The sequence below is a fragment of the Paenisporosarcina quisquiliarum genome, assembly GCF_027563315.1.
Taxonomy (GTDB): domain Bacteria; phylum Bacillota; class Bacilli; order Bacillales_A; family Planococcaceae; genus Paenisporosarcina; species Paenisporosarcina quisquiliarum.
Window position 1 is genome coordinate 1 of sequence record NZ_JAMKBJ010000006.1, and the last position, 115,343, is coordinate 115,343.

Here is a 115,343-nt window from a genome sequence, read left to right on the forward strand (position 1 = left end):
TTTCTCGCAAGAAGGCGACTTCAAGTTCTTTTTCACCCAATAGCTTCATGGCCTGATCATATTTCTTCTGGAGTTCGTCATGTGTAGGCTCATCCGAAAGGATGGAAATATCCTCTTTTTCCATTTGATCGCTAACCTCATCTTGGTATTCAATCATCCACTTTTTTAATGTTGAACGATCGATTCCAGCTTTTCGTGCAATGGAAGCGTTGTTTCCTGTTTCTAATGCCATGCGAACATATTTCTTTTTCACTTCTTCAACTACGGCAATTTTCTTATTAGGCATTTTCTTTCCCCTCCTATTCGATTTAAACATCCGCTCACAAGTTTGGTTATATTGTAACTCGCTTACTTTATGGTGTCTAAAACTTTAAGGGGGCTTAAGAGTTGACGTAGGAAAAATCGCTACCCACGTAGGAATCCCACTTTCCACACACCAGCACTTCACAAAAAAAGGCTGCCGAGCGAAGCGAACAGCCCCATTCAAAGCTTTTCAAAACCTCTAATGATCCAGCCGCCTTGCTAGAGACAGACTCGTATCCAAAAGCTAATTGTCCGTAACTGTAGATTCTTTAGTTATCCAGACATTATTAGTATAGAGATAGCGTCGATACTTGTTAAGACTTTGAGATTCAAGGTTAAACTTTTTAAAGAGATAGCTTGCCGCATACTTATCTTTCAGATCGAGAAAATGAACACATTCTTTGTTTGAAATGGATGTTTTACAAAGATAAAACCATTCCTCAAGAGCAAGGTGATACAGTGTTTGCCGAGAAACTTTGCAAGAAGGGCATCTCATTTGTGAGCTGATTTTCATATTACAACTTGGACAGAACACACCAGTTTTTAAAGAGTTCCAGTCAAATTGAAATTGATCGGCTATAGGAGATGGATGATAAGTACTTAAATTCGTCGTAAGAAATTGGATTAATTTTTTAAAGGTAGTTGGGCGAATAACATCTGGGAGTTGGTTGAGTTTATCGATATGATTGGGGAGATCACAAGCCATCAGGATTGTTACTTCTTCAGGGGGTTCCACAATGTGGGTGGATGAAAAAGCGAAGACGATTCGATTGTGAATAGGCAAGTCAATTTTAAGATGTGACAAAAGTTTTTGAAGTTTTAGTTGGTGTCGGAGAATTTGTTGTTCCGGACACTTATAGGTTTCCGACTGTCCGTTTAATTCGCGAACGAGTTGTTTTGGGTTTTTCTGAAAGTAGATTTTCCCTTTGATATTCTTGATTTCAAGTATAGCGATATATTTCTGTGTAACAATAAGCGTATCGACTTGTAGATAAGAGTGTGGTCCGGTTTGGATATGCAGACCCTTAAAAATAGCATGACTTTTTGGGAAGTCAATTTGATGAAGGAATCGATCTGCATAGGTTTCACCGACAAATCCTGCTTCCATACCTTTTATTTTAGATAAAAATTGCGATAAATTAGGATGATTTAATGGAAATCGATGAAGAGCACGATTATAAACATGAAATTCCTTTGGTACTATTCGTTCCGTAAAGATAATAATTCCCCTTCCTATGATTGAATTTTCAGATATATTATTAAACTAGCATTTCCGTGGCATTAATAGCAAGTTTAGAGGTTAGTGAATCGGTGAGCGGACGCTCAGTTGTAAAATTCGGGGTTCACGTAGGAAAAACGACAGGTGACGTAGGAAAAAAACGGCTTGACGTAGGAAAAATCGCGACCCACGTAGGAATCCCATTTACCACACAACGGCACTTCACAAAAAAGGCTGCCGAGCCAAAGCGAACAGCCCCATTCCAAAGCTTTTAAAACCTTTTGAAATGCCCCACACGCTATTGCTTAGTGGGTTTTACTGTTAGTGACTCCATATCACATATCTTCATGAAAAAAAAGACGGGAAATACAATATGATTTTCTGTATGATAGGGAATAGAGAGTTTTGAAAGGAGTGACTTCCATGTACGTGATGTCACAAACTGGCTGGGTAGAAGTCATTTGCGGAAGTATGTTTTCCGGGAAATCAGAAGAATTAATTCGTCGTGTGCGACGCACGCAATTTGCTAAGCAAAAAATTGCTGTGTTCAAACCGCGTTTAGATAATCGATATAGTGAAGAAGAAGTAGTTAGTCACAACGGCACGAAGGTAATAGCGATTCCGGTTGAACGTTCAAAAGATATTTTGGCTTATATTTCGGATGAATATGATGTGATTGGGATTGATGAAGCACAATTTTTCGATGAAGGTATTGTCGAGGTTGTCCAACGACTTGCGAATCACGGCTTCCGAGTAATAGTTGCCGGTCTAGATCAAGATTTCAGAGGCGAACCCTTTGGTCCAATGCCAACTTTAATGGCTATGGCTGAACTTGTAACAAAATTACAGGCTGTATGCCAAGTATGTGGGTCACCTGCAAGCAGAACGCAACGTCTGATCAATGGAGAACCAGCTGGCTACGAAGATCCTATCATTTTGATTGGTGCAACTGAAGCTTATGAACCGCGTTGCCGTCATCACCACGAAGTACCAGCAGGCGTTACCCATCAAACTTCATTAGTGTACGACAAAGAGTAGCCAGAGCTGCTCTTTTTCTTTTTTCGTAAGACGCTTCCCGTGTGCGAACGCCGCACCTTTCCACTTTTCCATGCTAGAGTGGCAATTTCCCCTCTTTTTCTATATAATTATACTGTTAAACACATGAACGGATGAGGTGAAAGTATGTTTGATCGCTTACAATCGGTAGAAGACCGATATGATCGCTTGAATGAATTGCTCAGTGACCCTGAGATTGTTAATGATATGAATAAATTACGTACGCTTTCGAAAGAACAGTCTGACTTACAAGATACAGTTAATGCGTACCGTGAATACAAAGAAGTGAAAGAACAGCATGCAGACGCTAGAGCGATGCTTGACGATAAGCTTGATGCAGATATGCGTGAGATGGTAAAAGAAGAAATGAACGACCTGGCAGCTCAGATTGAAGAGTTGGAAGAGCGTTTAAAACTGTTATTGATTCCAAAAGACCCGAATGACGAGAAAAACGTAATCATGGAAATTCGAGGAGCTGCTGGTGGTGATGAAGCTGCTCTATTTGCAGGGAACTTATTCCGTATGTACAGCCGCTACGCAGATACGCAAGGCTGGAAAATCGAGATTATGGATGCTTCTCCGACCGGAATCGGTGGCTATAAAGAAGTCATTTTCATGATCAACGGGAACGGCGCGTATTCGAAAATGAAATATGAAAACGGTGCTCACCGTGTTCAACGTGTTCCGGAAACAGAATCTGGTGGACGCATTCATACTTCAACAGCGACTGTTGCATGTCTTCCTGAAGTGGAAGAAGTCGATGTGGAAATTCATGAAAATGATATCCGTACTGATACGTATGCATCTTCAGGTGCCGGCGGTCAGTCTGTTAATACAACGATGTCAGCGGTTCGTTTAACACATATTCCAACCGGAACAGTCGTTACTTGCCAAGATGAAAAATCACAAATTAAAAACAAAGCGAAAGCGATGACGGTTCTTCGTGCTCGTGTTGCCGATAAATTCCGCCAAGAAGCTCAAGCTGAATATGATGCTGTCCGTAAATCTGCAGTTGGTTCAGGAGACCGCTCAGAACGAATTCGCACATATAATTATCCACAAAACCGTGTGACCGATCACCGCGTTGGATTGACGATTCAAAAATTGGATCAAATCATGGAAGGCAAACTCGACGAAATCGTGAATGTTCTTATTATGACAGATCAATCCGAACGACTTGAGCGCATGAATGAAACCAATGTGTAAATATGTATACGAGGCTCTCGCGCGAGCCTCGTCTTTTTTAATAGAAAATGGACGTGAAGAACCTGTCGCGCGAATGTTGCTTCAACATGTATTAAATAAAACTCGCGTCCAGTTGCTAATGGATATGCGTGAAGAAATCTCTGCCGAACAATTTGATCAGTATTGGTCACTCATTGAACAGCACAAGGACGGAAAGCCGGTTCAATACATTATCGGTTTCGAAGAATTTTATGGTCGTACGTTTTCTGTGAATGAGCATGTCCTTATTCCGCGTCCTGAAACGGAAGAACTGATTGTAGAGACAACTTCCCGAATGAAGCGTTTGTTCAGCAATAATGATTTAACCCTTGCCGATATAGGAACAGGCAGTGGGGCAATCGCCATTACAATGAAAGCGGAAGTACCAACTCTAAAAGTCACTGCAACGGATTTATCCACACAGGCATTGGAAGTAGCTCAAGCAAATGCAGCTGAACTTGGAGCGGACATCACGTTCAAGCATGGGGATTTGACGGCACCTATTTCTAGTGAAAAATGGGATATTGTATTATCAAACCCACCTTATATTGCACACGATGAAGCTCCGACTCTATCAGATACTGTTCTAAACTATGAACCACATAGTGCTCTTTTTGCGGATGAGCAAGGACTTCAATTATATAAAAGGTTAGCGGAGGAACTACCGGCACTCATGAATCGTCCGGCACTGATTGGCCTGGAAATTGGCTATTCTCAAGGTCCGGCTGTCCAATCTTTCTTCCAAAAATCATTTCCTTCAGCTCAAGTTTATATCGTAAAAGATATAAACGGAAAAGAAAGAATGATTTTTTGTGAGATTCGTGTATAAACTATCAACACCTTGTCCACAATGTGGTCAAGGGGGAATGAACAGTGATACAAGATTACGAGATTTTCAGAAACGAAGAACAACAAACGAAGCGGTCTCCATGGATTGAATTGATTCTATCGCTCGTATTCATCCAAACGTTACTATTTTTATTACCAGTTATCAGCGGAGCGGCAGAAGCAGTGCCCGCGGACGCTATACAAATAAGAATCGTCGCAAACAGCAACACGGACGAAGATCAACAAGTCAAATCGTTAATTCAGCAAGAAATCCAGCCACTTCTTGAAAAAGCAGCTGCGAGTGTTCAAACAACGGCACAACTAGAAAAAGAATTGAATAAGTTATCCACTGAAATTACATCAAAGGCACAATCTATCACTAAACAAGCCATTCATATCAGTTTGGAAAAGGCATTAATTCCACCAAAAACAGACGGAACATACTTTTATGCACAAGATTTCCACCAAGCGCTAGTGTTAACAATCGGAAGTGGCAAAGGCGACAACTGGTGGTGCGCATTATTCCCGAAAGTATGTTATCGAGAAGAAGAAGTGAAAGAAGAGCCCGTGAAGTTTTGGACATGGGAGTGGATAAAAAGCAAGTTTTGGTAAGAGTTATACACATTTACGCACCTAGTTATCAACAAGATGTGCATAACTAACACGAAATCCTTAAAGAAAGGAGAATTATCGCATGAAAACGAAAAAACTAATTGTGGATAACAATGTGAATAAAAACGTAGTTTATTCACAAGCTGTGGAAAAATTAAATGCCGGTGAAGTTGTCGCATTTCCAACTGAAACAGTTTACGGTTTGGGTGCAATTGCAACGGATGAAAAAGCCGTCGCGAAAATTTTCGAGGCAAAAGGCCGACCATCTGACAATCCTTTAATTGTTCATGTAGGCGCAGCTAACGATATCGAAAAATATGTAACGTCTGTTCCTGATAAAGCACGAGCATGCATTAAAGCGTTTTGGCCGGGGCCGTTAACTTTAATCCTGAATGCAAAACCAAATACCTTTGCTTCCAATGTAACAGCTGGCTTATCAACAGTCGGATTGCGGATGCCTGATCATCCTGTGGCACTTGATTTATTGAAGATGTTGAACAAACCTGTTGCGGCACCTAGTGCAAATCGCAGTGGTAAACCAAGCCCGACGACAGCGCTACATGTGGAAAAAGATTTAGAGGGACGAATTCCAATGATTCTGGATGGTGGAGCTACAGGAATCGGGCTTGAATCAACAGTAGTGGATTTCACGATAGATCCTCCAGTAATCCTTCGACCAGGTGGGGTAACCGCTCAAATGATGCGCGAAGTCATCGGAGAAGTGATTGAACCGGATACAACAAAATTGGATGAAGCATCTGTACCACGGGCACCTGGTATGAAATATGCACACTATGCACCGGACGCTCCTGTGTATTTAATTAATCCAGACGTGGATGAAGTGAAGAATGCCATTGAGTCTATACATATGAAACAGCAGAAAGTTGCTTTACTTGCTCCAGATGATTTCCGTCAAAGTGAGGCGGACTGGTTCTTCTCACTTGGCGATTCAAAAAAACTTGAAGCTTCCGCACACTATTTATACGCACATTTACGTGCCTGTGATGAGACCACAGCCGATGTGATTTTGGTGACAGTACCTGAAAGAACAGGCGTGGGTGCAGCTATTTTCAATCGTTTAGAAAAAGCGGCGGATGGCAACTGGTGGTACTCCTAATCTCTTCCTTTTTTGCATAAGCTAGTAGCAATGCAAAAGAGAGGGGAGATTTTTTCATTGTCTACAGAAATGTTTGCGGGTCTCCTTACCGCACTGGATGTTGTCGCGCTGTATAGTGTATTGCCAAAAATCCGCTTCCCGCTCATCCTTGCCATTTGGACAGGAATTTTACATATGATTTTCCCGCTCCTTGGGTTCCTTGCGGGAGAGTGGGTAACCTCGTTCATCGTAGAAGGTGGGCGTCTTATTTCCAGTGTGCTGTTATTTCTAACAGGTGTGCATTTGTGTTTGTACCAACAGAAACCTAAATCTACAATCATTCCCCCGATGCTTCTTGCCATAGTTGTCAGCCTTGATACCTTTTCAGTTAGCTTATCTTTTGGTATGCTTCAATTACATAAATGGTTTTTCTTATTCAGTGCCGGCTTTTTTGCCCTATCATTCTCTTATGTAGCGCTAAAAAGCAAACTGATCAAAGGGCCATTGCTTACACGCATATCAGGAGTATGTCTCATCATGATGGGCTTGCTCACTTTGCTAAACAAATGAGGGATTTACATGAACATCTATTTCGTTTGTACCGGAAATACATGCCGCAGTCCGATGGCAGAAGCGATTTTCCAGTCTCATAATAAGGAAGGAATGGACGTCCGTTCTGCAGGAATCTATGCCATGGAGGATGGGGACATTTCTGAAAATGCCAAGCAAGTCATTCGTGAAGCCGGCATTGATTTCACACATTATTCCCGTCAGGTAAATGAAGAGGATATACGCTGGGCGGATCTGGTTTTGACGATGACAACCGCACATAAGCAAATGATCATGCAAGCCTTTCCTTTTGCTGCAGACAAAATCTTCACCCTGAAAGAATACGTTCGCCCATATGGCTCTCATGACGTGTCCGACCCATTTGGAGGAGACGCACACATGTACCGTCAAACATTCCTGGAACTCACACAGCTGACGAATGAATTACATATGAAGTTAAATGAAGAAGAATGACAGCTCCCGAATAATGGAGCTGTTTTTTTTGTTGTGTTAAAGCTTATTTGATTAAGATTTTTGCTACGTTTCTGTTGGAAAGAAGTGATATAACTTGCCGAAACGAAGTCGCAACCGTCACTCACAGAAAAGAGCCTGAAGCGAATTAGATGAAGGCTCCCATTCAGGTTTAAAGATTTAATGGACCTTTTCGCTACGCTCCTGTTGGAAAGAAGTGATATCTCAGTTCTAGTAGACTTGTGAAACAGGTTTTTACCACATTTTGAGATTGTGAAAAATTTAACGCTCATATCAGCGGGTTATCGCTCAAACTGGAGATTTATCGTTCACACAGAGGAATTTTCGCTCAAATTGAAGCGTTTATCGCTCAAACACATCTCACCTCCAAGTTAATTTAATGAGACAGCGCACCAAATCCCAAAAATAAGAATGGCTAGAAAGGCACTTTGCGCTTTTCTTAGTAAAAATGGTAAGATTAAAAAGAATCTGAATAGAAAAGAGGGACTGAAATGAATATCGCGATATCTTCCGATCACGGGGGCAATAATTTGCGTAAAGAAATTACTTCTTTACTTGATGAACTGGGACACACATATCAGGATTTCGGTCCACAAACGAGCGATTCAGTTGATTATCCAGACTACGCAGGACCTGTTTCTGAGGGTGTTGCTAAAGGAAAATTTGACCGAGGCATCTTAATTTGCGGTACAGGTATTGGCATGTCAATTGCAGCCAATAAAGTAAAAGGTATTCGTTGTGCATTGGTTCACGATGTGTTCAGCGCAAAAGCAACACGTGGACATAATGATACCAATATATTAGCAATGGGCGAGCGTGTAATTGGTGGCGGCCTGGCGCGAGAAATTGTAAAAACATGGTTAGAAGGCGAGTTTGAAGGCGGACGTCACGAACGTCGCATTGCCAAACTTTCTGAACTCGAAAACAACTAAAGGAGTTTGGTCATATGGATGCACACACAATGTGGCAGCCGCAACTCGAACAATTGCTCAGTGAGTTTGCGACACAAGTCACGTTCACACCAGGGCAAATCATTGTGATTGGATGCTCGACCTCCGAAATTGTGGGGAAACGCATCGGCTCGGCAGGGGGGCTTGAAGTGGCGGAAAGCTTATTTAAACCTTTACAAACATTTGCCAAAAAGCATGAAATTCATTTAGCTTTTCAAGGATGCGAGCATATTAACCGAGCGCTTACGATGGAACGACAAACGGCACTTGCTTACGGGCTGGAACCGGTAAATGTCATTCCTGTTCAAAAAGCGGGAGGTTCCATGTCTGCCTATGCCTATACACATTTCAATGATCCGGTTGTGGTCGAGCATGTGCAAGCCCATGGTGGTATCGATATTGGACAAACTTTGATTGGCATGCACATGAAACATGTTGCCGTGCCAATCCGAACAACAGTAAAACAAATTGGTGAAGCGATTGTCACACTCGCAACGACCCGACCGAAACTAATCGGCGGAGAGCGAGCAGTATATAAAATCAAGTAGACATAAAGGGGATATGGACACATGAAGAAGATTGCTGCGCAAGACCAAGCCGTTTTTGAGGCAATGACTGCTGAAAAAACTCGTCAACAAGGGAATATTGAATTAATCGCATCTGAGAACTTTGTTTCAGAAGCTGTAATGGAAGCTCAAGGGTCTGTATTAACGAATAAATACGCTGAAGGCTACCCAGGGAAACGCTACTATGGTGGCTGTGAACACGTAGATGTAGTAGAAAACATTGCACGTGACCGCTTGAAAGAAATTTTCGGTGCCGAACACGCAAACGTACAACCTCATTCTGGCTCACAAGCTAACATGGCGGTTTACATGACAGTACTTGAGCAAGGGGACACAGTTTTGGGAATGAATTTATCCCATGGCGGTCACTTGACACACGGTTCTTCAGTTAACTTCAGCGGAATTCAATACAACTTCGTTGAATACGGTGTTGACGAAATTACTGAAACAATCGATTACTCGGATGTACGCGAAAAAGCAATGCAACATAAACCAAAAATGATCGTTGCAGGGGCAAGTGCGTATTCTCGTACGCTTGATTTTGCGAAATTCCGTGAAATTGCAGACGAAGTTGGTGCCTACTTGATGGTTGATATGGCGCACATCGCTGGCTTAGTAGCTGCGGGCGAACATCCAAATCCAGTACCACACGCGCATTTCGTAACGTCAACAACGCATAAAACACTTCGTGGTCCACGTGGTGGATTGATCCTGACAACTGAAGAATTTGCGAAGAAAATTGATAAAACCATTTTCCCGGGAATTCAAGGCGGTCCATTGATGCATGTAATTGCTTCGAAAGCAGTGGCATTCGGAGAAGCGCAACAACCTGAATTCAAAACTTACATTCAACAAGTGGTTAAAAATGCGAAGGCATTGGCAACCTGCTTGATAGATGAAGGCATTGATGTCGTTTCAGGCGGTACAGACAATCATTTGTTACTAGTTAACTTAAATTCTTTAAACTTAACTGGTAAAGTAGCAGAGAAGTTGTTGGACGAAGTGGGCATTACCGTTAATAAGAACACGATTCCATTCGATAAACAAAGTCCATTCGTTACTTCTGGTATTCGAATCGGAACGCCAGCTGTAACTTCTCGTGGCTTCAAAGAACCTGAAATGAAAGAAATTGCTTCCATCATGGCGAAGTTGTTGAAAAACCATGAAGACGAAGCGGTTCATAAAGAAGCGGCTGAACGCGTAGCAGCACTTACTTCGAAGTTCCCACTTTATCAATAATTAAGAAAGAAGGTCATCTCCCGATCAGGAGATGACCTTCTTTTTTTGTCTTGTTGTAAAATTTAACAGTCACGTAGGAAAAAACGGGGATGACGTAGGAAAAATCGAGGTTCACGTTGTAAAAATCGTCGTTCACGTAGGAATCACTATGTTCACCCAAAAAAATCCTTCCAAAAAACATTCTATTTGAAATATTAAAATAATATAATAGGTAGTCAGAGTGAAAATTTTTTATAATTAGAATAATGTTTTAATTAGTTAATTCAAGGGTATTCCAAAGAAGGTCATAAAACTCTATCCCTACGAAATCAAACGCAATAATATTGGTGTAGAGGCATAAAAACTATCTTTCATAGGAAAAACGTCGCTCGAACTAGCACAATTGTAACTAGTCAAACTATTAAAAATGTTTTATATTAATATAATACTTTTTTCGCAAAAGTATTATACTATTAAAAATAATAATTTCATCAAGATGAACAGAAGGACTAAGGGGGACGCAACAATGAAGGGTAAGACGCAATCAAAAGGTCTTCAACGGGGGCTTGAAGAAAGGCATATCACGTTAATGTCTTTAGGAGCGGCCATCGGAGTTGGACTGTTTCTTGGATCTGCAACTGCAATTAAGTTAGCGGGACCGAGTATATTACTAGGATATGCAGTAGCCGGGATGATGATGTTCTTTATAATGAGAGCACTTGGAGAAATGGCTATTCATAAACCGGTAGCAGGGTCTTTCAGTAAATACGCACGTGATTACTTAGGACCGTTGGCTGGATACATAACTGGATGGAATTATTGGTTTTTATGGGTAGTCACGTGTATGGCTGAAATTACGGCCGTTGGAATTTACATGGAATACTGGTACCCAGACACACCACGCTGGATCTGGGCGTTGGCTGCGTTAGTCGCAATGGCTTCCATTAACTTCTTAGCAGTAAAAGCATATGGTGAACTGGAATTCTGGTTTGCATTAATTAAAATTGTCACGATTATTGCGATGATTTTTATCGGGTTAGGCATGATTGTCTTTGGATTTGGTAACGGCGGCATTGCAACCGGCATCAGTAATTTATGGGCACATGGAGGCTTTTTCCCGAATGGGATAGAAGGTCTCTTGTTATCACTGCAAATGGTTATGTTTGCATTCCTTGGCATTGAAATGATCGGCGTAACCGCTGGTGAAGTGAAAAATCCAGAGAAATCGTTGGCAAGAGCCATTGATACGGTTTTCTGGCGTATTTTGATTTTCTACGTAGGTGCACTGTTTGTCATTATGTCCATTTATCCTTGGGAGGAAATTGGATCAAAAGGAAGTCCGTTTGTTATGGCATTTGAACAAATCGGGATTCCGGGTGCAGCTGGTATCATCAACTTCGTTATTTTGACAGCAGCATTATCTTCTTGTAACAGTGGAATTTTTAGTACGGGAAGAATGTTATTCAACCTAGCAGAACACGGGGAAGCACCAAAGAAATTTGCACACCTGACAAGAAACGGTGTCCCTGGAAAAGCGGTCATTGCAACAGCAACTGTTTTATTGGTTGGCGTAATCTTGAATTACATTGTTCCAGCTAAAGTGTTTACGTGGGTAACGAGTATCGCTACTTTTGGGGCGATCTGGACGTGGGGAATTATCCTGATTTCTCAAATACAGTTCCGCAAACAACTCAAACCGGCAGAGAAAGCAAAACTGAAATACAAAGTTCCTTTCTTCCCGCTTACATCGTATATCGCACTTGCGTTCCTGGCGTTCGTAATTATTGTCATGGCGTATAATCCAGACACAAGAATCGCGCTGATTATTGGGCCTCTATGGTTAGTCTTCTTAACGTTCTATTATTATGGAAAAGGATTCAATAAAAAGAACCGAACTTATCGCTAAACTCAAATTTAAGGCACCATGGACTTCGCGTCTGTGGTGCTTTTATCATTAATTCGTATATTCACGATTAGAAAGCTAGAAATTGGGTTAAATACGGTATAACAAATAGATTTTAACATTCGTAGTAATAGAGAAAACATGGGAAGTTTATACGGAAAATCCATATCATGAGGAATTCCGAATGTTTGGAATATTTATGCAATCATATATAGCTTTTTCTGTCGAATTCAACTACGATAAGACTAAGAAGATACACGGAAAGGAGTTGGGGTTGTGGAGACAAATTATCCAAGACAATTAAGCAAAGATCTTTTATTTGATTGGTTATGTCGTTTAGGAGACCAATACCAAACGAGTTTTGTCGTGACCGATCCAGATCAACCTAACAATCCGATAGTCTATGTAAACGATGCGTTTTTACGATTATGCGGCTATTCCCGCGAGGAAGTCCTTGGTGAAAATTGTCGTTTCCTACAAGGCCCAGAGACGTTAGTCAGCTCCGTTTACAGCATACAAAATCAACTTGAGGATGGAAATCCTGTACATACAGAACTATTAAACTATCGAAAAGATGGTACTCCATTTTGGAATGAATTAGTCATCCAGCCGCTTCGCGATGAAAAAGACAAGCTCTTATACCATATAGGGTTGCAAATGGACGTCACCAACCGAAAACAAACGGAAGCACTGTTTCTCGTGCAACAAGAAATCTATCAAGGAATAGAAAAAGGATACGCGCTAAATGTATTGCTTCAAAAAGTTTGTGATGTGGCAGAAAGTTTCTTCCAACAACATACGAAAAGCTCTATTTTATTGCTCGATTCTGATGACCGTTTAATTGTGGCAGCAGCGCGTTCACTTCCTGAGAGTTACAACCAAATCATTCACGGAACGAAAATAGGATTGAATGTAGGTTCTTGCGGAACGGCCGCATATACGAAAGAAAAAGTCATCGTTACGGATATTGAAACAGATCCTCTTTGGGCTGACTACAAAGAACTTGCCCTGTCATATAACTTGCGAGCTTGCTGGTCCATTCCAATCGTGACACAAGACCAAAAAGTAGTAGGAACGATCGCGACTTATTTTACAAAACCAAATAAACCGCGTGACGTTGATCTGGAATTCATAGAACGTTTGGCTCCACTTATCTCGCTTGCCGTTAAGTACTCAGATCACCAGGAAGAAGTATTGCGACTTGCATATATGGACTCTGATACCGGTATTCCAAACCGACATTATTTCATTAATGAATTAAAGGATTTAATGAATGAAAATGAACCAGGTTTCGTTGCCATTATTGAGCCATCCGAGTTCGCACATATTGGAGATGTATATGGCCGAGCAGCGGCTGACGATTTAATCAAGCAGATGTGCCAGCGCATTCAACGGGTTTGCAGGAGATCAGATGATGTCATCGCACGGTTTGCAAGCCCTGCATTGATAATAGCCAGTTTGATTCCACCGTATGAAATCGATCGGTACACTTCCCGAATTATGGGCATTTCCAATGATCCTTTCCTTATTGGGGAAGAGGAAGTCTTTATTACACTAAAAATTGGCGTCATTCCTTTCCAAGGAAATTTGATCAATAGTGAAGAATTGATTCGTTCTGCAGATACCGCCATGTCCGACGCTAAGAAAAGGCCGGGGAATGCCTTGTCCTACTTTACGGTCGATCAGGACGAAGAAGCGAAGCGGGAACTTTCCATCATTAATCATCTTTCACATGCTTTGCAAAAAGATGAATTTTCCGTGCATGTCCAGCCGAAAGTGGATTTACATACGGGTGAAATATTCTCATTTGAAGCTCTGGCAAGATGGTCTTCCAAAGAACTAGGGGAAGTGCCGCCTGATGTTTTCATTCCAGCGGCTGAGAACTCCGGTAAAATCAGAGCCATCGAAAAAATTGTCTTAACCAAAGTGTTAAAGTGGCTTCAAAGACGTAAACAGCACGGCAAACGCTTGATGCCAGTAGCCATCAATATTTCAACGGATCACTTTTTCCATCCATATTTCGTCGCAGATTTACGACAAGCGATACAAAGCTTTGGCATTCCAACGAAATATATTCGCATCGAAATCACGGAAAGTATTGGTCTTGTCGATTTTGAAATGGCAAAAAACATCTTTGAACAATTAAAACTCGCAGGATTTGAAAGTTCTGTTGATGACTTCGGCATGGGCTTCTCATCCCTCAGCTATTTACAGCAATTGCCGGTAAGTGAAATCAAAATCGATCGAAGCTTTATCTCGAAAATCGAAAACGATGGCACGCTCGCCATTGTACGTACCATCGTTCAGCTTGCCAATAATCTAGGCATGCAATCCATCGCAGAAGGTATCGAAACCGTCGAGCAACTCACTATCCTTCGTACAATTGGATGCAAACGCGGCCAAGGCTACTACTTCTACAAACCAATGGCCGTAGAAGATATCGACGCGATTTTGGATAAACAAAAAAATTAAGACTGCCCAGGCAGTCTTTTTTACTGGGAACCTTTCCAACAGCAGCGTAGCGAAAACCAAACCAATTAGCCCCCTCACACTTCGTGATCGGGGTATTTTTGTAGGGAGCGGGAATAAACCTTGGTTGAAGCGGAATAAATGGATAATGAAAAGTAATAAAGCAATCGTTACAGGGATTAAATGGCGCACGAAAAGGAACAATTCAGAATGAGGAGGTATAACTAAAACCCACTCCAAACTAAAAGGAACCTTTTACACGGTTATGTTGTCATATAATCGAAACTTTCTTAAAAATGTAAATTTGAAGCGAGTCGAGCGTTATCAATTTTTTCTGCTATAATAGATAAAGTTTGAACGTAAAGGAGAGGACATAATGGGAAAAGTATACGTATTTGATCATCCATTGATCCAACATAAATTAACATATATCCGTGACAAGAAAACGGGTACAAAAGAATTCCGTGAATTGGTAGACGAAGTAGCTACATTGATGGCTTTTGAAATTACACGTGATATGCCTCTAGACGATGTAGATGTTGAAACACCTGTGACAACTGCAAAAGCAAAAGTATTATCAGGTAAAAAACTAGGCATCGTACCAATTCTACGTGCAGGTATCGGAATGGTCGATGGTATTTTGACATTAATCCCAGCGGCAAAAGTCGGTCATATCGGCTTATACCGTGATCCAGAAACTTTACAACCTATCGAATATTATGTGAAGCTCCCAGCAGACGTGGAAGAGCGTGATTTTATATTAGTAGACCCAATGCTTGCAACTGGTGGATCTGCACTTGTAGCAATCAACGCATTGAAAAAACGCGGTGCGAAAAACATTAAATTTATGTGTTTAATCGCCGCTCCTGAAGGTGTAGAAGTTCTTCAAGAAGCTCATCCTGATGTTGATATCTACATTGCTGCCCTTGACGAAAAATTGGACGACCATGGTTACATCGTGCCAGGACTTGGCGACGCTGGTGACCGTTTGTTCGGAACAAAATAAGTAAGGAAGTGCTTTGACCTTGACGAAAAAATGGAAAGTCATGACGATTTTTGGGACACGCCCAGAAGCAATTAAAATGGCACCACTCGTATTGGAATTAGAAAAACATGCAGACGAAATCGAATCAATCGTGACCGTAACGGCACAACATCGCCAAATGCTTGACCAAGTATTGGACACATTCGGCATCACGCCTGACTTTGATTTGAACATTATGAAAGACCGCCAAACTTTGATCGACGTAACTACACGTGGACTTGAAGGATTGGACGCAGTAATGAAAGAAGCGAAACCTGATATCGTTTTAGTACACGGCGATACAACGACAACTTTCATTGCTAGCTTAGCGGCTTTCTATAATCAAATCGCAGTCGGTCACGTGGAAGCGGGACTTCGTACATTTAATAAGTACTCTCCGTACCCGGAAGAAATGAATCGTCAATTAACTGGTGTAATGGCGGACCTTCATTTCTCACCAACGGAAGTATCGGCTGATAACCTTCGCCGTGAGAATAAACCGGAAGATCGCATTGTTGTAACAGGAAATACGGCGATTGACGCGTTGAAAACAACAGTACGCGAAGAATATACGCACCCTGTATTGGAACAAATCGGCTCAGACCGCATGATTTTATTGACGGCACACCGTCGTGAAAACTTGGGTGAACCGATGCGCAACATGTTCCGTGCAATCAAACGTTTGATTGAAGAACATGATGACTTACAAGTTGTCTATCCGGTTCATATGAATCCAGCGGTACGCGAAGTAGCAAATGAAGTACTCGGTAACGATCCACGTATTCACTTGATCGAACCACTAGAAGTACTTGATTTCCATAACTTCGCAGCACGTTCTTTCATTATATTGACCGATTCAGGCGGCGTGCAGGAAGAAGCGCCTTCTCTAGGGAAGCCGGTTCTTGTATTGCGTGATACGACTGAACGTCCAGAAGGAATTGCAGCTGGTACCTTGAAACTGGCTGGAACGGACGAAGAAACAATCTATGGTTTAGCAAAAGAATTGCTGACGAACGAAGAAGCTTATGCCGCAATGTCCCATGCATCTAACCCGTACGGTGACGGAGAAGCATCAAGAAGAATCGTTGAAGCATTAAAAGTCTATTTAAATAAGTAGAAATGACGAAAAGGGACCGCCTCGGCAGTCCCTTTTCTTTGTCTACAGATTCTTGGTTGTAAAAATAGAGGGTCACGTAGGAAAAATCAGGGTTGACGTAGGAATTATAGGGGTTCACGTAGGAAAAAACGAGGTTCACGTAGGAATCATTAGGTTTCCGTGAAGAATCCTCTTGAGAAATCATCACATTTCTCGCTTCATATAAGAAAGGGACCGCCCTTTACTTTGTCTACAGATTCTTGATTGTAAAAATAGAGGGTCACGTAGAAAAAATTGGGGTTGACGTAGGAATTATAGGGGCTCACGTAGGAAAAAACGGCCATCACGTAGGAATCACGTAGTAGTTTTCATTAAGGCAGCGCCTGCCACGAAGACTCCTGTGGGAAAAGCTTGAGCTGAAGACCCCCGGAGGGAGGCTGAAGCCAAGCCCACGGAAAGCGAAGTGGCGGTCGCTGCCAGTTTTTCTATACAACTGTACACATCTTAATCTTCAACTCTATTCACTCAAAATAGACTCATTACCAACGCTGGAGTCTATCCTATACGTCGAATCTATAAACCACCAATACACCATAAACTAGATAGTTAACCTCCTAAACTATCCTATCCCCGTAACAACTGAGCCTGCTGTTCCCAAATTTGTCGACAATATGTCGAGCCCTGCGAGTTTGTGAAGTTTTTCACGGGAATCAATTGACATCAAATTACCCCTATTGTATGCTTACAAAGGGTATGAATGAGAGGGCTTTCATCGTAGAAAAATGCGATAAAACCTTGATACGTCTACTTCCGACAAGAATCACGGTTTTACAAAAAATATGCAAAAACGTGAGGATCACCATGCGTCAAACTCGACGTCCTTTTTATGGAGTAGCGCTCTATTCCGCTATTCTCTCACAACTTGTTGGTTCTATTTTAATCGGTGTGTACACAGGTATGTGGCTCGACAGCAAAATAGGTACCACCCCGTTATTTTTAGTACTGTGTCTGCTCATTGGTTTAGCTACCGGTGTGACAGCCATGATTCTGACCATTCGAAAATACGACTCAGGAGATACATAACCTATGCAAGATTTGCAGCAAGTGTACGCAAGTCAAAAGAAACTCATATTTTTTTTGCTCGCATTCTGCGCACTCGGGTGGGGATTAACACCCTTTAAGACGGTGTTTGCCGGCTTAGCGTTAGGCTCACTGTTTGGGTTGTATAATTTTTGGCTCCTCGTACGAAGATTGGAGAAATTCGACCGCTCATTAAGTGAAGGGAAGAAAGTTGCTTCTCTCGGAACTGGACTTCGGTTCGCTTCGGGTATTGCAGCAGTGGCAGTCGCGATTGCTATCCCTGAACAATTTCATTTAACTAGTTCGGTCATTGGGTTGATGATTCCGTATGTCTACTTACTTGCAGACAGAATTATATACCATGTGAAACACCATTAATCAAATTGTGAAAGGGAGGTGAATGCATCGTGCATCATAAGAATCCAACCGTTGAATGGCTTGGACTGACGTTCAATCTATCTAACGTTTTGATGCTATCGGTTACGGCACTTATCGTATTTTTAATTGCAATCTCAGCGACTAGAAGATTAAGTCTTAAGCCAACCGGTATGCAGAACTTTATGGAGTGGCTCATGGACTTCGTGAAGGGTATCATCAAAAGCAACATGGACTGGAAAACGGGAGGCCGTTTCCACGTCTTAGGAATTACAGTTCTTATGTTCATTTTCGTAGCGAACATGTTAGGATTGCCATTCTCTATTATCGTCAATGGAGAACTTTGGTGGAAATCACCAACAGCAGATCCGACTATTACCATGACTCTAGCAGTAATGGTTGTCGTTTTAACGCATTTCTATGCAATTAAAATGAAGGGTCTAAGTGAATACGGTAAAGACTATTTACGTCCACTTCCGTTCTTGTTCCCATTAAAAATTATTGAGGAATTCGCAAATACGTTGACACTCGGTCTTCGTCTTTACGGTAATATCTACGCAGGTGAAGTACTACTTGGCTTATTAGCCGGACTAGGTTCAGCTGGTATCGCAGGTTTTGCTGGCGCGCTTATTCCAACAATGGCTTGGCAAGGTTTCTCGATTTTCGTTGGGACAATCCAAGCGTTTATCTTCTGTATGTTAACAATGGTTTATATGGCTCACAAAGTGAACTCAGACCATTAATAATATAAAGTTTCATCATTAAGCAACAAAACAAAAACCACATTCCAAGGAGGAAATTATTACTATGGTAGGTTCAGTAGGTTTATTAGCAGCAGCTATCGCAATCGGTTTAGGAGCACTTGGTGCAGGTATTGGTAACGGATTAATCGTTTCAAAAACAGTTGAAGGGATCGCTCGTCAACCAGAAGCTCGTGGCGTTCTTCAAACTACAATGTATATCGGGGTAGCATTAGTTGAGGCCCTTCCAATCATCGCAGCAGTTATCGCGTTTATCGTATTAAACCGTTAATCATATGCAACTATACTTGTAATGGCGAAGTTCATTTTAACCGATTCTTCGCCATTCTCTTATGAAAAGTTAACAACTCGTTCTACTTAATTTTTGAAAAAACATCTTATTAGATTCACACATAGAATGAAGCTCTTGAAGGGAGTGAAACAATCGTGTTTTTGGATTACCTCGTACTAGGTGCCACTGATGCTCATGAAACAGAATTTCTGAACACTGGCGACATCTTAGTAACTTTAGTCATCTTCTCTATCCTGATGCTCCTTCTGAAGAAATTCGCATGGGGCCCGTTGATGGGAGTTATGAAACAACGTGAAGATTTAATCGCGAGTGAAATCGAAGCAGCTGAAAACAGCCGCCTAGAATCACACAAATTGCTTGAAGAACAACGTAGTTTGTTAAAAGAAGCGCGAACGGAAGCACAAGGGATTGTTGAGAACGCGAAGAAGCAAGGCGATGTTCAACGTGAAGAAATTATCACGGCTGCACGCGCTGAAGCGAACCGTTTGAAAGAATCTGCTGTCCGTGAAATCGAAACAGAAAAAGACAGAGCAATCGCAGCAGTACGCGAAGAAGTCGTATCTCTATCTGTTCTTGCAGCATCTAAAGTTCTTGGAAAGCAAATTTCTGAGGAAGATAACCGTGCGTTAATCGAAGAAACGATTGCGAAGGCAGGCGATGTAGGGTGAGTCAATCCACTGCAGCGAAACGTTATGCTTTAGCATTATTTCAACTAGCACAGCAACATAACCAACTGACTTCTGTAGAAGAAGATCTACGTGAAGTAAAAGTGGTTTTCAAAGAAAACCGTGAATTACAAGCTTTGCTTGCATCTCCGAAACTTTCTTTGGATCGTAAAAAAGAATTGATTCGTGAACTATTCGGACAAGCCAATCCACTTGTTGTCAATACACTTCAAGTATTGATTGACCGTAAACGAATCAACGAAACGGTTGCAGTTGCAACTGAATTCTCAACACTTTCAAATGAAGCACAAGGTATTGCGGATGCGAAAGTATATTCGACACGTCCTTTGACTGATGATGAGCGTGCAGACATTTCATCTGCATTCGCAAAAAAAGTCGGGAAACAGTCGTTACGCATTGAAAACGTAATTGACCCATCATTGATTGGTGGCATTCGTCTTCAAATCGGCAACCGTATTTTTGATAGCAGCGTCAGCGCTAAGCTGGATCGCTTGAAGAAACAACTTATCGGTTAATATTATGAAATGAAAGAGGTGACATACATGAGCATCAAAGCTGAAGAAATCAGTGTCTTGATTAAACAGCAGATTGAAAATTATCAATCTGAGATGAAAGTTAGCGATGTGGGTACAGTTATCCAAATTGGTGACGGTATCGCTCGTGCTCATGGTCTCGACAACGTCATGGCTGGAGAGTTATTAGAATTCTCTACTGGTGTTATGGGTATGGCACAAAACTTAGAAGCGAACAACGTAGGTATCGTAATTCTAGGACCATATGCAGATATCAAAGAAGGCGATGAAGTACGTCGTACAGGCCGTATTATGGAAGTACCAGTTGGACCAGAATTGATTGGCCGTGTAGTCAATCCACTTGGACAACCAGTTGATGGCTTAGGCCCAATCAACACAACAAAAACACGTCCAATCGAAAGCCCAGCGCAAGGCGTTATGGCCCGTAAATCGGTTCATGAGCCATTGCAAACAGGTATCAAAGCGATTGACGCATTAGTACCGATCGGCCGTGGTCAACGTGAGTTAATCATCGGTGACCGTCAAACAGGTAAAACATCTGTTGCGATCGATACAATCCTTAACCAAGCTGACCAAAACATGATTTGTATTTACGTAGCAATCGGTCAAAAAGAATCGACTGTACGTAACGTAGTTGAAACGCTTCGTAAAAACGGCGCTCTTGATTACACAATCGTTGTTACGGCATCAGCATCTCAACCAGCTCCACTATTATTCTTGGCTCCATATACAGGTATCACAATGGGTGAAGAATTCATGTTTGACGGCAAGCACGTACTGATTGTTTATGATGATTTATCTAAACAAGCTGCTGCTTACCGCGAACTTTCATTATTACTTCGTCGTCCTCCGGGTCGTGAAGCATATCCAGGGGATGTATTCTACCTACACAGCCGTTTATTAGAGCGTGCTGCTAAGTTGAATGAAACACTTGGTGCTGGGTCAATTACAGCTCTTCCATTCGTTGAAACACAAGCTGGAGATATCTCTGCTTACATTCCAACAAACGTAATTTCGATTACGGATGGCCAGATCTTCTTACAATCTGACCTATTCTTCTCAGGTGTTCGTCCAGCAATCAACGCGGGTCTTTCAGTATCACGTGTTGGTGGTTCAGCTCAAATTAAAGCAATGAAAAAAGTTGCGGGTACACTACGTCTTGACTTAGCTGCATTCCGTGAGCTTGAAGCATTCGCTCAATTCGGATCTGACCTTGATAAAATTACACAAGGTAAATTAAACCGTGGTGCACGTACGGTAGAAGTATTGAAACAAGACTTGAACAAACCACTTAAGGTAGAAAAACAAGTTGTTATTCTTTACGCTCTAACACGTGGTCACTTAGATGATATTCCAGTACAAGATATCGTTCGTTTCGAGAACGAATTCCACTTCTGGTTAGATTCAAACCACACAAACGTTTTAGATCACATCCGTACAACAAAAGATCTTCCTGCTGACGAAGACTTAGTAAACGCGATCTCAGCGTTTAAAAAGACATTTGCAAAATCAGAGTAATCTTTTTGGATGAATAAAAAACGATAAGGTGGTGAAATACCAGTGGCATCATTACGCGACATAAAAAGCCGTATTACATCGACAAAGAAAACGAGCCAAATTACAAAAGCGATGCAAATGGTGTCGGCTTCCAAATTGAACCGTGCAGAATTGAATGCGAAATCATTCGTTCCGTACATGGCGAAAATTCAAGAAGTCGTAGGCGCAATCGCATCAGGTACGCAAGACAGTGGACATCCAATGTTGACTTCACGTCCTGTAGCGAAAACTGCTTACCTTGTCATCACTGCTGATCGTGGACTTGCAGGTGCATACAACAGTAACGTTTTACGTGCTGTAACGAATGCAATCAATGCCCGTCACACATCAAATGATCAGTTTGTAGTCTTTGCAGTTGGACGTATCGGTCGTGATTTCTTCACGAAACGCGGCATTACAGTAATTGAGAGTACAGTCGGCTTGCCTGACCAACCATCATTTGCTGATATTAAAGAAATTGCGCGCAAGGCTGTTGGTATGTTCACAGAAGGTACATATGATGAACTTTATATGTACTACAACCATTTTGTTAGCGCCATTCAACAAGACGTTACAGAGAAAAAGGTGCTACCGTTAACGGACATCGCTACATCAAGTACAACTGCTTCATATGAATTCGAGCCATCAGGCGAAGCGATTCTTGAAGTGTTGCTTCCACAATATGCGGAAAGCTTGATCTATGGTGCTTTACTAGACGGCAAAGCAAGTGAACATGCTGCACGTATGACAGCAATGAAGAGCGCAACCGATAACGCAAGTGAATTGATTAGCTCATTAACATTACAATTTAACCGTGCACGTCAAGCTGCGATTACCCAAGAAATCACGGAAATCGTCGGCGGCGTAGCGGCTCTAGAATAGAAGTAGTAAGTAGGACAGGAGGGAACAAGTATGAACAAAGGACACGTTCTTCAAGTAATGGGTCCCGTTGTCGACGTTAAGTTTGATAACGGCCAATTACCAGCAATCTACAATGCATTGACAGTTACGATCGAACGTCCAAGCCAAGAGCCAACAACGTTAACTCTTGAAGTTGCGTTACACCTTGGTGACGACTCTGTCCGTACAGTAGCTATGTCATCTACAGATGGCTTGAAGCGTGGTGCGGAAGTTACAGACGCTGGTTCGGCAATTACCGTTCCAGTTGGTGACATCACATTAGGTCGTGTATTCAACGTACTTGGTGAAGTAATCGACTTAGGTGAAGAAATCCCGGCTGAATTACGCCGTGACCCGATCCACCGTCTAGCACCAACGTTCGAACACCTTTCAACAGAAGTTGAAATTCTTGAAACAGGAATTAAAGTAGTAGACTTACTTGCTCCTTACATCAAAGGTGGTAAAATCGGTCTATTCGGTGGTGCCGGTGTAGGTAAAACCGTTTTAATCCAAGAATTAATCAATAACATCGCACAAGAGCACGGCGGTATCTCAGTATTCGCAGGTGTTGGAGAGCGTACGCGTGAAGGAAATGACTTATTCCACGAGATGAGCGATTCTGGCGTAATCAAGAAAACAGCAATGGTATTCGGTCAAATGAACGAGCCGCCTGGTGCACGTATGCGTGTTGCCTTGACTGGTTTGACAATGGCTGAGTATTTCCGTGATGAGCAAGGTGCAGACGTACTATTGTTCATCGATAATATCTTCCGTTTCACACAAGCAGGTTCTGAAGTATCAGCCCTACTAGGCCGTATGCCTTCAGCCGTTGGTTACCAACCAACACTTGCTACAGAAATGGGTCAATTGCAAGAGCGTATCACGTCAACTAACACAGGTTCTGTAACTTCGATTCAAGCGATTTACGTACCTGCCGATGACTATACGGATCCAGCTCCAGCAACAACATTCGCTCACTTAGATGCAACTACAAACTTAGAACGTAAACTTTCTGAGATGGGTATTTACCCTGCGGTAGATCCTTTGGCTTCAACTTCTCGTGCATTGTCACCTGAAATCGTTGGCGAAGAGCACTACTCTGTAGCTCGTCAAGTACAATCAACACTTCAACGCTACAAAGAACTTCAAGATATCATCGCGATTCTTGGTATGGATGAGTTATCTGATGATGACAAGTTAACGGTTAACCGTGCTCGTCGTATTCAGTTCTACTTATCTCAAAACTTCCATGTAGCTGAGCAATTCACTGGCCAAAAAGGTTCATACGTACCAGTTAAAGAAACTGTTCAAGGATTCAAACAAATTCTTGATGGTAAATATGATCACCTACCTGAAGATGCATTCCGTTTAGTTGGTCGCATCGAAGAGGTTATTGAAAAAGCGAAAAGCATGGGCGTTGAAGTTTAATAACAGGGACCAGGAGGGGAAAAAATGAAGACCATCAAAGTCAATATTGTCACTCCCGACGGCCCGGTATACGATTCTGAAGTCAACATGGTCATTGCCAACACATCAACTGGTGAAATCGGTATTTTACCTGGACACATTCCAATGGTTGCCCCACTAACTGTGGGTGCCATTCGTTTGAAAAAAGAAGGAACAACAGATATCGTTGCTGTAAGCGGCGGTTTCCTGGAAGTCCGACCTGACCAAGTATCCATTCTGGCTCCATCAGCTGAACTTTCTAGCACAATTGATATCAATCGTGCGAAAGAAGCAATGAAACGTGCTGAAGAACGTCTGAACTTATCAAAACAAGACGACGTCGATTTCAAACGTGCGGAACTATCATTGAAACGCGCAATGAATCGTATCAACGTTAATGAGGGTAACATCTAATAAAAGATGGCGAGTCGAGGAGTAGTATTCTCCTCGACTCGTTTTTTTATGGATTTGTGAAGAGATCTTAATTCGTACGTCGTTATTGAGGATTAGATTGAGGTTATCTACATTTCGCAATAAGGTGTCGAGGAATGGACTGAGGATGTAAGCGGTTTGCACGTGATTATCATGGTGTCGGTAGGATATCTGGATTTCCTCTTGTGACGATATCTAGATTTCACCGTGCGATATCTATAAATGACTACTGCTTATCTGGAATTAGGCATTCAATATCGAGTATTCATTGTATTCAACATGATTCGAGCGTGAATGAAATGACCCAACAATGATTTTTAATAAAAGTATTTCCTTACTTTGTATAACCACTTCTTAAACCAAAAAGGAGCAATCACTATGTATACACAAATTGGACAGCAAGCGATTCTTGGCATTTTATCGCATGTGTTTTTTATCGGTATTACGTTTTTCGCACTTCGTGCAGTTATGATCGAGAAAGTTGTCAAAAAGCAGCATGTATTTCAAGTACAACTGTTATACATTTTATTGAGCATTGCCATCGGATCATCCGTGTCGAACTTCTTTCTGAACATGTCGAATTGGTCGAAACAGCTGCCATTCCTCTTTTCTTAATGTGTCCTCTTTATGTCCATAAAGATGAATTAGGATTCGTAGCTATGGCCATGGAGAGAACGTATTATTACCCGGGAAATAAATTGTCGAAGAATGGTTTAAACCTACTTAACTAGGGAATTAGTAGGTAGAATAACTTACCAAAAAAGAGTTTAAAAGAGTTTCGTAAATGACCGACACAAAGGACTCGTGACTTACGTATCATATAAGACAGTTACTTGTCAAAAAGTTTTTAAAAAATGAGGGAATGGATACTTGTTTTATAGAGTAAATGACTGTAACATGAGAAATGTTTTTATTCCTAATTAATGACATCATACGAGTTTAATCGACACATAGAGAAAATCAATATATAAAACATGGAGGGTCAACATTGGATAAAATTATTGTAAGAGGCGGCCATAAGTTAACAGGTAAAGTAAGAGTAGAGGGTGCAAAAAATGCGGTATTACCGGTTTTAGCAGCAGCTCTTTTAGCGTCAAAAGGGAAAAACATCATTCGTGACGTAGCGAACTTAGCAGATGTTTACACAATTAATGAAGTGTTAAAAAGTTTAGGTGCAACTGTTCAATACTACCCGAAACAAAACGAAGTCATCATCGATTCTTCAGCTACTTTATCAAGTGAAGCTCAATTCGAATACGTTCGTAAAATGCGTGCATCCATCTTAGTTATGGGGCCAATCTTAGCTCGTAACGGCTTTGCTCGTGTAGCACTTCCAGGAGGCTGTGCAATCGGTTCACGTCCAATTGATCAACATTTAAAAGGCTTCGAAGCAATGGGTGCTGAAATTTCATTTGGACACGGATTTGTTGAAGCAAAAACAAATGGTCGCTTAAAAGGCGCTAAAATTTACATGGACGTTCCAAGTGTTGGAGCGACTGAAAACATCATGACGGCTGCGGCATTGGCAGAAGGTACGACTATTCTTGAAAATGCAGCTAAAGAGCCTGAGATTGTTGATTTGGCGAACTTCATCAACGAGATGGGTGGACGTGTTATCGGAGCTGGAACTGACACGATTCGTATCGAGGGCGTTGAGGAATTAGAAGGAACACTTCACCACATCATCCCGGACCGTATTGAAGCAGGCACATTTATGGTAGCAGCTGCTATCACTAAAGGTGATGTGACAATCGAAAACGCTGTTCCTGAACATATGGCAGCGTTGATTTCCAAAATGGAAGAAATGGGTGTTCAAATCAATGAAGAAGTGGACGGACTTCGTATCCGTGCAACTGGAACATTGAAATCAGTGGACATCAAAACTATGCCACATCCAGGTTTCCCGACTGATATGCAATCGCAAATGATGGCATTAATGTTAACGGCAACAGGAACTGGCATGCTTACTGAAACAGTATTTGAAAACCGCTTCATGCACGTAGAAGAATTCCGTCGCATGAATGGTAACGTGAAAATCGAAGGTCGCTCAGTGATTATGCAAGGACCATCTGATTTACAAGGTGCTGAAGTAGCAGCAACTGACTTACGTGCAGCTGCAGCATTAATCTTAGCTGGTTTAGCTTCAGAAGGTGTAACACGCGTTACTGAACTTTACCACCTTGATCGTGGCTACGTGAACTTCCACTTAAAATTACAAGCACTTGGAGCAGACATTGAACGCGTTTCATCTGAATCATCTGATGAAAAAGTGATGCAACAAACAGTTTAATTCTCTTATCCTATCATATTCCAAAAACCGACATCTTATACCCAAGATGTCGGTTTTTTTGTGGGGAATTTTTAGATTAAAATTCAATCCAAACGAGGCTGATCAGGGGGATTGTTAGTTTATTCAAGTTGGTTATGAAATGTTCCTATTCATTGATGAAATTCAAGATCATTTTCCGCTGAGCTCTGTGTAGGAAGTAGTACCCCTTCTTAAATTAATTTATTACTTCAAGCCTTTTGAGTGGTCGCTCAGTCTGACTTTTAGCTCTTCACATCTGAAAAAATGAAGTTGACGTCTGAAAAATGGAGCATCACGTCTGAAAAACGCGGTTGACGTCTGAAAAAGTGCCACATCAAAGAGACTTAATTTACTCGTTTGTACTGCCAAGCTGTAGTTGTTCCCGTTTACCCAGAGTCTCTCACAAAAATACCCCAAACACGAAGTAAGAGGGGGCTAATTAGTTCGTTTCCGCTACGCTGCTTTGGAAGAAGTTTATTCCCGTTGGAACTACGTTTATTTCTCATTTATCACGTTCTACTCTCGCTCAATTACTCCCAGTTCTAATTGGTTAGTTTCCGCTGCGCTGCTATTTAGAAAAACGAATTGAAAGATGAAATCTAGATAACACCCAGGCAAATCTAGATAAATTCTAATGCGCTCCAAAAATCATATTCTTTACTCTCTCTTCATATATTCGACCATGAGATACTTAGCCATTGTAATTGCCTGTCTCTGTTTATTCCTCCTGCCACTGCAACTGATTGAGAAGTTACCGCAACACGGGCAAGAGTCAGCAACGCCAACCGGCATTGAAGCGGCATGTGAACCTATACTGATTCGCGTGGAAGGGCATGCTGAGCCGTTTCCGTTAGAAGACTATGTCAAAGGTGTGGTTCAGGCAGAAATGCCGGCTACGTTCCAGCTAGAGGCCTTAAAAGCGCAAGCCATTGCAGCACGCACATACGCACTTAAAACAACAAATTTCGGAACAACTTCTATTAAACCTACTACTTCACACCAGGCGTTCATTTCTCAAAGCGAACGCATATCCCCTCCAAACATCGCACAAGCAATTACAGAAACAGCCTCACAAGTCCTTACCTATAATAATGAACTCATCACAGCCATGTTTTTTTCTACAAGCAATGGAAAAACGGAAAGCGCAGAAGGATATAGCGGGAACGAAATTCCTTATTTAGTAACAACGGATAGCCTGGGGGATACCATATCCCCGAAGTTCTTCAACACGAAAACGTTCACACTGAAGGAATGGAATGATGCGTTCGGCTTCACTTGGACTGCCGATCACTTCAAGACACTGGTGCTGACGCCTAATGAATCACAGCGAGTTAAACAAATGACGACCACCCAGCATGAATGGACAGGCCGTGAAATACGGGATATTTTAGGCCTCCCCTCCACGGACTTTGAAATCGACGCATCCAATCCAAATCTCATCACCGTATCTACGAAAGGATTCGGGCATGGAGTCGGGATGAGTCAATACGGTGCAAACGCCATGGCACAGGAAGGGAGTAAGGTGGAGGAGATCTTGAAACACTACTATCCGAAGACAGAAATAAAAAATTTCCAATCTATTCATTCCGCATGTTTAAAACCTTGAATCGCTGACAACACTAGCATCAAGAGGTGATGAATATGCGAGAGGAAAAATCTAACAATCCTTCTCTACCAAAAAAATCAAGTAAAAAACAAACGTGGCTATGGCCGGCGATTTACGTAGGATTTTCGCTATTATTTGTCGGCATGATCTGGGGGTACAATGCGTTTATTGGCTCTGACAGTGATGTTGCGGATGGTCCACGTACGGATGCCAATGGAGCTCCGGAAGAAGTTGCAGTAACGTCTCAAAAAGAGAACATGAAATTCCCATTCGATGAAGCGGCGCTTGATCAAATGACCATTCTACAAGATTTCTATGATCCAACAGCTACGGAAGAATCACAAGAAAATTCTCTTCTTGTATTCAACCAAACTTATGAAACAAGTACTGGTGTTACCATTTCAGTTGAAGGCGAACCGTTTGAAGTTTTTGCAGCAATGAGTGGAACTGTAAAAGAAGTAAATCTGGATCCATTCCTTGGAGACGAAATCGTCCTTGAACATGAAGACGGCCTAATTACTCAATATCGTTCAGTAAAAGAAATTTTAGTTAAAGTCGGCGACCATGTAAAACAAGGTCAGGCGATGGCAACTGCAACTGAAAATGAATTCAACCCAACAGCTGGCGTTCATTTACAGTTTGAAGTGTACGAAAATGGAGAAGCAGTAAATCCACGTAACTATTTGGCGTTCTAATTCCCAACTTTAAGGCATACGGTATAGGAAACGTTCGGTACGGAAGGATGCGGTCTTGCACGAACAGATCCGGAAACGTTGCCTAGAGCTTGGCGTCATGGTGCAGGAAACGGGCTTAACGGTACGCGCGGTTGCAAAGAAAACGGGCTACTCGAAGAGCACGGTGCACAAAGATTTAACAGAACGTTTAAAACTAGTAAATGAAGCACTGGCCAGAGAAGTTAGTGAAATCCTTGCCTATCATAAGTCGATCCGACATATTCGGGGCGGGGAAGCAACGAAACAAATGTGGAAACTAAAAGAAGAACACACGGAAGAAACGTCATGACGACACACTCGTCATGACGTTTTTTCTTTATAGTGAGTGTGATTCCTACGTGACCCTCGATTTTTCCTACGTGACCCCCAAATTTTCCTACGTCAACCCCGTTTTTTCCTACGTGACCCCCAAATTTTACAACTGAGAGTCATCTCCATCGCGCAACTCAGTATCGAAAGCTATTTGCGCCTCACTTATTCATGCTAAAAACCACATCTCAAGCACGGGACTATTTACTGAAAAAAGATGTAATTATTTGCTCTCTATGATAGAATAGTCAGTTAGTAGAGACAAAGATAGAGATCGTCAACTATTATGGGAATTGTAGGAAGGGGAAACAAGGTTCATGTTTGCTAAAGATATTGGAATTGACCTTGGAACGGCGAACGTTTTAATACATGTGAAAGGCAAAGGGATTGTATTAAACGAACCGTCAGTTGTAGCTATGGATCGCAAAACGAAACGCGTTTTGGCAGTTGGTGAAGAAGCACGTCAAATGGTAGGGCGTACTCCAGGGAATATCGTGGCAATTCGTCCATTGAAGGATGGAGTAATTGCTGATTTTGATGTGACTGAAGCCATGCTAAAACACTTTATTAATAAATTGGATGTTAAAGGATTTTTATCAAAGCCACGTATCTTAATCTGTTGTCCGACAAATATCACGAGTGTGGAACAAAAAGCAATTCGTGAAGCGGCAGAGAAATCAGGTGGCAAAAAAGTGTTTCTTGAAGAAGAACCTAAAGTGGCAGCGATTGGAGCGGGGATGGATATTTTCCAACCAAGCGGCAATATGGTCGTTGACATTGGTGGGGGCACAACAGATATCGCCGTACTTTCGATGGGTGACATTGTAACGTCCGAATCGATTAAAGTAGCTGGCGATGTATTTGATAATGACATTTTACAATACATAAAACGTCAATATAAACTATTGATTGGTGAGCGTACCTCTGAAGATATTAAAATCAGAATCGGTACAGTTTTTGCAGGTGGACGCAATGAAGAAATGGAAATCCGTGGTCGTGACATGGTAACAGGTCTACCACGCACCATTGTCATCCATTCTGATGAAATTGAAAGATGTTTAAGAGAATCGATTGCCATGATCGTGCAGGCTTCGAAAAACGTTCTGGAAAAAACACCTCCTGAATTATCTGCAGACATTATTGACCGTGGCGTGATTTTAACAGGTGGCGGCGCATTGATGCATGGTATTGATTTCTTACTTGCACAGGAATTGAAGGTTCCGGTATTAATTGCCGACAACCCAATGGATTGTGTAGCAATCGGAACAGGCATTTTGCTTAATAATATTGGCAAAGCATCCACTCGACTGTAAAATCCAACAAATAGACATGCACAATTGATGGACGATAAGGAGAACGGCGAATGACGAATGAAGTGAAAGAAGAACAACAACAGCAGGTGAATAAACCTGTTGCTTCAAACCGAAAACAGCATAAAGCTGAAAAAGCCGAAGCTAAAGATCAAAAGAAAACGTGGTGGGTTCAAATCCGTCTTTTCCCGATTTGGCTTCGCATTGTTTTGGTATTAGCTCTTGTCGTTGCTGCAATTGCAGCAGGATTAACGATTGGCTATGGTTACATCGGTGACGGGGAACCTAAAGATGCCTTGAAATGGGAAACATGGCAACACATATTAGATTTACTCAACGGTAAAGAGTCATAATCGAACTCTTATACGATTTTCAATAAAAATACTGTCTAGCTCCAAGCGCCAGCTCGCACCTCCACCAAAACAATTCGAGAAGAGCTTTTTGATTTGTTTTTTCAACGAGGGAGTCGAGCGAGAGTGGCGCTTTACGCTTTTCTAATGGAGGTACTACATTGACACTATCAGCTCAACAAATTCAAGCGATTTTACCACATCGTTACCCATTCTTACTGGTCGATCGAATCACTGAAATTGAGGACGGAAAACGTGCAGTTGGTTTGAAAAACGTTTCAATCAATGAAGATTTCTTCAATGGGCATTTCCCGGGATATCCTGTAATGCCAGGTGTGCTAATTATCGAAGCGTTGGCACAAGTAGGCGGCGTAGCGTTATTGAACAAAGAAGAAAACAAAGGACGTCTGGCATTTTTGACAGGTGTTGATAACTGCCGTTTCAAACGTCAAGTCGTTCCTGGCGATCAGCTTCGCTTGGAAGTGGAATTCGTAAAACTTCGTGGAGCAATGGGCAAAGGTCATGCTATTGCGACAGTAGACGGAGAAATCGCTTGCGAAACAGATATTTTATTTGCACTCGGACCAGTTGTAGAGAAAGAATAATCTGAATTTAGCAAGAGCACGTAGTTTAATGCTAATCGTCTGAGGGAATAATGAACTAGACGGTGTAGCCTTTTCAGTAGGAGGTTTATGCTTCATGTATAAAGAATTACCAACCGGTGTAAAAAGTAGCATTACACGTTCCATCAAAACCGTTTTCGAAAATTATATGGCCTCAATTGAATGGTCTGAAAATCGATTTAAAATGGAAGACTTCATTCAAGCATGGCGTATATATATAAGTGAAAGTGCTTCATGGACAGACAAAGTATCTGAGGAATGCAAACAAGACCCTGCATTTCATGAAGAAGTTGCCAAAAAAATGAATCAAGTCATTGAGAAAACTTTGAATGAGCCACCGTCTGAAGAACATGTTGCAAAAATTGAAATGATGCAAGAACAGCTGGACACTCATTATGATTATGCGTGTAAAGCGGAAGCGGCATACGTCGAATCCATTTTAAAAGAAAAACAAAACGCATAGTCGGATAGTTCCTTCCTTTCCCGGGCAACCTACAGTGAATCACACAATGTGTGGTGAACAATGCCGGAAAGGAGGGAATTTTTTATGTGGAAAAAAGCTTCAATGGTATTTGGGATGAGTGCACTCTTACTTGTCGGCTGTAACATGAATAATGACGACATTCCAGGTAACGAAACCCCAATGGAAAATGACGTAGAGAACGACGCAGAAGACGTGCGTGAGGATAACCAAGATTTAGTGCCTGGTACAGAAGGTGAAAACAAAGTGGATCCGACACAAGAAGACACAAACCAAGCTGAAGATAAAGACATGATGCAAGACCCGAATACAGAAGAAGAAGAAATTCTTGAAGACGACATGGATGCACGTGATGCGGATGACAAAGACAAATAATGATGTAAGATAGTGCTTTTCTGAAGCTTAATGGTGAAATGTTCTTCACAGCTTGTCCAGTGGTCTTTCCAAAAAGAAATGAATCAAAAAAATGATTGAGTTTCTGACGCTAAGACGTAAATCTGGGCTTGCTGAAAACAATACAAAAAGACTCGGCTAAATTAAACTTTAGCCGAGTCTTTTTTAAGTTGTGGTCTTTTTTGCATGTCTTCTTCGAAACGAGCGACAAGGGCATCACCGGATAACCCACTCGCAATCAGCTCTGCCAGCAATTGTTCTGCATACTGACGGCGAACTCGTTTTAAAGTTCCTTGGAATAATACCGAAACATAATCCCCGATTTCTTTGACAGCATATACCGCTACTTCAAAGCTTGCAGGTTCATTTTCAGGATATGAAATGACAACTTTCACTTCGATTATTTCACCGGAACCTTTATATTGCTCAAAAAAAGTACTGTCTTTTTTATCGACATACATTTCCAATATCCACGATCGGTGGCTGTTTTCTTGATTGATGATGATGCCATCCACAAGTGGAATCGAGATGGTTTGGTCCCCTTGAACCAATGTCATGGATAACATTTTAAAGGTTTTCAATAAGCTCACAGCCTTTCCGCAAAGTTCATTGACTCTATTATATCATAGACTTTAAAAATCTTAGGAAACTAGCCAAAATCGAATTTTGACGAAACTCATTAACCTTAGAGCCACGTGGATTCAAATGCACTTTGTTAATATGTGGAACTAGCAAAATTGAATTTTGCCACGCAGTAAATGGGGCAAAATGAATTTTTGGCACTTTGCACACAATTAGATGTGCTTTGTACAATAAATTCAAGAAGCGGGAAGGAGGTGAATAAATGAATCAAATTGGGATGATTGGGCGTATGACAAAGGATCCGGTACTCCGGCATTTGTCTGAAGGCAGGGTGCAAGCAAGTTTCGTACTGGCTGTACAACGTACCTACAAAAATGCAAAAGCGGAAGATGCCGATTTTGTGTTGTGCACGGTATGGGGGAAACTTGCTGAACACACCGTAAAGTATTGTGGAAAAGGCTCGCTCGTAGGAATCAGTGGACATATCCACTCGAGATCCTACCAAAAAGAAGATGGGAATCGCATCTTCGTCACAGAAGTAATCGTTGAAGAAGTTCAGTTTTTACAGACGAAACCGAAAGCAGGAGAAACTTCTGAAATCCCTCATATGAAAAAGGAATCGCAAGCAAAACGAGACTTCATTTTCTCTGAGGAAGAGCACAAAGAATTGCCGATTGTGTAACTAGGATTTCCACGGTTGACCGCACCGTTGGCTAGTACACAAGATTTCTCAAATCCAAGAGAAAGGAATTCACCCAATATGAAAGCTGCAACAACTGATCATCTCATTCGAATGGAACTACATATGGAACAAATGATTCGTATGATCGCGAATTTGAATGAGCGTATCCAAGTGCTCGAACACAGATTGACCGAACCCGCACTACGCATAGTGGGCAAATAAGATGATTCACGACTGACAAGAGAGGAAACCGGCCGCGTGAAGCACGGCCGGTCTTGTACATAGAATTGTTCCAACATTTAGAACCAAATTTTGTTCATACCTTGTAAAAACTCTTTGGTAATAGGGTAGTTTGACTTGTCTCCGATCACAGAGTCGATTCCACATTCGGGACAAAGAGCGGTTTGTTCGTTATCTACCCATTCCTCTATTTTCGATGGAGGGAATGTCTGAAGGCAGTAGAAACAACCGCATAATTGGCTATCTTCTAATTCATTGCGATGCATACTGCTTTTTTTATGGGCTGCTCTAAATTTATCTTGTGTCAATTAAATACCCCCTAAGAATTGATTTATCTTACTTAAACGACAGGCACGTATGCAGTCCATGATAATCATTCTAAGAACGATTAAAAAACACCTGCCGGAAATCCGACAGGCATCGCTATTAACCTAATGTAAGCAGTTCTTTCAAATCATCATCAGCAAGTTCAGTAATCCACTGGCTCGATTGAATTAAGTCTTCCGATAAGGCTTGTTTATCGGCAAGTAATTTGTCGATTTTCTCCTCAATCGTTCCAATTGTCACGAACTTATGCACATGGACAAAACGTGTTTGGCCAATGCGGTATGCACGGTCGGTTGCTTGATTTTCAACTGCTGGATTCCACCAGCGATCGGCATGCAATACATGATTGGCAGCTGTTAAGTTAAGACCTGTTCCACCAGCCTTCAGTGACAGAATGAATACCGGGAACTCTTTTTCCTGGAAAGCTTCAACCAAACGGTCACGCTGTGCTTTTGGCATACTACCTGTTAAAAACGGTGGATCGATGTCGTGCAGTTCGCTTAAGCAATGCTGCAACAGATGTCCCATCCCGATGTACTGAGTGAAAATGAGGCATTGCTCACCACGTTCGGCAATTTCAGCAGCGAGCGTCACGATTTGAGCGAGCTTCTCAGAACGCTCCATCATATACTCCGCTTCACCAAACCCCTCTTTCAGATAAAGGGCTGGGTGATTACACAATTGCTTCAGCTTGCTCAACATTTTTAAAATCAGACCTTTTTTCTCAAAACCGGTCAGTGTTTCAAGTTTAAACAGCGTTTCTTGAATCAAGCTTTCATAGAGTGCTGCTTGCTCCGTCGTCAACGGGCAGTACTCACGCTGTTCTTGTTTGTCCGGCAAATTCAACAACAAGTCCGGATCCTGCTTTGTCCGTCTCAGTAAGAAGGGACGGATTTTGTTTCGCAGTTTTTGTTTATGATTTTCCGATTCATCCCGCTCGATTGGAGCAATAAAGTTTTCCTGGAATTTACGGAAGCTACCTAAATAACCTTTATATATGAAATCAAAAATAGCCCATAGCTCAGACAGACGGTTTTCAACAGGTGTTCCTGTCAGTGCCAGATGATGTTCACCGCGTAATTTGCGGATGGCACGACTTTGCTTCGTGTGCATGTTTTTGATGTTCTGTGCTTCATCCAAAGTCACACTGGCCCACTCGATTTCACTTAACGCTTCAGCATCCTGAGAAGCCGTTCCGAACGTTGTCAACACGACATCCGGTTTCATGGATATAAGTTCACTTGCCATTGATTCATCTTTCGAACGCGTCTGGCCGTAATGCACATGAACATCCAAGTCTGGCGCAAATCGAGCAAGCTCTTTCTGCCAGTTTCCTAAAACGGAAGTGGGGCAAATGATAAACGAAGGCTTATCGGTTTGCTTCGTGCGATGGACATGGAGCAAATACGCAATAAGCTGAACCGTTTTCCCAAGACCCATATCATCCGCTAAACAAACGCCGAATCCTTGTTCACGCATGAAGACAAGCCAGTCAAAGCCTTGTTGTTGGTAAGGTCGTAGTTCCGTTAATAAGTGCGGAGACACATTCGTTGTCGGTAAGCCTTTTTTATCCTGTAACTGTTCCAAATACTTTTGAAGGGATTGATTCAGTTCGAACTGGAATAATGGATCTTCCTCTTCTTCCAAGTTGTCTTCATCAAGCACTAACGCATCTGGCAGTTCGCGGAAAAGTAATTCTTTTACGGTCCAGTCTTCCGATTCGGTTTGTTCCATCAACTGGCGGATTTCATGCATCCAGTGTGAATCAATGCGAAACCACTCGTTGCCGGCACGGATATACTCACGATTTTCTTCTACCATTTGTTTGAATTGATCTTCCGTGATGGCTTGGCCATTTAACGAGAAATGCCAGTCGAAAGTCAGAATTTCATTGAGTCCGGCTGTCGTTTTAAAGGAAGCGGTCTTAGCATTCGACTTAACGCGAAGTTTCGATTCTTTTACAGCTTTCAACCAACCTGGCAAAATCACTTCAAAACCAAGCGCTTGCAAACGGGCTGCATCATCACGCAAAAAGTGTCGAACATCCAGATCACTTAACGTGCGAGATAAAAATCGATCTGTATCCGCTTCAATATTCATCAATTCCAGCATATTGGCTTGTGTTTCATACACATAAGGTGCGTGGATTTTCCACTTATCAGGCAATGCATCTGCGATCGGAGATTCTTTCTTACGAAAAGCGGGCGTCCAGTGCACGGAACTTTTCTTGCCACGAACGACTGTTTCAAGAAGCCATTCATCCGAAAATGATTCAGGTTCACTAAGACGAAGTGCCACGTTGACATCCGTATGTCCGCTTTGAGCTTGCAACGGCCAGCCACCTTGTTTGAAGAAGGGGAGAAGTGTTGGGATATCCGCCATCGTTAGACCTGCTCCGTACAGTTTCTGTTGAATCGCGGACGTCAGCATCACTTTTGCATCTGGTGTCACTTCTTCTGTTGTCAGGACAAGAGAACCTTCTTCGAATTCAATATCGTTCCAAAGTGTAGGCGCACTCCATAAGTCAGCCGCTTGTTGGATCGTTGTAATTGTCGACTCATCTTCCTGCGCATACCCGCTTACGTGCACGTACGGATGTTTAACGAGCGGTGAAAACAGTTCGACTAATTCCAGTGTTGAAAAACGAGTTTCTTCATCATGATGCAAACCGTAAAAAGACGGTTCATGTTGAAAGGAAAGAAATGAAATCCATTGCTCAGTAAATAAACGCATGCCTTCATCATTGTAGGCATGCACGGTTGTAAATCCATCATCCATTGAATCGAATGACAGTATTAAATTTTTCATAAAAGGCGATACACGGGAAGTCATAAAGGCAAGTTTCCTTTCTGTATCTCTTCTTGGAGCGCTCGTAAGCGTCGGTATTTCGCTTGGAGTTCGCTGACATAATTGTTCCAGTATTCGGTTTTTCCACTTTTCTTCGCAGCTGATTTCATCTTTTTCCAAATGCGTACGGCTTGTTTATAGTTATGGCGATTGCGCTCTCTCACTTCTGTCAAAGCAAGTACATGATAAAGCGGCAGCACGGTTTCAGGCGCTTCCTGAAGAACCGTCTTCAAGCCACAAGATTCCGCATAATCAAGCGTTGACCCAAATCGGTGATGCAGTGCCACCCAATCTTGATAACGCTGTTGATCAATCAGGAAATCGGAATAAGCGCGAACGCCAAATGAACCAAATTGCCAGAATAACTGCTCACGCTCAGCATCGGGCATTTCGATGAATTTATACAATGCATATAACTTGGATACGAAGACAGAGCGATTCCATGCAGAGAGATGACTGTTCACATATTCAAAAATATGCGGTCGCATGGCATGCAAAATAATCGTCAACGACGCCAGATCATCCTGTTCTTTCGCAAGCTTCGCCAAATGCATCCATTCCGGCATATCGCTTGGGAGAATGCGATCCGTAATCACTTTTAATTCGTCCGGTTTTTTTAACAACAAACAGAACAATGCCCGGAATAAATCATGATTAAGATTTTTGCTATCGTTTAAATAAGCAAACTCTTGTTCACGACGGGCTTTTTCTGTCAGTAAAATTACCCAATAGGCATGGAACAAATTAAAACGAAGATCCGCCATGGTTTCCAGTTCATAAGCGATGTGACGGACATGCATCACGAGTGCATCATAAAATGGATCAGCTGAGAACAAACGGGGTTTGCTCGACAGATTCAACAGCTGATGCTGTATATCTTCAATATCCGTCTGAATCGTGGCGCGGAACAAATTTTCATTCATATCTTCGCTGACATCAAACAACATACGCAGCAACATCGTTTTGGTATATACCTCGTAAAGAGGCTGCCATTCACGTTCAAACGGCATGAACTTCTTCAATTTTTGTTTCATTTGGTTAATTGAGTTGTCGATATAGTAGCGTTCTTTCCAAGACCAATCACCCGAAACAGCATTGAATGTCGATTGAACAATCGCGTTCCAGCTTTCTGGTGTACGTTCATTAGCAAGCAACGAAAGCTGTTCCGACTTTTTCAGGCGCCATTCCTGGAGCCACTCGGATAAAGAAAACTTTTGCATATATAAACTGAAGACAACGGCTAAGCAATGACGGCATAGACGTTTTTCCGGACAGGAGCATGTGATTTGCTCTTCTACTAAATGAATCGACACGATGGCAGGACTTACATCTTGCACTTTGGCTTCGAGTATATGTTCGTACGGATCATATGAAAGCGCACGTACCGCGCCATTGCGAACGGAAAAAGAGGCACGTCGGACCAGCTCCTCATCCTCTTGATGAGAAGGGTGCAAGTCTTCCGCAATCGACTCCATCCATTGCTGGACACGGGTTTGGTAACGTACGGCAATATTAAATAAAGAATGGCTCAACAACAACATCTCCAAAAAAAATCTTTCCTTTCATTATACGGCTTTTCGAGGAAAACCGTAAGTGAAAGGAAAGAATTATGATTTTAAATGAAGATAGGCTTTCAAAAATTCTTTAAACTTTTCTTTATCAAGCGTTGGTTTACTATAAAACTCCTGGAATAGCTGAAAGAAAGTAGGGTCAGATTTATACGCATGATAGACCGGATTCAAGGACTCTTCTCCGTAATCGTCCAGTGGTTCTTTTACACGCAATAGTTTCTTGCGGGAAATCGTGGATGAATGATAGATGACTTCATTGCTGATATCTCTCGGAATGCCGTAAAGCGAGCACATTGCCCGAAAGACTGGTAGAGAAATACTCTCAGGATTTGTTTCATAGCGAGATAAAGTACTGGCAGAAATATTCAGTAGTTTGGCAGCTTCTTTTTGAGTAAGTTGAGATAGCTTTCGGTACTCCGTAATCAGTTCATGTAATTGCAAAATCAACACCACCTTAGTTGCAGGTAGTGTAGTCAATTTCAGCTCTCTTGTTCTAAGATATCTTATTATTGAAATGGCGTTTCATAATTGATATATTATTTTTAACAAAAACAGAATATTTAGTAATATCTTAATAGCTTATTCCACTTAATGGAACCTAAACCAAATTGAAACCATTTTAGAAAGGTTGATTTACTTTGCCCATCCTATGAAATTGTACTGCCTGGGTTGCAACAAAGCACCAAATTCAAACAGAACGGCCAGGAATTTTTACTATATGTTACTCCGAACGGAGAACGTAAAGCGGCAATCATTGTTTCCAATAATAATGGAAAAGCATTGATTGAACGCCTGTCATTCGATTCATTTGAAATTGAAGATCTTCACATTGATTTTATTAATAACAAATGCTCTTTTACATACAAAGAAACCCTTGGAATGGATATCGCCACAACCATACAAAACATACTGCTTGGGTTCTTCATTCAGTACCACGAGCAATCCATCGCCTTTATTACATACAGAAAAAAGAAGAAATGACCACTGATGCTACCTGATTAACGGTAGCATTTTTTTCGGATATGTCATGCACGAAACGTACGGGATTGTGATACACTATTAGTAATCAGAATATTTTGATAAAAAAGGAGGGGATCACAATGTTACACGTACAACTAATGAAACCATTTTATTCAAAACTAGAAGGCCAGAAGATGAAACTGGTATTTGCCTATCAATATTTCTCTATTAAAAAAGATGACGAATTATTTCACTTCATTCCTGTGGAAGGAAAAGAAATCATCGTCAATATGCATACGTATCAAGTCGAAAACTTATCGGATGTCTTCGTTTTTCAAAAAGGCAATCGCTTCATCCGCTTACCACTCTATCAATTGTTGTTAGTGTCTGATATTCATATGCATTTGCAAACGATTTTACAACATGGCGAGCCGGAAGACAGAGAACCAGCCAGCGATGTTAAGGAAGAAGCAAACGAATTCATTTCGTTACTCGAGCAAGCAAATCGCAGCCGGATGATTGACTACGCGCTCACTACGCGAGATCAAAATCTCTTTGATCGATTGACACATTAACCGTTGGAGGATAATCATGGAACTCAATAAAAGTTGAAAACACCTGCCTACGCAATGAGGGAGGTGTTTTCTTGTGGACATTTTTTATGTATATTCATCTTCGTTTCCATCAAGCCAAATTAAAAACCCTTCTCCGAAATAATGCGATCGGGGAAGGGCTCTAGTCGTACCTGTACATACAACACGCTCCTAAATCAACATATACAAAATTATGACAGATACACTTGACCCGATGACGCCGAACAAGATATCGACAGCATTCAATTCAAGCAGTTTGTTTAATTTCATATTTACCACGTCCTCTCTACTTTTCTCTGCTTACTGAAACTTATAGAAGCGGCTGGCGTCTTACCATTCCTAAAACGTATCGCAGGAAATACGATTAAATTAGTATATGTAGAAATTTTCCTTTGATAGGTTATATAAAGTTTAGGTTTTGTAGGAATATTTTATTCATTTTTTACTAAATTTCAGTTCAATGATTCTCCAAAATTCAATTTTGAGGCATTTTTTTATGCCAAAATTGAATTGTCTAAGCTTAATAGGTGGTCAAAATTCAAATTTGAGGCGAAATGTATCCATTAAAACCATGGTGATTTAAACTAAAATAGAGCTATTGAACCTTTGGGGAAGGAGAGATAGAGGACGATCGATGTATACATAGCGTTGCGGGAAACTCACCTCATTCCTACACCCATCCGCGCGCAATTGAGCTTACGGGCAGTATAATTCTGTCGACCTGTTTAGGTGGGGGCCTAAATCTTGTCACAAAGAAAAGTGTGAGCATAGTTGGGAGCTCACACTTTTTTCATTGGACTCACTTAAAATCTATTCCAAAAGGCATAAACCTATGAATCTCTTACTATACTCCCATAACTTTTTCACCAATTTTTCGATATCTGTACCCTTCGTACGTTACAAATGATGTCGAATTTTGGTAAAGTAAAGGAAGATTAATAGCTACTGGTAGTTACGGGAAGGAAACTTGATAATATGATATTTGATTTTCGGTTTTGGCGATATCTAGCAAACCAGCAAGAACTAATAGATAATCTCGGTTCAGCCACGATGCGCGACTTCAAAAAACGCGTCTGGATGGTCGGTTTGTTCGGATTACTATTATTTGTTACACAAGAGCTGTGGGGTATGAACACACAGCACCTCACTTCTTTATATGCATTCGGCGGCAATGACCCATACACACTGGCTCGTCTTGTCTCACTTGTAGGAATCATCCTTTGGGCAATTCTTTATATGGCCTTCCACTTTTTCGGCATCGCTTTCCTATTAAACCGCATCACTGGCATCGAATTATCCAAGCTGGCCGTGTTGCAACTGTATGTTGTAGGAATCCTGTTACTTGAAAAAGCATTACTATTTTTCATCTTTTTGATGACGGGTGCAACCACTCCGGTGTCACTGTTTTCATTCGGCCCACTGGCAGCAACAGTGTTCGATCACCCATTCCTTGTATTCTTCTTTAATCAACTATCCATCTTTACGGCATTGATTATTGCGTTGCAAGTTCGTTTCATCCGTTCATTCACGGAGATGAACCCGCGCATTATTTTATTAATCATCATTGCCATACATATCGTGATGACACTTATTACTGCAGCAGTCGGCTTACTTCCTCTTGAAGAATGGTACGGTCGTTTTGTTGAAGGAGGTGCCGGCAAATGAATAAATGGTTAACAATCGGCATATCCGTCGCAGTTTCCGCTTTCCTTGGCGCAAACGCGATTCTGTTGTTTAGCGACAAGAGCGTGATTTCGAAAGACGTGTATGTCCATGATTACGAACGTTTGGCAGCTGGCGACTTTGAAGAATCTTTACCGAAAGAATCACTCGTTGCTCCACTCGACACAACCACGGTTTATGTGGAAAGTGAAGATACAATTCAAGACTGGTTAGTCAAAGAAGGAGACGCAGTGAAAGCAGGCGACGAGCTTGCTACACTGAATACGTCTACAGCTGATGAACAACGGGAAGTATGGGAGTCGGAGAAGGAAGCACTTGAGCGTCAAGTGACGGAAATCAACGCAACCATCAGTACGTTGCAATCTGACCGTGCAACTGCACAGAGCACAAGTAGTTCAACAGGAAATGCCACAGACAACGTAACAGAAAACACAGACGATCAAACCGTTAATGTTGATGTCAACGTAGATGTCGGCGTAGACGTTTCCCAAGACGGCGCATTCGCACAAGCAATCGCTGAAGCGGAGCAGAAACTGTCTGAAGTCAACCAACAATTACAAGTCGTCGATGCACAGCTTGCTCAAGAAGGAGCGGCTGCCATCATTAGTCCAGTCGAAGGGATCGTATCGACAATTCGCGATAAAAACGACCGCTTGGCGATTGAAATTTACAGTATCGATAAAATCATCGTTACGTATGCAACGGATGAGCAATGGCAGGACGTGCAAGTCGACGACCGCGTTCGCCTCCAAGCAGATGGCATGGAACAATCAATAGAAGGAACGGTAACGCAAGTTTCCCAAGTTCCTGCACAAGATTCCGAATTCCTGACTGCCTATAAAGCATTGGATCCAAAAGATCATAAGAACCCACTGGCATACTATGAAGTTCGCATTCAACCGAAAGAACCAATCACAAACTTGCCTTTCGGAAACAACACGAACGCCATGGTGCTAGTAAACGAAGCACAACAAGCAGTTGCCGTTCAGAGCGCTTGGTTAAACAATCGTTTTGACAACAAAGCAGGAGCACATGTCGTGAACAAATACGGATATGCGGTGAAAACACCTGTAACGATTGCCTTCGATTTGAAAACACGTTCGGTCATCACAGAAGGCCTCAAAGTAGGCTCAGTCGTTGTCTACGAACCACAAATCAACGACTACCGTTACGCACCAGCCATCTTCTACCCAATGCCAATAGCATCCCCTTCATGGGAATCAGCAAAAGCATTCGGCTGGAAAAACTACCTTAAATACTTAGCACGATAAACATAAACGACCTCTTCCTAGTCATGGAAGAGGTCGTTTATGTTTGCGAAGGAATTGTGATGTAACGATGAATTTTAGATTGGTGGTCGTGAAATAGAGACATGCTATGTTGATATGAAGATATTTAGCCGTGAAATGAAGAGATAAGATATTCAAATCAGCCTTAGCGAACCCTGTCAGAGTTGTCTCAAAGATTAGCTCGTTTAATTTTGATTTCATTGTACAAGTAGGACCCTAAACAACCAAAGTAGTAAGATATTAATAATATGGCGATATTTGTAAAACTGAATAATTCATATCCTGCGATAAAAAGATTGACTACATAGAAAATAGAAGCGCATATTCCTCCTATGTCCAATGAGTGTTTAAAATAGTAATGGTTTGCAATAATTCCTCCGATTAATGCAACAATTAAAGAGTTAATTATGGCTAACACAAAAAAGAATGATTGCGGGAAAAGTTGATCTTACACGTATCCCAATGCAAATAGGGTTAAATACTGGATAATCAAGGAAATCATAAGAACCGGTAACCAACTAAATTTTTTCCCTTTCATGCTATGCTATCCCTCCACTACATTCACTATATTCAGGAGAATGGAAAAATAGAATTTCATTTTACTTTTTCGTTTCACTTCCTAGAATAAAAAAGAACATTCTGCGAAATATGTCCGTAATTGAGATGTGGTCCTGGATTATTATCTTCTTGATGTCGAAAACTTTTTATTTGTTGTCATTTAATTTCTACAATTTATGATGAATGCCCTTTGTTATAGTAATTTCACTAAATAACAGAGGTGATTAAATGAATTTTGAGCTTGTACTTGAAACGATTATTGGTCCACGTGAATATTTTTATGATATTGAATGCAACGTTTGTGGATTTGATGAAATATACTTTCAACACCCTGTTACAAAAAAACTAATAGGTGTTGCATGTATGGGTTGTAACTATGTTAAAAGGTTTGAATATCAGTCCGTTTGAAAGATTCCCTCGTCCCATTTCTTGCATTTCGTAAAAGTAAAAGTACAACTCGAGGAAATTATGCTTTTTTCTCAAAACTAAATTTTGCCAATAACGAGGGAAAATTCGCGCGTGAACCTGTTTAGTGATGAAGAAGGATCAGTATAAATCTTAAGAATTTGGTCATAAAATTTGCAAGCGTATGGAGTTTCTTTTTTCCTATCGAAATTTCCAAGTATACTGGTGATGCATGGAATGTTGTGAAACTGATGTAAAACCAAGATAAATTGCAGTAAATAAATTAATGAATGTTTTTGGAAATTTAAATATAAGCCATAATCAAAGGATTTATAATAATTCATACAATAATGACATCATACTGGTAGTGTGAAGGTCGTCGATTCGAGCCGATATAATCCATTTCATAAGAAAACCACTCATATCAATGGATTGAGTGGTTTTTTATTTTGTTTATATATGAATTTAGATTAATATGGTCAGATTGGTGGGCCTTCCTCTTTACCGTACCCGGTCAATGAGTTCGATGATAACTCTATGGCCATGATGTTGGGCATCCTGCATGATTTTAGTAAAGACTTCGTCGATGCCGTTGACCGTTTGATTCAGGAGAATGAGATAGTTTTCGTTCAAATCAGCCACAGCGGCTTTCTCTACATCGTCATAAGTAACTTGACCGATTTCATGGATTTCGAATACTTCATGGAAATGCCAAGCGAGGTCAGGGTGGCCGAGTTCGTATACTTCACGCAGCATAGGGATCCCCTGGACTCTTGTCTCCAGAAGGGCAGGCTTGAAGTCATGCATCTCGTTTAAGAATTGGTAGTGGGCGGTTGAGCACAGTATTTTGAAGAAGCTGTCTTCATTCGTCTCTGCCAGTGATATAAACCTGTCATCATAACCGGCCCTGAACATTTCCCATAGAAGCCTGCTCGTCAGGCTTGAAACCGCCATTGCCAGCTCTCTCTCCCGTCTTTCCACCGGGATACTTTGGATGAGTTCCGGATATTTTTCCGGCAAACACGTTTTTCCGGAGATATATAAAAAGTAATAAGGCGTCAGTTGATCATCGGGCAGAGAGCGGACTGATGCCTGATAGTGTTCCAACGTTTTCATGCAGTGCTCATAGATGTTATAGGTCATCGCAAAGTTGCCTTCGGTTGTGATCCTCGCCAGGAGGTACGTGTCGTCGAGAGGGGTGAAAGGATTGACCCCAAGTTCCAGCAAATATTGCAGCGCAGAGTTATCGTTTTGTTCAATTACCTGTAACAGGAGGTCTCCGCTTACTTTTATCTCCGCCGGTCTGCCCGATTCTGCAAGGAGCTTGAGAAAATGGCGGTACCCGGGGCTGACCATGTCTTTTGTTATGGTCAGCGATTCGATGATTGAGCCAGCCTGAAGCATTTTTTCAACAGTGCGATAGTCAAGGGATTTAATCGCCTGTTGAAGCCTGCCGGCTTCTGTGCGCTTGCCGAAAAACCTAGCGAGTCTGCTCTCTTTCTGTACCAACGGAATCCATTGGTGGATGATTTCCTCATGAGCCTGCGAATATTTATCCACCTGTATGATTGGCAGTAAATAGGTCTCTTTATAACTGAGCAGAGTTTCGATGTCATACTCGGGCACACTCCGTTTAGAAATGATGCACGACGTGATGTACAGCGCGGATAAATAATCCTGATTAAGCACTTTACGGGTTTTCTTCGCATCACCCCAAGTAAAAAGCTGGTTTACCTCAATCATATCTTTGTAAAGCCAGTGCATTTCATCCGGGTATTTGTAAAAGGCATCCTTGATTGTCTCAAAAATTTCATTGTAGCTGTCTTCTTCTAGGAACGAGAAGGAAGGGTTAACCCGCTTCATTTTCCAGTTAAGGGATGGCAGTCCGCCTTCGATGGGGACTGGCTTCCCGCCGGCCAGCAACGTATCCGCCTTGGCATACAAGTAATGGACATAAAGTTTTTCAATATACAAATGGTTATTTGTGTCTGCCAAACTAGCCAGCTGTGGGAACGATGCGAATGTCCGGATTGTGCTGGCGATTTGGGCTAAATCTGAACTTCTCAGCACCTCCTCGATCCTTTTCGCAAACCTTTCCTTTCCTTCTTTATGGAGTTCGATGCTTAACCTTGTACCAGTAAAATCGAAATCGGTTATCTCAAGGGTAAGCGCCCGTAAATCTTTTTGGACGGCAAGCCAGAGTCCCCCAATCATCGAAAGGCAGAGATGGTGCAGACGGGGCTTATAATTTGCAGTGACAGTGTCCGTCAGGTTAGCGGTCTGGATCTGGTACCAGGTCTGATGGGCAAAAGAAAGTTCCTGGCTAAATTCCCGTTCCCCGTTGGAATTCAGCCCAACAAAAATTGCACGGATAGCCAATGAACCCGCGATGCCACCAAGCAGTGAGCCTGCAAGCCTTGAAATTAGATAGGCGGATTGCAGTTCATTCTTGTTCTTCATATTCCTTTTAAAAAGTTCAAAGGTTTTTCCAAGCTGTTCCTGATGCCTTCCCATCGTTTTGGCAAGAGGTTTAAGAGCATGCGCTAGATACAGCCGGCAAAATTTACGCATCTGGTCTGTGAAAGGATATCGTTTCCCAAAAGGAATCGCTGGTAAAGCCTTTTCCAGCAATTGCAGAGTGTCGTTGTACTCTTCTTCGATGCGGGCGATGTCTTTTTCCAGGCCTTCGCCAAACATGTAGGAGAGAGACTCGGAAACATCCATGCTTTTGATGATGTCCAAAAAGGTTGAATTGCTGGATTCCTGATTCGCGACTTGTTGCAGGAAATCGGTTGTCTCGACTAGCTTATCAAGATAGTGTGCAATCGGCTCTGAACTACTACCTGTCACACAGAGCCTAGATAAGAGGGGATTGGCGGCAGATGACGGAAAGTGCTGCAGAATTTCCTCTTCCAGTTCCAGGTTTTTGAAATAGATATCATAGCCGGTTTCAAGTATGATTTGTTCAAGCGTTTGTTCTCGCTGGTTGCTGATCATTTTCCCCATCCTCTTTTAATAGAAATCGATGATTTCACTAATGTTCATTATTGTATCTATTGAGTCGGTGTCCAAGGCTAGGACACTGCGCAAAGTTTCTTTTTCGCCGTCACCGACCAGGTCCAAATAGGAGTCCAGGTTTCCTGTGTGGTGGCTTGTGAAAAGCTGCCCGATAATCTGCTGATGGTCATGAACTTGGAATTGGTGATCGGCAACGGAAGACACCGAGCTAATCGTGTCGAAATTCCCGTTCTGCAGTAGCAGTTGGCCGTTCGTATCAATCGTCAGGTAATTCGTAATGTTACCTACCTGGTCCGTAAGCGCTAAACCACCGTTCCAGGGAATGATTACGTCATCACCGACCACCCCACATTTCTCTAAAAGCATTTTCAATGTATCCTGCTGAAAAAACAAATCTCTTACATTCTCCATTATTTTTCTCCTCTCTTGGGAAGCAGGAGGACGGTTCTTGTGCATCCTTTTTGTATTAAGAGCATAGGGACGGTCCTCCTGTTTCCTTTTATACAGCTTTGATGTTTTTAGATGGTTCTTCTAAAGTCTCTCCCGAGGTTTTGAATATCGCCGATCATTTGATTGAAAATCTGGACGGCGTTCTTCCAGGGTTCTCCATGAAAGGGCGCATTTATAATCGATTTTGCTTCCCGATAAAGCTTGTTCAGGGCATCATCACAAGATCCAGAAGAAAATGCGATGTTTCGCAGTGCTATGAAATCATCCAATAGATTTGTAGCTTCGTATATTTCATCAGCTGGGGCATTTCGGTTTTTTGACAACTGTAGCTGGTGCCTTTGATTGTTTACCACCTGAGGGTTATCCAGTACCAAACGCTTGAATTACTGGAAGCGAGCTACTGAATCCGGAGTTTCCATCATATCGTAGATCGACATGGTAATATCACGGGAATACGAAAGGATATAGACGAGTTCCTGCTCCAAGCTATTCATTTTTTGAATCTTTTCTTCTTTTTCTATGCGGCTAACTAAAAATACTAGAATCCATCACAAGAAAACCCAAATTAATTGCCATACTTTAATTCCCCCTTTGTTTTACAACCCGTAAATTGAAGAGACTTGTATCCAAATAATTCCTTTCTTATTATATCGTAAAAATCTTGTAAATAATGTATTGATATTAGAAAATTGGAAAAATAGATGGTGCAGGTGGACGGTAAATTTGCTTGCCTTATTTGATGAATCCGAGGATATCAGCTGAAAGTGAATTGTTATCCAAGGTCAGGGAACATCGAATCATCCTTAATCTCTTTATTTCTTGTTTTTATGATAATCATCCATACTATCTTAATGTGCGTAGCAAAATACATTTCTCCCCAGTTAATCGGTATTCCTAAGAACATATTTTATTCTCTAAGGTAACCACTATAAGCGGATTCGTTATAAACATTTCCGAATTTGTAATAACCTCACACCTTTATGAAAATAGACACAAATTCTCAATAACTAGAATACTCTCACAAAAATATTTGCTATGATAGAACAAAACCTATTTTCAAAGGAGCGGCTGCACATGCGAACACCAATGCATACTTTTGAACAATACTTCCTGATGAATTCTGATGATGTCATTCAATATGTGAAAGCTAAAATAGATTCTTTCCAAAGTGCACAACAAATCACTTGTAAGGAAATCGGCGACGGGAATTTGAACTATGTGTATCGTGTGTTGAACACGGAGACAAACGAATCGGTCATTCTCAAACAAGCAGGGACGACTGCGCGCATTTCTGACGAGTTCGTCCTTTCGACAAGCCGCAACAAAATCGAAACCGAAGCACTACTATTGCAACATACACTGGCACCGGGATTGGTACCAGAGATCTTACTATTAGATGAAACGATGAGCTGCTGCGTGATGGAAGACTTATCGCATCTGACAATCATGCGCACCGCACTCACAAATTTCGAGACGTTCCCGAATTTCGCAGAACATATCACGGACTTCCTAGTGAACACATTGCTACGCACATCGGACGTCGTGTTGAACCATAAAGAAAAGAAAGACCTTGTTGCGAAATTCATCAACCCGGAGCTTTGCGAAATATCGGAAGACCTCGTGTTCACAGAGCCTTTCCATAACAACTTCAACCGTAACGAAGTGACACCGGGCAATGAACAATTCGTCCAAACGCATCTTTACGAAAACGAAGAACTGCACTTGGAAGTGGCCAAATTGAAGTTCCATTTCTTGAACAACACGCAATCGCTCATTCACGGCGACTTACATACGGGCTCCATTTTCATTGACCAGAATGACACGAAAGTCATCGATCCAGAGTTCGCATTCTTCGGACCGATGGGCTACGATATCGGAAATGTCATGGCGAACCTGATTTTCGCTTGGGCTCGAGGCCGCGCCTACTCTGACAAAGAATTCACGGAATGGGTCGAAAACACATTATTCGACATCATGGACTTATTCGACACGAAATTCCGTGCAGCTTGGGATGAGCATGCCACTGAACTTGTCGCTAAAAACGCAGATTTTAAAGAACATTACATTCAAAATATCCTGAAAGACACGGCGGGTATGGCTGGACTTGAACTGGCACGCCGTATCGTCGGCCTGGCAAAAGTGAAAGACATCACGACAATCGAGCCAATCGAAGACCGTCTGAAAGCAGAGCGACTTTGCCTGCGCGTCGCAGTGGAACTGATCCTCAACCCGTCAGATTTCCAAACGGGCGGCCAATACTTAACTGCGCTACAAAACGCACTCCAGGAGGAAAACAAATGACTGAAGCACTTAACCCAATCGAATGGAAAAACGACGCCCTTGTCTTGCTCGACCAAACCAAACTGCCGAACGACATCGTCTATGAAGAATTTACAACCGTCGAAAGCGTCTGGGATGCCATTGTCACCATGAAAGTTCGCGGTGCCCCGGCCATTGGCGTTGCCGCAGCATACGGCGTTTACTTGGCTGTTCGCAATGCTGAAACCGATTTGGTGGAAGTAGTGCAGAAATCTGCAGCGTATTTGGCTACGTCTAGACCGACCGCAGTCAACTTATTCTGGGCTCTCGACCGCATGACAGCAGTCAAAGCACCAGACGCTACTTATAAAGAAGCTTTATTAGCGGAAGCGAAAGCCATTCATAAAGAAGACGAAGAAATCAACCGCAACATAGGTGAAAACCTATTAACGCTATTAGCTGACGGCATGGGCATCCTGACACATTGTAACGCAGGCGCTCTTGCGACATCTAAATACGGAACAGCTACAGCACCAATGTACCTGGCGAAAGAAAAAGGTTGGGATTTCAAAGTGTACGCTGACGAAACACGCCCGCGTTTACAAGGATCAACACTGACCGCGCTGGAACTAAGCAGAGCGGGCATCGACGTTACAGTCATCACCGACAACATGGCAGCCATGGTCATGTCACAAGGAAAAGTACAAGCTGTTATCGTCGGTTGCGATCGTGTCGCTGCAAACGGGGATACGGCCAATAAAATCGGGACACTTGGCGTGTCCATTTTAGCGAAACACTACAACATTCCATTTTACGTGGCTGCACCGACGCCAACGATTGATTTAAATACACCAACGGGAACACAAATTCCTATCGAGGAACGTCACAAATCTGAAGTCATCGAAGGCTTTGGCAAACTGACAGCTCCAGCTGACGTGAACGTCTACAACCCGGCATTCGACGTCACGCCTCACGAACATATCACAGCCATCGTGACGGAAAAAGGCATTGTTCGTGCACCATTTAGTGAAAACCTGGAAAAACTATTTCGTTAAATTGTTGTGCTGCCAGGCAACATGAATCGCAGATATCAAGAAAACCAACATGGATATCAAGAGAAATCTGACGTATATCAAGAAAAGTTGACGCGATATCAAGAAAAGCCAACACAATATCAAGAAACAGTAAACCAACCATGCAAGGAGGAACCCACATGTTCCTGAAAGAACGCAATGAAATTGTCGAATATTGCAAGATGCTAATTACAAGAGGATTGACGAAAGGGACAGGAGGCAATATTTCCATCTTTGACCGTGAATCTGGCCATATGATCATCAGTCCGAGCGGCATTGATTACGACAAAATGACGGCGGACGATGTTGTCGTGTGCGATTTACAAGGGAATGTGGTTCATGGCGATAAAGAGCCATCAAGCGAGTTTCCGATGCATGCGATTTTCTATCAACAACGCTCAGATATAGATGCGATGGTCCATACACATTCCATGCACGCGACGGTCCTTGCTTCACTCAGATGGAATCTACCAGCCGTTTCCTACTTGGTAGCATTTGCAGGAAAAGACGTTCGTTGTGCGGACTATGCAAGTTTCGGAACGCCGGAACTCGCAACGAATGCTTTCGATGCCATGCAAAATCGAAAAGCAGTTTTACTAGCCAATCACGGATTACTGGCAGGCGCAACCAACATCGCGACCGCATTCAATATCGCAGAAGAAGTCGAATTTTGCTGCGAAGTCTTCTTGAAAGCAAAAACCGTTGGAGAACCAGTTATTCTAGATGATGAAGAAATGGCTCATATGGCTGAGAAGTTTAAGACGTACGGGCAGAAATAAATAGATTCACAAGCACAAAGGGGAATGAAAGATGGTTGAGTTAAAACCAGTCACGCAAGATAATTTCCGAGCGTGTATTAAACTGCATGTCGCGGAATCACAGAAAAACTTTGTTGCATCTAATATGTACACCATTGCAGAAGCATACGTCGATCCAAAACTGACACCCTTCGCAATCACGGATGATGAAACAGTCGTTGGTCTTGTCGCGACGGAAATTGTTCCGGAAAATGAAGACTATGATCGCTACTGGATTACAAGGTTCATGGTGGGCGAAGCATTTCAAGGAAAAGGCTATGGACGTAAAGGCGTGCAACTAGCGATTGAGATGTTATCGAAGCATGAAGACTGCGAACGAGTAAGACTATCAGTGGTTTCATCAAATGACGACTCCATTGCTTTCTATCAAAAGGTAGGCTTTGTACTGACAGATGAATATATTGGAAATGAACGAGTAATGGACTATTTCCTAACTTAAACCGACTAAAGAGCACCAAGTTACTTTCGCTAATATGAAAGTTCTTGGTGTTCTTTTTTGTCTGCAATGTTGATTCATCAAAACTATTTACATAATTCGACAAAACCTGTCATATTCAACACTCACATATTATGGTAAATTTTAAATTGTCGCATATTTTCGACAAATTACATGAGTTCAGTAAATAAAAGGGGCGGGAAGTATTGTTGCAAAATCCGAGGTCGAAGAAAAGACGTAACATGCGTCTATCAATGAAGGGTATTACCAGTTTCTTATCAATACTTCTTGTGCTGTCCTTGATATCACCAATATCAAGTTCGGCAGATGCTGATGTGAAAAGTAATACATCAAACGAAAGCATTATAGAAATGAAAAGAATCATCGTTCAAAATCAGGCATTCTCCAAAATGGAGCCGCAATTACATGCAGATTTACAGAATCTTAAGGGTGATCAGAATGTAAACGTTATTGTCCATTTTTCCGAAAAACCTGTCGCAATTGCTAAAGGAATTTCCTTGATTAAAGGACAGGAGCTTTCTAAAAGTGAGACGAATAAAGTTACTGATTTAGTAAACAATCAACAATCGCAGGCACTGGATAGCATACGTGAAAAAAATATTTCCGTTGATGAAGGCTATTCTTTCAACACAGTTTTAAATGCGGTTGCTATGACGGTCAAATCGTCGAAACTCCAAGATTTATTAAAAGTGGAGGGAGTTGTTCTGGTCGAGCCGGATGCAGATCGTTTTGCGACTGTACCTCAAGAAATGGATAAACCAATGGAAACGGACTATGAAAGTAATATTCCAGGGCTAGATGTAGATGAACTGTGGAAGTTAAATTATTACGGCGAAACAGTGAAAGTAGGCGTTATTGATACAGGAATTGATTACCTTCATCCGGATTTTGAAGGAGTCTATAAAGGCGGCCACAATTTTGTGCCGCATTCTTCAGATTATTTGACTGAACGTTCAGCGGACGATCCATATGAAACTACACCTGGCGATCGTCCAACAGAAAAATCCAGTTTCTATTACCCTACTTCGCAAGGGACACATATGGCGGGAATCATTTCAGCTATTGGAGCTAACGACTTTGGCATTAAGGGAGTAGCACCAAAAGTAGAGTTGCATGCATACCGTGTGCTTGGTGCATATGGGAAAGGGTCAGCATCTTGGCTAATTGCTGGAATTGAAAAAGCAGTAGAAGAAAAAATGGATATCATCAATTTGTCGGCAAGCGGAACCAAAAACGACTCGACGACAGCCGATGCAAGAGCCATTAACAATGCAATGCTCGCGGGTACATTAGCTGTAGTTGCTGTAGGGAACGGTTATAACAATCCAAATACGATTTCTTCACCTGCAACTGCTGAAATGGCGCTAAGCGTTGGAAATTCAACAAATCCTATTACAGATATAACATCGGATGTTCATGTAAAAGTGGGAGATTTCGTCAGCCACACTAACCTTTCAGTACTGGCTTGGACATATGGGAAACATCCTGAAGAAGTACTAACAGGAGAATTCGATTTAATCGCAGTTCCATTGTCAGGGAGAGAAACTGATTACCAAGATTTGAACGTCGAAAGTAAGGTTGTTCTAGTCACTGCGGGAGAAATAAGTCTTACAGAGAAAATTTCTTTTGCTAAAAACGCAGGAGCTGTCGCCGTCATTCTGGACAATAAAAAGGATGGAATGTATTCTCCCGGTCCATACGAGGGCTACTATGGCGACAATGTCACCTACATTCCAACTTTAAGTATGTCTTATACGGATGGAAATGCGGTTCGTTCGGCATTAGCTGTGCAAGATGGAAAAGTGTCGTTCCAAAACATAGAAACGACACAAAGGCTAGGAAACAATGTGAACTCGTTCAGTGCATTTGGTCCTGTGGGTCCAGGTCAAGATATTAAACCGGATGTAGTAGCTCCCGGAACTGATATCATGTCGACTGTCCCAGCTTATGGGAAGGAAAAATCAGATGCAAACTATGCAGTTTCGTATGCGAAAAAAAGCGGAACAGAAATGGCAGCTTCTCATGTGGCTGGTATTGCAGCGCTAATTAAGCAAATTAATCCGCAATGGACGCCATTTGATATCAAATTGGCCATAACGAATACGGCAAATCAATTGGATGTTACAAAGCATGGTGTATTATCTCAGGGTTCCGGTGTAGTGAATGCGAAGCAAGCGGCTTTCCCCGACGCTATTGCATATGTAGAAGATCAGTTGTTTGCATCTGAAACGCCAGTAGAACATTTAAAAGGGTCACTAACGTTTGGAAAAATCTATCGTAAGGAAAATGAACCGACATCCGTAAGTAAACAAGTAGTAATTAAGAATCTTCAAGAAGAAGCAGACGATTATTCAGTGTCCATTGAAACAACGACAACTGCTTCAGACGCACTGACAGCTGCCAACGTGAAAGTGGACAAATCATCGTTCACCTTGAGTGGAGAGCAGAAACTAACGGTGACGATGACTGCACCACCAGGAATATCCGAAAAAGACAGTGAGCTGATGGGGTACGTTCATATTACAAACGGTGTAACCAAAATCTCCTTACCGTTCTTTGTGAAAATAGCTCAAAAGCAGTACTTAATCGAGGACTTCTCCCTTGATCAATTCGATGTTTCCTTTAATAATGACGGAATATTAGATTCCACAAAGTTGGGGTTCAGAACCACCGGCGATTTTGGAAACTATTTTGTTGAGATCTGGGATGCATTGAACCCAGATGGAGGTTATTTCGGAGACGGGTCACTAGGGTATGTGTCTAAAAACGACTCGTTGCCTTCTTTCAACAGATTTGGTATTCCAATTACTGGAACCTATTATGATTGGGAAACTGGTAACAAAATGGAGATTCCAGATGGTTTATACACGGTAGACTTTATAGGGTTCCATAAATCTGACCCTAGCGAGTATTCGAAAGCTTGGTCTGGACCACTAGTAGTTAAAGAAACAGATCCAGTCATTACTGCAAAATCTTCACTGGTCACAACGACCGCTAAAATGCAATTTAAAGGCCAAGTTACTGATAAATACTTGGATTACAATAAAGTATGGGATTTGAATGGTCCTGACTATGGAGTGAATGATTTGTTCTATTGTGATTACTTGTTGGAAGCTCCAAATGGAGATGCCTTGCAAGTTAATCCAATTACATTGACAGAAGAAGGAACGTTTACAATCAATGACTTGGTGACTGTGCCAGGCAATAATAAATTGACTGTATATGTATATGATCGGGCAGGAAACATCGGAAAGAAAGAATTTATTTTAGTTAATCAAACTGTTGGCACGCAACCGCCTGCCGATCCAGCACCAACACCAGCACCAGGACCAGCACCAGCACCAGGGCCAGCACCAGCACCAGGGCCAGCGCCAGGGAAAATCACATTCCCATTCCCAACGCCAATGCCTGGTTGGATAAACTTCGGAGTAAATGAAAAACTGATTGCGGATCAAGTGAAAGATTCAACGAAAAAAGAAGTGTTGGTAGACGTTACAGCCTCCAGTGAAAAGACATCTGAAGCGAATTTGGAGGTGCCAGCAGTATCATTACAAGCTATTGCGCAATCTTCAAAAGCACTTGTGTTTATAACTGGCTTTAGCAAAATCTTCATTCCAAATGAAGTCGTCAAACAGATGGATTCGATGAGCCCGGATTCAACGATTATTACCGTGAAGAAGTCGCCGACTAAAGACATGCCAAATGTAATTTCTGAATCATTTGGAGTATCGATAGCAACGAAAAAGAATTCAAAGGCAACTCCACTACTATCATTCTTAAAGCCACTTCAACTGACAGTTCCACTTAATGGTGCTTTTACTGATTCACGTAAAGTGGCGGCTTATGAAGTGAATAGTGTGGATAATACAATGAAATACGCTGGCGGATCTCTGCAGGAAAATCATGTCACGATTAAAGTAGCCCACCCTGCAAAGTTTAGAGTAATTGAAAACAGTAAAACATTTTCAGACATCCGCAACTACTGGGCAAAAGACCAAATTGAAGTCATTGCGTCACGTACTATTACAAGCGGAAAAACAGACACGCTTTTCAACCCAGAAGGAAAAGTAACACGCGGTGAGTTCGCTGTATTGATAGCTCGCGCATTAAATCTTCCGACAGGACAATACGAGGGAACATTCAAAGATGTACCCGCAACTAAAGCATGGGCTTATGCTGGCATTGAAGCAGCGTACCGTGCTGGAATCGTCAACGGAAAAACGAAAGACACGTTCGGTCCAGATGCACTAATCACTCGTGAAGAAATCGCGGCAATCGTCGTTCGTGCAGTGAAGTATCAAGATGCTGCGCTTCTGACAAGCGTAGATACGTCTAAATCATTTGCAGACGACAAAGTTATCGGTGAATTTGCGAAAACTTCGGTCAAACAAGCAGTAGGTTTAGGCGTCATTACAGGTCGCGCAGGTAACAAATTCGATCCAAAAGCAAACGCAACTCGTGCAGAAGCGGCTGTTATGTTATACCGTGCACTGGACAAACTGAAAGAATTTTAACTAATAGGAAAATGCCCTCTTCCAAACGACGGAAGAGGGCATTTTTTAGTGAAATCTGATTAGGTGCCTGTTGAAAGTTAAACTAAATAAATCTGTGGCCAATGAAAAGATCAGTTCCGTCCTGACACTTTTTTCTCTCTTTTTAGCATGTTTATTTCAAGAAACCTCACAATGAACTTACATTATTTTCAAGTTGATATTGCAAAATACTATTTATAATAGCGAAAAGTAGTAGGTACATAGCATTCCAATCTATCAAAGGCGTCTGTACTAAAAGTCTTACGCTATGTCGGAATAGTTTCCTTAACACCCATATTAACCCAAATGACTCAAAAATAGAACTTTAATACCATATTAATAGTTTAAATATTATAGTTAATTTAACCTATTAATATATGTATATTTACATACTTTTTCTCTATAATTCTCCCTTTTCCAATGTTTGTAATCAAATTGTAATATTAGTTAACCTATTTTTAGATTTGCAACAATCGAAATATATGGTAAATTTCTAATTGTCACATAATTTAGAGCGATATCTATTAAATGGGAATTTCGTCTGAGTTATGAAGCGCAAAAAGGGAGGAAAGCAGATTGAGTAATTCGAGAAACAGCATGATGGTTGCCATGGCAGCATCACTTGCACTTAGTACAGCATCAATCGGTGCACCGGCTCCAGCCGCAGCAGCGAAATTAGAGAAACAGGTACCGGTTATCAATGTGCAAAAGCCGGCTAAGAAACTTCCGGATCGATTAATCGCACCTGAAAATCCAAGTGAGAAAGTACGTATCATCGTTGAACTTGAAAAAGCGCCTGCGATTGAAACAGCTACTCAGAAGGGTGTTCTATATAAAGAACTTCCACAATCCCAGCGTACTAGTTTAGAAGCTTCAATTGAAGCAGATCAAGTGAATGTTCAAGCAAACATTTCGAAGTTTGCTAAAAACATTGATTTCAAGGAAAACTTCACAACTGTATTCAATGGTTTCTCTGCTGAAGTAGAAGCTAAAGACGTAGCACGTATTGCACTTACACCTGGTGTTAAATCTGTACACGAATCTACTGAATATTCACGTCCAGTAGCCACACCACAAATGACTCACTCAAAAGAATTAGTACAAGCCCAACTTGCTTGGGAAAAATATAACTTCAAAGGTGAAGGAATGGTTGTCGGGATTATCGATACTGGTATCGACCCATCTCACCGTGACATGGTTCTAACTGATGACGCTTCTGGCGATATCACTTCTGATGAAGTAGGAACATTAGTTGGAAACGGTTCAATTGAAGCTGGTAAATACTTCACAGCTAAAGTGCCATACGGTTACAACTACATGGATGGCAACCAAGAGATCCGTGATTTAGGACCAGGCGCATCTATGCACGGTATGCACGTTGGTGGTACGGTTGCAGCGAACGGTGACGAAGAAAACGGTGGTATTGCAGGGGTAGCTCCAGAAGCTCAACTTTTGGCACTTAAAGTATTCGGTAACGATCCATTGTTCCCATCTACTTTCGGCGACATTTATGTAAAAGCGATGGACGATGCAATTAAACTTGGTGCTGACGTAATCAACATGTCATTAGGTTCAACTGCAGGTTATGTAGATAACTCAAACCCTGAACAAATGGCTGTAGCACGTGCACAAGATAACGGTTTATTAGTAGCAATTTCTGCTGGTAACTCAGACATGTTCGGATCTGGAACATTCTATCCAATGGCAGATAACCAAGATTACGCTTTAACTGGTTCACCATCTGTATCTGAAGATTCATTTGGTGTTGCTTCATTCGAAAATTCACATGTAACGGCTTCAAGCTTCACATATGAATTCGATGGCGTTCAAACAGGACGTGCAATGTTCTTACTTGCAAATGACGCAGAACCAAACGATCTTCCTTTAGAGGAATACCCGATTGAGTTCGCTGGATTTGGTACAGCAGCTGATTTCGCAGGTAAAGACTTAACAGGTAAATTTGCATTAGTATCACGCGGAAGCATTGCATTTGTTGAAAAAGGATTGAATGCTCAAGCTGCAGGCGCTGCAGGTATTATTGTTTATAACAACGCAGCAGGAACAATCAGCATGGCTTCAAGTTCAGATATCAAGATTCCTTACATGTCTTCACTTCAAGTAGATGGTTTGGCACTAAAAGCAGCTCTTGATGCAGGACAAGAAGTTACAGTAGGATTCGATGGACAATACGTAGAAGTAGCGAGTCCGACTGCAGGTAAAATGTCTACATTTACTTCATGGGGACCTACACCGAACTTAGATTTCAAACCTGAAATCACAGCTCCAGGTGGAAACATCTTCTCGACATTCAATGACAACGGATATGGTTTAATGAGCGGTACATCAATGGCTGCACCACACGTAGCTGGTGGTACGGCACTAGTAATGGAACGTGTAAATGAAGAGTTTGGCTTAACTGGCGCAGCTCGCGTACAGTTCGCTAAAAACTTAATGATGAACACGTCTAAACCAGTTGTATTAGCTGAATACGACGGCATGAAAGAATATGTATCACCACGTCGTCAAGGTGCTGGTATCATGCAACTTGCAAACGCTTTGGAAACAGATGTAATGGTTACAAACAAAGCAACTGGCGAAGCAAAAGTAGCATTGAAAGAAATCAAAGATGGCAAGTTCACATTCACATTAAAAGCGAAAAACTACTCGGATGAAGTGAAGAACTTCAATGTAGACGTTCAACTTCAAACAGACTATGCAGGTAAAGTTTCTGGATATGACGTAGTTGTACCTAACATTTATGGATCTAACATTGTAACTGATTTGGTTGATGTAGATGCTCCTGAAACGGTTGAAATCGCTGCAAATGGCGAAGCTGAAATTCAAGTAACTGTTGATGCTTCTCTATTGAAAGATGAAGTAGGTTACGAAACATTCGTTAACGGATTCTTCATTGACGGTTTTGTTATGTTGAATGACCCAACGGAAGAAACATCAGGAAATGTACCATTGTCAGTACCGTTCTTCGGATTCAACGGTTCATGGGATGATGCAGCAATCTTTGATGGTAGCGCATGGGAAGAAAATACGTACTGGGGTTACCAAGGTTTAGTTGACGAAGTTGGCAACTATATCGCTGGTCCATCACTAGGTGAAAACTTCGATCCGTCGAAATTTGCATTCTCTCCAAATGGCGATGGCAACATTGACTCAGCAGTGCCTGTATTCTCGTTAATGCGTAATGCGAAAAAATTAGAAGTTAACGTATTGGATTCAAACGGCAATAAAGTCCGTACCATCCGTACTGATTCTAATTTAACGAAAAACTACACAGATTCAGCTACAAACCCAGCTTACAAGTACAACCCAGCTAATGGATGGGATGGATTGATTAACGGGAAAGCTGCTGCTGATGGAGAATATAAAATTCAATTACGCGGTGTAATCGACTTTGAGGGTGCGGAATGGCAATCATATGAATTCCCAATTATCGTGGATACAAAAGCACCAACAGCTGACATTGAGTTCGATGCAGAAACGAAAACAGTGGCAGTTGCAAACGTAGCTGACAATGAAGGCGGCGTAGGTATTGACCGCGTTGAAGTATATGTAAACGGTAAAGAAGTGACAGAAGGCGCAACACTTGAATCTTACGTGATTGCCTCTGCATTAGTTGGTGGCGACGTAGTAACAGTTAAAGTGTTTGATATCGCAGGGAACGTAACGGAAGAAGAATTCTCACTTCCGAAAGATCCAAACCCTTACGAAAACAAAGCACCGGTCATCTATTTTGAAACACCAAACGATTATTTCGCATCTTATAAAACTTCAGAGGTAGTAGTGTCTGGTACAGTTGAGGATGATTCAGACGTTGCTACAGTTAAAGTGAACGGGGAAGTTGCTGAATCATTCGACGGTTCTAAGTTCTCTCATAAGCTGACTCTAGCTGACGGTGTTAAGGACGTTAAAGTGGAAGCAATTGACGAGCATGGCAACGTAATGCAAATCGGTCGTAAAATCTTTGTCGATACAACTAAACCAACAGTTGAAGCTGTAGCGACTTCAGTACCAAATGGAGTAGCAACTTCTGCTCCAAACCCAACAATCAAAGTTAAATTAGGCGATAACTTCGATGAAGTACGTCTATACCTAAATGGCAATGAAGTATTCGCTAATCCACTTTCTGAGCCATATGCGATGTTAGGTTACAGCCAAACAGTTGATGTTGTTCTTCCATTAGTAAATGGCAAAAACGACTTCGAATTGAAAGTAGTGGACTTGGTAGGTCATGAAGCTACTCAAAACATCTCAGTGATGAAACAAGATGTGATCGTAACACCAACACCACCTCCAGTTGTGGTACCACCAGTAGTTCCACCAGTTGTGGATCCACAACCGGTAACTTACAGTGATATCGCTACTCACTGGGCTAAGAAAGAAATTGAAGTACTAGCTACTAAGAAAATCATTCTTGGTAAAACAGCTGAATTGTTTGCACCAGAAGATAAATTGACTCGTGCTGAGTTCGCTGTTTTAGTATCACGTGCTCTTGGTCTAGAAACGAAAGCATATGCCGGTACTTTCAAAGATGTAACAACAAACAAAGCTTGGGCTTACGCTGCAATTGAAGCGGCAGCTCGTGCAGGTATCATCAATGGTAAAGCTGATGGAACATTCGCTCCAGACGCTCAAATCACACGTGAAGAAATCGCGGCAATCATTGTTCGCGCTGTAAAACACGAAGATGCGGCATTGTTGAACAACCTTGATACTTCGAAAATGTTCGCTGACGACAAACACATCAGCACATTCGCGAAACTAAGCGTTAAACAAGCAGTTGCTTTAGGTATCGTAAATGGCCGTGGCGGCAACGTCTTCGCTCCACAAGACAACGCAACACGCGCTGAATCAGCAGTAATGCTGTACCGTGCCCTAAACAAATTAGGCGATCTATAAAAAAACAGTAGGAGCCAGCTTTTGCTGGCTCCTTTGTTTTGATTATTTTATCCACTATATTCTCCAAACAGCAACGCAGCGAAAACCATACCAAATTGCCCCTTCAAACTATGTTTTCCAGGTTTTTTTTTTAGTTGAATCAAATGGCGTAGGGAATAAAACCGCGGTGGGGAGGATTAAACACAATTGAAAAGGAATAAATGTCGAGTGAAGGGGAATAAACCACAGACGAAAAGGAACAAATCGAATTGAAATGGAATAAATACAAACAATCATAAATCATATAAGTATTCCTTAACGATTTAGAAGAGTTTCTTCTATTAATATAAGCCGTATTTACATAAAATCTATAAAACTTAACAAAAGAGTCAGACTTCTTACCTGTTTTTTACTTAATCATTACGAATTTTACGAATTCTTATGAAAACCCTTACAATAGTCTGATATAATCAGAGAGTATTAGAAAAAATTACATTTTGAGGAGTGGAATGGATGACAAAAGAAGGCATTTTTAGACATGCTTTCAGTAAGATTGCACTAGCTTTCTTACTAATTATCTCAATGGTTGCACCTTTTATCACAGTTCAAAGCGCATCGGCAGCAACAACAATTACTGTTGCAGAAGCAATAGCGAATAATAGCGGAGCGGCTACAGTTGAGGGTTACATTGTTGCTTATGTAACTGGATCAACAGCGGTTACAACAGATTCTACTAAATTTAAAAATTCGAACTTTGCGATAGCAGATTCACCGAGTGAAACAGATCATACTAAAATGCTATTTGTTCAAGTTACTGCTAGTTATCAAGCGGAGTTTGGATTGCAAAATAATCCAACTCATATTGGTAAGAAAATTTCTGTATCTGGAAATTTAGAAGCTTACTTTGTTCCTCATGCAGGTTTGAAATCACCCACAGCGATGACTTTTGTCGAAGGCGGAGTAGAACCACCTCCACCACCAGTAGCTGAAGCAAAAGATGACCTTGCTGCTACTCGTGCAGAAGTAGGGTCTGACAAATTAATTAAAGTACAAGGAACAGTAACGACTGGTACTGGATTCTGGGGCGGTAAAGCGTTCTATGTTCAGGACAGCACGGCTGGATTATATATTTTCTCATCATCAGCAGACGTAACACCTGGTGATATCGTTGAACTTGAAGGGAAAGTAACCGTTTATGGCGGCGAACTTCAAATGGAACAACCGAAAATCACAAAAATTTCTTCAAACAACCCACTACCACTTTTACAAGAAATCTCACCTGCTGGCGTTAATGAAGATACGCAAGGTGAACGCATTCTATTAGATAACGTAACAATTACGAACTTAGAAAAAGTAAATGACTACGGTACATTCGAATTCACAGCTACAAATGAAAATGGGGAATCTGTTGTGATCCGTAACGATAACCGTAACGGTTTGGCTTACGACGATTTCATGAAACGCTATAAAGATGGCGATCTTGTAGATGTTACAGGGATTGCTTCTAAATTCAACACAACGTACCAAGTAAAAACATTAGGTCTTGAAAGCTTTGACCTAGTGAACAAGCCAGCTGTATACACAGATGTGTTCCCAGGAACAGTATCTGAAGGGTCAACAGTTGCATTGATCACACCAATCGAAAATGCAAAAATCTACTATACAGTAGATGGTTCAACACCGACGGTAGCAAGCACAGAATACACAGCTCCAATCGAGTTAACGAAAGACGTAACAATTAAAGCAATTGCTGTAAGTGACACGACTTCTGAAGTCTTCTCATTCACTTACAACGTATTGAAAGTGGACAACCTAGTAATCCGTGACATTCAAGGTAAAGGTCATTACTCAGATTACCAAGGGGCAACGGTAAATGATATTACAGGTGTTGTCACGCACCTATATAACTCAGCTAACTTTGTCATCCAAGATGTAAATCCAGATGATGATAACACAACATCTGAAGCAATCATCGTAAACAAAGCGTCAAATGGCCTTAAAGTAGGTGACTTGGTTACCGTTGAAGGGACAGTTGAAGAATGGTATTACGAAGGTTACTCAGATATGAAAACAGCTGATCTACCTGTCACGCGCATCAGAGCAACAGCTGCAGTTGCAAACGGTACACATGAACTTCCAGCGCCATTAGTAATCGGTGAAGACATCTTCCCAGCTACTGAAATCATCGACAACGACGGATTGACTTCATTCGATCCAGCTGAAGACGGAATTGATTTCTGGGAATCTGTTGAATTAATGCGTATTGCAGTACCAAATGCAAAAGTAGTAGGACCACAAAAATACGGTGAAGTCGTTGTTGTAGCAGGAAACTCTACAGAAACTGAATTCAACGTACTTGGCGGGATTAACATCTCGGCAAATGACTTCAACCCAGAACGCGTAATCGTAGACTTCGACAACGAATCATACGATGCCAAATCTGGTGACTACTATACGGGCAACATCGTTGGGGTTATGGGCTTCGGCTTCGGTAACTATAAATTGTGGACAGAAGAAGATACACTTCCACAAATTACACGTGTCGAAAAACCAGTGGTAGTTACAGATATTAATAAAGTAGAAGACAAACTAAATGTCGCAGCATATAACGTAGAAAACTTCTCTAACAATATTGAACAAACACCGAATGAAAAAGTTGAGAAAATCGCGAAATCATTCGTTGAAAACATGAAATCTCCTGACATTATCACACTTGTAGAAGTTCAAGATAATGACGGAGCTACAGCTTCAAATAACGCAGATGCAACAGAAAGCTATGAACGTTTAATCGCAGCAATCGTAGCGGCAGGAGGTCCAACATATGCATGGACTGACATTGCTCCTGAATACAATCAAGATGGTGGACAACCTGGCGGGAACATCCGTGTAGGTTACCTATACAACCCAGAACGTGTAACACTTGCAGCAGGAACTAAAGGTGGATCAACGGAAGCAGTCACTTGGGTAGATGGCGAACTTTCTAAAAACCCAGGCCGTATCCTTGACTTGCCTCAACAAAACACACGTAAACCATTGGCAGCTCAGTTCGAGTTCCAAGGTGAAAAAGTAGTCGTAATCGGCGCTCACTTAAACTCTAAAGGTGGAGACCAACCGTTATTCGGGAAGAACCAACCTCCATTCTTAGGTTCTGAAGCAGAACGTATCGAACTTGCGACAATGATCAATGACTTCGTCAAAGCAGGACAAGCACAAGATCCGAACCTGAAAGTAATCGTGGCTGGTGATATGAATGACTTCGAATTCACACCAACACTAGCAGCACTTAAAGGCGGCATTTTAACAAACATGGTTGAAAAAGTACCAGCTGGTGACCGTTTCTCTTATTACTACCAAGGAAACAACCAAGTACTTGACCACGTTTTAGTAACGAACAACTTAGCAGATACTGCATTAGTTGACATGATTCACATCAATGCGAACTACATGGACATTCACGGTCGCGCATCTGACCATGATCCAATCTTGATTCAAGTAGACTTAAAAGATCCAGTTAAAACATTATCTGTTAATAAAACAAACGTACAAATCATGTACGGTCAATCAGAAACGTTAGTTGTGACTGAAACGACAACAAAAGCAGATAACACATCGACACAAGCAAACGTAACAGCAACAGCTACTTACAGTGGCTATAACACAAACATCATCAACGTGAACAACGGTGTCATTACAGCAACAGGTGTTGGCCAAACGGAAATTAACGTAACAGTAGGCGACAACACGGTGAAAGTATTCGTGACGGTAACAAGTATTCCGCCACAACCACCGGTAACGCCACCAGTAACACCAGAACCACCAGTTGATCCACAACCGGAAACGAAAACATTCGACGATATCAAAAACCACTGGGCTAAGTCTCAAATCGAGAAATTAGCTACTCGTGGCATTATCAATGGATATACGGAAGATTTATTCTTACCGGAAAATGAATTAACACGTGCAGAGTTTGCAGTTCTTGTTGCTCGTGCACTTGATTTACCACTGACTGGTTACCAAGGGACATTCAAAGATGTTTCAGCGAACAAAGAGTGGGCATTTGCAGCAGTTGAAGCAGCGGCTCGTGCTGGTGTCATCAACGGCTATGTAGATGGAACATTCGGACCGGACAATCAAATCACGCGTGAAGAAATTGCTGTGATGATGGTTCGTGCAGTGGATTACAAAAAACCTTCATTATTAGTTGGCTTAAACGCAAATCACACATTCGCTGATCAAAGCGATGTAGGAACGTTTGCATTACTAAACGTGAAACAAGCGTACGCTTTAGGAATCGTCACTGGCTTCTCAGGAAACGAATTCAAACCAAAAGCACGCGCGACTCGTGCACAAGCGGCAGTAATGTTACTTCGTTTATTAGACCAATTAGAAAAATAAAAGATGAAAAGGAGCCAGCATTTGCTGGCTCCTTTACTATATATTTTAACACCCAATATTTCTTCGAATAAAAAACCTCACCCATTTAATTCACGGATGAGGTAGAAAGATTCTATTCTAGTTCTAAATGTTGTTTAAGTAATGACTGTTTCTCCGCTAGTTCAGCTTCGTTCATTTGGTAATACCAAACCCCATCTGTTTTACCACCTGTACCATCTTCAAAATAAAATTGTTCAACATTGTCAACGGCATCTCTGTAATTTTTCTGCACGTCAACCATTTCATCAAACGTCATGTTGGTTTGTACATTAGAACCTAACGCATTGAAAATAGAACGGTAATTCATCAAACTTTTCACTGAAGCGCCTTCTTGTAAAACCCCTTGGATAACTTGTTTTTGACGGTTTTGTCTACCGAAGTCTCCATTGGGATCTTCATATCGCATACGTACAAAACTCAAAGCTTCTTCGCCGTTTAATTTAATATTGCCAACGGGGTAATTAAATTGATCGACAGTAAAATCAAGCGTATTATTTACTGTCACTCCTCCAACTGCATCCACGATATCTTCAAAGCCTTCCATATTCACTTGAACTACATAGTCTATTGGAATATCTAATAGGTTTTCAACTGTCGCCATCGACATTTCGATACCACCAAATGCGTATGCATGATTTATTTTATCCATGCTACCTTTACCGATAATTTCGGTATAAGTATCACGAGGAATACTAACCATTTTCGTGGATTTATCATTTGGATTAACTGACATCACGATGATTGTATCGGATCGTCCTTTATCTCCTTCACGTTCATCGACACCAAGTATTAATAGAGAGAATGGTTCTTTTTCTTCAAGTTTAATTTCGTCCTCTCGCTTATCAGAAACGTCACGTTCAATTGGACTGTGAATGTCTTTCAAAGTTGATGTGAAACTCATATACACGGTTAAAAGATACGCACCGCCTATTAACAGTAGTATACCTACAATACCAACAACCCAGGGCCATTTTTTCTTCTTCTTTATATCTAAACGCTTCATTTATAATCCTCCATTATTTTCCTGTAAAGAATGTCGAAAGAGCAGATGCCCAAAGTGCTGCGCCTTCCTTATTCGGACTGCTGTCTTCAGTTAAATAAGTATTCATCTCTTCCTTATTTCCAATAGGCCATTCAGTCCAATGATCGATGTAAGTATATCCGCGATCTGTCATATATGTTTTAAATGAGTCGACTTCAACCGGATAATAGATAGCGCTAGCTAAAGGTTGAGAAGGATGGACAATTAATACCCCATCATTCACATATGATTTCAATTGCTCATTAATAAGTTCGATATGTTCTACGGAATCTTCAACGATCACTTCACCGTTATTCGATAAATTCATACCTTCCATTAATACGATATCGTATTCCTTTGACCAGTCTATGAAATTGTTATCCAGTTCATTTACAAGATTGGCAGTCGTACCATCAAAAGATTTCGTTGTAGGTTCAATCCACTCACCATAAGATTGTGAAAGACTTGTAGTAAGCAAATTGCCATAACCAGGATTTCCTTCATTAATGAAAGAAGAACCAATGATTAACAACTGAATTTTTTCTCCAGCTTTCAGGCGAGAGGTTACCAGAACACGAACATCCTCTGACATATTTTCTGTTAATGAATCAATTTGTTCTGAAGTGAGTTTCTCACTTTCTGTGGTCTTACTACTTGTCTCAGAGGGTACCTTTTCAGAAGCGTTACCATCATTTTCTTCTTTTTGAATAGCAGAAGAGTCAGCATGGGTTGCTACAGAATCTAGTCGTGAATCATAGACAAGATAACTTATTATAAGTGTTATCACACATCCAATCATGACAAACACTGTAAGGAATGATGTTTTATTCATTTGTGTCACCTTTCGTAGATAGTAATAAGTATTTTCTTTACAATAGCATAAAGTAAATTGGATTAGGACATAAAAATCAAGAAAAGCCTTCAATTGGAAATAATTTGTGATATAATGATGATTATTGTCGATAACTGTGTTTAAAAGGAGTTAATTATTGAATGGAAGAAACCATTAGCTTACAGGAATTGTTTAGAACTTTACGTAAAAGGATGAAATTAATCGTTATATTAACGGCATTAGCAATCACCATTAGTGGGGTTATTAGTTTCATCTTTTTAACACCTATTTACCAAGCTTCAACACAGATATTAGTTAACCAGGAAAAAGTTGATGCCTCTGCATTGAATCCGGCAAATATCCAAACTGATCTACAATTAATTAATACTTACAATGTAATTATTAAAAGTTCAGCAATTTTAGATAAAGTTGTGAAAGAATTGGATTTAAATTCATCTGCTAGCGAACTTTATGGACAAATTACAGTAAACAGTGAACAAAATTCACAGGTTGTGAATATTACTGTGCAGAATGAAAATCCGAAACTTGCAGTCGAAATTGCTAATAATATAGCTTCGGTGTTTCAGGAACAAGTGAAAATATTAATGAATGTTGACAACGTTAATATATTAGCTGCAGCACAGTTGCCCGAAAATCCAATGCCTGTTAAACCAAACCCAGTTTTAAATATGGCAATAGCAGCATTTGTTGGTTTAATGCTAGGAGTTGGGTTGGCGTTCTTAATAGAGTATTTGGATACAACGATTAAAACTGAACAAGATGTGGAAGATTCATTAGGTCTACCAATCCTCGGATTAATAAGCCCAATTCCAGATAGCGAAATGGTAACAACGAATCAAACAATTGTCCAAAGACGGAATAGGGGATAAGTTATGGCGAAGAAAAAAGTCTTACAACAAGTTGCACGTAAAGTCATTACACGATCTAATCCAAAATCCTTTGTTTCTGAACAATATAAAACTTTACGGACAAATATCAATTTCTCCATGCCAAAAAATGAGTTACAAACCATTTTAGTAACGTCATCTTCTCCTGGAGAAGGGAAATCGACTACCTCCTCAAATTTGGCAGTTGTTTTCGCACAAGAAGGGAAACGTGTGGTATTGGTGGATGCGGATATGAGAAAGCCGACTGCTCATTATACCTTCCACGTAACGAATACTTTAGGGTTGTCAAATTTATTAACAAGACAAAGTTCAATTGAAGAAACGGTAAAAGAAACCGGTGTTCAAGGCCTTGACATTATTACTTCAGGACCTATACCACCAAATCCTGCAGAACTTTTAACTTCCATCTCAATGGATTTATTGATACCCGAATTGAAGAAACGATATGATATTATTTTGTTTGATGCTCCGCCTACTTTATCAGTAACGGATGCTCAAGTACTGAGCAATAAATGCGAAGGAACAATCTTTGTAGTCAATTCGAAAGAAACAAATAAAGACAATGCAGTAAAAGCGAAAGAATTACTCATCTCAGCAAAGGCACACATATTAGGAGTAGTTATTAATAATTTTGAATTAAACAAAGATCAAAACTATTACCAATATTATGGTTCTGAAGAGTAAAGGGATATCCCTTTACTCTTTAGTCTTTTTTAATACATATAGGATAGAGGGACGACATGATTATAGATATGCATAGCCATATATTAGCAGGGGTGGACGATGGTCCTAAAACAACGTTAGAATCGATAGAACTTTTGGAACAAGCAGTGAAAGAAGGTATCACAGACATCATTGCAACATCTCATGCTTATCATCCGCAATTTCATACACCATTTGAAGAGATTCATAAACAAGTGGTAGATTTGAATGAGTTGTGCAAACAACAAGAGATTCCTCTCAATATCTATAGTGGGCAAGAGATTCGGGTGTGTGATCAAACTGTAGTCAATCTCTTAGCGGGTAAGGCATTAGGACTTGCTAATTCGAAGTACGTCTTGATTGAGCTACCTTCACAAGGAATACCTGCTTTCACGATTCAATTAATACAACAGGTTTTAAATCAAAACAAAATCCCAATCATCGCGCACCCAGAAAGAAATCGTGCCATTTCAGAGAAACCAAATCGATTATCGAAATTAATTCAACACGGAGCACTAGCGCAAGTTACAGCGGGAAGTTTAGCAGGTCATTTTGGAAAGTCAATTCAACAAACTGCTGTCCAACTGGTGGATGCCCATTTAGTTCACGTATACGGTTCTGATGTTCACAATCTAGTGAACCGACCTTTCTTGTTCAATAAAGGTCTTGATTACCTAGATAAACTGAAAAAACATGAATACGTGGATATTTTATTGGAAAATAATGCACGTATATTGTCGAATGATGAAATGATATTATTAGAGCCGGAAGAAATAGGGAAATCGAAATGGTGGAAAGTATTTAATTAATTCCCTGGTTTAATTACAATTCGACATTTTGCGACATTATTCATGTTGACATCAAAGATATAATAGTAGATGAGAATAAAGTTATAGTCGAATTAGGTCGAAAGTAAGGGGAAGATGTTATTGACAATGAAAAAAAGAGTAACGATGTTAGTTTTGGTGGATTCGGGAATCGTACTTTTTTCAATATTTTTCGGATATTACTTATTATATCCCATTGTAAATCCACTAACGAACAGCTATTTAGTGGCTAGTTCAGTATCTCTCTTCGTAGCTCACCACATGCTTGCTAGTTATTATGGCTTATATCGTAAAGTATGGGAGTATGCTTCTATTAACGAATTGGCTGGTATTTTTAAAGCTGTGAGTTTATCAATTTTATTTGTTGCGCTAATTCAATTTGTTTTAAGTGGGGATGTGCTCTTACGGGCATTGTTAATTACCTGGATGCTTCATATGTTATTCATTGGTGGTTCAAGATTATCATGGAGATTACTTCGAGACACTTTTATTAAGACAAATACAAATCTGAAGAAAAAAACACTAATTGTTGGAGCGGGTAAGGCTGGAAGTATGGTAGCTAGACAACTCCTCATCAATCAAGATCACACAGAACTAAATCCAATACTTTTTGTAGATGACAATCCACAAATACAAGGATTAGAAATATATGGTTTGCGTGTGAAAGGGAAAGTCAAAAATATTCCTGAGCTAGTTAAAAGCTACAAAATAGAACATATCATATTAGCCATACCATCTTTATCAAAACAAGCCTCAACCAAACTTGCTAAAATATCGGTTGAAACAGGTGTGAGAACTCAGTTGATTCCTCGAATAGAAGATCTTATGACAGGGAAAATTACGGTTAATGATATCAGGGATGTCAAAATTGAAGACTTGCTCGGTCGTGAAGAAGTCAAACTTGATATGAAAGCGATATCTGAGAATATAACTGATAAGGTTATATTAGTTACTGGTGCAGGTGGTTCAATTGGTTCGGAAATATGTCGACAGGTTATGAGATTCTCTCCGAAAAAACTGATATTGGTTGGGCACGGAGAAAATTCAATTTACTTGATTGATATGGAATTAAGGCAGAAAAATCTTAAAGAAACAGAAATCGTGCCAATCATAGCAGATGTACAAGATCGAGCTAGAATTTTTGATTTAATGGATGAGTTCAGACCGGACGTGATTTATCATGCGGCAGCACACAAACATGTGCCTTTAATGGAATATAATCCGATGGAAGCTGTAAAGAACAATATTTTCGGTACTAAGAATGTAGCTGAAGCAGCTGATACTTACGGTGTAAGTAATTTTGTATTGGTTTCTACGGATAAAGCAGTTAATCCACCAAATGTCATGGGAGCTACAAAACGTTTTGCAGAAATGATTGTTCAAAACTTGGCCAAAGACAGTAAGACGAAATTCGCTGCTGTACGCTTTGGAAATGTACTGGGATCCCGAGGTAGTGTTGTGCCATTGTTTAAGAAGCAGATTGCTAAAGGTGGTCCTGTTACGATAACAGACGCACGTATGACTCGTTACTTTATGACGATTCCTGAAGCTTCACGACTTGTTATTCAAGCTGGAACTCTTGCTAATGGTGGGGAAGTTTTTGTGCTTGATATGGGGGAACCAGTGAAGATTGTTGATCTTGCAAAGAACTTGATTCGACTTTCTGGATATTCAGAGGGAGATATTGAAGTTAGAGAGACAGGGATAAGACCTGGCGAGAAGTTGTTTGAAGAGTTGATGAATGATAGTGAACGACAGAGTGAGTTTGTTTTCCCAAAGATTTATATTGGGAAGGCTACGCCGATTACCAAGCATGAGTTGTTGTTTTTGCTAGAGAAAATTCCAACACTTACTGGTATGGAGTTGAAAGAGACTTTGGTTGGGGTTGCTAATCGTAGGAATGTTGAAGTTAAGACACCTCAGATGTTAAATGTTGTCGGATGATTTGGGCGTGAGATACGCCCTTTTATTTTGACTATTAAATGTAAAATTCACTTAAAACTGGTTTTCGAAAAAATAATCATAGTGAGGTATATATAATATGAAGAAAGTCAAAAAAGCTATCATTCCTGCAGCTGGACTTGGTACACGATTCTTACCGGCTACAAAAGCAATGCCAAAAGAAATGTTACCGATTGTAGACAAGCCGACGATTCAATACATTGTGGAAGAAGCCATTGCATCTGGCATTGAAGATATCATTATTGTAACGGGTAAAGGTAAAAGAGCAATTGAAGATCATTTCGATAATGCTTTTGAGCTAGAAGAAAACTTAATTAAGAAAGAGAAATTCGATTTACTTGAAAAAGTAAGAGAAAGCTCGAAGGTTGAAATTCATTTCATTCGTCAAAAAGAACCACTTGGATTGGGACATGCAGTATTATGTGCGAAGAAATTCATTGGGGATGAGCCTTTCGCAGTTCTTTTAGGAGATGATATTGTTCAAGCTGAGACACCTTGTTTAAAACAATTAATTAATCAATATGATGAAACTGGTGCTTCTGTCATTGGGGTACAACAGGTGCCAGATAATGAAACAAATCGTTACGGTATTATTGCTCCTCTTGAAAGAGACGGACGACTTTATAAAGTTGAAAATTTTGTAGAGAAACCACCTATGGGAACGGCACCTTCAAATCTTGCTATTATGGGGCGTTATATCTTAACACCAGAAATCTTTTGCTTTCTTGAGAAACAAGGTGCAGGAGCAGGTGGAGAAATCCAATTAACGGATGCCATTGAGCAACTTAACCAAATCCAACGAGTTTTTGCTTATGATTTCGAAGGAAAGCGTTTTGATGTTGGGGAGAAGATAGGTTTCGTAAAGACTACTATAGAGTTTTCTTTGCAACATGAGGAATTGAGAGAAGAATTGTTGGACTATATTAATAGCTTAATGATGAAGAACCCTGTTAGATAGATTACCTATGTTAGTTCCAATAGCTAGTTGTGAAAGAGACCATATATACTTTTGAATGAATTTAGAGAAACTTTACAACGAAGGGAAGTTTAACGAATGGGAGAAAGAATCTTCCTTTCATCGCCTCACATGAGTGATGAAGGCTATGAAATGCAATATGTTAAGGAAGCTTTTGATACTAATTGGATTGCTCCTCTTGGCGAGAACGTGAATGGTTTTGAGAGAGAACTAGCAGATATGGTTGGGTCAAATGCAGCTGCAGCGCTATCTTCTGGTACAGGAGCTATACATTTAGCTTTAAGAGCAGCTGGTGTTGGTGAAGGAGATATTGTATTCTGCCCTACACTTACATTTTCAGCGACAGCGAATCCAATAATCTATCAAAATGCAGTACCAGTTTTTATAGATAGTGATTACGCTACTTGGAATATGTGTCCTAAAGCATTGGAAGAAGCTTTTGTGAAATATCCTGAAGTAAAGGCAGTGATTGTGGTGCATCTTTATGGTTTATCTGCCGACATGGATAAAATTGTAGAGCTTTGCAAAAAACATAATGTTGTATTAATTGAAGATGCCGCCGAAAGTTTAGGAACTTATTATAAAGGAAAACATACAGGAACCTTTGGAGATTACGGTATTTTCTCATTCAATGGTAATAAGATTATTACTACATCTGGTGGTGGGATGCTAGTTTCTAATAATGAAGAGAGAATTGCTAAAGTCAGATTTTGGGCAACTCAAAGTAGAGACCAAGCAAGGCATTATCAACATAGTGAATTAGGATTTAATTATCGTATGAGTAATGTTGTTGCTGGAATTGGTAGAGGACAACTTAAAGTCTTAAGTCAAAGGGTTGCAAAGAAGAAATATATTTATGAGTTTTATAAAAACGAACTTGGTCATTTGGAAGGCATTGAAATGATGCCAAGTAATGAATGGGATAATCCAAACTTTTGGTTGAGTTCATTAACTTTAAATAGTAAGGTAAGACCTTTCGATATTATGGATGCTCTTGAAAAAGAGAATATTGAATCCAGACCTGTTTGGAAGCCGATGCATTTGCAGCCGTACTTTGAGAAGTATGATTTTATCGGCGAAGGTGTATCTGAGATGTTGTTTGAGAATGGTGTATGTTTGCCGAGTGACACTAAGATGAGCGATGGAAATTTGGAGAGAGTTGTTGAGATTATTAAGGGGTTGTGGAAAGAATAATGAAGATTTCTAAAGTTGGGTTCTATAGAAGTTTTTTTAAAAGACCAATGGATTTCATGCTAGCTTTAATTGCAATTATTGTTCTTAGTCCGGTATTTTTTGTGGTTGCTATTCTTGTTAGAACCAAGCTTGGGAGTCCAGTGCTTTTTAAGCAGAAAAGGCCAGGATTGAATGAAGAGATTTTTATAATGTATAAATTCCGGACGATGACGGAAGAGAGAGATTGGAAGAATGAGTTGCTTCCTGATAGCGTAAGATTGACGAATTTCGGTAAATTTCTTCGATCAACTTCACTTGACGAGTTACCTGAACTATTTAATATTCTTAAAGGTGATATGGCTGTTATCGGACCTAGACCATTATTAGTACAATATCTACCTTTATACAACAAAGTTCAAAAAAGACGTCATGAGGTTAGACCAGGTTTGTCAGGATTGGCACAGGTAAGTGGTAGAAATGCAATCAGTTGGGAGAATAAATTTGATTTAGATGTAAAGTATGTCGAAAATGTTAGTTTCATTGGTGATTGGAAAATTATTTTAGCTACGTTCAAGAAGGTCTTATATAGAGAAGGAATTAGTTCCATTTCTAATGAAACTATGGAAACGTTTAATGGTACAAAAAAGGGAAGTACAAAAATATGAAAGAAAAACTTCTTATAATTGGAGCAAGTGGACATGGAAAAGTGGTTGCAGATATCGCAAAGAAAATGAACAAATGGGAAAACATCGCTTTTCTAGACGATAATCTTAATACTCAGTCTTCAAATATGGAAATAGTGGGCGAAACTTCTTATGCGTTTGAACACTTAAGAGAATACGATTTTTTTGTTGGTATAGGAAATAACAATATTAGATTAAAAATTCAGGATATGCTAGAAGCTAATGGTGCATCAATACCTATCTTAATTCATCCTAGTGCAATAATAGGTGAACAGGTTGAAATAAATTATGGAACAGTTATTATGGCTGGAGTAGTTGTGAATTGTTGCTCAAAGATTGGTAAAGGTACGATTATTAACACAGGTTCAACTATTGATCATGACAACTTAGTTGGAGATTTTGTACATATATCGCCCGGTGTACATCTCGCGGGGGCTGTAAAGGTAGGACAAGAATCTTGGTTAGGAATTGGAAGCACCGTGAGTAATAATATTAGTATTACTCATGATTGTATAGTTGGAGCTGGGGCGGTTGTAATTAAAGATTTATCAGAACCTGGAACCTATATTGGAGTTCCGGCTAGGAGAATAATTAATGGTTAAAATTCTTATTTTGGCTAATAATAGTGTAGGTCTATATAAGTTTCGAAAAGAACTAATTGAAAAATTAACAAAGGAAAATGAAGTGTATATATCTCTGCCTGATGGTGACTACATTTCTAAGTTAAAAGAATTTAACTGTAAATTTATTAACACACCAATTAGCAGAAGAGGGACTAATCCTATTAGTGATATAAAGTTGTTAATGAGTTACAACAGAATTATAAATGAAATTAAACCTGAAATAATTTTAACATATACAATTAAGCCTAACGTTTATGGAGGTATAGCAGCTAGAATTAGTAAAGTGCCTTATATTGCAAATATTACTGGACTTGGAACGGCTGTGGAGAATAATGGTATATTACAAAAGATTACTCTGTTTTTATATAAACTTGCTCTAAAAAATGCGAAATGTGTATTTTTCCAAAATAAAGGAAATGCAGAGTTTATGAAAAGTAAAATTGTAATAAATAATTATAGATTAATTCCAGGATCCGGTGTAAATCTAAAAGAATACTCAGTAATGGAATATCCATCTGACAAAACCATCAAATTTCTTTTTATTGCTCGTATAATGAAAGAAAAGGGCATAGAGCAATATTTAGAAGCGGCTGAATATTTTAATGAAAAACATTCTAACATAGAGTTTCATATACTTGGATATTGTGAAGAATTATACGCAGATAAACTGAAGGATATGCATGACATAGGTATCATTAATTATCACGGAATGCAAGATAATGTCATAGATTTTCATAAAACATCACATTGTACAATTCATCCAACTTACTATCCTGAAGGGATGTCAAATGTTTTACTAGAAACCGCTGCATGCGGGAGACCAGTAATTACAACTAATAGAAGTGGTTGTCGAGAAATAGTTGAGCATATGAAAACTGGATATATTGTTGAGCAAAAAAATACCAGGGATTTAATAAGTAAAATTGAGAATTTTATAGGTTTGGAAAATAAAGCAAAAAGACAAATGGGTTTGGACGGTAGAAAAAAAGTTGAGAAAGAATTTGACAGAAATATTATTGTGAATGCCTATATTGAAGAGATTGAGAAAGCATTGAGGTGATTTTTAATGGAATATAGAAATATAATAAAAAACAAAGAATTGCGCTTCAAAATATTACATGCACTGCGTTTTATTCCTGATACATGGATGCTAAAGTTTCAGTATAAAATAAAGATGGGACGAAAACTTAACCTTAATAATCCTCAAAGATGGACTGAAAAAATTCAATGGTACAAGGTAAATTACAGAACATCTCTTATGACTGAATGTGCTGATAAATACGAAGTACGTGAGTACATCAAGTCGAAGGGATTAGCAAATATTCTAAATAAATTATACACGGTCTATGAGAGTGTCGAACAAGTAAATTTAGATTCATTGCCACAAAAGTTTGTAATTAAAACAACTAATGGTAGTGGTACAAATATTTTGTGTAAAGATAAATCTCAACTAAATCTTGAAGAGGTCAAAAAATCTCTTGAAAACTGGCTGAATAGAGACAACTATGCAGTTGGCCGTGAGTGGTCTTACAAAAATCTTGTTCCAAAAATAATTGTAGAAGAATTTCTTGAAGATAAAAATAATTCTTTTGATGGAATAAATGATTATAAATTTATTTGTTTTAATGGGAAAATAGATTATATCGTTTTTGATGTAGATAGGCATATTGGACATAAAAGGAATATTTATGATGCGGAATGGAATTTTATTAATGTACATACTGATTATCCAAACTTTGGAGATTGCGTTCCCAAGCCGGAAGGGCTAGATGAAATGTTAAGAGTTGCTAAAATTCTTGCGGAAGATTTCCCTTTTGTTCGTGTGGATTTATATTGGGTAAATAACCAAGTTTACTTTGGCGAATTAACATTTTATCCATGGACAGGATATGTTCAATTTCATCCTGATGAGTTTGATTATAAACTGGGTGAAAAATTTATTTTGCCGAAAACAAAAAAGTGAGATGAGGGTTCTATATGCGAGTATTGTTTTGTCATGATGGACCTTTAAAAAAAGACGAATTTAGTAGTTATTATGGTATAGCCCATAATGATGAAACATTTAAACGTTACTATTCCATCGCAGAAAAACTATCAGTAATTATTAGAGTGAGTAATATAACTAAAGAAGAAGCAGAAGAAAAATTATCTAAGATTACTGTTTCACCGTTTGATGTAAGAGACATTCCTAATATTTCTAATCTTAAAGGGATATTATTTGATAAGAAGAGAGCAAATCAAATTATTACAGAGGCAGTAATGAATACTGATTTTGTAGTCGCCAGGTTACCTAGTATGATAGGAAATATAGCTATAGACATAGCTAAGAAGTTAAATAAACCATACCTTATTGAAGTAGTTGCTTGTCCCTGGGATGCTTTTTGGAATCATAGTTTAATCGGTAAATTTGTTGCACCGGCTATGTATTATGCTACAAAAAATAGAGTTGCAGATGCGACGCATGTGGTCTATGTAACTAATGAATTCTTACAAAATAGATATCCAACTAATGGTTTCAATATAAATTGTTCAAATGTTTCTCTAAGAGAATTTAATGAGAGTGTATTAAACGATCGTTTGATGAAGATTTCTTCTACTAAAAAAGACAATAAAATAATTATTGGTACTACAGGTGCGATAGATGTCAAGTACAAAGGTCAACAATATATTATAGAAGCTTTGGGTAAGTTAAAGAAAGAAGGAAACGTTAATTATGAATATCATCTTGTGGGTGGAGGAAACAAAGCCTTTTTAGAATCAGTTGCATATAAAAATGATGTAAGTGGACAAGTTAAGTTTTTAGGAAGCTTACCACATAAAGACATTTTTAAATGGCTTGATAAAATTGATATTTATGTACAACCTAGTAAACAAGAAGGACTACCTCGAGCGTTAATTGAAGCAATGAGTCGAGCTTTACCAGCATTTGGGGCGAATACAGCAGGAATTCCCGAACTTATTGATAAAGAATTTATTTTCAGCAATTCTCGAAAAAATATTAATGAAATTTGCAAGATTTTAAAAAAATTCGATTTTGACACTATGAAAGTTCAATCAGCAAAGAATTTCAACGAATCAAAAAAATATAATAGAAGTATAATTGAAAAACGTCGAAAAAAATTCTTTAACGAATTTGTAAAACACAAGGGAGAATAAACAAATGATATATATTAGAGCGTTGTTTAAAAGATTAATTGCTTTTTTTTATTTATCTTATTTGAAAATATTTCATCCTATAAACTTTAATTATCATCCATTCCAATTAATTTCGTTGTCTACAAAATTTGTGATAAATGGGAAAGGTAAAATTCTTCTTGGTAAAAAGATTGGAACACGCAGAAATGTAGAGTTTCGTGTATCGGATGAAGGACAACTTAAAATTGGTGCAAATTCATTTTTTAATAATGGTTGTTTAATCAATAGTATGGAGAAAATAGATATTGGTTCTAATGTACAATTTGGTCCAAATGTTATGGTATTTGACCATGATCATGACTTCAGAGTACATGGAGGACTTAAATCTGGTGATTTTAGAAAATCTCCTATTAAAATTGGAAACAACGTTTGGATTGGTTCTGGATGTGTGATATTACGAGGCACAACAATTGGTGACAATTGTGTCATTGCTGCAGGTTCAATCCTTAATGGTGAGTATGCACCTAATAAAATAGTTATGCAAAAAAGACAAACAACAGTGATTGATTTTTTTGAAAAATAGTATATTAAGAAAATTTATTACACTATTTGGGGTTACAGAGTTTCATTGTCAGACCAAGTAAACATTAAAAAAGAATGTGAGAACTAATGAATATATTAAAAAACCTTTCTTGGATTTTCTTCGCAAATGTTATTGCCTCTCTTTCAAAATGGCTAATGATAATATTGATAGCAAAATCTTTAAGTTCTACTGAAGTAGGAGTTTATTCCTTAGCATTAGCACTAGGCGCACCGATAACTCTTTTTGCAAATATGAAATTAAGATCATTATATATTACTAGTACAAATCAACAATTAAGTGATTATATTTCTTCAAGAAATATATTAAGTCTAATAGCATTACTAATTCTTAGTACTGTAGGAAGTATTTTTTATACAGAATATTTCATTATAATTGTTTTAGTGGGAATTTCTAAAATAATTGATTTGCAATCAGACTTATATTATGCACTTCCTCATAAGAATAATGAACTTAATATCGTTGGGAAAATACTAATTCTCAAGAATGTATTCTCAATACTATTATTTGGAACATTTTTATTAATATTTGAGAATTTAACTTTCGCACTGTTTGCACAAGTAATCTTTTATTTAATTTTCCTAATAATGGAAAAGAGGTATTTATTAAATCATTATAAAACAAAGAAAGATCAACCTAGTTGGATGGGAATTAAAGCGATTTTAGTACTAGGTTTACCTTTAGGTCTGTCTCAAATGCTATATTCGTTAAACGTAAATTTTTCAAGGTATATCTTAGAGTACTACGAAAGTTCAGAAGTGCTCGGCTACTTTTCAGCAATAGTCTATATATTAATTGTATCTAATCTTTTTATGAGCGCAATTTCGCAAGTGTTTTTACCAAAACTGTCCACTATGTTTGAAAATGGTAATATTGTCTTGTTTAAGAAATATGTCTATCATTATCTTTCATTCTTTTCAATTATAGTTGGAATTTTTATGATAGGATTAGCAATTGTATTTGGTGAAGTAATTTTAACTATACTTTACGGCAAAGAATATGCAGTCTATAAAAATATCTTTTTACTTTGTACCATTTCAACAGCAGTAAATTTGATTAGTTGGAACGTTGATACTGCTTTAATGGCGATGCGATATGTAAGCATTCAACCTAAAATCACATTAGTTAATCTTTTTATTACAATAATATCCGGCTACATGTTAATTTCCAATTATGGAATTAAAGGTGCAGCACTAACTTTGATTATTAGTGCAACTTTTCAATTAATTTTAAGAATATATTTTGTTAATAAAAGGTTAAATTCTATTCAAAAAAAAGCTTGAAACCGTTACTAAAGGAATGAAGTTAGATAAGTCCAAAAAAACTGCTGAACAATTATACCGTTATGTAACAGGGTACTTTCTTTATTCAAAATTACGGCATCACAGCATGGGACATAGATGCTTGTAGGGAGGTGGTTCTATGAATTTCAAAAACAAATATTTAGATATTTCCTTAATTACTTTTACAGTGATAATTTCTTACCTATTTCTCCAATTTGGAAACAATATATGGGGAGGGGTGATAGCTCTAGCTATATTAGTTCTATTAGCGTTATACCTTTCAAAATTGGATATCGTTCACCCTTTGACATGGTATTCTACAACATATTTTTTGTATTGTGTTGCTTACCCCATCTTGGTAGCAATGGGTGAGATTTCTTATGACCTGGATTTAAAGAAAACTCTATATTTGGAATGGATTGGATTACTAACATTCATAATTGTAATAGGTACTCCTAAAAAGAGAGAGTACTCAGCCAAAGGATTAGAAAAATTACAAAATTTAAATTTTGTTATATATCCAATTTATGTTTTATCCCTTTTCTTAACAATGGTATATATTGCTTATATTTATACGAACAATTTAAATAATAAGTATTTAATTGCATTAGATCAATCTGGTATTGGTATGTTAACTCCTTTCTTTTCTATATATATATTATCTTTCAATTTAATTGTGGCATATAGATTAGTAATTAAGGAGCATTATCCAAAAACTTTTCTTCTATTTAATGTGATATATACTTTTATGGCATTAATGGTTATTGGTGAGCGTGATTTAATGCTAAAAGTAATTCTTGGAGTAATATTTCTTTCTCATATATTATATAAACCAATCTCAAGAAAAATAATTATTCTATCCGGAATTGGTATGATTTTTTTAATTAATCTTTTAGGGGATTTAAAAAGTGCAGCCTTTGATAAAGGTCCTAGAATTGAAATTGAACAAAGCTTATTATCTAAGGTATTAAATGGAGAGTTTATTTCCGCATCTAGGAATTTAAGTGTTTTAATAAACGGAAGTGATAGTTGGACATATTATTTGGGTAAAACCTTCTTTTGGGATATACAAGTTGCATTTTTTAATGGTTCAAATTCTATTCTAGAATGGTTTAATAATACTTATTATCCTAATTTAAGTGCTCGAGGTGGGGGAAATGGATTCACTATAGTTGGTGAAGGATACATCAATTTTGGAGTATTTGGAGTTATACTAATCTTTATATTTTTAGGGCTCTTTTTGAAGTTTCTTTATAAAAAAGCCATTAATAATGTGATATGGTTAATAATTTACATTGCTTCAATTCCAATATTTATTTACCTAAATCGGGCAGATTTAGCAACTTTATTTGCCCAGATTGGAAAGCATCTTTTCCTTCCTATATTTATTATTTATCTAATAAAGCAAATAGTAGAAAAAAATTCTGGTAGAGTGAATAATTCTTAGATTTATTCTCAATTTAATAATAATGAAAAAAATTTTGAAATTATAGAACTATAATTGTTTATTTTAAAAAAATAAGTAAAGTGTTCTTCTAACCGTTAATAGTAAAATTTTATCAGTGTTTGGGAGTAATGAATTCCAAGTCATATAAAAAAGGAAGTATTGGAAAATGCATAAAATAGCAGTGGCTGGAACAGGTTATGTAGGTTTAGTAGCAGGAGTATGTTTTGCCGAAATGGGACATAATGTGGTTTGCGTAGATATAGACGTGAAAAAGGTAAAATTAATGGAGTCTGGGACTTCTCCAATATATGAAAAAGATTTAGAGGAATTGATGCAGAAAAATTATAATGCAGGAAGACTTCAATATACAACAGATTATACTTCAGCATATCAAGATGCAGATGCAATTTTTATAGGTGTTGGCACACCTGAACAGTCTGATGGTTCGGCAGATCTTTCATATATTGCAACAGTTGCAAGGCAAATCGCTGAATCAATTGAGAAAGACTGTCTTGTAGTTGTAAAATCTACAGTTCCTGTAGGAACTAATGATAAAGTTGAACAATTTATTCATGATTTCTTGGTCAATGATGTAAGAGTTGAAGTGGCGTCTAATCCGGAGTTTTTAGCACAAGGCTCGGCTGTACATGATACTCTTCATGCTGAAAGAATTATTATTGGTACTGAAAGTGAATGGGCTGAAGATATTTTAATGAAAATATATGAACCATTTGATTTGCCAATTGTATCAGTTAACAGAAGATCAGCAGAAATGATAAAGTACGCTTCTAATGATTTTCTAGCTCTTAAAATTTCCTATATGAATGATATTGCTAATCTCTGTGAATTAGTTGGAGCAAATATTCAAGATGTAGCAAAAGGGATGAGCTTTGATGAGCGTATTGGTAGTAAGTTCTTAAATGCTGGAATTGGTTTTGGTGGCTCATGTTTTCCTAAAGACACTAAAGCACTGGAGCATATTGCATCACAGCATGGGTATGAATTAAGAACTGTTAAAGCTGCAATTGATGTAAATAAGGATCAAAAAACAATGTTGTATAAAAAAGCACGAAATAGACTCATTACTTTTAGCGGACTTAAAGTAGCAGTCCTTGGTTTGACATTTAAGCCTGGTACAGATGACTTAAGAGAAGCAGCTTCACTTGAGAATGTGCCTTTGTTATTGGAACAAGGTGCAGATATTTATGCATATGACCCAGTAGGTGCTGACAACTTTGCGAAAGTGTTCCCAGAAGGTTTAAACGAGAAGGGGAATATAACTTACGTTGATCATATCGAAGATGCTTTAAAAGATGCGAATGTTTGCTTTATCTTTACTGAATGGGGTGAAGTGAAAGCTGTTACTCCTGTAACCTATAAAGAGTTGATGAAAACTCCTTTAGTTTACGATGGAAGAAATATTTATAGTGTTTCAGATATGAAAGATGTCGGAGTAGAATACCACTCAATTGGTAGGGAATCCGCTACGAGAGTAGATCCTAAGGAGTCGAAGGAAAATGAATAACAAAACTCTAAATACTAATAAGACTTACCTCATTACAGGAGCAGCAGGTTTCATTGGTTATTTCTTATCACAAAAACTATTGAAACAAGGCTGTACTGTTATTGGTATAGATAATCTGAATGATTACTATGATGTGAAGCTTAAATATGCTCGTTTAAATCAACTTAAACCATATATGAATTTCACTTTTGTCAAGGGTGACATTTCAGATAAGAGTACAATTACAAATATCTTTGAAGAGTACAAGCCGGATATTGTTGTAAATTTGGCAGCTCAAGCAGGAGTACGTTATTCAATTGAAAATCCGGATGTATACATACAAAGTAATATTATTGGATTTTACAATATTCTTGAAGCATGCAGACATTATCCAGTGGATCATCTTGTATATGCTTCTTCTAGTTCTGTTTATGGATCAAACAAAAAAGTACCTTTTGAAGAAACCGATTTTGTGGACAATCCAGTATCACTTTATGCTTCTACAAAAAAATCAAATGAATTAATGGCTCATACTTACAGTCATTTATACAATATCCCAGCAACTGGTCTCCGCTTCTTTACGGTTTACGGACCAATGGGACGACCAGATATGGCATACTTCGGATTTGCTGATAAGTATTTTGCAGGTGAGCCAGTAAAAGTCTTTAACAATGGTGACTTCGAAAATGATCTTTATCGTGACTTTACTTACATCGATGACATTGTAGAAGGTATCGAAAGATTGATTAGTAATCCTCCGAGAGATTCTGTCCAACACAAAGTATATAATATTGGAAATAACAGCCCTGAAAAGCTAATGGTATTTATCGAAACCCTTGAAAAATGTTTAAGCAAAGCTACAGGTAGAAAAGTAGTCTTAGAGAAAATCTTTGAACCAATTAAACCAGGGGATGTTCCTGCAACTTTTGCTTCTACTGATTTATTGCAAAAAGCAGTTGGGTTTAAACCAGAAACTTCGATAGAAGATGGATTACAGAAGTTTGCGGACTGGTATGTAGATTATTACACAGTTAAGTGAAAACTTAATTGAATTTTTTTATCACAAAAACTATAGTTCTAAAAGAGGAAGTCGCTAGCAACTTGTCGTGGGCTTCATCTTTTTGGGAAATAAAGTTTTATAAATAATTTAATTTTATATTGGGCAATTTCCAGTTCTACTTTGAGGGGTGTTTATAATAAACCGACGAGTTATTGCAGCCCTTCATGATTTTGAGAAAAACTACTAATCATCATTACTGAAGGTTTTGATTGGCTAGTGAAAAAAATTAGTAAAGAATATAAATTCTATTATGTCTCGCCTCAAAAGCAAGATTTTATCTAAACCCTACTATAAATCTTTTTTTACTAAAAAACTAACTATGATTTGGAAGTTCATTGTCATTAAACGGATTAGTTAGTAAAAAGAATTGTTAAAAACTAGCTAGTTTTACCAAGTGTTAAAAATAAGTTGAAATCAGCAGGGTTTCCAAGATAGGGACTGTTCAATTCTTCATTGCTGTAAAATGTCATAATTTAATTTAGTGCCACCCATGAATTTAATAGAAGGTTATTAGGGTTTATAAAGCCCCATATATGAAACGAAAAGATCGAAGTGATAAAGCCACTTCGATCTTTTTGTTTTCTCCAAGCTAATTGTCCAGCTATCATGCTATTTGTTAAAACACCCTATGTAAAAAGTAATTTAGTTAAATGGTGTGATAAATTAACTGAAATAGAATTGAAGTTTAAACTTCATATATGGAAATTAAAATGTTGAAACTTCATATAGGGGATTGAATATGAATGTTAAAGAGTTGATACACCAGTATTACTTGATGAATGCATTTGTGGCCGGCGTGTCCGTAAAAGAAAAGGATAACTTTAAACGTCGACAAGAAAGATATGAAACGCTTAATAGTAATTTTCTATTTGATGAAGGAGTGTGATGAATGTGCAAACCGCATTACAAGAGGTGAAACCGATTATTGAAGAAGTGTTTCATCATTTACATACACATCCCGAAATTAGTTGGAAGGAATTTGAGACAACGAAATATATTAAACGATTGTTGGAGGGTGAAGACTTTCAAATTGAAACGTTCGATGATTCAACCGGTTTAGTTGTCACTGTAGGAACCGGAAACAGTTGCGTTGGTCTTCGAACAGATATCGATGCCCTTTGGCAAGAAGTGGAAAACATATACCAGCCGAACCATTCATGTGGACATGATGGGCATATGACCATGGCAATCGGTGCCCTACTTGTACTGAAAAAAATCGGTTATCCGAAAACTGGACGATTGAAAGTGATTTTCCAACCGGCTGAGGAAAAAGGAACCGGCGCTTTCTCTGCACGCCTGGTTAAGCCTGGAACCACTCCATTTAAAGGGGCAGTGGTAGTCTTCGGGGCTGCCGCATTCGGCGCAAGCTTTATTGGATTTATTACACTCGTCGGTACGGTCTATCCAGTAATGGGGTACTTAGGATTTACATTAATCGCCGCGATTGTGTATGCATGGGTTAAGAAGAGAGGGAGTGTTGGTAAGGGGGGGAAGAGGGTACTGGGTACCTAAAACCGTACCTGTGTAAAAAACTATTCAGATTATAAACGACAATTGCATATAGATTTTTAAGAATCCAACATACAAGTCGATGTTGGATTCTTTTTTTGTATAAAGATTTAAATACTTAAATTGTCATAAAATTCCCGGTGCCACCCATCAGAAATCACGAGAGTGAGGAGTATTAAATGATTAAATCAAATCGGGTACCTGTGTAAAAAACTATTCAGATTATAAACAACAATTGTATATGATTTTTCTTTAAATTTGTAAGCAAGTTATTTCCAAGTTTAAGATTCGACATTTACTTACAAAAGTTCTTATTTAATTTGTTTGAATATTAAGATATACTAAATTATAGATATAATGTCATGACTTTAAAAGAAAAATAATAATAAAAAAGATAAAAAATAAACCTTAATTCCTATAGAATACTTTTATGTATTTAAATTTACCCGAAAAGTAGGTGTTTTTGAATGTTAGGTTTATTAAAGAAATCATGTGCGATTTGCAAAGATCGAGGGGTTAATTTAATTAAATATGAAAACCGTAGTGGGATGCTTATTATTTTTTGCTATACATGTAAAAAATATGCTGAAAAGAGATCATTTAAAGTAATTAAGCATTATTCTGCTAAGAAAATGGAGTAGATAGAAAGTTCATTAGAACTCAACACGCAAGGCGGTGTTGGGTTATTTTTTTGTTTAAAAAGGTGCATCTTTAAATTGTCATAAAATTTACGGTGCCAACCATCGGAAATCTTAACATTTGATTAATAATAATTTAGACAGCTGTAAAATATTAATAATTTATTAGAGTTTTTCGGTATTTGTCACAAAAATCACAGTTAAAAGAGTTAATAGACTATAAGAAATAATGAATCAGATGGCTAGTGAATTTGCGAGGTGTAAATAATTAAACAAACTTTATTAGTCGGAGATAATTTCTTTTGGAAGAAACCTTAAAACAAATTTTGAGTTGAACTGAAAAATATGGACATACATGATTTGAAGCAAGGTCAACAAAACTTGGAAGCTGTCTAGACAGAGTGGAGATTGGACTGTTGATAGTTTAGGATTATAAAAAATGTTGAACACGTTGAGTATAAAACAGAGGTATTGAATGAAAGAGTCTTTAAAATATACAATCAGAAATAGAAAGATTAAGTAGAAATTAAGGAATCTACAATATTCTCTTACTGTTTTTTTATGTGATTTTTTCAGAACAAAAAAGAACCGGCCGAAGTGACATTGTCCCTTCGATCGGTTCTTTCTCATTCACTGAGCAATAGCGGGGCTGACTTTCACTGCGACTGCGTACCATAATCCGAAACTTACTTGCGTGTGTGGAAATCTCAAGCTGAAAATGCACAGGCACCAAAAAGAGGAATGGTGCCACCCAACCGGTAAATATAGCTATCAAAAATCATATATTTAACACATTAACGTTTACTCTAAATCTCTATCCAATCCCCAACACAAATATCCCTCTCAAGAATCGTCCCTACCGGTAGTTCCAGTGCTGAATGAGCACCTGAAACAGGGGGAACGATTCTCCATGGTTTTAAGTCAGACACGACTTTAACCACTTTATTTGTTTGATTAAGAAAAACCACATCGATCGGAAATCTCATGAAAAACATATGAACGGAGTTGCAGGGTGTCAGAAGGAGTCCTTCTTTCGTGATGGCCTTTTTTTGAAATAGTAAACCTTTCAACCGGCTCTCAAAATTGGTTGCATGCGTAATCTGTATTTGTAAGTCTATTGTTTTGGCCACAAACCTACCAACTCCTAAATGATTTGTTTGTTCACTATATGATTTTGTATGTAGGTTATGTTCTAAAGTAAGCAGCGCGTTTATATAGTGTAGAGTGTTACACGAATGATTTTGGTATTCACTGGGAGGTCGAAAAGATGGGTCAATTAAAAAGACTTTTTAAAGAAGAAGAAGGACAGGCTTTGACAGAGTATGGACTGTTAATTGGATTGATTTCAATCGGCGTCGTCGCCGTGTTGGCACTGATCGGGCCGCAACTGGTACGTATTTTTAATACCATCCTAACGAGACTTAACGCTGTTTAACTCATCAGAAATGTAGCCCTTCCTACCGGTTGGGCTACTTTACTGAACAAAAGGAGCTCACCTTATGACAAATGTAGCCATCATCCTTATACTCATCATTTCCGTCATAACCGATGTTCGCCACCGCAAAATATTGAACATGGTTACGCTGCCAGCTATATTGCTTGCGTTCATTTATTATTCTTTTGTTTCTGGGTTAGAAGGTTTTTTATATAGTGGGGAAGGCTTTTTAGTTGGACTTGGATTATTAATCATTCCGTTTGTCCTTGGAGGCATTGGGGCAGGGGACGTGAAGTTACTTGCTGCGATTGGGGCTTGGAAAGGGACGACCTTTGTTTCCTATACAGGCATATATTCGGGACTTCTTGGGGGGCTCATCGCCATCGTCCTCTTGCTGAAGCGGAAAGAACTTAGCTATACCATCAAACAAATGCTTTTTTCTGCGGTTGTTTTGAAAAGTACAAACGGTTCTTTACTCGTAAACGATGAAATGCCAAGAGCTCTTTCGCTTCCATATGCAGTTCCGATCGCACTTGGTGTACTGGCCACTTTCTTATTGGAGACGTTCGGATGAAGTCACAAAAAGGACAGACATTAGTTGAGACGGCACTGATCCTTCCGATTCTCCTAATCATTCTATTTGGCATAACCGATTTCGCCCGTGTATTCCATGTGTACTTAACGCTTGACCATGCAGGGAGAGAAGCAGCACGGCTCGCCACAGTCGGAACGGAAGATTCTCTCATTCTCGTAAAAATAAATGAATCTGTCAGTAGTTTGGATGAACAGAAATTAGGTATTTCCATCACGCCTAACGGCAAAGAAAATAGAGTGAGTGGAAGCGAAGCGACGATAAAATTAACGTATCCCGTCGACTTTTTAACACCGATTATCGGACAACTGATCGGGACATTCAATTTGGAAAACACAACCGTCATGAGGGTGGAATAAGCGTGAAACGAATCATTCAATCCAAACCGTCCCTGAAAGAAGAAAGTGGTATGGCTTTACTGATCGTTGCGTTATGTATGTTCATGATTATCGGTTTCATTGCCCTCGTTGTGGATATAGGGGGTGTGTATGTTGAAAAAAGCCGACTGCAAAAAACCATTGATTCAGCTGTTCTAGGGGGAGCTCAATTAATTAAAGTTTCCGAGTCTGAAGCGAAACGAGTGGCCATGGATCTCGCTGTGAAAAATGGCTTTACCGTACGTGAGGATGAAGTCACGACTGGGGCAAATTTTATTGAAATACACAAAACAGTCACGAAAGAACTGACATTTGCCAGAGTGTTAGGCATTCAAAATCACGACATAAGTGCAATAGCTCGAGCTGAAATACAAGGGGGATTAGTGAAAGGAAACGGGTTCGTCCCTCTTGGTGTGGATAATACTTCGTATCAAAAAGGAGCTTTGTATCCGCTCAATGATCTGCCTGGCCAGGGAACGAAGGGAAACTATAACTATCTTGCCATCGATGGACGAGGCGCAAATATTCTCGGTCAGTCAATTGCGCATGGCACCACGAATACGGTAGAAGTTGGCCAAGAAGTCGAGACCGAACCCGGTCAAAATTGGGGGAAAGTTGAAACTGGGTTTACATACAGGATTGAAGAAGATCAAAAAAACAACCCAGACTGCTCTACCTACGAAAAAGCGGACGCAAGTTGTAAACGAGTCGTCATTTTGCCGTTGATTGATACGTATAGCCAAGCGAATGGAAGATCCGACGTGTTAGTCGTTGGCTTCGCTGCCTACTGGATTGAATCAGTAAACACACATGAAATAACTGGACGGTTTATTGAAATTATTAAAAGTGGCACGTTTTCTGCTGGAGAAGACTTTGGGATCTATGGAGTGAAACTCGTAAAATAATGAAGTGAATTCACAGAAGCGGGTGAACGGATGACGACGAAAAAAGTGTGGTTACTGGCGATGGTATTTGGCGTAATTGCGACGATATTGATGTTTGTCCTGTTGATGGAGACGCCAGATCCAGCTGCCCAACCGCCGACCGCATCAAAAGACAAGGAAAAAGAAACAGAACAAGTTGCAAAAACAGATGAAGAGGAAGATGTAGAAGACATCTTAAAGGTTTCTTCAGGCAAACGTGCGATGACCATTGAGGTAACGGACGTTCAAGGCGTAGCCGGAATGATTCGTCCGGGTTCCTCTGTGGATGTCATTGCTGTGATGGAATCTCCGGAAGAAGATTCACAGAAATCAAAGCATGATTCTGCGACGATTCTGTTGCAGAACGTAAATGTTTTAGCCATTGGACACGCGGCAGACGATGAAGATGCGAAGAAACGCTATCAGATGGTCACGCTAGAAGTCACACCGAGAGAAGGTCTGGTCCTTGGCTTTTCTACGAGATATGAACTGTATCTCATGCTTAGACCTGAAGGGGACGATCAGCTAGCACCTGAAAAGACGCATGTTCATGAAGATGAATTACACGAAGGGGTGACTAAGTAATGGTGACCATCCTATCAATTCCTGAAAGCACGGAATGGATTGCCTTAATCAAGAAAATGGAGGACTCAGAACTTCATGTGAATTGGGTTGCAAACGAGATGAGGTTAATGGAACAACTACAATCCGTTCAACCATGCATTGTGTTGCTGCCCTACTCCAGTACGTATAATGTGTACGATCTTAGTTCCCTCATTTCACAAAAGTACCCATTAACATCGGTGCTGCTCGCATTTCCAACAGAAGAAGATTTGGATATGAAACGTGTTCTCCGAGCGGGAGCAGATGATGTGCTATTTGTTTCTTCACCCCTTTCGAAAATAAAAGAAGATCTCTATCTCGCGACTGAAAAAAGTGCCAGCAAGTGGTTACAACAAACTCCCATCAATCCACCACAAAATGGAAAGGTCTTTACCGTGTGCAGTACCAAGGGCGGTATTGGAAAAACAACAGTCGCTGTCAATCTGGCAGTAGCCTACGCAAAGAAAATGATGAAAGTGGCCGTTGTTGATTTAGACCTTCAGTTCGGGGATGTGGCCATGTTTTTAGATGTAAAGCCGAAGCAATCCATCTATGAATGGGTGAAAGAAGATCCAGAAGGGGAGCACATCGAGCGGTATATGACCCCTTATATCGATGGCTTATCGGTTTTAGCTGCCCCTCCACGACCTGAGTTTGCGGAAGTGATTACAGGCAATGATGTAAAAAGGGCAATTTGTCAGTTGAAACAGGAATATGACGTGGTGATCATTGATGTATCCAGCCATATGAATGAAAATGTTCTTGTCGCGCTCGAGCATGCGGATGAAATATTAGTCATGACGTATCTTGATTTGCCCACATTAAAAAACAGCAAGCTCTTGATCGATACATTGGTTTCCTTGGAGTTAGGGGAACGAGTGAAAGTCGTGTTAAATCGACAGTCAAAGGAAAAAGGAATCACAACAGCTATGGTTGAAAAGGTGCTAGGGAGAGAAATTGATGCTGCCATTCCAGTAATGGATAAAGCAATGCTCACAGCTGTCAATGAAGGGAAGCCTTTATGCTACTCCAACCCGAAATCTCCAGTTGCGAAACAAATTTTCCGACTGACAGAATCATTATATAATCCGGACAGCGAGACGCTGATCAATAAGAAAAAAAGCCGATTGAAAGAACGGGTAGGGGGACGTAGGTAATGTCCTTATTAACACGTTTAGGTGGGAATCAGAAGCTACCGGAAATCAAGGAAGAAACGGCTATTAAACCATCCAGCACGAGTAGTCAGTCAACCGAATTGCAAATACGACTCCATAATCTTCTCGTTGCAGAGTTGAAAAAACCTGTTCATCAAAAAAAGGATATTGAACCACTGATCGAAATGTACACGGATGATTTTTTACTGGAGGAAGGAAGTCATCTGTCGTTCGAGGAAAAGAAGCGAATGAAACATGATGTGATACATGAACTGACAGGATATGGTCCTATCTCACCGCTTCTTGCGGATTCTTCGGTTACAGAAATCATGGTCAATGGTCCAGATGCTGTTTATATAGAAGTGAACGGAAAAATAGAAAAAACGTCCATTCGATTTCGCGATCATTTGCACGTGCTTCGCGTAATTGAAAAAATAGTTGCTCCACTCGGACGAAGAATCGATGAAAGTGTGCCATTGGTGGATGCCCGATTGCCAGATGGTTCTCGCGTCAATGCCATTATCCCGCCACTCGCACTCAATGGACCTACGATGACCATCCGGAAATTTTCAACAGTCCCATTTTCGATTAATGATTTGTTGAGAATGGGATCATTAAATGACCAGATGGCAAATTTCTTAAAAGCAGCAGTGGAATCAAAGCTTAATATTTTCATTAGCGGGGGAACAGGTTCCGGTAAGACGAGTACACTGAACGTCATCTCCTCGTTTATACCGAAAAATGAGCGTGTGTTGACGATTGAGGATGCGGCAGAATTAAAACTTTCACAGGAACATGTGGTTGCGCTAGAAGCACGGCCACCAAACATTGAAGGGCAAGGCGAAATTACGATTCGCGATCTTGTGCGAAATGCCCTCCGCATGCGGCCTGATCGAATCATCATCGGAGAGGTCCGAGGCGCAGAGACACTCGATATGTTGCAGGCTATGAACACGGGGCATGAGGGAAGCCTTGGAACAGGCCATGCAAACTCCCCAAGGGACCTACTTGCAAGGCTTGAAACCATGGTGTTGATGGCAGGGTTTGACCTGCCTGTCAAAGCCATTCGCCAACAAATTGCAGCGGCGCTTGATCTGATTGTGCAACAAGCACGAATGAAGGATGGCACAAGGAAGATTACACGAATTACCGAAGTGTTAGGTTTAGAAGGGGATACGATCGTCCTTCAGGATATTTTCATTTACAACGAACGGAGAATGTTATCCTCTGGGAAGCTAGATCCAAGCTTTAGTTCCACGGGGATTCTCCCAAATTGCATCGATAAACTGACTCATGCAGACCCAAATATAAAAGGCTTTTTTAAGGAGGAGTGGAGATGACACCACTTCTTCTAATTGGCTCCTTTCTTCTGACGACTGCTCTATTCAAAATGGTTGTTACCGACATAGCGAATAAAGGGAATTATGAGAAACGGTTAAAAAAGTATGTTGTTTACGAAGAGAAAGTCCAAGAGAAAAAAGATCTGCCTGGCAAAAACTCGCGACTAAAGAAAGTGAGTAACGGGATTGAGAAGCTTATTAACCTGACAAAACACCAGCAGTTACTTATTCAGTCCGGTGTAAAACTCTCACTCGGCGAGTTGTTTCTTAGCAGAGTCATGTTCACCGTAATCTGCATGTCAGTCGGTCAAGTCTACAACATGCACCTAATTCTAATTCTATTATTAGGTATTATTGGTTTTCAGGTACCGATCCTATATGTAAAGAAAAAACGCACAAAGCGTCTACAATTCGCTTCAGCCCAACTCGGAGAAGCACTCGGGACGATGGCCAATGCCCTGAGAGCAGGATTCAGTTTTATGCAAGCAATGGATTTAGTAGCGAACGAAATTGGCGAACCACTTGGACCTGAATTTCTGAAAGCCTTACAAGAAATCAATTTCGGACTCCCGGTCGATGTGGCATTTATGAATTTGATTGAACGATTACCGGATAAAGAGCTTGAAATCGTGTTAAATACCCTTATTATTCAACGGTCCACTGGTGGGAATTTAGCCTATTTATTCGAAACCATGCAGGAGACCATTTTTGATCGATCACGAATACGCAATGAAGTGAAGACCCTGACGGCTCAAGGGAAGTTGTCTGCCATTATTATTACGATTCTGCCAATCGCACTTGCCATCTACATTAAACTCGTAAACCCAAAGTACATCCAACTCCTATTTTCGCATCCGCTAGGGTGGGTCATGGTGATCTACGGGTTCATCAGTCTAGTCGTGGGATGGGTGGTTATTAATAAAATTGTTCATTTTGAGGTGTAGGCTGTGATTGTTTTAGTTACTTTTCTATTTACTTGCCTATCTTTCTTTTTCTTCATTGGAGCCCTATTAACGCATATCTATAAGAAACAAATTGCCATCAGGAAAAGAATTGACGCGTACTTTCCGATTGAGGAAGTGGTGCCTGATAAAAGTCGTAGAAATCCAAAGTATCTTCTCCTCATGAAGAAGATTAATGACCGAGTCAAGCGCGTGATTGACCAGGCAACAAAAGCTTCTAAGAAGAGGGATTTGGACCAACGACTGAGAGAAGCAGGTTATCCTCTCGACTTATCGCCCACGGATTTTAAATTTCTCCAGCTGCTCATTGGGGTTGTGTTGTTCACGATTGTCTGTTTGTTACTAATCAGATTGGATGCGAACTTCATTTCTAGTATGATGGTTGCGGGGATTTTGGCAACGCCAGGCATGTACTATCCGTCCTTCTACTTAAGTGTCTTAATCAAAAAGCGCCGACGTGACATACAAAAATCGATGCCGGATTTTTTTGATATGGTCAACTTGTCCATTGAAGCAGGGATGGGCTTGGATGCTTCCATCCTAAAAGTTTGCCAGCATACAAAAGGTCCGTTAGCAGAAGAGTTTTTACTGACACTCGAAGACATGAAACTTGGTAAATCCAGAAGGGAAGCTTACGCAGATCTACGAAATCGTGTTCCAGTCCCACCTTTTCAAACCATTATCACCTCGCTGATTCAAGCCGATATGCTTGGTGTCGGAATGGCAAAAGTCATCCGTACATTAACCGTGAAAATAAGAGAGCAACGAACCCAAATGGCGAGGGAACAAGCGATGAAAGCCCCGGTTAAGATGATTTTTCCGATGTTGCTTTTTATTTTTCCAGTGATTTTTATCGTGATGTTGGGTCCGATGGTTATTTATTTGATTGAGTCGGTTTTGTAGGTTTTGCAGGGTACCTGTGCAACGCACAATTCAGAATATACACGACAATTGTATGCTTAATTACAGAAATGCTGAGAACAATAGGTTATCCCAAGCAGACGCCGCATAAAAATACGTTGTTGTAAATTGTCATAATTTAAACGGTGCCACCCATGAAATTATAAATATGTATTGCTGATTAAAATTCCCCATATACGACACAAAAAATCGAAGTGAGAAAGCCACTTCGATTTTTTGTTTTCTCACAATCTTTACATTTTACATAAGCGATTAAAATGTTAACAAAGTAACATGAGACATCAGAACAGACTTGAGTGTCCCTCACTAGTCACAGTGGAGGGATTTAGGATGATACTAGAGGAATGAAATTATTCTAATGTTTCTCCATTTTACTTCTGATAATCATTGCAAAGAAGTTGAAATTGTCGCTTAATCAATTGAAGAGCTTTCGACTAAGTGGTATTCCTTTAAAGCGGAAGGATTTTCTTCGAAAATTTGTAAGAGTCGAGACGAAGATCCACTTGGTTTATTAATTCCTCTTTCCCAAGCTTCTATGGTTTTTGTTGATACACCCATCACTTCAGCAAATGCTCGTTGACTGAGATGAAGTGTTGATCTGATTTTCTTTATAGTGTCTTCATTATAATCATTGATGGCAGTTATTTTATATTTTTTTACGCGAGCTGCTTTTTCATCACCTTTGCTGTATGCTTCGGCTTGTTTTAAACCCTTCATAATATCATTAAATAAATCATTATTATTCATCATAATCACCTTTTGTTTATAAGTTTTCTTCAATAATAGTCACAACTTTATCAATTTGTTGTTTCTCTAAATTTGTCAGATTTTCTTGGTCTTTCTTTAAAAACACGGTCAATAAAAAGAGGATTTTCTTATGTGGAAAATCGACATATACTATGCGTGTATCTCCACTTTTGCCTCTTCCTTCACGTGCGAAGCGAGTTTTGCGTACTCCCTTTTTTGTTAAAGTGACACCTTGAGAAGGATCAAAGAGGAGATTATCTTGTAGTTTACGCAAGTCTTCCTCTGTTAATCCAAACTTTTTCCATGTTGAATCGAAATGTTGCGTAATAATGAACAAGCGTTCCATATTCATTCAGCCAACTTTCACATGCATTAGAGTATTATTTTTATTTATCATACCCTATTAAATAGGGTATTTCAAGTCTCTGAAAAGTAGGTCTAATAGCGGAAGGATAGCTACTTTCCTAGCAACTTCATATCCAAGCTTCTTCACTTAATAGAAGAGCTATTTTCTTGTCCTCTTCAATGGCTTGCCGGTAAAGCTGACAATATAAACTATAGTTATGGCGTGTTTGATTGATACCCGCTGGAAGAAAGGTCGGGAGCAAATCCAGCTCAATCCATGGCTTAGGTGAAGGTTCGTTTAAACAATACAGTGGGAAAGAACTATATGGATAGTCTGCTAAGCTTTCGACCATTGGCTTTTTCGTCTCGATCGGATTTCGATAGATATAGCTACTTACGGCAAGAAGGGCCAACGGTCCATCAGCTTCCTTCGAATAGTAACGTTTTTCATAGATGCGACCGACATGGTTATATTTTTTGGAGTAGTAATCACTATAGCGACGGTTAATACGTGCCATAATTTTATCTAGAGGAACTTCTGGAGAACGGATGAGCAGGTGATAATGGTTTGTCATGATGCAGAAGGCAATAACCGTGAATGAATAACGTTCGCGCGCTTCATCAATCGTACGGAATAGAGCAAGCATGTCCTCATGTGTAGTGAAAATTCGTTGACGGTTGTTGCCACGCATTATGACGTGGAACCAGCCAGCTGGGTGCCAATTGCGTTTTCGTCGCGGCATCACCTTCCTCCTCGCGACAAGGATGAAGTTTTCATTTTCCATTCAATCACTTTAGCAAGATGTTCATCTGAGACAGATTCAGTGCCTGACAAATTCGATTTGATAGGTATAAATGTGGACAATCTTTCACCAGCTTTCTTCTATTTACTAGAATCATAGCGAAAGTAAGTGCTCAAACGCAAGGGCCCCTAAGGTTGAGCGATACTTAAGACAATCGTCAAAATTGAATTTTGCTCGTTTAGGAGGGGTCAAAATTGAATTTTGAGGACTGTAACGGGAGAAAACAGCTATACAAGTAGGGAAAAAATTTTATTTTGAGGTATTTACATATTATTTTAACGTGGGTGGCACCTTTTAACCCAAAATGCACAGGTACCAAAAGGGGAAATGGTGCCACCTAATTGTCTGACCGTGTGTGTACACATTTTAAATAAACTTGTTTTTGTTGTGACTTTTTCACTATATAATCAAAAATAAAGATAGATTACAGTTTCGGACTTTTTGGAGGCAGAGGAACAATGAAAACTTTTTTATGGAGCCTTGGGTTTGTGGGTTTAGTAGCGAGTATTGTCTGGAGTTTTAAACAGATGCCAGAGGTGCATGTGGCGATGACGGATGATTATTTTGCAGCGTTTGAACAGGAGTCGCAACGTATCGTCAATCATACAGATGGCGTTGTGGAGTTGATGTGGAATCACACTGGCTCCCATATGGAAGTTAATCTATATGTAGATAATGACTTTTGGGCCACTTTGAGTGAGGCGGAGCAGTTGGCATTAGCCGAAGTTATTGGGGATGATTTACATGAAACCATCGAAGAGCCTATGATTGTCGATTTCCGCTTAGAAACTGGAAGAAATATTGTGGTTGAGGGGAGTCTGTATGGGGATTATACGGTTATTAAGTGAGAGTTTTGAGACTCTTGAAAGGTGTCGACGAACATGCAAACTGCTCTAGTGAAGGCATTAATAGCTCTCGCGATTTACACAGCCATCGTGCTGATTTTAGCTTTATTTGGTCTGAATGAAAACATGCCTTTCGATTTTTGGTTATTTCCCTTACAGATCATTATCATACTAGACCTAGGTCATCCCCTTGAATCCTTCTCACCAGAAAGAGAGTTACTATCCCTAATTGTAAACGTTCTATTCATCTATATGGCGCATTTCTTATCCAGCCTGCCAAAACAAAAATACATAAGAGTCATCCTAAACACTTTAACAGCGACAATAGTCGTTGGATGGTATTTGTTCCTTATGTTTGTGATGGTAGCAGTCTCAGCGGGTTAAACGTGGGTGGCACTTTTCACCCCAAAATGCACAGGTACCAAAAGCGTAAATGGTGCCACCCATAGCTTTGTATTGCTCTCCATCAATTGTTTAGGCGTAAGTAGTTATGTTACCCTTATTTATAGAGTGATGTAGGAAATGGGTGACGTACAATGGTCGGAAGAAATGATGCCTGTCCTTGTGGGAGCGGGTTAAAATATAAGAAGTGTTGTGGCAAAACGAATGTTGTGAATCTATCAGTTGTGATTGATGGGGAACTCGAACGCATTATGGAAGGATTCGCAAACGAGGGACTGAGTTCACGTGCATACGGCGAAATGGATGTACGCGTACGAAAATGGATGTCAGAACTTCGATCAATATTTGAACCGGATTTGATTGAAGCGATCTCGATGGATAGTTACTATTATCTGGAGCATGCAGACATATGGACGGGCTACTTGGATAAACAAATTGCAAAACAGCGCAGACAGCAAGTCATAAATGTGTTGAAGGATTGGAGACATCCTTTCTTAATGCTTGGTAAAATCACTGGGGTGCAAGGTGACCGATTGGTCGTGCGGGACGAGCTAAGAAATGAAGACTATACAATGCCCGGCGGAGATTTGAAGTCTGTTATTGGAGAATGGTTATTTGGCATTGTGCTACTTGACCCTCGAGAAGGCGAGCGGGGTCTGGTCGGAACAAGTGGTATTGTGTTCATCCCAAAATCCAGATCTTCTTTAGTTGAACAATTGATCGGAAAGATGAAAGCGAAAAACGTAGACTATCTGGATTTGTATACTTCATTCGGTCGCGCCGAAGCTCAATTTTCATTCACGCCTTTCCAAAATAGAATCATGCATATGGCTGCGCAATATATGGATCAGTACGATCATGATAAAGAAATGGTAGAGAAATTATTGAGTGCTTTTTTGCTGGAACATGGCGTTAAAGCGAAGAAACCGGAAGCTGTGGCTGCTGGAGCCATTCAAGTAGCTTATGAATTCGGGCTGGTGAGTCCTGTTTACTCAACGATGAAAGGTCTCGCGACATATTTTGGCGTATCATCTGCTACCGTCTCGAAGTATAGAGACCAAATCGGCGATTTCTTGGTAGAAGCAGCTTCAACGCATTCAAATGAACCGCCAGTCATTTTAATGGATATGGGGACAGATCCGCGTGGAACAGAGCGTTTCATGTGGGAAATGGCGATGCGCGTAAAGCATCAAGCCTTTGATTCCATAGAAGAGATCAACAAGTTTATGCAAGGCAAGATGAAAGAAGCGTATGAGCCTGCAAATGAAGACGAACGTGTCCAGCTTCTATGCTATCGCGCCTATGAAGCTGATTCCGAAGAGGACCGCATTAAGCTTATGAAGATGGCAGCCGATATTAATCCTGAAAATGCTGATGTCCATTTGCTTATGGCTGAACAAGAAACGAATCCACTCGTCGTTGAAATTCACTTGTTAAAAGCGATTCGTTCAGGCGAAAAACAATTTGACCAACAGTATGAACATCCTTGGAACTACGTTTTGAACCGTCCTTATATGCGTGCACGTTTTGCCTATGGGACTTGGTTGATGACACAGCAGAAAGCTGATGAAGCAGCCGACCAATTTAAACAACTCATGGATCTTAATCCTAGTGATCAGCAAGGAGCAGGCTGGTTGTTGGCAGGTGCCTATGTGAAGTTAGGACTTTATGATGATGCGCGTGAATTGCTACGCGGCATCACGTCAGGACAAGATAATGCAGTGTTAGAGTATATGAATATTCTCATCAACAAACTGGAAAACAAAGAAGATGATATGTCGGTCTGGTTGCGTGCGGAAAAATTGAATCGCCATGTGAAGAACATGCTCGCAGAGGGTCGAAATCCTGGATTATTCCCTAGATCGATTGCCATTGAACCAGGAAATGAAGATGAAGCGAAGTTAATTTATTGGATGTTCCATTGGGTAATGGCGTAAAAAAGGAGTTAAGTGACAAAGTCACTTAACTCCTTTTTTTATGCGCATCACTTTTCAAAGTAGAGATTCTTTCGTGATTCTTCAAGAATAGGACTTTGGAAAGATTTTTTTACTTAGAATAGGTTGTTTAGTCATATCTACTAAAGCTATATATCAATTATTGTGCTGAAAAAACGAATAAATTTAACCATAAAATAAATCAATAATCTCTCACATTGGATGATATGATATTTATAATGTTAGGAATAAACAGTTAAATGATGGGTTAGGGGATAAAGGGATGATGCGTGTAGTTATGTTGTGGCACAAAGGTTGTTTGTGTTATCAGAAAGCGTTGTTAAATGGGACACTCTGTCCTAACCTAAGAATCACGATTATCAATAAAATTGAAATGCATAGTAACAAGTTAAATCAAGCGAGAAAGTCTTATAAATTTATGAAGAAAAGTAGAATCAGTGGGAACTTTGAAGAATTAGAATTAGAGAGCTGACGGTTACCTCGTCGGCTTTTTTTATTACCTTAAAAGGTCACTATTATTCAATTTTCTTGAAAAAAGGAAGAAATATTTAGCTACCGAAATTTTATTTTCGACAGCTTGATTACTAAATATCGATTGTTCATTCTTTCTTTCTATCACCGCAAAGATAAATTAGAGTGCAGAAAAGTGATGGAATAGAGGGCTACTCTATGCTAGTCAAATTGAGCTGGTAATCTTTGATACACTTTAAGTTCCCAAGTACTTATCAATAAAGCGGTCGAAAGAATCACCGCAAATCCCATCCAATGTCAACAACGGTAATGGTAAAATTATCATTATCATGTAATTCTGTTAAAGAACGGTATATTTGAATTGTGATGGATGAAAAAGGAGGAAGAAAGATAAATGAAGAAAATATTTTATATTTGTATCATGTTTTTTCTGTTATCAGCTTGTTCTAATAGCAACAAAACAAAAGAATCCGAACAGGATGATGAGGTTGGTGAGCCTATTGTAGAAACTATGAGCCAATCGAATCATAAAGAAATACATATGATAAATAATGTTGCTGTCGGGATGGCTTTTTCTGATTTAGTACACTTAATTCCCGACTACGCAACCATAGAACTGAAAGAATTTAATTTAAGGGACTACCACTTTCGATTCGAGGGGCAACAATGGACCTTTAACGAAGATGGGATTCTGTCTTTTATATTAGCCTACGGTAATGGAATAAGCTTGGACGATAAGGTTAAGGTAGGAGATTATTCTGATGCAATATTAGCAAATGTAGGTGAACCTTCCATCAAAAAGGATGACTTCTTTAGCTATGATTATGGTTCCTATGAATTACAATTTTACCTATCAAATGACAATGTAGAAGATATACGTATGATTTTACGGACTGCACTTGAAGGAAGTGTAAGTGATAAACAATTACTAAGTAAGTATTATAAACAATACTTAGTTTCAAATTCAGTATCCATATCCGAGAAAGAAAAGGAACCCCTATCAAAGGAAATCTCTGACGTAATCTCGGAGGAGGTATCAGAGAAAGAAATGGCATCAGTACAATCAGAAAATGACATCACGGAGGAAACCTCAGACTCCGCAAATGCATATTCACCTAATGAATCTACGAAAGATGCAGGTGAAAACAGCAATACGGTTCAGCAGAATGGAAAATCATTTACACGAGAAGAGTTAATCGACATTGCAATTGAAGTAGAACAGACGTTTACTCTTTATCAACAAACCGTTTATGGAAATCATGAACAATCCATTACCGAAAAAAGAGATATTCTACAAAAGACTTATAAACAGAATGATTTTTGGAATAAGGGATTAGAATTAGAAGAGTCGGTCTTGAATATTGAAGAGAGAGATATGGATATTTATGAATTTGTTATGAAATACATGGATGCAGTTGACTCGGCTTGTTCTTTCCAAATTGTAGCGTATAACATGATGGTGAGCGGAGATGGTTCTGAAGAGGAAATCCAAGCAATTGAAAAACTCGCTAGGGAGGAATCAGGAAGAGCAATAGAAGTTTATGAACAAGGCAAAAGAAATGTGAAAATTTATTAAGAGTAACGCTAGGAACTATCTATGGGCATTATCGGAAAGCCAATCAAGGGAAATGCAGAATAAAGTGGATAGTATATTGACTAACTTAAGAATATGACATGGTTAAACCCCCTAGTATATAGATACGATGCTTGGGGGGTTCCTAAATGTAAAAGGATTGGCTTGACCAGTAGACATTTTTGTTTCACCTTAAATAATTAAGGCTACCCCATCACCTCATCCCGAATTTTTCAGCAATTTATTAAAGGGAAGTTTGGTCGTTTCCCGCATGAAGACACAAGCCAATGCAGTTCGGGGAATATCTTTGCGACGATTTACCGCAGGAGCATTTTCAAGTTTCGAAGCTATCGTAGCGATGCAGAAGCAGACTGTCTGCAAAGTTTCCCCAAATCTTGTTCTCCAACAATAGCTTGGATTACACAGAAGATACTATTCTTCTGAATGTTCAAACTACTAGTTGCTGATTATCTATTTTTGAAGTAAAATTTACATGTATTGCAAACGTTTGCATGAAGAGTATTTTTTTTCATTGAACATGTAAGCGCTTTCCGTCGAATTGTGCAAACGGTTTCACAACAGAAATGTTGTTCCAAATCTAACCAAAGAGAGGAAGTATAACGAAATTCAATCTACTGCTCTATTAAAAAATAAGGAGGAAATGATGAGTGAGAATAGCTAAAGATATTAAACGCAAATTATCCATGTTTATCGTTTCATTTCTGTTGTTGAGCTTATGGCTGCCGTTTATACCAGCTCAACAGGCATATGCCACAGGTTCAACTGAGACCGCTGTAAATGAAACAGCGGAAACTTCGGATCGTCATGTGCGTTTTACGTACATTCGCGAAGACCAAACGTATGGTCAGTGGAATATTTGGGCCTGGAATACAGGTGTGAAAAATGATCAAATCAATTTTGAGTCGTATGAAGGTGGCGTGGCAACCGTAAATATTGCCGTTGCTCCTGAAACCGAGCAATTCGGGTTTGTTCTTCGTAGTACGGAAGAATGGGAAACAGCACAAAAAGAGTTTGGGGATCGTTTTATTCAAGTAAACAAGAACGATTCACTGACTAAAGCGTATATTACGAGCGGTGTTGAGCAAATTCGCATCGTGCCAGATGGTTCTGCTCCGGTCATTGATAAAGGGAATGCTACATTCTATTATCGCGACAAGGCTCTTTTTGCTAATGATGAAATGGATTCGATTGAAAAAGTCGAGTTAAAGTTTAATGGGCAAACAAATGAAATGACGTATGAGCCAGCGAATGAAAGATTTGTATTTTCATATGAAAACATTCCAAATGGTGAAACGCCATATACATTCCTTGTCACTAAAGGTGGCGTTACAACTGAAGTTACGGATCCATACAATACAATTGATGGAGTCTCAAAAATTGACTTCAAGCAAGCGGATTTGACGGTTTCTGGATCAGTGGAACCTGCAGCGATTATTTATAATCAAAACGCTGTTTTATCAGTTGATATTCAAGGTTTAACCGACGATGTGACAATCAGCAAAATCACTGCAGATGTTTCATCTTTAGGTGGGTCAGCTAATCTTGAAATTGATCCGTCCTTAAAAGAAATCGCTCTTGCAGTAGACGATGACACAACTGCTGGCATCAAAACGATTCCATTAACAGTCGTAGATTCTTATGGAAACACGTATGAAGGAACAGCAGAAGTAGAAGTGAAGACGAGACAATCGACAGGAACATCTGATTTTGATTGGGACGAGTCTGTCATTTACTTCATGTTAACAGACAGATTTTTTGATGGAGATTCCTCTAACAACGACCCTTACGACATGAACTATGATACGTCTAAACGAGGGACGTACCAAGGCGGGGACTTAAAAGGAATTACGAGTAAACTAGATTATCTTGATAATCTTGGTGTAAATACAATCTGGATCAGTCCAGTGGTAGAAAATATCAAATATGATGTCCGTTCTGTTGAAACAGGCACGTCTGATGAGCCTTATTACGCCTATCATGGCTACTGGGCAAACAATTTCGGGAAATTGAATCCGCACTTCGGAACGATGGAAGATTTCCATGAACTAATTGATGCTGCACATGACCGTGATATGAAAATCATGGTGGATGTTGTGTTGAATCATACGGGCTATGGGTTGAAAGAAATCGATGGAACGATGGCAAACCAACCTGCAGGTTTCCCAACAGATGAAGATCGTTCAAGATTCAGTGATATGGTCCGTCAAGGAGCAGACATTGGAACTGATGAAGTAGTTGGTGAATTAGCTGGACTTCCTGACTTAAAAACAGAAGATCCTGCCGTTCGTCAGCAAATCATTGACTGGCAAACGATCTGGATTGACCAAGCGACAACTGAAAAAGGAAACACAATTGACTACTTCCGTGTAGATACAGTGAAGCATGTAGAAGATGCTACATGGATGAAGTTCAAAACTGCGCTAACTGAAAAGAAACCTGACTTTAAGATGATTGGAGAAGCTTGGGGTGCAAATGCAAACAATACCCTCGGTTACCTAAACACAGGAACGATGGATTCTTTACTAGACTTTGAGTTTAAGAATACAGCACGTAACTTCGTGAATGGTCAATTGAAAGCTTCGAATGAAGCACTTGTTGACCGCAACGGAAAAATTGATAATGCCGCTACATTAGGCCAATTTTTAAGCAGCCACGATGAAGATGGATTCCTTCATTCATTAGGTGGCGATGAAGGCAAGTTGAAAGTTGCCGCATCTTTGCAAGCTACGGCAAAAGGACAACCAGTTATTTATTACGGGGAAGAACTTGGATTAAGTGGAGCCAACAATTACCCGCAATATGATAACCGCTATGACTTTGCGTGGGATCAAGTCGAAAATAACGATGTATTGGAACACTATACAAAAATTCTTAACTTCAGAAGTGAGCATTCCAAAGTGTTTGCAAAAGGGGAAAGAACGTTTGTAGGTGGGTCTGATAAAGATAAGTTCCTCTTATTCTCTCGTGAGTATCAAGATCAATCGGTTTACGTCGGATTGAACGTTGCGGAGGATGCAAAAGACGTAACGTTAACAGTAGATTCGGCAGATGCAGTTGTGACCGATTACTATTCAGGAGAAGTTTATGAAGCAAATGAAGCAGGAGAAATTAACGTAACACTTCCTTCAAACGCTGACGGCGGTACTGTCTTGTTGACAGTTGAAGGTGGCAACATTACCGGTGCGGCTGCTACTGGTGACGGTGGAGATGCAGTGGAACCAATTCCGGCAAACTCCATTCGTATTCACTATAATCGAACAGACAATGTGTACGACAACTATGGTGCTTGGTTATGGAATGATGTCGCTTCACCTTCAGCTAACTGGCCAGTAGGTGCAACGATGTTTGAGAAAACGGACAGCTATGGGGCTTATATTGACGTACCATTAGCTGAAGGAGCGAAAAATATCGGCTTCCTTGTGATGGATATCACGAAAGGTGACGCTGGTAAAGATGGTGGAGACAAAGGCTTTACGATTGCGTTACCAGAAATGAATGAAATTTGGATTCAGCAAGGTTCAGATAAAGTGTACACATACGAACCGGTTAAATTGCCAGAAAATACGGTCCGTATTCACTATACCCGTGATAACGCGGACTACGAAAACTTTGGCATATGGAACTGGGGCGATGTAGTAGCTCCTTCTGATGGTTGGCCAGCAGGTGCAGTCGATTTAGACGGAACGGATCGATATGGCGCATATGCGGATATTGAGCTGAAAGATGGCGCGAAGGATATTGGTTTCCTCATCGTCAATCAACAAACGCAAGAAAAAGATGCAGGCGATAAATCATTCAATTTATTGGATAAGTATAATCACTTATGGATTAAACAAGGGGATGATAACGTCTACATTTCCCCATATGAAGAAGTGGCATCAGGGATTGTATCGGGTGAAGTGATCTCTGAAGATACGATTTTACTAGGGTATACGATGACTGAAGGATTAACAGCTGACAAACTCAAAGCTGATTTGGTCATTAAAGACGTGGATGGTGCGGATGTACCTGTTGAAAGTGTCGAAATTACTGGCACAACGACAGTTGAAGTAAAAGCAACATTTAACTTAGACAAGCTTCCATTGTCCATTACGTATGCAGGCAGAACCGTTTCAGCATCTTCAGGCTGGAGAATGCTTGATAAAATGTACGCTTACGATGGTGATGATTTAGGTGCAACATACAACAATGGCAATGCTACATTGAAATTATGGGCACCAAAAGCGAGCAAGGTTGTGGCGAACTTCTTCGATAAAGAAGATGCTTCAGCTCCAATCGGTACTGTCGAGTTAACGCTTGGAGAACAAGGTGTCTGGTCTAAAGACATCAAAGCAAGTGAACTTGGTGTAGCAGATCTTAAAGGCTACTACTATCAATTCGAAGTAACAAATGATGGCGTCACGAAAAAAGTATTAGACCCTTATGCGAAGTCAATGGCTGCCTTTACTGTAAATACAGAAGGCAATGCGGGTCCTGACGGAGATACGGTAGGGAAAGCGGCGATTGTCGATTTAAGCGGCACGAACCCTAAAGGATTCGGTCATGCGTCGATCGATGGGTATGAAAAGCGTGAGGATGCGGTGATTTACGAAGTTCACGTTCGAGACTTTACGTCAGATCCTTCCATTGAAAAAGATTTGAAATCAAGATGGGGCTCTTATAAAGGGTTTATCGACAAGCTTGATTACATTAAATCTTTAGGTGTAACACATGTTCAATTACTTCCGGTCATGGCTTGGTATTATGGCGATGAAACGAAGATGGGCGAACGCGAACTCGAGTATTCAGCAGGCGGCAATGAATACAACTGGGGCTATGACCCTCACAGTTACTTCTCGCCAGACGGTGCGTATTCAGAGAATCCAGAAGACGCAGAACTGCGCGTAAAAGAGTTAAAAGAATTAATCGATGCGATTCATGATGCGGATATGGGTGTGGTATTTGACGTCGTATATACGCATATGGCAAAAGCTAGTCAATTAAATGACATTGTGCCAAATTACTACGCGTATCAAGATGCTAAAGGCAACTTCCTTGGTGGCTTTGGTAACAACTTGGCAACAAGTCACACAATGGCTGAAAAGCTTATGGTTGATTCCGTGAAATATTGGTTTGAAGAATACAAGATTGATGGCATGCGTTTTGATATGATGGGCGACGCAACGTATCCATCGATTCAAAATGCGTATGATGCAGCCGCTTCCGTAAATCCAGACGCTTTATTTATTGGCGAAGGCTGGAGAACATTTGCTGGACATTTAGCTGATCCAACACTAGCAGGAATGGGTGCTGACCAAGATTGGATGGATAAAACGGACGATGTAGGTGTATTCTCTGACGAAATTCGTAATGAATTGAAATCTGGGTTCGGTTCTGAAGGTGAGCCAAGATTCCTTACAGGCGGCTCGAGAAATATTGATACGATTTTCAACAACATTAAAGGACAGCCATCGAATACGGCTGATGATGATCCGGGCGATATGGTCCAGTACATCGCAGCGCACGATAACTTGCCTTTATATGATGTTATTGCACAATCCATTAAAAAGGATCCGGCAATTCCAGAAAACAACTTGGAGATTCACAAACGTATCCGTATCGGAAACTCCATGATTTTAACTTCACAAGGTACGGCTTTCCTTCACGCTGGTCAAGAGTATGGCAGAACGAAGCAGTGGTTAGGTGAAGGTGTACCTGAACAGAAATATCATGAATTGAAAGATACGGACGGGAAGACATTTGGCTATTTCGTCCATGATTCCTATGACTCTTCAGATGCCATCAATAAATTTGATTGGCAAAAAGCAACAAACAGACAAGCGTATGAAGTCAATACGTTAACACGAGCTTACACAACGGGATTAATCGAGTTAAGAAAATCGACAAATGCTTTCCGTTTAGGTGAAAAAGCGCTGGTTGATACAAACGTATCTCTACTTGATTTCCCTGAAATGAATGAGTCCGACTTAGTCATTGCATACGAAAATATCTCAACGGATAAAACGGGCAATTACTACGTATTCGTCAATGCAGATAACAAAGCACGTACATTAACTTTAGGGGAATATGATTTCTCTGATGGCGTTGTTTTAGTAGACAATGATGAAGCGGGCACACATCCGGTATCTAAAAAAACAGGCTTTAGCCTAACAAAAGAAACGATGACGATTGATCCCTTAACAACAGTTGTCATTAAATTGAATCGAAAAGCGACGGAAGAACCGAAAAATAGTGGTGGGAACAATGGCTCTCATCCTACGCCACCACCTGCACCTGGAAAACCACACACAATTGTGCTTCCAGCTCATGCAGCAGAAGTAGTGAAAGCGAAAAACCCTTCAGGAATGATTGAAGTCGTAACTAAAATTGTTCCTGAAAAAGTAACGGAAATCGTTAATGCCATTACGGCGGACAAATTTGTGGTAGCGCTGATGTTAGAAAAACCGACTGCAGGAGAAGTGGCAAAAGCACAAGCACCTGGTCGTTTATTTACTGAAGCGTTCAAGAAGAACAAACAAGCTCAGATCGAGATTCAAACAGATGAAGCAAGCTACAAGCTGCCAGCATCTGAAATAAATGTTGCAGAATTAGCTAAAAAGCTCGGTGTGGCTGAAAGCGAAGTTCAAATCACTGTAGCAGTAAATGTCGTGAAAGCGCCATCGACAAAAGTGAAAATGGTCTCCAACGCCATTGAATTCCACGTCGAAGCGATAGCTGGAGATAAGAAAGTGACAATTACGGTATTTGGTTCGTTTGTTGAAAGAGAAATTGTCGGCAATCAAGAATTCAATCCGAAAACGATGGTCGCCGTGAAGTTCAATGAAGATGGAACATTTACTTCACTTCCAACGGTCTTTAACGGCAAAATCGCAACAGTGATGTCACTGACAAACTCAACATATGCGATTGTTGAAAACAACCAAACCTTCCCAGATGTTAACAACATTAACTGGGCAGAAGAATCAATAGAAAAGCTGGCTTCAAAATACATCATTAAAGGGAAAGCAGACGGAACATACGCACCAGCAGAAGACATTTCCCGTGCAGAATTTACCGTATTATTGGTACGTGCATTAGGACTTCCGGCAAAAGCGTATAACAACAGCTTCTCAGATGTAAAAGGAACAGAATGGTTCAATGCTAATGGTGAACTAATGGCTGCCGTTCAACACGGAATCATTCAAGGAAAAGCAGACGGAACATTCGCTCCAAACGAAAAACTGACGCGCTCACAAGCAGCAGTCATGATCTCAAGAGCAATGGAACTGAAATTCCTGAACTTTGACCCAGCAAAATTGGATTCTACTATGAAATTAGGAGACTTCAAAGATGCCAACCAAACAGCGAACTGGTCGAAAGCAGGCATCGAAACCGTCTACCAAGCGGGTATCATGGATGGTAAAGGTAACGGTACCTTCGATCCGAATGGCTTCACAAAACGTGATCAAATGGCGAAGATTTTAGCTAAGTTTTTGGAGATTAGTGGGTTGATGGATTAATCTCTTTTGAAGATAATTGGTTATCGAAGAGGAAAGAATAGTATTGAAAAAACACATCCAATCTGTTGATTGGATGTGTTTTTGAGGAAATGGAATTTAAATTATAGAAAAAAGTGTAAGTTTCTAAAAAGCAAAGAGCAGTCGGTAATAATTTGAAAGATTCCATATTGGTTTCGTTTATTTGGCAATCATCTGATGTTGTCTATATTGAGATCCATCAATAAATCCTAATATTTTAGTCCTCTTTTTAAAAAGAAAAAATACATTCGAATTCCATAAGAGTAATATTTAAAAGAATGTTGAATAAAAGTGAAAAAATCACATAAATTATATTTTTAAATGTATATTTGTAATCAATACACGGTATAATGAATAAACAAGTGAAAAAATCACTTTTAGGAGATGAGTGTATGTTAGTTAATTTTAGATTTGGGAATTTTTTATCTTTTAACGAACTTTCACATTTTTCTATGGCAATTGGTAATACAAGACGGCATCCTACTCATGTTATGAAATTTCCGGACATTTCATTACTTAAATTTGCCGTTTTATATGGTGCAAATGCTTCTGGAAAATCAAATTTAGTTAAAGCTATAAAATTTTCAAAAAATTTAATTTTAAAAGGTGTTCCAGATACTATTACTTTTGATAAATACTCTAAAATAGACCCAAGTAATAAAGAGAAAAATACTCAATTCGAATATGAAATCGTTATTGGAAAGTATGTTTATTCTTATGGTTTTTCTGTTAATTTGTTTGAAAAAAAAATCAGCGGCGAGTGGTTATATTCATTAAAGGATAATAAGGAAATTGAGATTTTCGTTAGGGAAGTAAATAATGACAAAAATAATTTTCTTATTAACTACGAAGCATTACAATTAAATGAAAATGATGAAATGCGGTTGAAAGTCTACACTGAAGACTCCAAGTTTATCTTTAATTCATTATTTATTACTGAGTTAAATAAAAACAAGCAGCCTTTAACAAACAGTGAAGATATATCTGTTTTTAACTTGATTTATGAATGGTTTGAAAATAAATTAGAAGTTATTTCTCCTGATGAATCACCTTCCGAAAATGGAATAACTTATATAAAGAAAGATAATGGATTAGCATTATCAAATTTTTTGAATGCTTTCGGTACTGGTGTGAAGGAAGTATGTACTAAAGAAATAAATGAAAAAGATTTGTATAAGGAAATGCCTTCCATGATAGTGAAGAAAATTATTGAAAAAATTAAAGAGGATTCGGAAACTACTCACGCATTACTTAGAACATCAGACAATATTCATGAAATTGAGAAAGTAAACAATGAAATTCAAATTAAAACTGTAACTTTTAAACATTCTACAGAAAATGTTTTTTATACAATAGGTGAAGAGTCGGATGGAACTGTAAGATTAGTAGAAATTTATGATATCCTAGCTAGCAATAATGAAAAAGTTTATGTGGTAGATGAAATAGATAGGAGTTTGCATCCGAATTTAACGTATAATTACATTAATGAGTATTTAAAAAAGAAATTACCTGGTCAATTAATAGTGACGACACATGAGGATAGACTCCTTGATTTTGATATGTTAAGAAGAGATGAAATATGGTTTGTTGAAAAACAAGATGCAGGTGATTCAAAACTATACTCATTAGAAAAGTTTAAAGAAAGATTTGACAAAGACATATTAAAAGCCTATTTAGATGGCAGATATGGTAGTATTCCTGAATTTAAATTCTTTAATTTATAAAAGCTACAGATTGAATGGGGAAACAAAATGACTTATCGACTTTCAAACACAATGCCGAATCAATCGAGAAATGTTGATGTGAAAAAAGAAGAAAAAAAGAAATTCTTTTTTGTAATCGAGGGAGAAAAGACAGAAAGTATTTATCTCCAAGAAGTTGCTCAGAATGTAAAGAAAGACGCTTTAATTGATGTTCTTATTTTAGAGCGTATCCAAGGGTCACATTCGAATCAATACAAAATTACAGCAACAATTCAAGAATATGTTGCTACACATAGCCAACTTACACAGGAAATAAAAGATAATCTAATATTACTGAATGATCAATATGAAGAAGAAGAATTATCTGAAGTTGAATTAATAGAGAAATTGTCTGAAATACTAGGAGATAAAAAGGAATCATTGATAATCGAACATAATAACAAGGTTATTCAACAAATTAGAGCATTAAATAATCTTAGCAGTTATGAAAAAGATTTTGATAAAATATGTTTAATATTAGACAGAGATTATAGGAGTTTTAAAGACTCTCAATATGATTTAGTATTAGAGATTTGTAGCGAATCAAATTTTTTGTTGGGTATTACTAACCCTAATTTCGAATTTTATTTACTGTTACATTTAGATGAAGCAACATCATATGATCAAGAAAAAATTAAGAGAAATCCCAATGTTACAAGTAAAAAAAAATATACAGAATATAGTTTAAATGAAAAATTAAAAGAATATGAACGTTCATATAAAAAAAATAATTATGATGCTAATTTTTTTATAAAAAAATATTCTGATTTTAAAGATAATATAACCAATTATTCAGTCGATAATATGAATTTGAAAGATAATATCGGAAGTTCAGTGCATCATATAATTAATCATTTATTAGATTGAATTTAATATAGATATAAGAATTACAATTTGTTTTGACTATTTATGACACATGTTTCATTTATCATCGCAATTTCAATTTCTCATCATATCATTTTCAATATAATAGAGAACCGCCGAGTGGTACGAGACTGACCCAGTTAATTGAGACAGAATAATATACCTTTAATTTAAGCAGCCAGTTACTTGTATTGTACCGGTAACTGGTTGTTTAAATTTGATTGAATTCGGATGGTTGCCTGTTTTGTTTCGTTTTACAAATTCACACAGTATGTCAACCGTAAGTTTGCATAATACGTTAGTCAACGATATGGTTCCCTATTCTCTCTTTACGTAAAAGCTCCGTATTTTTACGTTCTCATATGTAAATTGTTGTTCCGATTAGTATGCTGTTCACGCCATCTATATAAGTGACAATTTTTTAAATGTCATGGTTTTCTTTAGTTTTTTAAAGGCATTTAACGCTTTTCTTGGTGCCACATCATTTTCACCACTTGGTAATATCCTCCACTTGTGAATCGAGACTCTCCAACATTTCAGCCAAGTTAAAACCTGCCAAACTTAATCGTACTTCTTTTTCTTTTACTTCAACCGAGAGGTGACACTGTTCCCATAGAAAAAACAACTACACGTTGGATTTAGGTACCATATACTCGAATTTCACCCTAAAGATGTTTTTATTTGTTCCAGCTATAGGGTCATTCCCTTCCAATTTAATATGCCATTCAACTCTTTCCTATTGATATCTATAGAAAGGGAAAACTTTTTAATAATAGGTATAAAATTAGCTACTTGAATCGTAGACTGGGAATATTAATTGTAAAATGATGGAGGTATTCCCATGAACTTCGCAAAAAGCCACTTAAAGCTTTTTAAACAGACATTAATAAGTGGAGTTAAAAACATTAGTATAACTGTTCCATTTAAAAAGACTGAGGAATATAACCAGAAAATGAATCAAAAGAACATTATTGCATTCAAGAAAAGGGATTCAGTACAGGAAACCAATCACATTGACCGTACTGGTTTTATTCGATCCATCTTCGAAGTTTTTGGTTATACAGCTGTTATGTCAATTCCGGTTCTTTTTATGATGGTTTTGCTGATCTTGTCGTTTGTCTTGAATGATTTTCTTGAGGCAATTCGTGGATATGCTTTACTTACGTTGGGCCTTTCTGTGCTGATGCTTGGGGTCGGGTGGTATAAGCCATATAAGTTTTGGACCTTTATGTTGTTTTTAGCTGGTGCTTTTTTAACGGTGCTTGCATTCGGTCCGCAGGTGATTGAAGGGTATACAGGAAAAACCTTGACCGAGGTCAACTGGAAGAATGGCTATTGGGTTACGTTGCAAGCAACATTTGTTTTTCTTTGTACCTTCATTAGTTCCGTTTCATTAATTGCATGGGTGTTTCTAGTTTCCAAGGGACAACGTCAAAATCCATTTAAAAGACTTCGCATGCTAAATTTAAATAGAAGATTAACGCAGCTAAAAAAACGGTTATCTAATTAAAGGTGAATGCAGATAGCTGTGAAAAAAATGAACAATTCTATGAGAATTATCCATGGGTGGCACTTATTAGCCAAAAACGCACAGGTACCAATTGAAGAAAAGGTGCCACCCATGACAATGCAAAAAAACAGGCTGCCATCTATCCATTCAATTATGGATAAGGCAGCCTGTTTTTATTTAAGTTGTAAGTGTTCTTTAAGTACAGCTTGTTTCTCGGCTAATTCCGTCTCGTCCATATGATAATACCAAACCCCGTTCGTGTTGCTACCTGTACCTTCTTCAAAATATAATTGTTCGACTTTTTCTAAGGCGTCTCGATAATTTTTCTGCACATTCACCATTTCATCAAACGTCATATTGGTTTGTATGTTTGAACCTAGTGCATTGAAGATATCACGGTAATTCATCAAGCTTTTCACCGATGCGCCTTTCTTCAATACACCTTCAATGATTTGTTTTTGACGATTTTGTCTCCCAAAATCTCCATTGGGATCGTCATATCTCATTCGAACAAAACTTAACGCTTCTTCACCGTTCAGTTTAATATCACCCAATGGATACTTAAAATGATCAACAGAAAATTCAAGGGTGTTATTAACGGTGACTCCTCCAACTGCATCCACAATGTCTTCGAAACCTTCCATATTCACTAGGACCACATAGTCTATTGGAATATCTAGTAGTTCTTCAACTGTAGCCATCGACATATCAATCCCGCCAAATGCATAGGCATGATTTATTTTATCCTTGCTGCCTTTGCCAATAATTTCGGTATACGTATCTCGGGGGATACTCACCATTTTCGTTGATTTCTCATTCGGGTTAACAGTCATGACGATGATGGTGTCAGACCGTCCTTTATCTCCTTCACGTTCGTCAATTCCCAGTACTAAAACGGCGAAAGGGACTTTCTCTTTAAGTTCGAT

At 39.5% G+C, this 115,343-nt stretch carries 97 protein-coding genes (1 of these 97 running past the window's edge); 81 read left to right on the top strand and 16 right to left on the bottom strand.

Annotated features, from left to right (window positions below; genetic code table 11):
- Both M9R32_RS08370 and M9R32_RS08375 read right to left on the bottom strand, forming a co-directional pair.
- Positions 1-286, bottom strand: a 286-nt coding sequence (locus M9R32_RS08370; protein ID WP_269926282.1) for a helix-turn-helix domain-containing protein, incomplete at its 3' end; no start/stop codon positions are given.
- A gap of 261 nt (positions 287-547) precedes the next feature.
- Positions 548-1,411, bottom strand: a complete 864-nt coding sequence (locus M9R32_RS08375) for a nuclease-related domain-containing protein (protein WP_269926283.1) — start codon at positions 1,409-1,411, stop codon at positions 548-550.
- A 534-nt stretch (positions 1,412-1,945) separates the two neighbouring features.
- Between M9R32_RS08375 and M9R32_RS08380 the strand changes: the two genes are divergently transcribed.
- The 34 genes from M9R32_RS08380 to M9R32_RS08545 all read left to right on the top strand — a co-directional run bounded on the left by M9R32_RS08380 (position 1,946) and on the right by M9R32_RS08545 (position 32,742).
- Positions 1,946-2,560: a thymidine kinase gene (locus M9R32_RS08380; protein ID WP_269926284.1), complete on the top strand. Its 615-nt coding sequence runs from the start codon at positions 1,946-1,948 to the stop codon at positions 2,558-2,560.
- A 144-nt stretch (positions 2,561-2,704) separates the two neighbouring features.
- Entirely contained in the window at positions 2,705-3,784 is a 1,080-nt protein-coding gene (prfA, locus tag M9R32_RS08385) for a peptide chain release factor 1 (protein WP_269926285.1), read from the top strand.
- Positions 3,768-4,631, top strand: a complete 864-nt coding sequence (gene prmC, locus M9R32_RS08390; RefSeq protein WP_269926286.1) for a peptide chain release factor N(5)-glutamine methyltransferase — start codon at positions 3,768-3,770, stop codon at positions 4,629-4,631. Before prfA ends, prmC begins: the two co-directional genes overlap by 17 nt.
- Positions 4,632-4,675: 44 nt before the next feature.
- On the top strand, positions 4,676-5,242 hold the full coding sequence (locus M9R32_RS08395) for a stage II sporulation protein R (protein ID WP_269926287.1): 567 nt from the start codon (positions 4,676-4,678) through the stop codon (positions 5,240-5,242).
- 82 nt (positions 5,243-5,324) lie between these two features.
- A complete protein-coding gene (locus M9R32_RS08400; protein ID WP_269926288.1) occupies positions 5,325-6,359 on the top strand; it encodes an L-threonylcarbamoyladenylate synthase in 1,035 nt (344 codons plus the stop codon).
- 57 nt (positions 6,360-6,416) lie between these two features.
- Entirely contained in the window at positions 6,417-6,908 is a 492-nt protein-coding gene (locus tag M9R32_RS08405; protein ID WP_269926289.1) for a manganese efflux pump, read from the top strand.
- A 9-nt stretch (positions 6,909-6,917) separates the two neighbouring features.
- Positions 6,918-7,361, top strand: a complete 444-nt coding sequence (locus M9R32_RS08410; protein ID WP_269926290.1) for a low molecular weight protein arginine phosphatase — start codon at positions 6,918-6,920, stop codon at positions 7,359-7,361.
- Between the two features lie 509 nt (positions 7,362-7,870).
- Positions 7,871-8,311, top strand: coding sequence for a ribose 5-phosphate isomerase B (gene rpiB / locus M9R32_RS08415; protein WP_269926291.1), 441 nt, complete (start codon positions 7,871-7,873; stop codon positions 8,309-8,311).
- Positions 8,312-8,325: 14 nt separating this feature from the next.
- On the top strand, positions 8,326-8,877 hold the full coding sequence (locus M9R32_RS08420) for a TIGR01440 family protein (RefSeq protein WP_269926292.1): 552 nt from the start codon (positions 8,326-8,328) through the stop codon (positions 8,875-8,877).
- A gap of 21 nt (positions 8,878-8,898) precedes the next feature.
- The gene (gene glyA, locus M9R32_RS08425) at positions 8,899-10,134 is read left to right on the top strand and encodes a serine hydroxymethyltransferase (protein ID WP_269926293.1); all 1,236 of its coding nucleotides are present in this window, start codon (positions 8,899-8,901) and stop codon (positions 10,132-10,134) included.
- Positions 10,135-10,639: 505 nt separating this feature from the next.
- Positions 10,640-12,019: an amino acid permease gene (locus M9R32_RS08430; RefSeq protein ID WP_269926294.1), complete on the top strand. Its 1,380-nt coding sequence runs from the start codon at positions 10,640-10,642 to the stop codon at positions 12,017-12,019.
- A gap of 273 nt (positions 12,020-12,292) precedes the next feature.
- Complete coding sequence (locus tag M9R32_RS16070; protein ID WP_269926295.1) at positions 12,293-14,488, top strand: bifunctional diguanylate cyclase/phosphodiesterase; 2,196 nt, start codon at positions 12,293-12,295, stop codon at positions 14,486-14,488.
- 373 nt (positions 14,489-14,861) lie between these two features.
- Complete coding sequence (gene upp, locus M9R32_RS08440) at positions 14,862-15,491, top strand: uracil phosphoribosyltransferase (RefSeq protein WP_269926296.1); 630 nt, start codon at positions 14,862-14,864, stop codon at positions 15,489-15,491.
- A gap of 19 nt (positions 15,492-15,510) precedes the next feature.
- Positions 15,511-16,626: a non-hydrolyzing UDP-N-acetylglucosamine 2-epimerase gene (gene wecB, locus M9R32_RS08445; protein ID WP_269926297.1), complete on the top strand. Its 1,116-nt coding sequence runs from the start codon at positions 15,511-15,513 to the stop codon at positions 16,624-16,626.
- Between the two features lie 840 nt (positions 16,627-17,466).
- Positions 17,467-17,688 carry an AtpZ/AtpI family protein gene (locus M9R32_RS08450; RefSeq protein WP_269926298.1) on the top strand — a complete coding sequence of 74 codons (222 nt, stop codon included), beginning with the start codon at positions 17,467-17,469 and terminating at the stop codon, positions 17,686-17,688.
- A gap of 3 nt (positions 17,689-17,691) precedes the next feature.
- The gene (locus M9R32_RS08455; RefSeq protein ID WP_269926299.1) at positions 17,692-18,063 is read left to right on the top strand and encodes an ATP synthase subunit I; all 372 of its coding nucleotides are present in this window, start codon (positions 17,692-17,694) and stop codon (positions 18,061-18,063) included.
- A gap of 29 nt (positions 18,064-18,092) precedes the next feature.
- Positions 18,093-18,803, top strand: coding sequence for a F0F1 ATP synthase subunit A (gene atpB / locus M9R32_RS08460; RefSeq protein WP_269926300.1), 711 nt, complete (start codon positions 18,093-18,095; stop codon positions 18,801-18,803).
- Positions 18,804-18,867: 64 nt separating this feature from the next.
- Complete coding sequence (gene atpE / locus M9R32_RS08465) at positions 18,868-19,092, top strand: F0F1 ATP synthase subunit C (protein ID WP_269926301.1); 225 nt, start codon at positions 18,868-18,870, stop codon at positions 19,090-19,092.
- 155 nt (positions 19,093-19,247) lie between these two features.
- Entirely contained in the window at positions 19,248-19,781 is a 534-nt protein-coding gene (gene atpF / locus M9R32_RS08470; protein WP_269926302.1) for a F0F1 ATP synthase subunit B, read from the top strand.
- Positions 19,778-20,314, top strand: coding sequence for a F0F1 ATP synthase subunit delta (locus M9R32_RS08475; protein ID WP_269926303.1), 537 nt, complete (start codon positions 19,778-19,780; stop codon positions 20,312-20,314). Before atpF ends, M9R32_RS08475 begins: the two co-directional genes overlap by 4 nt.
- A gap of 27 nt (positions 20,315-20,341) precedes the next feature.
- On the top strand, positions 20,342-21,850 hold the full coding sequence (atpA, locus tag M9R32_RS08480; protein WP_269926304.1) for a F0F1 ATP synthase subunit alpha: 1,509 nt from the start codon (positions 20,342-20,344) through the stop codon (positions 21,848-21,850).
- A 42-nt stretch (positions 21,851-21,892) separates the two neighbouring features.
- Positions 21,893-22,750, top strand: coding sequence for an ATP synthase F1 subunit gamma (gene atpG / locus M9R32_RS08485; protein WP_269926305.1), 858 nt, complete (start codon positions 21,893-21,895; stop codon positions 22,748-22,750).
- A 30-nt stretch (positions 22,751-22,780) separates the two neighbouring features.
- Entirely contained in the window at positions 22,781-24,196 is a 1,416-nt protein-coding gene (gene atpD, locus M9R32_RS08490) for a F0F1 ATP synthase subunit beta (RefSeq protein WP_269926306.1), read from the top strand.
- Positions 24,197-24,220: 24 nt separating this feature from the next.
- Positions 24,221-24,628: a F0F1 ATP synthase subunit epsilon gene (locus M9R32_RS08495; protein WP_269926307.1), complete on the top strand. Its 408-nt coding sequence runs from the start codon at positions 24,221-24,223 to the stop codon at positions 24,626-24,628.
- Between the two features lie 396 nt (positions 24,629-25,024).
- Entirely contained in the window at positions 25,025-25,261 is a 237-nt protein-coding gene (locus tag M9R32_RS08500) for a DUF1146 family protein (protein WP_269926308.1), read from the top strand.
- A 373-nt stretch (positions 25,262-25,634) separates the two neighbouring features.
- Positions 25,635-26,936, top strand: a complete 1,302-nt coding sequence (murA, locus tag M9R32_RS08505) for a UDP-N-acetylglucosamine 1-carboxyvinyltransferase (protein WP_269926309.1) — start codon at positions 25,635-25,637, stop codon at positions 26,934-26,936.
- Between the two features lie 652 nt (positions 26,937-27,588).
- Positions 27,589-28,560, top strand: coding sequence for a stage II sporulation protein D (spoIID, locus tag M9R32_RS08510; RefSeq protein WP_269926310.1), 972 nt, complete (start codon positions 27,589-27,591; stop codon positions 28,558-28,560).
- Positions 28,561-28,595: 35 nt separating this feature from the next.
- Complete coding sequence (locus tag M9R32_RS08515) at positions 28,596-29,255, top strand: M23 family metallopeptidase (protein WP_269926311.1); 660 nt, start codon at positions 28,596-28,598, stop codon at positions 29,253-29,255.
- 55 nt (positions 29,256-29,310) lie between these two features.
- Positions 29,311-29,583, top strand: a complete 273-nt coding sequence (locus M9R32_RS08520) for a sporulation transcriptional regulator SpoIIID (protein WP_269926312.1) — start codon at positions 29,311-29,313, stop codon at positions 29,581-29,583.
- Positions 29,584-29,920: 337 nt separating this feature from the next.
- The gene (gene mreB / locus M9R32_RS08525; protein ID WP_269926313.1) at positions 29,921-30,916 is read left to right on the top strand and encodes a rod shape-determining protein; all 996 of its coding nucleotides are present in this window, start codon (positions 29,921-29,923) and stop codon (positions 30,914-30,916) included.
- A gap of 50 nt (positions 30,917-30,966) precedes the next feature.
- Positions 30,967-31,266: a DNA-directed RNA polymerase subunit beta gene (locus M9R32_RS08530; RefSeq protein WP_269926314.1), complete on the top strand. Its 300-nt coding sequence runs from the start codon at positions 30,967-30,969 to the stop codon at positions 31,264-31,266.
- Between the two features lie 158 nt (positions 31,267-31,424).
- Complete coding sequence (gene fabZ / locus M9R32_RS08535; protein WP_269926315.1) at positions 31,425-31,868, top strand: 3-hydroxyacyl-ACP dehydratase FabZ; 444 nt, start codon at positions 31,425-31,427, stop codon at positions 31,866-31,868.
- Between the two features lie 94 nt (positions 31,869-31,962).
- The gene (locus M9R32_RS08540; protein ID WP_269926316.1) at positions 31,963-32,349 is read left to right on the top strand and encodes a hypothetical protein; all 387 of its coding nucleotides are present in this window, start codon (positions 31,963-31,965) and stop codon (positions 32,347-32,349) included.
- 84 nt (positions 32,350-32,433) lie between these two features.
- Positions 32,434-32,742 carry a hypothetical protein gene (locus M9R32_RS08545; RefSeq protein ID WP_269926317.1) on the top strand — a complete coding sequence of 103 codons (309 nt, stop codon included), beginning with the start codon at positions 32,434-32,436 and terminating at the stop codon, positions 32,740-32,742.
- Positions 32,743-32,903: 161 nt separating this feature from the next.
- Here the strand turns inward: M9R32_RS08545 and M9R32_RS08550 are convergent, their stop codons facing one another.
- Positions 32,904-33,341 carry a YwpF family protein gene (locus M9R32_RS08550; protein WP_269926318.1) on the bottom strand — a complete coding sequence of 146 codons (438 nt, stop codon included), beginning with the start codon at positions 33,339-33,341 and terminating at the stop codon, positions 32,904-32,906.
- Between the two features lie 263 nt (positions 33,342-33,604).
- On the opposite strand from M9R32_RS08550, the gene M9R32_RS08555 reads away from it, so the two are divergent.
- Entirely contained in the window at positions 33,605-34,024 is a 420-nt protein-coding gene (locus M9R32_RS08555; RefSeq protein ID WP_269926319.1) for a single-stranded DNA-binding protein, read from the top strand.
- A gap of 15 nt (positions 34,025-34,039) precedes the next feature.
- The gene (locus M9R32_RS08560) at positions 34,040-34,246 is read left to right on the top strand and encodes a hypothetical protein (protein WP_269926320.1); all 207 of its coding nucleotides are present in this window, start codon (positions 34,040-34,042) and stop codon (positions 34,244-34,246) included.
- A 77-nt stretch (positions 34,247-34,323) separates the two neighbouring features.
- Here M9R32_RS08560 and M9R32_RS08565 read toward each other — a convergent pair whose 3' ends face one another.
- From M9R32_RS08565 to M9R32_RS08580, 4 genes are all read right to left on the bottom strand, one after another.
- Positions 34,324-34,572: a cytoplasmic protein gene (locus M9R32_RS08565; RefSeq protein WP_418936240.1), complete on the bottom strand. Its 249-nt coding sequence runs from the start codon at positions 34,570-34,572 to the stop codon at positions 34,324-34,326.
- A 118-nt stretch (positions 34,573-34,690) separates the two neighbouring features.
- Positions 34,691-37,423: a DEAD/DEAH box helicase gene (locus M9R32_RS08570; RefSeq protein WP_269926321.1), complete on the bottom strand. Its 2,733-nt coding sequence runs from the start codon at positions 37,421-37,423 to the stop codon at positions 34,691-34,693.
- On the bottom strand, positions 37,420-38,970 hold the full coding sequence (locus M9R32_RS08575) for an SWIM zinc finger family protein (protein ID WP_269926322.1): 1,551 nt from the start codon (positions 38,968-38,970) through the stop codon (positions 37,420-37,422). The genes M9R32_RS08570 and M9R32_RS08575 overlap by 4 nt, the downstream gene beginning before the upstream one ends.
- A gap of 75 nt (positions 38,971-39,045) precedes the next feature.
- Positions 39,046-39,486: a helix-turn-helix domain-containing protein gene (locus M9R32_RS08580; protein WP_269926323.1), complete on the bottom strand. Its 441-nt coding sequence runs from the start codon at positions 39,484-39,486 to the stop codon at positions 39,046-39,048.
- A gap of 192 nt (positions 39,487-39,678) precedes the next feature.
- Between M9R32_RS08580 and M9R32_RS08585 the strand changes: the two genes are divergently transcribed.
- The 4 genes from M9R32_RS08585 to M9R32_RS08600 all read left to right on the top strand — a co-directional run bounded on the left by M9R32_RS08585 (position 39,679) and on the right by M9R32_RS08600 (position 43,516).
- A complete protein-coding gene (locus tag M9R32_RS08585; protein ID WP_269926324.1) occupies positions 39,679-39,990 on the top strand; it encodes a hypothetical protein in 312 nt (103 codons plus the stop codon).
- 119 nt (positions 39,991-40,109) lie between these two features.
- Positions 40,110-40,544 (top strand): transcriptional regulator, encoded by a 435-nt coding sequence (locus M9R32_RS08590; protein WP_269926325.1) that lies wholly within the window; start codon positions 40,110-40,112, stop codon positions 40,542-40,544.
- 993 nt (positions 40,545-41,537) lie between these two features.
- Positions 41,538-42,227 (top strand): hypothetical protein, encoded by a 690-nt coding sequence (locus tag M9R32_RS08595; protein ID WP_269926326.1) that lies wholly within the window; start codon positions 41,538-41,540, stop codon positions 42,225-42,227.
- Positions 42,224-43,516, top strand: a complete 1,293-nt coding sequence (locus tag M9R32_RS08600) for an efflux RND transporter periplasmic adaptor subunit (RefSeq protein WP_269926327.1) — start codon at positions 42,224-42,226, stop codon at positions 43,514-43,516. The genes M9R32_RS08595 and M9R32_RS08600 overlap by 4 nt, the downstream gene beginning before the upstream one ends.
- 1,482 nt (positions 43,517-44,998) lie before the next feature.
- On the opposite strand, the gene M9R32_RS08605 is transcribed toward M9R32_RS08600, so the two are convergent.
- The gene (locus M9R32_RS08605; RefSeq protein ID WP_269926328.1) at positions 44,999-47,503 is read right to left on the bottom strand and encodes a hypothetical protein; all 2,505 of its coding nucleotides are present in this window, start codon (positions 47,501-47,503) and stop codon (positions 44,999-45,001) included.
- Between the two features lie 6 nt (positions 47,504-47,509).
- Positions 47,510-47,926 (bottom strand): hypothetical protein, encoded by a 417-nt coding sequence (locus tag M9R32_RS08610; RefSeq protein ID WP_269926329.1) that lies wholly within the window; start codon positions 47,924-47,926, stop codon positions 47,510-47,512.
- A 1,125-nt stretch (positions 47,927-49,051) separates the two neighbouring features.
- Between M9R32_RS08610 and mtnK the strand changes: the two genes are divergently transcribed.
- From mtnK to M9R32_RS08645, 7 genes are all read left to right on the top strand, one after another.
- Complete coding sequence (mtnK, locus tag M9R32_RS08615) at positions 49,052-50,266, top strand: S-methyl-5-thioribose kinase (RefSeq protein WP_269926466.1); 1,215 nt, start codon at positions 49,052-49,054, stop codon at positions 50,264-50,266.
- Entirely contained in the window at positions 50,263-51,279 is a 1,017-nt protein-coding gene (gene mtnA, locus M9R32_RS08620) for an S-methyl-5-thioribose-1-phosphate isomerase (RefSeq protein ID WP_269926330.1), read from the top strand. The genes mtnK and mtnA overlap by 4 nt, the downstream gene beginning before the upstream one ends.
- 158 nt (positions 51,280-51,437) lie before the next feature.
- Positions 51,438-52,076, top strand: a complete 639-nt coding sequence (locus M9R32_RS08625; RefSeq protein ID WP_269926331.1) for an L-fuculose-phosphate aldolase — start codon at positions 51,438-51,440, stop codon at positions 52,074-52,076.
- 31 nt (positions 52,077-52,107) lie between these two features.
- Positions 52,108-52,554 carry a GNAT family N-acetyltransferase gene (locus M9R32_RS08630; protein ID WP_269926332.1) on the top strand — a complete coding sequence of 149 codons (447 nt, stop codon included), beginning with the start codon at positions 52,108-52,110 and terminating at the stop codon, positions 52,552-52,554.
- Between the two features lie 203 nt (positions 52,555-52,757).
- Complete coding sequence (locus M9R32_RS08635) at positions 52,758-57,086, top strand: S8 family serine peptidase (protein ID WP_269926333.1); 4,329 nt, start codon at positions 52,758-52,760, stop codon at positions 57,084-57,086.
- 594 nt (positions 57,087-57,680) lie between these two features.
- The gene (locus tag M9R32_RS08640; RefSeq protein ID WP_269926334.1) at positions 57,681-62,018 is read left to right on the top strand and encodes a S8 family serine peptidase; all 4,338 of its coding nucleotides are present in this window, start codon (positions 57,681-57,683) and stop codon (positions 62,016-62,018) included.
- A 492-nt stretch (positions 62,019-62,510) separates the two neighbouring features.
- Complete coding sequence (locus M9R32_RS08645) at positions 62,511-66,392, top strand: S-layer homology domain-containing protein (RefSeq protein ID WP_269926335.1); 3,882 nt, start codon at positions 62,511-62,513, stop codon at positions 66,390-66,392.
- 112 nt (positions 66,393-66,504) lie between these two features.
- Here M9R32_RS08645 and tagU read toward each other — a convergent pair whose 3' ends face one another.
- Both tagU and M9R32_RS08655 read right to left on the bottom strand, forming a co-directional pair.
- Positions 66,505-67,434: a polyisoprenyl-teichoic acid--peptidoglycan teichoic acid transferase TagU gene (gene tagU / locus M9R32_RS08650; protein WP_269926336.1), complete on the bottom strand. Its 930-nt coding sequence runs from the start codon at positions 67,432-67,434 to the stop codon at positions 66,505-66,507.
- A 13-nt stretch (positions 67,435-67,447) separates the two neighbouring features.
- Positions 67,448-68,284 carry an SGNH/GDSL hydrolase family protein gene (locus M9R32_RS08655; protein WP_269926337.1) on the bottom strand — a complete coding sequence of 279 codons (837 nt, stop codon included), beginning with the start codon at positions 68,282-68,284 and terminating at the stop codon, positions 67,448-67,450.
- Positions 68,285-68,445: 161 nt separating this feature from the next.
- On the opposite strand from M9R32_RS08655, the gene M9R32_RS08660 reads away from it, so the two are divergent.
- The 17 genes from M9R32_RS08660 to M9R32_RS08740 all read left to right on the top strand — a co-directional run bounded on the left by M9R32_RS08660 (position 68,446) and on the right by M9R32_RS08740 (position 86,680).
- The gene (locus M9R32_RS08660) at positions 68,446-69,174 is read left to right on the top strand and encodes a YveK family protein (RefSeq protein WP_269926338.1); all 729 of its coding nucleotides are present in this window, start codon (positions 68,446-68,448) and stop codon (positions 69,172-69,174) included.
- 3 nt (positions 69,175-69,177) lie between these two features.
- A complete protein-coding gene (locus M9R32_RS08665) occupies positions 69,178-69,876 on the top strand; it encodes a CpsD/CapB family tyrosine-protein kinase (protein WP_269926339.1) in 699 nt (232 codons plus the stop codon).
- 56 nt (positions 69,877-69,932) lie between these two features.
- A complete protein-coding gene (locus tag M9R32_RS08670) occupies positions 69,933-70,703 on the top strand; it encodes a tyrosine-protein phosphatase (protein ID WP_269926340.1) in 771 nt (256 codons plus the stop codon).
- 120 nt (positions 70,704-70,823) lie between these two features.
- Positions 70,824-72,665 carry a polysaccharide biosynthesis protein gene (locus tag M9R32_RS08675; protein ID WP_269926341.1) on the top strand — a complete coding sequence of 614 codons (1,842 nt, stop codon included), beginning with the start codon at positions 70,824-70,826 and terminating at the stop codon, positions 72,663-72,665.
- A gap of 97 nt (positions 72,666-72,762) precedes the next feature.
- Entirely contained in the window at positions 72,763-73,641 is an 879-nt protein-coding gene (gene galU, locus M9R32_RS08680) for a UTP--glucose-1-phosphate uridylyltransferase GalU (protein ID WP_269926342.1), read from the top strand.
- 96 nt (positions 73,642-73,737) lie between these two features.
- Complete coding sequence (locus M9R32_RS08685) at positions 73,738-74,853, top strand: DegT/DnrJ/EryC1/StrS family aminotransferase (protein ID WP_269926343.1); 1,116 nt, start codon at positions 73,738-73,740, stop codon at positions 74,851-74,853.
- Positions 74,853-75,497 carry a sugar transferase gene (locus tag M9R32_RS08690; protein ID WP_269926344.1) on the top strand — a complete coding sequence of 215 codons (645 nt, stop codon included), beginning with the start codon at positions 74,853-74,855 and terminating at the stop codon, positions 75,495-75,497. Before M9R32_RS08685 ends, M9R32_RS08690 begins: the two co-directional genes overlap by 1 nt.
- Entirely contained in the window at positions 75,494-76,117 is a 624-nt protein-coding gene (locus M9R32_RS08695) for an acetyltransferase (protein ID WP_269926345.1), read from the top strand. Before M9R32_RS08690 ends, M9R32_RS08695 begins: the two co-directional genes overlap by 4 nt.
- Positions 76,110-77,198 carry a glycosyltransferase family 4 protein gene (locus M9R32_RS08700; RefSeq protein ID WP_269926346.1) on the top strand — a complete coding sequence of 363 codons (1,089 nt, stop codon included), beginning with the start codon at positions 76,110-76,112 and terminating at the stop codon, positions 77,196-77,198. Before M9R32_RS08695 ends, M9R32_RS08700 begins: the two co-directional genes overlap by 8 nt.
- A 6-nt stretch (positions 77,199-77,204) precedes the next feature.
- Positions 77,205-78,101, top strand: a complete 897-nt coding sequence (locus M9R32_RS08705; protein WP_269926347.1) for an ATP-grasp fold amidoligase family protein — start codon at positions 77,205-77,207, stop codon at positions 78,099-78,101.
- Between the two features lie 14 nt (positions 78,102-78,115).
- Complete coding sequence (locus tag M9R32_RS08710; protein WP_269926348.1) at positions 78,116-79,294, top strand: glycosyltransferase; 1,179 nt, start codon at positions 78,116-78,118, stop codon at positions 79,292-79,294.
- Between the two features lie 4 nt (positions 79,295-79,298).
- Positions 79,299-79,856 carry an acyltransferase gene (locus tag M9R32_RS08715; RefSeq protein WP_269926349.1) on the top strand — a complete coding sequence of 186 codons (558 nt, stop codon included), beginning with the start codon at positions 79,299-79,301 and terminating at the stop codon, positions 79,854-79,856.
- An 86-nt stretch (positions 79,857-79,942) separates the two neighbouring features.
- Entirely contained in the window at positions 79,943-81,157 is a 1,215-nt protein-coding gene (locus M9R32_RS08720; RefSeq protein WP_269926350.1) for an oligosaccharide flippase family protein, read from the top strand.
- A gap of 139 nt (positions 81,158-81,296) precedes the next feature.
- Positions 81,297-82,604, top strand: a complete 1,308-nt coding sequence (locus tag M9R32_RS08725; protein WP_269926351.1) for an O-antigen polymerase — start codon at positions 81,297-81,299, stop codon at positions 82,602-82,604.
- A 166-nt stretch (positions 82,605-82,770) separates the two neighbouring features.
- On the top strand, positions 82,771-84,129 hold the full coding sequence (locus M9R32_RS08730) for a UDP-glucose dehydrogenase family protein (protein WP_269926352.1): 1,359 nt from the start codon (positions 82,771-82,773) through the stop codon (positions 84,127-84,129).
- The gene (locus M9R32_RS08735) at positions 84,122-85,147 is read left to right on the top strand and encodes a GDP-mannose 4,6-dehydratase (RefSeq protein WP_269926353.1); all 1,026 of its coding nucleotides are present in this window, start codon (positions 84,122-84,124) and stop codon (positions 85,145-85,147) included. The genes M9R32_RS08730 and M9R32_RS08735 overlap by 8 nt, the downstream gene beginning before the upstream one ends.
- A 912-nt stretch (positions 85,148-86,059) precedes the next feature.
- Positions 86,060-86,680, top strand: a complete 621-nt coding sequence (locus tag M9R32_RS08740; protein WP_269926354.1) for a M20/M25/M40 family metallo-hydrolase — start codon at positions 86,060-86,062, stop codon at positions 86,678-86,680.
- A gap of 1,441 nt (positions 86,681-88,121) precedes the next feature.
- On the opposite strand, the gene M9R32_RS08745 is transcribed toward M9R32_RS08740, so the two are convergent.
- Positions 88,122-88,445 (bottom strand): DUF192 domain-containing protein, encoded by a 324-nt coding sequence (locus tag M9R32_RS08745; RefSeq protein WP_269926355.1) that lies wholly within the window; start codon positions 88,443-88,445, stop codon positions 88,122-88,124.
- Positions 88,446-88,582: 137 nt separating this feature from the next.
- On the opposite strand from M9R32_RS08745, the gene M9R32_RS08750 reads away from it, so the two are divergent.
- From M9R32_RS08750 to M9R32_RS16075, 9 genes are all read left to right on the top strand, one after another.
- Positions 88,583-88,750 (top strand): Flp family type IVb pilin, encoded by a 168-nt coding sequence (locus M9R32_RS08750; protein WP_269926356.1) that lies wholly within the window; start codon positions 88,583-88,585, stop codon positions 88,748-88,750.
- 64 nt (positions 88,751-88,814) lie between these two features.
- On the top strand, positions 88,815-89,324 hold the full coding sequence (locus tag M9R32_RS08755; protein WP_269926357.1) for an A24 family peptidase: 510 nt from the start codon (positions 88,815-88,817) through the stop codon (positions 89,322-89,324).
- The gene (locus M9R32_RS08760; RefSeq protein ID WP_269926358.1) at positions 89,321-89,701 is read left to right on the top strand and encodes a TadE/TadG family type IV pilus assembly protein; all 381 of its coding nucleotides are present in this window, start codon (positions 89,321-89,323) and stop codon (positions 89,699-89,701) included. The genes M9R32_RS08755 and M9R32_RS08760 overlap by 4 nt, the downstream gene beginning before the upstream one ends.
- A gap of 2 nt (positions 89,702-89,703) precedes the next feature.
- Complete coding sequence (locus M9R32_RS08765; RefSeq protein WP_269926359.1) at positions 89,704-90,624, top strand: pilus assembly protein TadG-related protein; 921 nt, start codon at positions 89,704-89,706, stop codon at positions 90,622-90,624.
- Between the two features lie 30 nt (positions 90,625-90,654).
- Positions 90,655-91,227, top strand: coding sequence for a Flp pilus assembly protein CpaB (gene cpaB / locus M9R32_RS08770; RefSeq protein ID WP_269926360.1), 573 nt, complete (start codon positions 90,655-90,657; stop codon positions 91,225-91,227).
- Positions 91,227-92,402 (top strand): AAA family ATPase, encoded by a 1,176-nt coding sequence (locus tag M9R32_RS08775; protein ID WP_269926361.1) that lies wholly within the window; start codon positions 91,227-91,229, stop codon positions 92,400-92,402. The genes cpaB and M9R32_RS08775 overlap by 1 nt, the downstream gene beginning before the upstream one ends.
- The gene (locus tag M9R32_RS08780; RefSeq protein ID WP_269926362.1) at positions 92,402-93,739 is read left to right on the top strand and encodes a TadA family conjugal transfer-associated ATPase; all 1,338 of its coding nucleotides are present in this window, start codon (positions 92,402-92,404) and stop codon (positions 93,737-93,739) included. The genes M9R32_RS08775 and M9R32_RS08780 overlap by 1 nt, the downstream gene beginning before the upstream one ends.
- Positions 93,736-94,683 carry a type II secretion system F family protein gene (locus M9R32_RS08785; protein WP_269926363.1) on the top strand — a complete coding sequence of 316 codons (948 nt, stop codon included), beginning with the start codon at positions 93,736-93,738 and terminating at the stop codon, positions 94,681-94,683. Before M9R32_RS08780 ends, M9R32_RS08785 begins: the two co-directional genes overlap by 4 nt.
- A gap of 3 nt (positions 94,684-94,686) precedes the next feature.
- On the top strand, positions 94,687-95,604 hold the full coding sequence (locus tag M9R32_RS16075) for a type II secretion system F family protein (RefSeq protein WP_269926364.1): 918 nt from the start codon (positions 94,687-94,689) through the stop codon (positions 95,602-95,604).
- A 429-nt stretch (positions 95,605-96,033) separates the two neighbouring features.
- Here M9R32_RS16075 and M9R32_RS08795 read toward each other — a convergent pair whose 3' ends face one another.
- The 3 genes from M9R32_RS08795 to M9R32_RS08805 form a co-directional block, all read right to left on the bottom strand.
- Positions 96,034-96,369, bottom strand: coding sequence for a helix-turn-helix domain-containing protein (locus M9R32_RS08795; protein ID WP_269926365.1), 336 nt, complete (start codon positions 96,367-96,369; stop codon positions 96,034-96,036).
- Positions 96,370-96,385: 16 nt separating this feature from the next.
- Positions 96,386-96,721, bottom strand: a complete 336-nt coding sequence (locus M9R32_RS08800; RefSeq protein ID WP_269926366.1) for a type II toxin-antitoxin system RelE/ParE family toxin — start codon at positions 96,719-96,721, stop codon at positions 96,386-96,388.
- Positions 96,722-96,842: 121 nt separating this feature from the next.
- Positions 96,843-97,457: a transposase gene (locus M9R32_RS08805; RefSeq protein ID WP_269926367.1), complete on the bottom strand. Its 615-nt coding sequence runs from the start codon at positions 97,455-97,457 to the stop codon at positions 96,843-96,845.
- A gap of 587 nt (positions 97,458-98,044) precedes the next feature.
- On the opposite strand from M9R32_RS08805, the gene M9R32_RS08810 reads away from it, so the two are divergent.
- The 8 genes from M9R32_RS08810 to M9R32_RS08845 all read left to right on the top strand — a co-directional run bounded on the left by M9R32_RS08810 (position 98,045) and on the right by M9R32_RS08845 (position 114,417).
- Positions 98,045-98,365: a hypothetical protein gene (locus M9R32_RS08810; RefSeq protein WP_269926368.1), complete on the top strand. Its 321-nt coding sequence runs from the start codon at positions 98,045-98,047 to the stop codon at positions 98,363-98,365.
- 33 nt (positions 98,366-98,398) lie between these two features.
- Positions 98,399-98,746 carry a hypothetical protein gene (locus tag M9R32_RS08815; RefSeq protein ID WP_269926369.1) on the top strand — a complete coding sequence of 116 codons (348 nt, stop codon included), beginning with the start codon at positions 98,399-98,401 and terminating at the stop codon, positions 98,744-98,746.
- Positions 98,747-98,898: 152 nt separating this feature from the next.
- Positions 98,899-100,701, top strand: a complete 1,803-nt coding sequence (locus tag M9R32_RS08820; protein ID WP_269926370.1) for an SEC-C metal-binding domain-containing protein — start codon at positions 98,899-98,901, stop codon at positions 100,699-100,701.
- Between the two features lie 883 nt (positions 100,702-101,584).
- Positions 101,585-102,766: a hypothetical protein gene (locus tag M9R32_RS08825; RefSeq protein ID WP_269926371.1), complete on the top strand. Its 1,182-nt coding sequence runs from the start codon at positions 101,585-101,587 to the stop codon at positions 102,764-102,766.
- A gap of 701 nt (positions 102,767-103,467) precedes the next feature.
- On the top strand, positions 103,468-110,283 hold the full coding sequence (locus M9R32_RS08830) for a pullulanase (protein ID WP_272508321.1): 6,816 nt from the start codon (positions 103,468-103,470) through the stop codon (positions 110,281-110,283).
- A 410-nt stretch (positions 110,284-110,693) separates the two neighbouring features.
- Positions 110,694-112,025, top strand: a complete 1,332-nt coding sequence (locus M9R32_RS08835) for an AAA family ATPase (protein ID WP_269926373.1) — start codon at positions 110,694-110,696, stop codon at positions 112,023-112,025.
- A 27-nt stretch (positions 112,026-112,052) separates the two neighbouring features.
- Positions 112,053-112,910, top strand: a complete 858-nt coding sequence (locus tag M9R32_RS08840; protein WP_269926374.1) for an RloB domain-containing protein — start codon at positions 112,053-112,055, stop codon at positions 112,908-112,910.
- 838 nt (positions 112,911-113,748) lie between these two features.
- Entirely contained in the window at positions 113,749-114,417 is a 669-nt protein-coding gene (locus tag M9R32_RS08845) for a hypothetical protein (RefSeq protein ID WP_269926375.1), read from the top strand.
- Between the two features lie 173 nt (positions 114,418-114,590).
- On the opposite strand, the gene M9R32_RS08850 is transcribed toward M9R32_RS08845, so the two are convergent.
- Positions 114,591-115,343 carry the 3' portion of an LCP family glycopolymer transferase gene (locus tag M9R32_RS08850; protein WP_269926467.1) on the bottom strand. 150 nt of this gene lie beyond the right edge of the window, so only the last 753 of its 903 coding nucleotides appear in the window; its start codon lies off the right edge, out of view; it ends in the stop codon at positions 114,591-114,593.

Coding starts and splice junctions, on each gene's coding strand:
- M9R32_RS08375 (WP_269926283.1), bottom strand. CDS start 1,411: ATGGAAGCAGGATTTGTCGGTGAAACCTATGCAGATCGATTCCTTCAT.
- M9R32_RS08380 (WP_269926284.1), top strand. CDS start 1,946: ATGTACGTGATGTCACAAACTGGCTGGGTAGAAGTCATTTGCGGAAGT.
- prfA (WP_269926285.1), top strand. CDS start 2,705: ATGTTTGATCGCTTACAATCGGTAGAAGACCGATATGATCGCTTGAAT.
- prmC (WP_269926286.1), top strand. CDS start 3,768: ATGAAACCAATGTGTAAATATGTATACGAGGCTCTCGCGCGAGCCTCG.
- M9R32_RS08400 (WP_269926288.1), top strand. CDS start 5,325: ATGAAAACGAAAAAACTAATTGTGGATAACAATGTGAATAAAAACGTA.
- M9R32_RS08410 (WP_269926290.1), top strand. CDS start 6,918: ATGAACATCTATTTCGTTTGTACCGGAAATACATGCCGCAGTCCGATG.
- rpiB (WP_269926291.1), top strand. CDS start 7,871: ATGAATATCGCGATATCTTCCGATCACGGGGGCAATAATTTGCGTAAA.
- M9R32_RS08420 (WP_269926292.1), top strand. CDS start 8,326: ATGGATGCACACACAATGTGGCAGCCGCAACTCGAACAATTGCTCAGT.
- glyA (WP_269926293.1), top strand. CDS start 8,899: ATGAAGAAGATTGCTGCGCAAGACCAAGCCGTTTTTGAGGCAATGACT.
- M9R32_RS08430 (WP_269926294.1), top strand. CDS start 10,640: ATGAAGGGTAAGACGCAATCAAAAGGTCTTCAACGGGGGCTTGAAGAA.
- upp (WP_269926296.1), top strand. CDS start 14,862: ATGGGAAAAGTATACGTATTTGATCATCCATTGATCCAACATAAATTA.
- M9R32_RS08450 (WP_269926298.1), top strand. CDS start 17,467: ATGCGTCAAACTCGACGTCCTTTTTATGGAGTAGCGCTCTATTCCGCT.
- M9R32_RS08455 (WP_269926299.1), top strand. CDS start 17,692: ATGCAAGATTTGCAGCAAGTGTACGCAAGTCAAAAGAAACTCATATTT.
- atpE (WP_269926301.1), top strand. CDS start 18,868: ATGGTAGGTTCAGTAGGTTTATTAGCAGCAGCTATCGCAATCGGTTTA.
- atpA (WP_269926304.1), top strand. CDS start 20,342: ATGAGCATCAAAGCTGAAGAAATCAGTGTCTTGATTAAACAGCAGATT.
- atpD (WP_269926306.1), top strand. CDS start 22,781: ATGAACAAAGGACACGTTCTTCAAGTAATGGGTCCCGTTGTCGACGTT.
- M9R32_RS08495 (WP_269926307.1), top strand. CDS start 24,221: ATGAAGACCATCAAAGTCAATATTGTCACTCCCGACGGCCCGGTATAC.
- M9R32_RS08500 (WP_269926308.1), top strand. CDS start 25,025: ATGTATACACAAATTGGACAGCAAGCGATTCTTGGCATTTTATCGCAT.
- spoIID (WP_269926310.1), top strand. CDS start 27,589: ATGCGCTCCAAAAATCATATTCTTTACTCTCTCTTCATATATTCGACC.
- M9R32_RS08515 (WP_269926311.1), top strand. CDS start 28,596: ATGCGAGAGGAAAAATCTAACAATCCTTCTCTACCAAAAAAATCAAGT.
- mreB (WP_269926313.1), top strand. CDS start 29,921: ATGTTTGCTAAAGATATTGGAATTGACCTTGGAACGGCGAACGTTTTA.
- M9R32_RS08530 (WP_269926314.1), top strand. CDS start 30,967: ATGACGAATGAAGTGAAAGAAGAACAACAACAGCAGGTGAATAAACCT.
- M9R32_RS08540 (WP_269926316.1), top strand. CDS start 31,963: ATGTATAAAGAATTACCAACCGGTGTAAAAAGTAGCATTACACGTTCC.
- M9R32_RS08545 (WP_269926317.1), top strand. CDS start 32,434: ATGTGGAAAAAAGCTTCAATGGTATTTGGGATGAGTGCACTCTTACTT.
- M9R32_RS08555 (WP_269926319.1), top strand. CDS start 33,605: ATGAATCAAATTGGGATGATTGGGCGTATGACAAAGGATCCGGTACTC.
- M9R32_RS08570 (WP_269926321.1), bottom strand. CDS start 37,423: ATGACTTCCCGTGTATCGCCTTTTATGAAAAATTTAATACTGTCATTC.
- M9R32_RS08590 (WP_269926325.1), top strand. CDS start 40,110: ATGTTACACGTACAACTAATGAAACCATTTTATTCAAAACTAGAAGGC.
- M9R32_RS08595 (WP_269926326.1), top strand. CDS start 41,538: ATGATATTTGATTTTCGGTTTTGGCGATATCTAGCAAACCAGCAAGAA.
- M9R32_RS08600 (WP_269926327.1), top strand. CDS start 42,224: ATGAATAAATGGTTAACAATCGGCATATCCGTCGCAGTTTCCGCTTTC.
- M9R32_RS08605 (WP_269926328.1), bottom strand. CDS start 47,503: ATGGGGAAAATGATCAGCAACCAGCGAGAACAAACGCTTGAACAAATC.
- M9R32_RS08610 (WP_269926329.1), bottom strand. CDS start 47,926: ATGGAGAATGTAAGAGATTTGTTTTTTCAGCAGGATACATTGAAAATG.
- mtnK (WP_269926466.1), top strand. CDS start 49,052: ATGCATACTTTTGAACAATACTTCCTGATGAATTCTGATGATGTCATT.
- mtnA (WP_269926330.1), top strand. CDS start 50,263: ATGACTGAAGCACTTAACCCAATCGAATGGAAAAACGACGCCCTTGTC.
- M9R32_RS08625 (WP_269926331.1), top strand. CDS start 51,438: ATGTTCCTGAAAGAACGCAATGAAATTGTCGAATATTGCAAGATGCTA.
- M9R32_RS08630 (WP_269926332.1), top strand. CDS start 52,108: ATGGTTGAGTTAAAACCAGTCACGCAAGATAATTTCCGAGCGTGTATT.
- M9R32_RS08645 (WP_269926335.1), top strand. CDS start 62,511: ATGACAAAAGAAGGCATTTTTAGACATGCTTTCAGTAAGATTGCACTA.
- tagU (WP_269926336.1), bottom strand. CDS start 67,434: ATGAAGCGTTTAGATATAAAGAAGAAGAAAAAATGGCCCTGGGTTGTT.
- M9R32_RS08655 (WP_269926337.1), bottom strand. CDS start 68,284: ATGAATAAAACATCATTCCTTACAGTGTTTGTCATGATTGGATGTGTG.
- M9R32_RS08660 (WP_269926338.1), top strand. CDS start 68,446: ATGGAAGAAACCATTAGCTTACAGGAATTGTTTAGAACTTTACGTAAA.
- M9R32_RS08665 (WP_269926339.1), top strand. CDS start 69,178: ATGGCGAAGAAAAAAGTCTTACAACAAGTTGCACGTAAAGTCATTACA.
- M9R32_RS08670 (WP_269926340.1), top strand. CDS start 69,933: ATGATTATAGATATGCATAGCCATATATTAGCAGGGGTGGACGATGGT.
- galU (WP_269926342.1), top strand. CDS start 72,763: ATGAAGAAAGTCAAAAAAGCTATCATTCCTGCAGCTGGACTTGGTACA.
- M9R32_RS08685 (WP_269926343.1), top strand. CDS start 73,738: ATGGGAGAAAGAATCTTCCTTTCATCGCCTCACATGAGTGATGAAGGC.
- M9R32_RS08690 (WP_269926344.1), top strand. CDS start 74,853: ATGAAGATTTCTAAAGTTGGGTTCTATAGAAGTTTTTTTAAAAGACCA.
- M9R32_RS08695 (WP_269926345.1), top strand. CDS start 75,494: ATGAAAGAAAAACTTCTTATAATTGGAGCAAGTGGACATGGAAAAGTG.
- M9R32_RS08700 (WP_269926346.1), top strand. CDS start 76,110: ATGGTTAAAATTCTTATTTTGGCTAATAATAGTGTAGGTCTATATAAG.
- M9R32_RS08705 (WP_269926347.1), top strand. CDS start 77,205: ATGGAATATAGAAATATAATAAAAAACAAAGAATTGCGCTTCAAAATA.
- M9R32_RS08710 (WP_269926348.1), top strand. CDS start 78,116: ATGCGAGTATTGTTTTGTCATGATGGACCTTTAAAAAAAGACGAATTT.
- M9R32_RS08715 (WP_269926349.1), top strand. CDS start 79,299: ATGATATATATTAGAGCGTTGTTTAAAAGATTAATTGCTTTTTTTTAT.
- M9R32_RS08720 (WP_269926350.1), top strand. CDS start 79,943: ATGAATATATTAAAAAACCTTTCTTGGATTTTCTTCGCAAATGTTATT.
- M9R32_RS08725 (WP_269926351.1), top strand. CDS start 81,297: ATGAATTTCAAAAACAAATATTTAGATATTTCCTTAATTACTTTTACA.
- M9R32_RS08730 (WP_269926352.1), top strand. CDS start 82,771: ATGCATAAAATAGCAGTGGCTGGAACAGGTTATGTAGGTTTAGTAGCA.
- M9R32_RS08735 (WP_269926353.1), top strand. CDS start 84,122: ATGAATAACAAAACTCTAAATACTAATAAGACTTACCTCATTACAGGA.
- M9R32_RS08750 (WP_269926356.1), top strand. CDS start 88,583: ATGGGTCAATTAAAAAGACTTTTTAAAGAAGAAGAAGGACAGGCTTTG.
- M9R32_RS08755 (WP_269926357.1), top strand. CDS start 88,815: ATGACAAATGTAGCCATCATCCTTATACTCATCATTTCCGTCATAACC.
- M9R32_RS08760 (WP_269926358.1), top strand. CDS start 89,321: ATGAAGTCACAAAAAGGACAGACATTAGTTGAGACGGCACTGATCCTT.
- cpaB (WP_269926360.1), top strand. CDS start 90,655: ATGACGACGAAAAAAGTGTGGTTACTGGCGATGGTATTTGGCGTAATT.
- M9R32_RS08775 (WP_269926361.1), top strand. CDS start 91,227: ATGGTGACCATCCTATCAATTCCTGAAAGCACGGAATGGATTGCCTTA.
- M9R32_RS08780 (WP_269926362.1), top strand. CDS start 92,402: ATGTCCTTATTAACACGTTTAGGTGGGAATCAGAAGCTACCGGAAATC.
- M9R32_RS08785 (WP_269926363.1), top strand. CDS start 93,736: ATGACACCACTTCTTCTAATTGGCTCCTTTCTTCTGACGACTGCTCTA.
- M9R32_RS08795 (WP_269926365.1), bottom strand. CDS start 96,369: ATGAATAATAATGATTTATTTAATGATATTATGAAGGGTTTAAAACAA.
- M9R32_RS08800 (WP_269926366.1), bottom strand. CDS start 96,721: ATGAATATGGAACGCTTGTTCATTATTACGCAACATTTCGATTCAACA.
- M9R32_RS08805 (WP_269926367.1), bottom strand. CDS start 97,457: ATGCCGCGACGAAAACGCAATTGGCACCCAGCTGGCTGGTTCCACGTC.
- M9R32_RS08810 (WP_269926368.1), top strand. CDS start 98,045: ATGCCAGAGGTGCATGTGGCGATGACGGATGATTATTTTGCAGCGTTT.
- M9R32_RS08815 (WP_269926369.1), top strand. CDS start 98,399: ATGCAAACTGCTCTAGTGAAGGCATTAATAGCTCTCGCGATTTACACA.
- M9R32_RS08820 (WP_269926370.1), top strand. CDS start 98,899: ATGGTCGGAAGAAATGATGCCTGTCCTTGTGGGAGCGGGTTAAAATAT.
- M9R32_RS08825 (WP_269926371.1), top strand. CDS start 101,585: ATGAAGAAAATATTTTATATTTGTATCATGTTTTTTCTGTTATCAGCT.
- M9R32_RS08830 (WP_272508321.1), top strand. CDS start 103,468: ATGTTTATCGTTTCATTTCTGTTGTTGAGCTTATGGCTGCCGTTTATA.
- M9R32_RS08835 (WP_269926373.1), top strand. CDS start 110,694: ATGTTAGTTAATTTTAGATTTGGGAATTTTTTATCTTTTAACGAACTT.
- M9R32_RS08840 (WP_269926374.1), top strand. CDS start 112,053: ATGACTTATCGACTTTCAAACACAATGCCGAATCAATCGAGAAATGTT.
- M9R32_RS08845 (WP_269926375.1), top strand. CDS start 113,749: ATGAACTTCGCAAAAAGCCACTTAAAGCTTTTTAAACAGACATTAATA.